Here is a 115,343-nt window from a genome sequence, read left to right as displayed (position 1 = left end):
TGCTATCAGTAACCGCGAAAAAAGCGATTCTCCACATGAGCTTCCAATTGACCATCGAGCCCCTCGGCCAGGCGATCGAAGTCGAGGACGGCCAGACCATCCTCGACGCGAGCCTGCGCGCCGGGATCTATCTGCCGCATGCCTGTTGTCACGGACTGTGTGCGACCTGCAAGGTCCAGGTCCTGGACGGCGAGGTCGATCACGGCGAGGCGTCGAATTTCGCCTTGATGGATCACGAGCGCGAGGAAGGGATGTGCCTCGCGTGCTGTGCCACCCTGGAGTCGGACGTGACGATCGAGGCCGATATCGACGTCGAGCCCGATGCCCTCAACCTGCCGGTGCGCGACTTCACCGGCACGGTCAGCCGCATCGAGAACCTGACCCCCACCATCAAGGGCGTCTGGATCCGGCTCGACGAGGGCCAGGCACTGCGCTTCCAAGCCGGGCAGTACATCAACCTGCGTATTCCCGGCGGACTCGGCAGCCGCGCCTTCTCGCTGGCGAGCAGCCCGGCCGATACCCGGGAGATCGAACTGAACATCCGTCTCGTGCCTGGTGGCGCCGCAACGACCTGGATTCACGACGCCCTGTCGGAGGGTGATCAAGTCCGCCTGACCGGCCCCTATGGCCGCTTCTTCGTGCGCAAATCATCGAATGTTCCGATGATCTTTCTCGCCGGTGGTTCGGGGCTCTCGAGTCCCCGTTCCATGATTCTCGATCTGCTGGAGCAGGGGTGCGATTTTCCGATCACGCTGATATACGGCGCGAGAAACCGTGCGGAACTCTATTACCACGAGGCATTCGAGACGATGGCCCGCGAGCACGCGAACTTCACCTACGTGCCCGTGCTTTCCGACGAACCGGACGCCTCCGCCTGGACGGGGAGGCGAGGCTTCGTGCACGACGCGGCACGAGAACAGTTCGGCAACGACTTCCGCGGCCACAAGGCGTATCTCTGCGGGCCACCGGTGATGATCGACGCCTGCATCTCCACGCTGATGCAGGGGCGCCTGTTCGAGCGGGACATCTACACCGAAAAATTCCTGTCGGCAGCAGACGCGCAGCAAGTGCGCAGTCCGCTCTTCAGGAACATCTGATTCCTGGCTCAAGTCGGGCGGCGCACATTCCCGGCAAGGCGGCGCGCAAGGCGCTGCTCTCCCGGGCTTCGTTCTTTGCGCACGTGACCCCGTAAACGGATGTATGGACATGGTCCGCATGCGCTCTCCGGAACGCATGGCCTCGTCTTGTCCCGATGGCGCAGCCGGGTCCGGACGGAAGCAAGTCCGCCCCACGGGAAAATCATCCGAACGGATGACGGCATGACGTTCCGCGGCAGAAAGAATGGCAATAGACAAATTCACGGAGGCCGGGCGGGTGCGCATCGGCCCACTGAGAAGAATGGTTCCCCCGCCGAGAGTGACCGATCACTGCAGGGATCAAAAGGAGGATGAGATGGTTGAAGTTTCGACGCTGGGTTACGTGGTCATCAATGCCAGCAATCTCGATGACTGGGAGAAATTCGCCGCCGGCATACTCGGGCTGCAGGTCGGCAGCCGGGGGGACGACGTCCTGCGCCTGCGCATGGACGAGCGCGAGTACCGCATGATCGTCGAGCGTGGCGAAGAGGACGACGTCACGGTCCTTGGCTGGGAACTCGAGACGGAGGCCGATCTTTCGGCATACGTCGATCTGCTGAGGCGGCGCGGCGTGGACGTGGTCGAGGGCGATGCCGCGCTTCGCCAGTCGCGCCTGGTGGAGAAGCTCTTCTACTGCGTCGACCCGAGCGGCTTCAGGCATGAGTTCAGCTACGGGCCGACCCATGCGCCCATTTCCCGGCCGTTCAACTCGCCGGTGCTGCTCGGCGGCTTCGTCACCGGCGAACTGGGGGTCGGCCACATTCTCGCGGTGGCGCGCAACGCGGCCGAATCGGTGCGGTTCTATGCGGAAAAACTCGGCTTGCGGATCTCCGACTACATCCGCGACACCGAGAAGTTCCCCGGCGTCGCCGTGGATGCCACCTTCTTCCACACCGTGACCGGTCGCCACCATTCGCTGGCGACTGGCGAAATCCCCATCCAGAAGCGTACCCACCACCTCATGGTCCAGGCCAGTGCGATCGACGACGTCGGACTGGCGCTCGATCGGGTGCGCAAGGCGGGAATCCCTCTGGCCTTCGATCTCGGCCACCACCCGAACGACCGGATGACCTCGTTCTACGTGATGACGCCGTCCGGTTTCTCCATGGAGTACGGGTGGGGCGGCATCGTCATCGACAGGGATAGCTGGACCGTGCGCAATTACTCGCAACTGAGCGATTGGGGTCACCACTACGCCTTGCCCGGATAGCAGCAGGCACCCGCAATGCGGGTGCGGATGACAATTAAATCAAATAAAGGAGGTGGAGATGAAACATAAGAGAAGCAAGGGAAGTCCTGCGGGGCAGGCGCTTTCGTCCGGCAGGTTCCTGACCCGTGTGGCTGGCGGCATCGCCCTGATTTCGCTTTGTGCATCCGCACAGGCGATGGAGTTCGATACCGGGAATCCGGACCTGAAAATCCGCTGGGACAACAACCTCAAGTACAGCGCGATGTGGCGAGTGAAGGACGCATCGAGCGAACTGGTCGCCGAGGTCAACCAGGACGATGGCGACCGCAATTTCTCCCGCGGCCTGGTCTCGAACCGCGTCGACCTGTTGTCCGAACTGGACGTCGTCTATAAGAATTTTGGCTTCCGTCTCAGCGGTGCCGCCTGGTACGACGACATCTACAACCGCCGCAACGACAACGACAGCCCGCTGACCAACAATTCGGTCAGCGTGGACCATCGCCATTTCACCGATGCGACGGAAAAGCTGCACGGCCGCAAGGCTGAACTGCTCGACGCCTTCGTGTTCGGCCGCTTCGACGCCGCCGGCATGCCGCTCACGCTGCGCGCGGGCAAGCACACCCTGGTGTATGGCGAGACGCTGTTCTTCGGCGCCAATGGCATCGCCGCGGCGCAGGGGCCGGTGGATGCCGTCAAGCTGCTGTCGGTGCCCAACACCCAGTTCAAGGAACTGCTGATGCCGGTGCAGCAGATCTCCGGCCAGTTGCAGATCAATGCCGAGTTCAGCCTCGGTGCCTACTACCAGTTCGATTGGAAGAAGACCCGCCTGCCGGCTGCCGGTAGCTACTTCAGCACCATCGACTTCCTTGGCGACGGAGCTGAACGCTTGTTCGTCGGCCCCGGCATTGCCCTCGCACGGGCGAAGGACATGGACGCGCGCGACCAGGGGCAGGGGGGCATCGAGTTGCGTTGGCGGCCGCAGAGCAGCGACACCGAGTACGGTTTCTACGCGGTGCGCTACCACGACAAGACGCCGCAGGCCTACGTTCTGCCGGCGATCGGTGGTTACCGCTGGGTGTATCCGGAGAACATCAAGGCCTACGGCGCGAGCTTCAGCACGGTGCTGGGTGGCGCGAACGTGGCCGGCGAACTGTCCTACCGCACCGACATGCCACTGGTGTCGACCGGCCAGCTCGACCTCGCCGGTACTGCCGACAACGACGGCAACGCGCTCTACGCCATCGGCCGCACCGCGCATGCCAATTTCTCCGCGATCTACGTCTGGGGCAGCAGCGCGTTGTTCGACAACGCCACCCTTACCGCCGAACTCGGCTGGAACCGCCTGCTGAAAGTGACCAAGAACCGGCCCGCGCTCGACCCGAACGCGACGCGTGATGCCTGGGGCGTGCGTTTCATCTTCGAACCGAACTACTACCAGGTGCTGCCCGGTCTGGACGTCTCGGTGCCCATCGGCCTGGGTTACAACCCGCAAGGGCGTTCCTCGGTGGTCGGCGGGTTCAACGGCGGTGCGCACGAAGGTGGCGACCTCAGCATCGGGGTCAAGGGCGAATACCTGAAGAACCTGCGGCTGTCGCTCGGCTACACGCATTTCTTCGGCGCCACCAAGACTACGCTGCTGCCTGAAGGCGGCGGCTACGTCCAGAACTTCGGCCAGGCCCTGAAGGACCGCGACTACGTGTCCTTCTCGGCGCAGTACAGCTTCTGAGTTCCAGGACCCCGACGATCAGTTGAAGGCGGTGCCGATGACGCCGAAGTCGGTTTCTACGCCGGATGTGTTGTCGGGGCGTGTGCGCTGAGAGCCGGAGGGCTCCCCCTTCAAGGGGAGGTTGGAAGGGGGATACCCCATTCCCAAACGAACCCTCCCCGTGAAGGGGAGGGAGCCTGCATCCCTTTTTCCAGATCGCAGAGATTTTCCGGAATACCCCCAACGATCATGAGAATCCAGTCTTGCTTTCGTGCGGCGCTTGCAGCCTCGCTGCTGACCCTGCACCCATACACGGTGGCGCTCGCCGCGGCGCAGGCGACGCCGCTCGACCGTCCCGCGCAGATTTCCAGACTGGCCGTGCACGGCGCACTGCTCGACGTCGCCGAAGTCGGGGGCCGGCTGGTCGCCGTCGGTGAGCGCGGCCACGTGTTGCTCTCCGACGACGACGGGCGCAATTGGACGCAGGCCGAGGTGCCGGTCTCGGTCACGCTGACCGCGGTCCATTTCGCCGACCGCCAGACCGGCTGGTCGGTCGGCCATGGCGGTGTCGTGCTGCAGACGGTGGACGGCGGCGACCGATGGGCCCGGCAGACCGACGGCCGCGCGCTCGGCGGTGCCCTGCTGGAGGCGCTGCGGGCCGCCCGGGCGGCGGGCGACACAGCGCTCGCCGACAAGCTGCAGCGCTTCATCGACGAGGGCCCGGACAAGCCGCTGCTCGACGTGCTGTTCCTCGACGGCAAGCGCGGCTTCGCCGTCGGCGCCTACGGCCTGGTGCTCGCCACCGACGATGGCGGCAAACGCTGGCGTGTGGCCTGCGAACTGCTCGACAGCGACGAGGATCGCCACATCTATGCGATCCGCAAGCTGGGCAATGCGCTCTACCTGGCGGGCGAGCAGGGGCTGCTCTACCGCTCGACCGACGGCGGCAACCGCTTCGCGCGGCTGGAAAGTCCGGTCGAGGGAAGCTGGTTCGGCCTGATCGGCGCGAGCGACGAACTGCTGCTGTTCGGCCTGCGCGGCGCGCTGTGGCATTCGGACGATGGTGGCGGGCATTGGCAGCGCCTGCCGGTCGACACCAAGTACTCCTTCGCCGCCGGGCTGGTGCTCGCCGGGCAGGGCTTTCTGCTGGCCGATGACGGCGGCGGCCTCTGGCAGTTCGCTGGCGGCGGCACGCCACACCGGCTCGAGAACGGCGCCCGCTTTCCGCTGACCGGCCTCACGCTCGCGGCCGACGGTGGCGTGGTCGCCAGCGGTTTCGCCGGCACGCTGCGCTTCGCTACGTCCGGGCGTTGAGCCCACAACCACAAACGGACAGGAACATGGCCGTCTCCACACAGGAATTCGAATCGATCGCCCGCCTGGAGCAGTTCGACCACCGCTCCGGCAACGCGGTCGAGCGTCTGCTGTTCAACCATCGCGGGCTGATCGTGCTGCTGTGCGCGCTCGTCACCGCCGCGCTGGCCTTCTCGGCGCTGCGCGTGCAGCTCAACGCCAGCTTCCTCAAGACCATCCCCAACCAGCATCCCTACGTCCTCAACTTCCTCAAATACGAGAACGAGGTCAAGGGCCTGGGCAACGCGGTGCGCATCGTGGTCGAAGCCGCGCCCGATGGCGATATCTTCACGCCGGACTACGTCGGCATCCTCAAGGCGGTCAATGACGAGGTCTATCTGCTGCCCGGCGTCGACCGCGCCTTCATGAAGTCGCTGTGGATGCCGGCGGTGCGCTGGATCGGCGTCACCGACGAGGGCTACGAGGGCGGCCCGGTGATGCCGGAGGACTACGACGGCTCGGCCGCCAGCATTGCCGCCTTCCGCGACAACGTGCTGCGCTCGGGCGAGATCGGGCAACTGGTGGCGCCGGATTTCCGCTCGTCCATCATCTACGTGCCGCTGGTGGAACAGGCCGGCCAGCGGCTGGACTACGGCGCGCTGTCCGACCGCCTGGAGGACATCCGCACGCGTTACGAAGCACGCGGCGTCCATCTCCGCATCACCGGCTTCGCCAAGGTGATGGGCGACCTCATCGCCGGCCTCTACGCCATCCTCGCCTTCTTCGCCTTCGCACTGGTGGTGACCGCGCTGATCCTGTACGTGTTCACCCGCTGCCTGCGCAGCACGCTGCTGGTGATCGCGACCACGATGATCGGCATCGTCTGGCTGATCGGCTTCCTGCCGCTGCTGGGCTTCGAACTCAACCCGTATTCCATCCTCGTGCCCTTCCTCATCTTTGCCATCGGCGTCAGCCACGGCGCGCAGAAGATGAACGGCATCATGCAGGACATCGGCCGCGGCACGCACAAACTCATCGCCGCGCGCTACACCTTCCGCCGCCTGTTCGTGGCCGGCGCGACCGCGCTGCTGGCCGACGTCGTCGGCTTCGCCGTGCTGACGATCATCGACATTCCGGTGATCCGCGAGCTGGCGCTGATCGCCAGCCTGGGCGTCGGCATCCTGATCTTCACTAACCTCGCGCTGCTGCCCATCCTGCTGTCCTACACCGGGGTGTCGCCGCGGGCGGCCGAGCGCAGTTTGCGCGAAGAGAGAGCGACTGATACTGCGGCTGCCCGCAAGCATGGTCTGTGGCGCTTCCTCGATCTGTTCACCCGGCGCGGTCCGGCGGCGTGGGCGATCGGCGTGGCGCTGGTGCTGGGCGTCGGCGGCTTCCTGGTGAGCAAAGAGGTGAAGATCGGCGACCTCGACGCCGGCGCGCCGGAGCTGCGTGCGGACTCGCGCTACAACATCGACAACGACTTCCTGGTGCGCAACTACCAGGCCGGCAGCGACGTGTTCGTGGTGTTCGGCCGCACCGAGCAGGGCCACTGCGCCGACTACGACAAGCTGCTGCAGGTCGATGCGCTGGAATGGTCGCTGCGCCAGTCGAATGTGGTGGAGGGCACCAGTTCCTTCGCCGGGCTGGTGCGCCGCGCTTCGGCGGGCATGAACGAGGGCAGCCTGAAGTGGTACGACCTCGTCGCCAACCAGCACCTGATCAACGGCAGCGCGGCACGTGCCCCGCGCGAGCTGTTCAACGCCACCTGCGATCTGCTGTCGATCTATGCCTACCTGAAGGACCACAAGGCGGACTCGCTCGACGAGGTGGTGCGCGTGGTCGAGGATTTCGTTGCGGCCAATCCGTCGGCCGGCATCCGCTTCGAACTTGCCGCCGGCAACGCCGGTATCGAGGCGGCGACCAATCAGGTGGTGAAGTCGGCCAACGTCCGCATGCTGTTGGGCGTGTATGTGGCCGTCACGCTGCTGTGCGTGATCGCCTTCCGCTCGTGGCGGGCGGTGCTGTGCGCGGTGCTGCCGCTGGTGCTGACCTCCATCCTGGTGGAAGCGCTGATGGTGGGGCTGGGGATCGGCATCAAGGTGTCCACGCTGCCGGTGATCGCACTCGGCGTCGGCATCGGCGTGGACTACGCGCTCTACGTGCTCAGCGTCACCCAGGCCTGGCTGCGCAGCGGGGCAACGCTGTCGGAAGCCTACTACCGTTCGCTGGTGTTCACCGGGCGGGTAGTGATCTTCACCGGCTGCACGCTGGCGATCGGCGTCGGCGCCTGGGCCTTCTCGCCGATCAAGTTCCAGGCCGACATGGGCATTCTGCTGACCTTCATGTTCCTGTGGAACATGCTCGGCGCGCTGATCCTGATCCCCGCGCTGGCCACCTTCCTGCTGCCGGCGGCCCGCCGCGATGCGCCGTCCGGCCTGGCGGCGCGGAGCGAGGCCGAACCCGCGCCGGCGGAACAACCCGCGCGCCCGGCGCCCGTGCCGGCCACCGCCGTACGTATCTGAGGAGCGGCCACGATGTACAAGAACATCCTGATCCCGGTGGATGAAAGCAGCCTGTCGATGCTGGTGATCGAGCGCGGCGTGGAGCTGGCGCGCGTGTTCGGCGCGCGCGTGACCTTCCTGTATCTGCAGGCCGATGCGCAGAACATCGTCGATGGCGATGCCGGCCTGCTGCATGCCATGTCGCCGTTGCTGTTCGCGCGCAAGTATCTGTGGGCCGATGGCTATGTGGAGGCGAAGGCCCTGGCCTGGGCGCGCATGAGCGGCGTGGAGGCGGGCTTCGTCGGCGCGTTGAACAAGGGACGGGTACACGAGGAGATCGTCGAGGCGGCCCGGCGATGCGCGGCCGACCTGATCGTGATCGGCTCGCATGGCCGCCGGTCCGTGCTGCAGAAGATTCTCGACTCGGTCACGGTGAAGGTATTGCTGCATTCTCCGGTGCCCGTGTTCGTGGCGGAGACCGGCGTGATGCCGGAGCCGATGAAGAGCAGGGTGATTGCGCGTCTCCGTGACGAGCATGCCGACTGGATGGCATTGGCGGATCAACTGGTCGCGGCCCTGGATGCCGAGCGGGTCGATTCCGACTGGATCGAGGACGCGCTGGCCTGCCTGGCCCGTTTCAGTGCGGAGGTACACCAGCCGAAGGAAACCCGTCTGTTGGCGGCGTTGCGCGGTTCGAACGGAGAACAGTGCGAGGGGCTCGAGGAGATCGCCGCCGAGCACGAGGAGGAAGCCGGCCTCTTTGCGGACCTGTCCCATGCCTGGAATGCGCGGGCGTCGGGCGGCATGGGGCTGGTCCGCGATGCGGCCGAAAAATGGCGCGCCCTGGTGAGGCGGCATGTCAAGGCCGAGAACGGAGCCCTGTTGCTTCAGGCCGAGCGCGCCTTGTCGGATGCAGCGTGGCAGAAGGTCGGATACGAAGTCTTCGGCGACGACAGGCAGGCGGCGTCGATCGCGCACCAAGACGAATTCCGGCAATTGTTCGCGCGCTTCAAGGGGCATTGAGCCCGCCCGCATCATCGACATCGTAGGAAAACGACATGAATGAGAGTGAAATCGTTGAAGCCGCAGAGGCGCTATATCTGGCGTGGCAATCCGGTAACACCCGTTTGCCGCTGACCGAGCAGTATCCACACATCTCGATCAGTGATGCCTACCGCATCCAGCAGGCCTTCATCGGCCGCCGCACGGCCGGCGGGGAGCGGGTGATCGGCAAGAAGATCGGCGTGACCAGCCGGGCGGTGATGGACCTGCTCGGCGTCGATCAGCCGGACTTCGGCCAGCTCACCGATGCGATGGTCTTCAACTCGGGCGATCCGATCCCGGTGTCCAGCCTGATCCAGCCCAAGGCCGAGGGCGAGATCGCCTTCGTGCTCAAGCGCGACCTGATCGGCCCCGGCGTCACCGTTGCCGAGGTGCTGGCCGCAACCGAGGGCGTGATGGCGTGCTTCGAGATCGTCGACTCGCGCGTCCGCGACTGGAAGATACGCATCCAGGACACGGTTGCCGACAACGCCTCGTGCGGCCTTTTCGTGCTGGGCGACCGGCTCGTGCCGGTGAGCGAGGTGGATCTGGGCCTGTGCGGCATGGTGCTGGAAAAGAACGGCGAGATCGTCGCCACCGGCGCCGGCGCGGCCACCATGGGTTCGCCCGCGGTCGCGGTGGCGTGGCTGGCCAATACGCTCGGCCGGCTGGGCATTCCGCTCAAGGCGGGCGAGGTGATCCTGTCCGGCTCGCTCGCGACGATGGTGCCGGTCAAGGCCGGCGACAACCTGCGCGTGGCCATCGGCGGCATCGGCGGCTGCTCGGTGCGCTTCGTCTGATTTTTCGATTGCAGCCGCGCGGTGGGTTCTCTGCTCTCCTCTCCCGGCCTGTCGCGCGGCCTGCATCCTTCACGGAACCGCGTTACGGGAAGAAACCATGACCAAGATTAAATGTGCCCTGATCGGCCCGGGCAACATCGGTACCGATCTGCTCTACAAGCTCAAGCGCAGTCCGGTGCTCGAACCGGTGTGGATGGTGGGCATCGACCCCACTTCCGAGGGACTGGCGCGCGCCCGCGAACTGGGCCTCAAGACCACCGCCGAGGGCGTCGATGGCCTGCTGCCGCAGGTCGCGGCCGACGGCATCCAGATCGCTTTCGACGCGACCAGCGCCTACGTGCATGCCGAGAACAGCCGCAAGCTCAATGAACTCGGCGTGCTGATGATCGACCTCACGCCGGCCGCCATCGGGCCGTATTGCGTGCCGCCGGTGAACCTCGTCCAGCACGTGGGCAAGGGCGAGATGAACGTCAACATGGTCACCTGCGGCGGCCAGGCCACCATCCCGATGGTGGCGGCGGTCTCGCGCGTGCAGCCGGTGGCCTACGGCGAGATCGTCGCCACCGTGTCGTCGAAGTCGGCCGGCCCCGGCACACGGAAAAACATCGACGAATTCACCCGCACCACCGCCGGTGCGGTCGAGAAGGTGGGTGGTGCCAAGGTGGGCAAGGCCATCATCATTCTGAACCCGGCCGAGCCGCCCTTGATCATGCGCGACACCGTGCATTGCCTGACCGAGACCGAGCCGGACCAGGCCGCGATCACCGAATCCATCCACGCGATGATCCGCGAGGTCCAGAAGTACGTGCCCGGCTACAAGCTGGTCAATGGCCCGGTGTTCGACGGCAAGCGGGTGTCGATCTACCTCGAAGTCGAAGGCCTGGGCGACTACCTGCCCAAGTACGCCGGCAACCTCGACATCATGACCGCGGCCGCCGCGCGTACCGCCGAGATGTTCGCCGAGGAGATCCTCGCCGGCCGGCTCAAACTCGAATCCAACCGCGCCGTGCTGGCTTGAATCAGGAGAAAACCATGGACCTTCGCGGCAAGAAAATCACCGTCCACGACATGACCCTGCGCGATGGCATGCATCCCAAGCGCCACCTGATGACGCTCGACCAGATGAAGACCATCGCCCAGGGGCTCGACGACGCGGGCGTGCCGCTGATCGAAGTCACCCATGGCGACGGCCTGGGCGGCAGTTCGGTGAATTACGGCTTCCCGGCCCACACCGATGCCGAATACCTCGGTGCGGTGATCCCGCTGATGAAGAAGGCCAAGGTCTCGGCGCTGCTGCTGCCGGGCATCGGCACCGTGGATCACCTGAAGATGGCACACGAACTGGGCGTCAATACGATCCGGGTGGCGACCCACTGCACGGAAGCGGACGTCTCCGAGCAGCACATCGGCCTGGCGAGAAAGCTCGGCATGGATACCGTCGGCTTTCTGATGATGGCGCACATGAACAGCCCGGAAGGGCTGGTGAAGCAGGCGAAGCTGATGGAAGGCTACGGCGCGAACTGCATCTACGTCACCGACTCGGCCGGGCATTTGCTGCCGGACACGGTGAAGGCACGGCTTGCGGCGGTGCGCGAGGCACTGAAGCCCGAAACCGAACTCGGCTTCCACGGCCACCACAACCTGGCGATGGGCGTGGCCAACAGCATCGCCGCGGTCGAGGCCGGCGCCACCCGCATCGACGCGGCTGCGGCCGGGCTGGGAGCGGGTGCCGGCAACACGCCGATGGAAGTGCTGGTGGCGGTGTGCGACCTCATGGGGATCGAGACCGGCGTGGACGTGTTCAAGATCCAGGACGTGGCCGAGGACCTGGTGGTGCCGATCATGGACTTCCCGATCCGCATCGACCGGGATGCGCTGACGCTGGGCTACGCTGGGGTCTATGGCTCCTTCCTGCTCTTCGCCAAGCGGGCGGAGAAGAAGTACGGCGTGTCGGCGCGGGATATCCTCGTGGAGATGGGCCGCCGCGGCATGGTCGGCGGGCAGGAAGACATGATCGAGGATACGGCGCTCAGCCTGCGAGCTCGGGGTTGAGATGTTTGCGTCGTTGTCCGTTGCCGCTCGTCTGGCCGTGTCCTTTGGGGGCGTAGCGACACTGTTCATGCTCGTGGCGGGGGTGACCGTCTACACGAGCGTCGTGGTCGTCGAACGCTCCGTGGCGTCCCGTGACATCGGCATTCCGCGGCGGGATGCGGTGGCCGACCTGATGGATGCGGCGATCCGCGCCCAGTTGGCGAGTCAGAACGTGCTGTTGTTCGATGATGCGGACGATATTTCTGCCGAACAAGAGAGCTTCATCCAGGCGGAGAAGGGGTTTCAGGAAGCCTTGGCGCGGCTGGGCGAGAGCATTGCCCGTCACGGTGCAGACGTGCGCACCGCGACGCTGCTCGAGCAGATCAATGGTGGGGCCGGCAACACCTTCATCGTGCTGGACAAGCTTGTGCGAGATGGCAAGCAAGACGACAGGGAGCAGATAGCCGGGCTCGCCCTGACCTCGAACTCGATGATGACCCAACTGCGGGCGGCATTGAGCGACTACGACCGCGCGCTGCGTACGCAGAATCTCGACGACGCGGCCTCGATCGTCGGCCTCGCGAGCCGGGTCGGATGGGTAAGCGCCAGCCTGGCCCTGCTTGCCGGTGGGATGGCGGCCTTTGCGGGATGGTGGGTGACCCGAGGCATACGGCGTCCGCTGGAAGTCACGATCGGGAGCCTGGAGCGTATCGCCGGGGGTGATCTCACCCATGTGCTCGAGACGACCGAAACCCACGAAATAGGCCGTCTGCAAGCCGCGGTCGAGACCATGCGCGCGAGCCTTGCCAGAGTGATCGCAGAACTGGGTACGGGCGCGGCCGCGCTCAACGAAGAGGCGACGGGACTCAACCTCACGGCACAGATGCTGAGCAGGGGGGCCGCGGCGCAATCGGAAGCAGTGACTTCCATGGCCGATGCCATCGGTGTGATGGCCGGACAGGTGGAAGAGGTACGCGACCACGCCGTTGCTGCCCAGCAGCACGCGCGTGATGCCGGCAGGCAGGCGGAGCTGGGTGGGAGCGACATCGATGCAATGTCGTCGGAAATCGACCGGATTGCCACGACCGTCAAGCAGACCGCCACGACGGCGGGGGAACTCGGGGACACCTCGCGCACGATATCGACGATCACCGAAGCCATCCGGCAGCTTGCGGATCAGACCAACCTGCTCGCGCTGAATGCGGCGATCGAGGCCGCCCGGGCCGGCGAGCAGGGAAGAGGGTTCGCCGTGGTGGCCGGCGAAGTGAGGGCGCTGGCGGAGAAGACGAACGGAGCGGCAGCCGAGATTGCCGGAATGATCGAAGCGATTCAGCTCGGCATCGAGGATGTCGGCCGGCAGGCCGGCGAGGCCGTCGGGCGGGTCGATGAAGGTCTCCGGCATGCGGAACGCGCCGCCCGGACGATGGGCGAGATCAGGGAAGGGGCTGCGAACGTCGTGGCGGTGATCGACCACGTCTCCGATCGCATCGGGGAGTACGTGATCGCAAGCGACGGGAGCGCGAACAGGGTGCAGCAGATACGTGCCTCCGCTGCCGAGAGCGCGAAGAGCGCCAACGAGGTGGCCGTCGCCGTGGAGAAGCTGAACGCGCTCGCCGCACGCCTGGGCTGCAGCGTCGCAACCTTTCGGGTGACCTGAGCCGGCGTCCTGGAGGATGGCGATGAGTACGAAACCTCGCGAACACAGTGCGCGCCCAACGCCGACCATCGTGGGCGATGTTCCGTTGCCCCTTACGCCCGAGATCCTCAAGCGCCTCCATTTCAATCCCGCGGAAGGATTGATCTGGCTGGAGGACCGCCGCATGGTGCTGATGCATGCCGAGGCAATGGGGGCGTTGCGCCAGGAACTGATCGAGAGCCTGGGAAGCGAGGCTGCCCGCGGCCTGCTCACGCGGTTCGGCTACGCGGCCGGCTGCCGCGACGGGCAGCTTGCGTTGAAGATCCATACCGGCTACGAGGCGATCCAGAACCTGCTGGTCAGCGGAGCCCAGTTCCATGCCTTGCAGGGAATCGTCACGGTCGAACAGGTCCATGCCGACATCGACGTCGAGCGCGGTACCTGTGAAGTCGAGTTTCTGTGGAGAAACTGTTTCGAAGACCAGATCCATATCGCGGCCTATGGCATTGGCAGCGAACCCGTGTGCTGGATGGAGGTGGGCTACGCATCGGGTTTTCTGACCACCTGCATGGGCAAGCGCATCCTGGTGCGCGAGGTTGCGTGCAGGGCAATGGGGGACGACACCTGCCGATGCGTTGCCAAACCGGTTGAAGACTGGGAAAACGTCGAAAACGACCTCAAGTACTTCGAACCCGGCCCGGTACTACTGAGACCACATCGAGTGGAATCCCCCGTTTCTGCCGCCGTTGGTGCGGCGGCTCCCATGGGCACGGCAATGTCGGGGCCAGGAAGGGGGCCGCCTTGCCAGGAAGTGATCGGCGCCTCGGTGCCCTTCAACGTCATCCTGCACAAGATCCGGCGTGTGGCGCCCACGAATGCCACGGTCCTGCTGCTGGGGGAAAGCGGCGTCGGGAAGAGTGCGTTTGCCCGGGAGGTCCAGCGCCAGAGCCGGCGCGCAGGCGCGCCGTTTCTCGAAGTGAACTGCGCAGCCATCCCCGAGCAGTTGATGGAGGCGGAACTCTTCGGTGTGGAGCGAGGCGCCTATACCGGCGCCGGCGAGGCGCGGCCGGGGCGCTTCCAGGTGGCCGACGGCGGCACGCTCTTCCTGGACGAGATCGGCACGCTGTCGATGACGGCGCAGGGCAAGCTGCTGCGCGTCATCCAGACCGGCGAGTTCGAGCCGCTCGGCGGCGCGGCGACGCGCAAGGTGGACGTGCGCATCGTCGCTGCCACCAACGAGGAACTGCGCGATGCGGTACGGGAGGGGCGGTTTCGCGAAGACCTCTTCTACCGGCTCAACGTTTTCCCGATTCTGATCCCACCTCTGCGCGAGCGTCGTGAAGACATCCCCCTGCTGCTCGAACGCCTGATCCGCCGCTATGGCGCCTTGCACGGGCGCCGGGTGACGGGCGTGACGGCACAGGCGCTGCAGCTCATTCTGAACTATCGCTGGCCGGGCAACATCCGGGAGCTCGAGAACGTCATCGAGCGTGGCGTGATCCTCGGGGAAGACGATCAACCCCTCGGCTACAGCCACCTGTTCACCATTGACAGCGAAGCCCGCGGGCGCGGCGTGATCGGATTGAACGAGCTTGGCCTGCTCGCGGAACAGACGATCCCGACCGGCGCACTGGCGGGGTCGGAGGCGCACGCGGGCATCGAGGCCGATGTCCTGAACGCCTGGGCCGACGGGGTCGTGAAGCGTGCCGCCGTGACGCTCGACGATGTCGAGAACTCCCTGGTTCGGGCTGCTTTCGGCGCTGCGGGCGGCAACATGTCGAAGGCCGCCACCTTGCTGGGCATCACCCGCGCGCAATTGGTCTACCGCGTAAGGAAAATCATCCGAACGGATGACGCAAGCCCCCACGCTGAATTGGAAACTGAAACCTGATCGCCAGTCGGTTTCCGCTTTGGCCTGTTGCGGGCTGAGGCGGTCCCCGGGGATACATCAAGACATTCAAACAAGATCCGCAGGATGGGGATTGGGTGTCTTTGTATGCTTCCACGGCCTTCTAATCAACCAATAATTGGAGACAACGGTGAAAACCCATATCAAGCTTCTGTCCGCGACCATTGTCGCGCTGCTTATCGGCTCTGCTCATGCCGCAGTCACTCAGGAAGAAGCCGACCAGTTGAAAACGACCTTGACTCCGCTGGGGGCGGAACGTGCGGGTAACAAGGACGGAAGTATTCCGGAATGGAAGGGTTGCCCCGATCTGAAGGCTCCGCTGGACAAGCTGAAAGCAGGCGATCGACGCTGGGATCCCTATGCCAACGAGAAACCGCTGTACTCCGTTACTGCCGCAAACATGGCGCAATACGAGGACAAGCTTTCCGAAGGCGTCAAAGCGCTTCTCGCCAAATACCCGCAGACCATGCGGTTGGATGTCTATCCGACGCATCGAAATCATTGTGCGCCGGATTATGTGTACGAAAACACATACAAGAACGCCACCAGGGCAAAGTACGTAACCAATGGAAAGGAGGATGGAGTCGAGGGGGCTGTGGCTGGCATCCCGTTTCCAATCCCGAAGAATGGCATCGAGGTTCGCTGGAACCTCAACATGCGGTGGCGCGGCGTGGCGTTCGAGTCAAAGGACCGGCACTACTCGTTTACTTCAAGCGGGCAGCCTGTACTGGGTAGTCAAGCTCATCAGTTCGAGCAGTACGATGCTTACCAGGAAGGCTTGACGCCGGAGGAGCACGCCAAACAAGGGTATCCAAACTTCAAGTTCATGCAGTTTGTGGATCAGCCCACGTTCCGTGCCGGTGAAGGTCTGATGGTTCTGGATTCCACCAATTGCACGGTGCAGGACCGTCAGGCGTGGCAGTACCTCGTCGGGCAGCGGCGCGTTCGCCGTGCCCCCACCGTTGGGTGGGATACGCCTGATTTCGTAGTCTCTGGTTCGAACTTCTTCGACGAAGTATTTGGAAGCGTCCTGTCCTGCAACGAGCGCTACGAATACAAATTGCTCGGCAAGAAGGAGATGTTGATTCCCTATAACAACAACAAACTCTTCTCGCTGACCGAGAAAGAGATGTTTGGCCAGAATCACCATAATCCGGACGTACTGCGCTGGGAACTGCACCGAGTATGGGTTGTCGAGGCCACGCTCAAAGACGGCAAGCGCCACGCCGTGCAGAAGCGGAAGTTCTACGTGGATGAAGATACCTGGAGTACGGCCATGTTCGATGGCTGGGACCATAGTGGAAAGATCTGGCGGGTCAGCATTTCTCCTGCGTATTACTTCCCCGATGTGCCGGGCATGTTGATTCACAACGACTTCCTCTACGTCCTGGATGGTGCCTGGTCTACCCGCGGTGTCATGTACGAGCCCGGATTCCAGATGCGGCAGATTCCGATGAAGTCGAAAACCGAGTTTGGGCCGGATACGCTTTCTGCCCGGAACATCCGGTAGTTTGTAATCACGCTTGTTTCAGAAGGTGCGCCTTTGCGGAGCAATCCGCTTGGCTGATAGAAAACTGGAGGTAGAGATGCAGTATCGCGGAGAAAACTACGAGAAGAAAACCGGAAACAAGCTGAACGAAGACGTCCGTGCTTGTTTTGCCGCCCAGGCCGAGAAAGCCGGGACGAAAGCCAGTCGTCCGGAGGATGCCGAATCCGGCTATAACGAGATCTTCGTCAAGACGGTGGATTTCGGTCATCAGCAGATGATCATGGAGAAAGATGTTCCCGTGAAAATGCGTGACGGTGTCACGCTTTACGTGAATGTCTTCCGCCCCCTGAAGCCGGGAAAGTTCCCGGTCGTCCTGTCTGCCTGCGTATACGGCAAGGACTCGAGGAATGACGTCTTCCTCGACATGATCATGAATCATGCGGGGGTGATCAAGCATTCCGACTTTACAGCCTTCGAATCGCCGGACCCGGGCTTCTGGGTTCCCAACGACTACATCGTCGTCAAGGCGGCCGTACGGGGGACGTCCAATTCCGAGGGCGCCCTGCATCCGTTTTCTCAGATGGAGGCCCAGGACTATTACGAACTCGTCGAGTGGTGCGGTAGGCAGGAATGGAGCAACGGGAATGTCGGCCTGAACGGCGTCTCCTATCTGGCGATGTTGCAGTGGTACGTCGCGCCGCTGAGCCCACCCCATCTCAAGGCCATCATTCCCTGGGAGGGTGGCTACGACGTTTACCGCGAGTGGGCATTCCACGGGGGCATGCCGGACACCTTCTTCGTGGATTTGTGGGATGCAAGCATCAGCGCCCTCAATGGGAAAGAGATGGAGTTCATCAGTATGAAGATGAAGGAACATCCTTTCGACGACGAGTACTGGCGGGAAAAGCGGGCGAACATCGACCAGATTACGGTCCCGATGTATGTGGGCGCGAGCTGGTCGACGCAAGGGCTCCATACACGCGGCAGCCTCGAGGGGTTCAAGCAGAGCCGCTCGGAATACAAATGGGTGGAAATCCACGGCCGCAAAGAATGGGAGTACTACTACGCTCGCGAGACCCTCGAGCGTCAGAAGGCGTTCTTCGACTACTTCCTGAAAGGCATCGACAACGACTGGATGGACACGCCCAGGGTGCGCCTGGAGGTCAGGAACAAGTTCTTCGACGGCGAGTTTCGTTACGAGAACGAATGGCCCATCGCGAGAACGCAGGCCACGCCGCTGTATCTGGACGGCAAGAACCTGTCACTGTCCTTTTCCCCACTGCAACACGAGGCCAAGGTCGTCTACGAAGCCGATCCGGCCAGTGCGAACAATGCGACGTTCAAGATCGTCTTCGACAAGGATACCGAACTGACGGGATCGATGAAGCTGAAGCTCTGGGTGTCTGCGGACGGCTCGGACGACATGGACCTGTTCATCGGGATCAAGAAGTACGACCGGCGCGGGAACGAGGTCCTGTTCCCGGACTGGGACGCCATCGAGCACGGTCAGGTGGCCACCGGATGGCTGCGCGTCTCGCACCGCGAGTTGGATGAAGAGATGTCTACCCCGCTGCAGCCGTGGCACAAGCATCAACGAGCCCTGAAGCTGAAAGAAGGTGAGATCGTCCCCGTGGAGATCGAGATTCAACCTTCGGGCACCGTGTTCAAGGCGGGTGAAAGTCTGGGGGTGGTTGTCCAGAACACGGACATCATCCAGTACACCCCGCCCGAATACGGTTGCCGGCACAAGGATACGGTGAATCGCGGCAAGCACATCATCCATACGGGTGGCAAGTACGACTCGCACTTGTTGGCGCCGGTCATTCCTCCGAAGGGGTAAGCGGTTTCCGACTCAGGAGGGGGCGTCACGCAAAGCTCCCTCCTGTCCCCGACTGCGGGATGTTGAGCGCAACCGGGTGGGCTGAATTGACGGGCCGGAATTGTTGTTGGTTGGAGGCACCGAAATGAGAAGAAAGAGGGACCGCAATGACGGATATTGATCGTCGTAACGTTTTGAAAGCCATGGCTGCCACCGCTGCTGCAGTGGGCGTGCCTGGCATTGCCGGCGCTGCGATGTCCTCGCAAAACGCCACCGCGCTGCCGAAAGGAATGAGCAGGGCGAACTTCACGCGCGCGGTTGCGGAGTTGCGTGCGATCGTCGGTGACGAATGGGTTTTTGCGGACCCGGAATCCGTTCTGCCCTACAAGAAAATCATGGTTCCCGACACGGCGCATGTGCATGTGCCTTCGGGCGCGGTGGCACCCGCTTCGACCGAAGAAGTGCAGCGCATCGTGCAGGTGGCCAATCGTTACAAGTTGCCGTTGTGGGTCGTGTCGACGGGCAAGAACCTGGGCTACGGCGCGGCGACGCCAGCGACGACTGGACAGATGGTGCTCGATCTGAAGCGGATGAATCGCATCCTCGAGGTCGACACCGAAATGTGCACGGCCTTGGTCGAGCCCGGCGTCACCTATCAGCAGCTTGCCGACTACATCGCCGAGCATAAATTGCCGCTCTGGCTTGATGTACCGGCGCCCGGTCCCATCTGCGGCCCGGTCGGCAATGCCCTCGATCGAGGAGGCGGCTATACCCCCTACGGTGACCATTTCATGACGCAGTGCGGAATGGAGGTGGTCTTGCCGGATGGTCAGGTGCTTCGTACCGGCCAGGGTTCGGTAAAGAACACGGATGCATGGCAGTCCTACAAGTGGGGCTACGGCCCCTACGTCGACGGCCTGTTCTCGCAATCCAACCTGGGGATCGTGACCAAGATGGGGCTTTGGCTGATGCCTGCACCGCCGGTCTACAAGCCCTTCGTCGCCTGCTATGACAAGCTGGAAGATATCGAACATGCGGTGAACGTGACGCGTGATCTACAACTCCACGGGGTTGTGGTGAATGGCGTCCTCTGCCTCTCCGGTGCATACCAGCTTGCGTTCTTCAACCGCCGTAACCAGTACTGGGACAAGCCGGAGCAAATTCCGGACGAGGTGTTTCTCAAGGCCGCAAACGACGTCGGCATCGGAATGTGGAATACCTATTTCGCACTGTACGGCACCGAAGAGAGCATTGCACTCGCCGAGCCGATGATTCGAAAGGCCTATGAAGCGACAGGGGCGAGGGTATTTGCCGGAAAGGAAATGGATGAGAATCCATACTTCCACCACAATGCCACGCTGATGCGCGGCGGCTTGAATCTCGACGAATTCGGAATCATACGCTGGCGGGGCAATGGAGGTGGTTTGGCCTGGTTCATTCCCGTTGGCGCTGCACGAGGCTCACGCGCGGTTGAACAAACCCGGCTGGCCAAGAAGATTCTGGCGAAATATAGCTTCGACTACACCTCGGGCTGGGGCGTTGGCGGGCGATCACTGCACCACGTCATCGCACTTCTGTACGACAAGAGCAATCCCGAGGAGGAACTGCGAGCCGAGGCGTGTTTCCGGGAGCTTGTCGAGGAGTTCGGCAAGCGAGGTTTGGCGCCCTATCGCGTTGGTTCTCACGCGATGGACCTTGTTGCAGAGCAGTATGGCAAGGTTAACCTTGAACTCAACAGGCGGATCAAGCGCGCAATTGATCCTAACGGGATTATTGCGCCGGGGAAGTCCGGGATTATCTAGGGGCAACCCGTGGAGAGTGAAAGGCGGTGAGTCTGCACCAATCGCTGGGTGAGGTATTGGTCTGCTTGTTCCGAGGGGGCGAAGGACGCTTCCCCGGAACAAGGGGCCCCTGGGGGATATCATGAAGACAAAGAAACAATCGATTGCGCTGGTCGGAATTCTTGCGCTTTGCACAAAATTTGGAAGCTTCGCTGCTGGTGCGAATGCGGTTTCGCCGTATCCGGATGCCAAGGTTGGTGCTGGTGCCGAAGGAATCTACGCACGTGTTTGTGGCTATTGCCATGGTGCGAATGTTGGGCCGTTGATTCTTGGCCGAGAACTGCATGTGGATTTCATCAGAACCATGGTGAGGTTGGGTATCGGGTCCATGCCGGCATTTCGTCAGTCCGAAATCAGCGACGCCGAACTCGGCGAGCTTGCTCAATGGATTTCGAAAAGCGCTCCGAGGGCGGGCGAAACCGGTCGGTGACGGCTATCCGACCGTGTCGTCCCGTGTAGATGGGGCCGTCAATTTTCTGAGCAAGGTTTTTTCGGGCGCTTACTCAGGCTTTCCGTGTTGTCGAGCAGATCGCAGTGACTTGTTCCCGACGCCAGAAAATTGTCTTGCATGACTGCAGATCAACCGGAGACAGAGATTATGGGATTGTTGAACGGTAAGGCGGGCCTGGTGACCGGCGGGGCGACCGGAATCGGACGTGCAACGGCGGTTGCGTATGCGAGGGAAGGGGCCAAGGTCGTGATCGGTGACCTCGAAGGCATGCGCCCTTCGGTCGAGGAAACGCTGGCCTTGGTCAAGCAGGCCGGTGGCGAGGGCATCTTCGTTCCGACCGATGTGACCAATGCGGCCGAGGTCAAGCGCCTGGTCGATACCACGGTGGAAACCTATGGCCGTCTGGATTTCGCATTCAATAATGCGGGTGTCTTTGCTGCGGGTTTCGTCGATGAGGTCGATGAGGCCGACTTTGATCGCATCATCGCGGTGGACCTCAAAGGTGTCTGGTTGTGCATGAAGTATGAGATCCAGTACATGAAGGCCCATGGCGGAGGCGCCATCATCAACACCACCTCCATCGCGGGTCTGGTGGGAGGGCCGATGGGGAGTCCTTACGTCGCGGCCAAGCACGGCGTTGTCGGCTTGACCAAGTCCGCGGCGGGGGAATACGCCAATATGAACATTCGCATCAACGGGATCGCTCCGGCAACGATCGCCACGCCCCTGGTACTGCAGGCGCCTGCAGAGATGCAGGAGGCACTGTTGTCGCCGCAGCCTTTGCGGCGCATGGGGACGCCTGAAGAAGTAGCCGAACTGGTGGTTTTCCTGAGTTCGGACAAGGTGCCTTTCATGGTCGGGTCAATCGTGACCATTGACGGAGGGGCAACTTCCAACGCCGTATCGTATAGCCCGGCGTTGAGCCCGTCGGCGGCGGCTTGATTCCATTATTTGTGCGCAGCATGGGGATGCTTCTACATGGGCGCACGAATCGAGGGTGTGCGCACCTGCGCTCGGGCAGCGCCCGGCGTCGCCGGCAGAGTCCTCAAAGCGAGCTTGAGCGGCGCCGGGGAAACTGCGTCTGATCCTTGCTGATCTGCAGCTTTATTGCGTATCAAGGGCACCCGTTCCGGGCTGGCCATGTCCGTGACGGCTGGTCTTTTGACCCTGCAACTGCGCTCCCGACAGCCGTTCTTCGCCTGAGACTGAAATTGCTCTGGGCAGACCATCTACAAACGGCACGCGCGACCGTTCTCGCGCCTGAACTGCTGGGGATGAGGGCCAGTGCGTCCGCCATTCCTGGAGCCTGAGCTTGAGCGAAAGCAGGCGGAGATTCGTCAATTGAACGGGCCATAACAGCACGAACAATTGAGAATTCATATTTCGCCCGGCGAAGCGGCACCAAGCCCGTTCGCGCGTTCACCGAATTGAGCGAACGAAAGACCCACCGACGCTGAATGCACGCACAATTCATCGGCGGGTTGCAGTATTCCCCCCTGAATCGGTGACGCACCCGAAATTGGTCAATAGTCATTCATCGGGCAGACAGCCGCTAATTTTCTCGGACGACAGCAGGCAATTTGCTCGGTTTTAGAGAATTTTATGCGGTTTGGCCGCTGAGGCCACTCTGTGCGCTCGCAGTACCGTCAGTAACTTTCCTGTCAGAAAGGTACTGCCTGTACCGTCTTTGCTGATGATGCGCCGCAATAAATTCGGTGGACAAAACAATCTGGCACGCCCGTTGCAATTATTTCCTCACCGACGCTGCCGGTGTCGGATTTTATCAATCACATGATTCGCTGCCGTGACGATCCCCGTGTCGTCGCGTTGCGGATGGGAGGAGATGAATGGACGGAGTATCGAGGCTGGTCCATGTGGTGATCGACGCCAATGTCCCCAATGAAAGGGCAGCATTGGCACTGGCCGTGCACCCGCAGGCGGGTGAGATCTGAAATGGAGGACGTGTCCGTAAGCGCAGCCGATTTCCGGAGCAGCATGCGCAGACTTGCCGGTGCGGTTTCCATACTCACCGTGCAGCACGACGGCACGCGGGCCGGCCTTACCGCAACCGCCGTGATGTCGGTATCGGCCGAGCCGCCACGGTTGGTGGTTTGCGTGAATCGTGACGTATTTGCGCACGATCTGGTCCGGATCGGCGGCCCGCTGTGTGTAAACGTCCTCGATGTCGAGTCGCTGGAAGACGCCCGGCGCTTTGCGGGCATGGTCGATGGCGTTGCGGGGGATGCGAGATTCCGCGACGGCGCCTGGCGAGAGGGGTGCGCCGGTGCGCCGGTACTGGAGGCGGCGCTGGCCGCATTCGAATGTCGCGTCGTCGAGCTGATTGCCGCCGTATCGCACACGCTGGTGCTGTGCGAAGTGGTGGCGGTGCATGCCGCCCGGAGCGGGCAGGTGACCGGCGCGCCGGCGATGCCCCTGGTGTATTTCGACGGACGCTTTGCATCCGTCGGTGAACTTTGAAGCATGAACAAGGAGACGAAGATGGGTGTGGTGGCGGAAAACGTGTCGGCCCGGCCGACGATGGAAACTCTGGTGCAGCGTGCCGCGTCGATGGTGCCGGGGTTGCGCGAACAGGCGGATGCGGTGGAGCAGGCGCGCAGCGTGCCGGCCGCGACCATCCGGGCGTTCAAGGACGCGGGCTTCTTCAAGATCCTGCAGCCGGCGGCCTGGGGTGGCTACGAGATGAACCCGGAGGTGTTCTACCGGGTGCTGATGGAACTGGGCCGCGGCTGCCCGTCGAGCGCCTGGAACCTGATGATCCTGGGTATTCACCAGTGGGAGTTCGGCAAGCTCGATCCGCGTGTCGGCGACGAACTGTGGGGCGAGGATCAGGAAATCCTGGTGGCCTCGTCCTATGCGCCTTGCGGCAAGGCGCGCAAGGTCGAGGGCGGCTGGATGCTGTCCGGCACCTGGCCGACGTCCAGCGGGTCCGACCACTGCGAGGGCGGCGCCTTCCTCGGCGCGCGGGTGTTCGACGACGACGGCAACCTGCTTGACCATCGTTCCTTCCTGGTGCGCCGTGAAGACTACGAACTGATCGACGACTGGTACGTGGTCGGCCTGGCCGGCACCGGCAGCAAGTCGCTGAAGGTCAAGGGCGAGGCCTTCGTGCCCGACCATCGTTCGCACAGCATCGTCGAGTACACCTTGAGCGACGGGGCGATGACCTACCGCCTGCCGTTCACCCAGGTGTTCTTCGGCGCGGTGTCCTCGGTCACCATCGGCTTTGCCAACGGCATGGTCGAGCTGTTCGTCGAGCACATGAAGCCGCGCCAGAACGTGTTCGTGGGCGGTCCGGTGGCAGCGCAGAACCCCTTCGTGCAGGAGAAGCTCGGCAACGCGGTACTGCTGATCCGTTCGGCGCGTGCCCGCATCCTGCAGTGCATCCAGGAATCCACCGGCTATGTGGAACGTGGCGAGCCGGTGCCGCTCGACCAGCGGGTGCATTACTTCCTCGACATCCAGGGCGTGGCGAAGGACTGCTTTGCCGCCGGCCACATGCTGTTCAAGAAGAGTAGCGCGCGCGGCATCTTCGACAGCAGCCCGCTGCAGCGGCAGTTGCGGGCGCTGCTGGTGGCGGCCAACCACGTCACCCAGAACGAGGACGACACTTCCGCGCTGCTGGGGGCCTATCTCCTCGGGCAGGGTGTTCCGCCTTGCGTGTTCGAACTGCCTGGGCAGGGGTAACGGCGCCGGTTGGCCGGCAGGGCGCTTTCCCGTGGGAGGGCGCCCTGTTTCCTCAAAATCGTCCATACGGATGACGGAAAATGCCCTGGCCATGGCTACTGTGCAGCCGTATATAAACAGCTGGAGACGCATGGTCATGCCTCGCGATGTCCTCGAACACTCGCCGCTCAGCGGCATGGACGAATATCCCATCCATCAAACCACGGACCCGATCCGCTTTCTGAACACCACCGATCCGAGGGCGTTCGAACGGTACTGGTTCAGCGCCCAGTCCGATGACGGCGAGCTGTTCTTCGTCTGCGGCATCGGCCTGTATCCCAACCTGAACCGTTGCGACGGCTACGCCATCGTCGTGCAGGACAACCGGCATACCGCCATACGGGCCGCCCGCACCCTGGGCGTGGATCGTTCGGAATTGACCGTGGGGCCGATGACGGCCCGGATGATCGAGCCGTTCACAGAATGGCGGCTGAACTGCGCCCCCAACGATTTCGGCCTTGAATACGATCTGGCGTGGCGGGATACGAAGCGGGCGGTGTTCGGCAGGCAGGGCCCCACGGAAATCCCGGGTCAGATGAATGCACGCCTGATTCACGATTGGTGCGGCTACGAGACCTTTGGAACCATCGAGGGAGCGATCTCGGTTCACGGCAAGAAGTTCACGCTGACGCCGTCCCGCTTCCGTGGCAGCCGGGATCACCATTGGGGCGTGCGGGATGGCGTGGGTGGCGCCGGCCACATGCTGCAGACGAGCAGTTCCTCCCACCTTGGCCAGTGGGTCGAGTTCGGTGACTGGTCGATATGGTGGCACAGGGTGCTGTACAACCTGGGGGATGCCCGCCAAGGCGCCGGGAAGATCACGCCCATCGACCACAAGGTCCGTTTCGACCCGGTCACCAGGCATCTCGTGGAGGCCGTGATCACCAATCGCCTGGACAACGGCGAGATCCGCGAAGTCCACTACGAGCAGATCGGCAACCAGATCGCCTATCTCCGCTGTGGGATGTACACCGGCCCGGACGGAAAAGGCACGCCTGCGGAGAATTATCACCATGGGTCGATCGCGGGCGATTTCATCGGCGGCGAGACCTTCGATCTTTCGGACCCCGCGGTGAGAACCGAGATCGCCGGCTTCGAGGATCACCTGGTGCGTGCCACCTGCAACGGTGAATCGGCGATTGGCATTCTGGAATGCCGCAATCCGGTCATCTACGAGATGTGTGAGAAGGGACTGCCCGGATTCTCGTTTCTGTAATCCCTGAACGGGCAGTCGAGTCATACGCCCGGCGTGGCGTGCAGTACCGAGAGGGGCGCCGAAAGCCCCCCGAAAAAAATGATAAGGAGGAGAAGGTCTTGAGTGATCTGGCAGTGGAGCGCGTTCAGACATATCTTTCGAAAGCGCTGGCTGCAGCCGACTTGCGCGTGCTGTCGGCCAGTCAATTCGCGGGTGGAATCTCGCGTGATACGTGGGGCGTCGATGTGGCATGGACCGGCGAGGATGGCCTGCCGGTCGAGCGTGGTCTGGTGCTGCGCCTCGATCCGCCGATATCGCTGATCAAGAGCAGGCGCAACGTCGAGTACGCCATGTACCAGGTATGCCGTGACGTACCTGGTGTTCCCGTACCGCTGATGATCTGCAATGAGGATGATCCGGAGCAGATCGGGGCGCCGTTCTTCGCCATGGAGAAACTGAAGGGTGTCACCTCTCCTCCGGCCATCCTCGGGCCCGAGTTCGAAGCGTCCCGGCAGGCGATCATGAAACAGATGTTCGAGATTCTCGGCGCCATCGCTGCCGCCAGGCATGAGGGCAAGGGTCTTGCAGACGTGGTGTCGACGCCCGCCCCCGGCGACATCTGGGATACGGAATTGAGCCACTGGGAAAGGATCATCGCCGACAATCACATCGGCCACCAGCCGATCACCCGTGCCGCGATCCGGTATCTGCGCCGTTCCCCGCCGCCGCCGCCGCCGCGCGTCACGATCGTTCATGGCGACTACCGGATCGGGAATTTCCTGTTCACTCCGGAGGGGATCAACGGGATTCTCGATTGGGAGCTTGCCCACCTGGGGGACCCGCTCGAAGACCTCGCGTGGGCTTTGGCCAAGAACTGGCGCTATGGCCATGATCGATCCAGGGTCGCCTCGCTGATCACCCCTGAACAGGCTATCGAATACTGGGAGTCGACCAGCGGATACAAGGCGGACAGGGCGGCCCTGCACTGGTGGACCGTTTTCACCCACGTCAAATGCGTCGCGCTGTGGACCACGGGAGCGCATGAGTTCATGGCCGGAACGCCGCGCGGAGCCATGCACGCCTTTCCGTCCTGGCTTTTCATGAATGCCCAGGAATTGTGGATGATCGAAGAGATCGGAGCCATCGAACAATGAAACCGTCCGTACCCAGCGTACTTGCCGCCGTGCTGCGCGGCATCGAGGACTCCTCCCGTGCTGAACAGAATCCGGTCAAGCTCTTTGAACTGCGTATTCTGCGGACCGTCATCGAGGTCATCAATCGGGACTGGGATGGTGCCGTTCCCGCGAGGATTGCGGAGATCGATTCGGCCATGTCGCTTCTTCGGCGCGGCTTGCCGCTCGTTTCCGACTCCTTGCGCGACGAACTGCAGGCCACGCTTGCGAGAAATGAAGCGACCCGCAGCGATCTGCACCTGTCCGCCCTCGACAAGACGATAGACAGCCTCAACGCCGGTCTCATCGACCTGCATGAATACCTTGAAGTTGAAATGCACTGCACGTACCAGGGGCGCCGTGAGCTCATCCGCGACATATGGACGCACCTGGAGGCATGCGCGCGGCGCCGTGCGGTGATTGAACCGCTCTGGGATGTCGCATAGGTTCCAGCATCCTGAGTCTCCCCGGTTCGCTTCCCTTTCCTCTCGGTCCCTGGCTCTCCTCCGCTTGCGTAGCCAGGATGGCGAACCGGAATTCGGCCCGCGCAAGCGGGCCTTTTTTTATTTCATCCGCATGCCGCCCGTGTGTTTTCGCAGGGCGTGACTACGCCTGCGAAAACACTGGATCAATCAGCGATACTGCACTTTCCGGATTCAGCGTCCGGAGGGTACGCGACGTTTCCCGAGGAAGGCTGCAACGGCGGCGCTGAACTCCGGTGTCGCGGCGCAGGCCGCGAAGCCTTCCTGCTCGGCGGCCAGTTGCGATGCGAAGTCGCGGGAGCCGGACGTTCTGAACAGGCGCTTGAGCGTGCCCACGGCGGTGGGGGCGGCGCCGGCCAGGCGTGCGGCGATGGCCTGGGTCTCCTGCTGCAGCGAGGACTCGGGCACGACCCGGTTGACCAGGCCCAGCCGCAGTGCTTCAGTTGCATCGATCGGATCGGAGAGCAGGGCGATCTCGAGCGCGCGCCGCAAGCCGACAATGCGCGGCAGATGCCATGAAGCGCCGAGATCGCAACTCGTGCCCAGATTCACGTAGGCGAAGTTGAAGCGAGTGTTGTCGGCGGCAATCGCGAGATCGCAGGCCAGGGCCAGGCTCATGCCGGCGCCGGCCACGGCGCCCTGCAGGCTGGCGACGACCGGAGCCTGCAGGGTGGTGAGGATCTGCAGGGCTTCATGCATCGGGCCGATGAGCGTGTCGGGGATGGAGGCGGGGTCGTCGCGGAACTGGGCGATGTCACCGCCCGCCATGAAAGCACGCCCTTCACCGCTGATCGTGACGACGCGGATGTCGGGGGCGGCGGCAAGGCGCTGGCAGGTGTCGAGGAAGACCGCAGCCATTGCGCTGTCGATGGCGTTGAGCGAGTTCGGGCGGTTGAAGCGGATATGGGCGATGTCGCCCTCGCGTCGGAAGATCAGTGGGGCGTTGTTCATGTGCGTATCGGGCATGACGGCTCCGGCATGGAAGGCGATTGACGGCTCATTGGATGACGCCGAGCTTGCGGGCGACGGCGATGGCCTGCGTTCGATTGTGCACGCCAAGTTTCGTGTTGATTCTTGCAAGGTGCGTCTTGACGGTGCTCTCCGACACGAAGAGCTTTCCCGCCAGTTCCTGGTTGGACAGGCCCGATGCAAGTATCGTCAAGACCTGATGCTCCCGGTCGGTGAGGCCTTCGAACGATTCGGCGTGTGCCTGGGCAGAGGGGAGCGGCTGGTGCGGAGCCTGCGTCGGCGAGGACGTTTCCCAGGGGGCGAGCAATCGGTGCATGAACCCGGACAGCTCTGTTTCCTGGTCGGCTGCAGTCTCCCGCAGCGTGGCGAGCATGGACAGGACTTGCGGCCCTTCGTCGCGGAAGATGCTGATGAAGCCTTCCCGGGCGCCGAACTGGAGGGCCTCGGTCAGCGTTCGCATGCTGCCCCTGAAGTCGCCGCATACCTGCAGGGCGCTGGCAAGCAGGATTCTGAGCTTCAAGGCGCGGTGGTGCCTGTTGGCCTGCAGAGCCTGTTTTAGATGGTCTTTCAGCGCGACCACAGCCGTGTCGGCCTTTCCGGCATGTATCCGCCACCGCAGCCTGCCTGTCAGGAGCGAATCGACGTCATTGGCGTCGGGGGTGAAACCGTCCATCGATCCCCACAGCTGCTTGTCGTCGGCATTCTCCAGGTATGTGGCGGCCAGCGACAGTTCTCCATCGATCGTCGCCAGCCTCGCCCGTTCGAGCCAGGCCGACGCCACCAGGCGCGGGAGGTTGGCGTGGTGCCCCAGGTTCTCGAGGTCGGAGATCAGCTCGAGGGCCTGTTCGCGGTCGCCCCGTGCCTCGGCGATGCGAGCCGAGGTGATCGAGCCATTGATGAGGATGTCCGGAATACCCGACTCCTTGGCCAGGGCGAGACATTCGTTCAGCAGGCGTTCGGCGCCCGAGAGTTCGCCGCGTTCGTAGAGGACCCGCGCCAGGATGACGCCGACCGTGGCGCTGAGACTGACTTCACGGGACTGGGCACTGTTTTCGTAGGCGCGCCGCAGCCGCATGGTGGCATCCCGCAGATGGCCCTGCACAAGCTCCATCGTTCCGTGGACCCGCTCGGCGATGGCGACCCCCACCGCGCTCTCGACGCATGCGTAGGCTCTCTTGGATTCGTCGAGACACCGCAGTGCGTCGGTGAAATCGTCCGCCGCTACCAGCCAGTAAGCGAAGAAATAGTTCAGGGAGGCGTACTGCGTGGTCAGCCCGGCGTTACTCGGACCCAGTTCCCGGCGACACAACGCGAAGCATTCGGAGGGCCGGTCTTCCATGGTGAGCAGATAGGCGCGCAGCGCCACGACCCAGGTGCGGATGGCATCGGACGGGTCGACAAAGCCGTCGAGAATCTCCTTTGCCAGTGCCAGGTTGCGCGTTGCGGTCAGCGCCCAGGCGAAAGCGATGCGCAGGTCCGGGTACGGCGCGAGTTCTTCGAGGGGAATCTGTTTCAGCCAGCGGGCGAGGAGGCTGAACCGCCCCTCCCGCAACATCCAGTCCGCGTGAGTGGCGAGCAGTTCCAGGGATCGGGGCAGGTCACCGGACAGCAGTGCATGCTCTATGGCAGGAATCGGCCGTCCCGCTTCCGAGAACCATCTTGATGCCGCGCCATGCAGAGAGGGAGTCACCCATGGGTACAGAGCAGCGAGTTGCTGCTGGAGAAATCCGGAGAACAGGGCGTGATAGCGGTATTCACGTGTCCGCTTGTCCGTCTGGGTGACGAAGAGGTTGGCGCGTTCGATGCGCTCCAGCATGGTTGCACTGTCCTTTCGCCCCGTGACCGCGTCGCACAGCGGCGGGGAAAGTTCGCGCAGGATGCAGGTGCGCAGCAGGAAGTCCCGGATGTCGTGGGGCAGGTGACGGAAGACGTCTTCGGCCAGGTAGTCGGTGACATCCGAGTTGCTGCTCGAGAACGCCGCGATGAAGCGTTCCGGATTGTGGTGAGAGGCGAGCGAGAGCGAGGCCAACTGGATCGCGGCAGGCCAGCCTTCCGTTCGCTGCAGCAGGGTTTCGACCTCCTCGTCGCTCAGCGTCAATTGACGGTTTCTGCGCAGCAGGGCGGCGGTCTCTGCGAAGGAGAGCTTGAGGTCCGCGGCGGTGATTTCGACCAGTTGGCCGCGGGCACGCAGGCGGCCGAGTCCGAGGCTGGGAATCGTCCTCGACCCGATGACGAATCGTCCGTGGGGCGGGAGATGGGTGGTCAACAGGCGGATGAAGTCCAGTCCGGCCGGATTCAGCAAGACTTCCAGTTCGTCGATGAAGAAGGCGAAAGCCTGCCGGGTGGTGGCGATTCTGTAGGGGAGATCGCTGCTCGGAACCGTTGCCGGGTCGGAAATGCCGCTCTGCGCTTCTCTGCCGTCCAGGTCGTCCAGGCTGCCGAGGGCGGCACCCAGGTGGAGCATCAGCCGCTCCATGTCGTTGTCCGCCTGGTCGAGCGTCAGCCAGCAAGCTCTTACGCCCCTGGCCTGGAGCAAGGCGTGATGCTGGGCCATCAGCGAAGTCTTTCCGAACCCTGCCGGTGCGCTGATGAGGATGAGTTTCGGGCTTGTCTCGGCATTCAGCAGGCGTTCGTGGATCTGAGGGCGGGGAACGAGCGAGCGCGCAACCGGGGGCGCCAGTTTGGATGCGATCACCCGGCTCCCGCCCTGGCCTGGAACGGCCCTGGCGCTGTTGGTGTGTCGGTCGGTTCTCATGTCGCGTGCGCTGTCGATCACTGGAATTCCGGGGGGCGGGGCAGGCCCATGGTCGAAGCAAGGGTCCCGCGCTGGACAGGGGCAACTGCCGTCCGTTCGGAGCGGCTTGCCTGTCGATCTTATCTCCTTTCCCTCGCCGAAAAATCAATCGAACGGATGACGCGGGGGCCGGGATGCGGGTCGGATACTCGGCACGGCAGGACTGAGATTGCGCGATTGGTCACCGGCTCGTCGAGTCGGACTCTTGGAGGTTGGATTCATGGCAGAAATTACAGAGGCCGCGACGAGCAGGTATGTGGTCGCCGACGGCATGAAGCTGCATTACAACGACGCCGGCGAGGGTGAGGCGGTCATCATGCTGCACGGGGCAGGCCCGGGTGCGAGCAGTTGGTCGAATTTCAGCCGCAACGTCGATGCCTTCGTGGACGCTGGTTACCGGGTGTTGCTGCTGGATTGCCCGGGGTTCAACAAGTCGGACCCGGTCGACAAGGTTGCCAACCGCTTCCTGCTCAATGCGCGGGCGGTGAAGGGGCTGATGGATGCGCTCGACATCGGGCGTGCCCACTTGGTGGGCAACTCGATGGGGGGCGCTTCGTCGCTCGCGTTCGCAACCGAGTACCCCGAACGTCTCGGCAAGATGATTCTCATGGGGCCGGCCGGCCTCGGGGCGAGCCATTTCCATGCTCTGCCGATGGAGGGGATCAAGCTGCTGTTCCAGCTCTATCGCGAGCCGACCCTGGAGAATCTGAAACGAATGATCCAGGTCTTCGTGTTCGACCCCGGCCGCATCAGTGACGATCTGCTGCGCGAACGCTACGACAACATGATGAGAAGCCCGGAGCATCTGTCGAACTGGGTCAAGGTATTCCAGGACAACCCGCGCTCGATCGCTGCCGACTATTCCTCGCGCCTGCCGGAAATCAAGGCCGAAACGCTGGTGACCTGGGGGCGCGACGACCGCTTTGTGCCTCTGGACTGGGGGCTGAAGCTGATCTGGGGGCTGCCCAATGCCCGCCTGCATGTCTTCAGCCAGTGCGGGCATTGGGCGCAATGGGAGCATGCGGACGAATTCAATCGTCTGTCGCTGGATTTTCTCAAGAACTGACAGAACGCGGGCGCGGGAAGACGCTACCGGGCGCAGCGATGGCGCGTCGAAAGAATGAAGGAGTGAGGCAAATGGAGCAATCGAACGTGTCGATGGCAGGGGCGAGGCAGCATTGCATCGGCGACATCCTGCGGCGAACCGCGCGGCGGGTGCCCGACAAGACCGCGATCCTATGCGGTGAGGTGAGTTGGACCTACAGGCAGTTCGACCGGGTGTGCGATCGCATCGCCAATGCGCTGATCGATCGGGGTGTCAGGCAGGGCGACCGTGTCGCGATCCTGTCGCGCAATTCGCATGCGTTTGCGGCCATGCGTTTTGCGATCGCGCGCATGGGTGCGATTCTGGTGCCGGTCAACTTCATGCTGAATGCGGACGAGATCGCCTTCATTCTGCGTAGCTCCGGTGCCGAAACCCTGCTGGTCGGCCCCGGTCTGGAGAGCGTCGGACGAGAAGCCGCCGCGAAGGATACCCGCGTCGAGCGCACGTTCTGGTTGCCGGGCGAGGAGCCGGCCGAACCGCCCCCCTGGCTGCTCAATTTCGACGACCTGACCGCGGAGAAGGACACGCCCCTCGACGTCACGGTCGATTCGCGGGCGCCGGCACAGATCATCTATACGAGTGGAACCGAGTCCTTGCCGAAAGGCGCAGTGCTGAGCCACGAGGCTGTTCTCTGGGAGTACGTCAGCAGCATCGTCGAGGGCGAGATCTCCGGCGACGACGTCCTGCTGCATTCCCTGCCGTTGTTCCACTGCGCTCAACTGGACTGCTTCCTCGGCCCCGCGGTCTACCTCGGCTGCACCAACGTGATCACCGGCATGCCGCGGCCGGACGTGATTCTTCCCCTGATCGCCAGGCACGGCGCCACTTCTTTCTTCGCGCCGCCGTCGGTGTGGATCTCGCTCCTGCGCTCTCCCCTGTTCGATACGACCGACCTTTCGTCGCTGCAGAAGGGCTATTACGGCGCCTCGATCATGCCGGTCGAGGTATTGCTGGAAATGCAGCGCAGGCTGCCCAAGGTGCGCTTGTGGAACTACTACGGCCAGACCGAGATCGCGCCGCTGGCGACGGTGCTGAAGCCCGGCGACCAGTTGCGCAAGGCCGGATCGGCCGGCAAGCCGGTACTGAACGTGGAAACCCGCGTCGTCACCGACGACATGCGCGACGTGCTGCCCGGCGAGGTTGGGGAGATCGTGCATCGCGCGCCGCAACTCCTCACCAGCTACTTCAACGCACCGGAGAAAACCGAAGAGGCTTTCGCTGGCGGCTGGTTCCATAGTGGCGACCTCGCCACGATGGACGAGGAGGGCTACATCACCATCGTCGACCGCAAGAAGGACATGATCAAGACCGGCGGAGAGAACGTCGCCAGCCGTGAAGTGGAAGAAACGATCTTCAAGCTGCCGCAGGTTTCCGAAGTCGCCGTCGTCGGCCTGCCCGACCCCCAATGGATCGAGGCGGTGACCGCGGTGGTCGTGCTCAAGGAAGGCACGGCGCTGACCGAAGCCGAACTGATTGCGCACTGCAGGCAGCACATGGCGCATTTCAAGGTGCCGAAGCATGTGTTCTTCACCGAGGCGCTGCCCAAGAATCCGAGCGGCAAGCTGCTCAAGCGCAATCTGCGCCAGCAGTTCTCGCCTGCCGAGGCGAAGTAAGTAGTGTCCGAGGCGGGTGTCGCGTCCTGTCTGCGGACGCGACACCCGCCCGTCAATGCGAGCAAGTACTGGAGTTCAAATGAAAGAACGTGAAGTCGTCGTCGTGGGAACTGCCCGGACGGCAATCGGCACCTATGGCGGGTCGCTGAAGGATGTGCCGCTCACCAGACTGGCGAGCGTGGCAGTGGGTGCAGCCTTGCGGCGCTCGGCCGTCGAGCCGTCCCGGGTGGGGCACGTGGTGATGGGGAACGTGGTCCCCACCGATCCGAACGATGCCTACCTGAGCCGGGTGGCCGCGATCGATTCCGGCCTTTCCGAGGAGACGCCGGCCTTCAACGTCAATCGCCTGTGCGGTTCGGGTCTGCAGGCGATCATTTCCGCTGCCCAGTCCATCCGCCTCGGCGACACGGACGTCGCCATCGGCGGCGGTGCCGAGTCCATGAGCCGCGGGCCGTACATCGTGCCCGCGCTGCGCTGGGGCGCCCGCATGGGCGACAGTCAACTCGTCGACTACATGAATGGCATCCTGCACGATCCCTGGCGCAAGATCCATATGGGCGTCACCGCCGAGAACGTCGCCAAACGATACGGCATCAGCCGCAGGGATCAGGATGAGCTTGCCTTCGAAAGCCAGCGCCGGGCTGCCCGTGCGATCGAAGCCGGCTACTTCGAGGCGCAGATCACCCCGGTGGAGGTGCCCACGCGCAAAGGCGTGGTGAACTTCGACAAGGACGAGCACGTCCGCAGCGTCACGCTCGAAGGGCTGGCCCAGATGAAGCCGGTGTTCCAGAAAGAGGACGGAACCGTCACGGCCGGGAACGCCTCCGGGCTGAACGATGGCGCCGGGGCGGTGGTGCTGGCCGAGGCGGGACGCGCGGCGGCCCTGGGCCTGACGCCGATGGCGCGGCTGGTGAGCTACGCGCACGCCGGCGTCGATCCAGCCTACATGGGAATCGGGCCGGTGCCGGCGACGCGTCTTGCGCTCGAACGCGCCGGGCTGAGGGTCGGCGATCTCGATGTCATCGAGTCGAACGAGGCGTTCGCGGCCCAGGCGTGCGCCGTGACCCGCGAGCTGGGCCTCGATCCGGCAAAGGTCAATCCGAACGGCTCGGGCATCTCTCTGGGGCATCCGGTCGGCGCGACCGGAGCGATCATCACCGTCAAGGCCATACACGAACTGCATCGCCGCGGCGGGCGGTTTGCCCTGGTCACGATGTGCATCGGTGGCGGCCAGGGGATCGCGGCCATTTTCGAACGCGTCTGAGGTTGCGACCATGATTCTGACCAAAGTGGGTGTCGTCGGTGCGGGCACCATGGGCAACGGCATCGCGCAGGTGTGTGCCGCCGCCGGTTTCAAGGTGGTCATGGTGGATGTCGCCGAGGAGGCGGTCGCGCGGGGGCTCGCAGCAGTGCAGAGCAGCCTGGCTCGCCTCGTCACGAAAGGGAAACTGCGCGAGGTCGAGAAAGAGGCGATTCTGACTCGAATCGAGGGCACGACGCGCTACGACCAACTGGCCAGCGTCGATCTCGTCATCGAGGCGGCAACCGAGAACGAGGCGCTCAAGCTGCGCATCCTGAAGGACGTGGACGCCATCGTTTCCCCCGAGGCGATCATTGCCACCAACACCTCTTCCATCTCCATCACGAAGCTGGCCGGGGCGACGGGGCGGCCTGATCGTTTCATCGGTACCCATTTCTTCAATCCGGTGCCGCTGATGGCGCTGGTGGAACTCATCAGGGGCCTGCAGACGAGCGATGAGACCGTGTCCTGCGTCCAGCGCTTCGTCGAGCAGATCGGGAAGGTCTCGATCGTGGCGAAGAACAGGCCCGGGTTCGCGGTGAACCGGATTCTTTGCCCGATGATCAACGAAGCCATCTTCGCCTTGCAGGAAGGGCTTGCCACTGCGGAGGACATCGACTCGGGGATGAAGCTCGGTGCCAACCATCCGATCGGCCCGCTCGCGCTCGCCGACCTTATCGGGCTGGACACCATGCTGTTCGTGATGGAGGTGTTCTACCAGGGCTTCAACGACCCGAAGTATCGTCCGGCACCGTTGTTGCGCGAGATGGTCGATGCCGGTTTCCTGGGGCGGAAGAGCGGGCGAGGCTTCTATCAGTATGAATAGTAGAGCGCGCGCATTGTTCTGCACGGACAACTGCCGTAAGTCTTGCGGTGGTGCCCGGCAGACGTCGGTGAAGTGATCCGGCATGTCAAGACGCTGGAGGCATGAGATTCATGGAGAGCAGAACGGTTGTCCGAGAGGAAGGCAAGAGAAGTAGTTTCGAGCTACGGAGAGACCAGATTCTGTGCGCAGCGAGGGCATGCTTCAGCGAGAACGGTTTTCATGGTACGAGCATTGCCGATCTGTCCCAGTTGTCGGGGATGAGCAGTGGTCACATTTATCATTACTTCCAGAGCAAGGAGGCCATTGTCGAAGCCATTGCAGAATCGACATTGATGGAGATATTGGAAGTACATGGTGAAATCATCAATCGTCCAGACGTGCTTGATGGGCTGATTTCGCATGCTGTGGAAACTTCCATCCAGTTTTCCCGCCTCGAAAATTCGAGGCTCAGGCTGGAGATTCTGTCTGAGGCTCCACGCAATGTTCGGTTGGCTCGTATTGTTCAGGATTTCGATCGACGAGCAAGGGAGAGTACGTTCAGTATATTGAAATCCATCAACAGGTCGACAGGTACGTGCGCAAGTGACGCGGAGCTTGAAGCTAGGTTCGAGATTCTTGGTGCTCTTGTTTCCGGCTTTCTGGTGCGCTCGGTGAAAGGGGGGCGAATTGAAGAAGATGTCCTCCGGCAATCTCTTCGCCGCGTGTTCTTCCTGATCTTGATGCCTGATTTCAAAGCGCATATTGATTGTTGGACAGACAATCAATAGCCCATGGACAGTGTCTGGATCGACGCGCATATCGGGAGCGGGCTGATGTCCATGCGGTGAACCGAAGATGCATAGCGACTCGACCCGGTTGTCCATTGTCATCTTGCGGGCAGTGCTCGCCGGCATGACGTACGATGCCGTCGCAACGACCCATGGCCGGACCCGCACGGAGATTGAGCGCCGGGTCAAGTACCTGGCAAAGATGCTGCAGCGGCAAATCGGCATCGAAGGACTCAACCCTGAAGCCGCCGGCTATGTACGCACGCTACGTACCCACAGACGTGCGGTCGAGACGGCACTCGGCTGTTTCGAAATGGGCGATACGCGGCTGACCCGGGCGCCCCCGCGGAATCTCACCGACCAGGACGTCCATACGGTGATCCACCGCGCCGGCCTGCACAGCCCAGCGCCATTGCGGGATATGGCACTTATCCACATCGTGCTGGCAACGGGCGCACGGCCGCTCGAAGTCGCACGCTTCGAAATCTCCGACTACTTGAACCCTGACGGAACGGTTCGCGCAAACTCCGAAATACGCGCCAGCGTGTCCGTCAACCGCAAGGCCCGGCCGTTGTTCTTCCGAAGTTCCGCGGCTGTCAGGGCGATTGACGCCTACCTTGCACAGCGGATGAAACGGTGCGGTCGACATCCGGGCGCGGATGCACCGTACCGGGGATTCGAGCCCTCGGAGCGCCTCTTCCTTAATGACGCCAGCGAACCCTACACAGTGCACTGCCTTGATGTGGACGGCAGACCCCGCTTCCTGTGTCGGCAGATGCTCGATACCTACCGCAAGATATTCAAGCGCATCAACCTACGCGGCCTGTCGGCCCTGATTCTGCGCCGTACGGTCGCAGTTCGGTTGGACGCGCGTGGCGCCGACGTAGGACAGATCGGCCTCATCCTCGGCATCGCTGAAAAACAGGCAGTGCGGCAACTGCTGCCCCGCCGCCCCGACATAGCCGAATTGATGACCGACCTTTATTCGGATTTCGATTCCCCTGCAGCCGCACTGCCAGGACCGGACTCCCGTGGCCGAACAAGCGGGAATTCATAATATTGAGCTTTCAACTCTGCGTTACTGCTTGGGGAGCGTCAGGTGTTCGGCGGATCTGTCGTTCGACGCTTGGCTCCCGAATTATCGATACCGACCCAAAGTAGCCATCCAGCGAACCTTCAACGATAACCATTTTTGTAGCGGTTTGTGATAACTGCACGAACCGCTAGAACAAAAGCTCACTTTCGACCTTGGCGCGCCACGCTGGGAAGCTGTTTGGCACATCGGACTGCAACTCCTGCGCTATCCGCAACACCAGCACATTCAGCTCTTCCGACATTTGCGAAACCGCTGCGACATCAGCTGCTGACTGCATGATCTTCCGGCTTCCATCTACGGTATCGAGCCTCCTCAAATATGTTTCATCATGCGCAAGAGTAAAAAACCAGCTCTGCAGCGAGGTGACGATTTTCCCTTCGTAATAGGACGAGTGCACTAGGTCTGAATCTTGCATTGCATAGACGAGCGACATGATGTTAAAGCTGGACAGCGCGATCAAAGTATCGGAGTCCTCCTTCATGTTTTTGAGAAGGCGAATGGCCTTCTTGCACCCGCCACCAGTCCGGTCTTCCTTTGCATTGATCAAGGCTCGAACTTTGAAGGGGTAGTTCGTGATCAGCTCATAGAGTTTATTGTCATATATTTGAACTCCCCTGTCCTCGTCATTGTTCGATTTTTGATAGGTCGCAGTTTTATACAAAACTGATGGAACAACATCGATCTCACGTAGAAGAGACCCCTCTGAAACCGTGATGCACTTTGCTCCAGAGTCGTTGATCTTCGCCGCAGGAAATGCAGAACTGATCACAGAACAACACTCGGAACGCAAGGAGGTTATTTCGGAAACAGTGTTCTTTGTACTGACTGAATAGCTGGAGGCGGCAATCCCGTAGCCGTCAAAGACGAAGAAGCTCCACGGCCATACGAGCATATCCACGTCGCTCACGCGCCTCAAATGCACGTTCAGTGGCAGCGAACCTTGGAGTTCGATGCTCACGGTCCTTCCGCGTCTCGAAAGCCCTAAATCAATTTGCTTCGCGACCCTGTCGGCCTCGCGATAGCTAATGGCTGTGTATTGAGGATCGACCTCTTGCATGGACACCAGTGCGTACTGAAAACTCTTGGATTTCGTCTTGCTTTGGTAGCCCTTGGTCACCGAATCACCGAAAGCACTGGCCGCAGCAAACGACACACTTTCGGTAAAGCGCTCAACTGCGGTATTGTTGCGTCGTGCATTAACTCTGCCGATGCGGTTTGCGTAGTCAGTTGCCACGGGTCTTTCTCGTAAGTTTCATGCGGCCGCCTGTGTAGCGGCCTCCACCATTGAAATAAGTGGCCTCAGCGGAGGCGCCATCGGCAGCGATGTGCCACTCAGCATAGCCGTGGTGCGCCTTCAGTTCAGGCTCCCCGGGGCGTGGCTCGTTGCGGTAGCTGTACATCAGGATATAGCCGACGTTTTCTTCCATCACGATGGAAGCGGCAACACTACGCGAACGCGAGTGCTTCGTTTGGGAGTAAATCCTGATCTTTTCCCAACCCTGCGAAATCGTGACTTCCGCAGTCCAGTTGTACGTAACCGCGCCAGTAGTGGGGTCTATGGTCTCACCAACGCAGTCCCACTTGCCACGCAAGTCAGGAATGTCTAGAACGAAATGGATCAACCACGTTCGCCAAGCCCACTTATCAAAAGCAAGGTGACCCAAAGTGTAGAAAATGGCCGCTGTCATCGGTAACGTCCAAAACGCTTGGGCGTGAAAGAAACCCCAGCGTTCGGCATAAGTTATTGCAGTGGCGAGTAGAACTGCCACGCCTGAACTAGCCAATCCCGCTCCGATTCCAAGAAATCGACCAACCGTCGCGCGACTGTGTCCGATTACCGCATATTCATGATTTGAGGCCAAAATTTTTCCTGCTAGCTTGCTCTAATCAAGACCGTGGCCTGAGCACTTCCACCCCGAAAAACATCGCACGTATTCATAGTGGTTAAGTCAACCAGTCTTTCTGGTTAGCTGGTATGGCAAGGACGGCAACAATAGAAGCAGCCATTGATTCTGTTCGTAGGCCAGCGACGCTTCGCCTCGGCAACCGCAGGTGCGCAGGAATAATAGTTGCCGAGATAGATCCTGTTGGGCTCAGACGGCAGGTAGGAACAGGTGTCAATGTGAACTTCATGGTCACCGTTGGCCTGTTGATTTTTGTTGATGTAGTAGTGAGACATTGCTGACTCCAATTTCCGTGTAAGTGTGGGTGGGCTCGTTGGCTAATTACGCTTTTCCTTGCGAACGCCCTTAAACGGGTCGCCGCCCTTCTTCTGCTCCATGAATCGACCGTTGCCAATATCACGTTTAGCCGCCCACCGTTCGTGAAAGCTAGGGCAGCTTGGCCTACCCCCGGAGGAACGCTGCTCGGGCTCGAGAGTCAGTTGCGCGATTAACTGAGAGTTGTCTGCGCTAGTTCCGGAGCTGGAGCGCACATCGAAGACGGCGAAATTGATCCAGCCACCGCTCCGAGCGCGTTCACGAGGGTGTGCAAATTTGATCTTCATCCTGGCTCCAATTCGGGACTAATCTCGAGCTTGGGCACATTCTGAAGGAGGCACTAGGACAAAGAATGTCCTACTGAGCCGGATTTGGGCAATATTTTTTTGCGGCGGCGCACAATGTTTCGTAGACCTTTTGCCGCAACTCCGGCGGGGCAAGTACCTCGACTTCGGGCCCATGCCTCAGTACATCCATGACAAGTTCCCGGTCATCGGAGTAAGGCACATCGAGGACATAGCTGCCGTCGTTAAGGGTTTGGCTGGTTTGATCGGGGTGCCACGTCTCCATGGCGACCATCTCGGCACGCCTTGGACTGAACTTTAGGGAGGCGCGGTTCTTGGCAACACCCGCAAAAATTCCATATCCGCTCTGGAAGTGGTCCCGCATTTCCTCTTGAGAGACTTCGAGAGCGACCTCGTCCAAGACCTGAACGTGCTGAATGGCTTCCAAAGAGAAGGAGCGAAGTGCCTTACGTTCATGGCACCAAGCGTCGAGAATCCAATTTTCTCTATAGTGAACCAATTGCTGTGGAGAAATGGTCCGTTCGGTGACTTCTTGTCGATCACGCACCCTATACTGGATGCGAAGCTTCTTGCCATCAAGGAGGGCGCTCGCCAACACTTGGAAGTGCTTGGGATCGACAATGCGCGGAGCGAAATGAATGAGCTTGACCTTGTGCTCAATATTCGCTCTTGGAGCACCTACAGCAAGCATGCGCCTCAGCCTGTTTTTCAGCGGGCCGAGGTGCTCCTCAAGCAACCCTGGCTGAACCCCTTCTACCAAGTGTAACATCATAAGGAGGGCAAATACCTCGGAGGCTTCAAACCAAACCCCAGGAAGCTCGAAACGACCTTCATCTTCAATGACCCATCCACCTTTGCTACGACTCCATTCAATCGGGCACTCGAATCGGTCTCGAAGAAAGTCGATGTCTCTGGTAATTGTCTTTCGCGAAACGCCTTCGAATTCCTCTAGGAAGTTCCGCATTGGAACGACACGCTTCTTGCGAATCATTCGGACAATCTTGGCGATTCGTTGGAGACTGATCTTGGTGACGCGTTGCCGCTTCGCCCCGCCTATATCTGCGCGTTTTCGGACCATGCTTGGGTTGTCTGTACACCGTACTGCAGGATGTCTCTGAGGCATATCCAGCATCCTCCCCTCTTTTTGGATATTTGATTCACGCAGACTCTCTCTAGTAACAAGTGCGGCATATCGATATGCTTGCAGTAGCTGAGCGAATCGTGCGTACCAGAATCGACTTTCTGCTTGCGCAACTTCGAACGGATCAACCCGCGGTCTGCTTCGGGCGGGGCTTTGCCGCTCGGTCGCGGGAAAAGCGGCCATTCAGATCTGAAGCCCAATGAACAGCAGCAATAAAGCAAACTGCAGCTGTTCGGCCCGCAGAGGCTACACGGCAGCTCCGGCCGAGTATCTGCCACCCGCCCGACTAACAGGGCGTTGGCTACGGCAGGTAAGGGCGCCCCGTTCCCTGTATCGCACGCGTGATGCTCCGGCGACGCGGATCTCGTAGGCATCTGGGTGCTGACTTTCCATTGGTCAATTCGGGGCGAATGGTTGCACGCCCGCGGCCCGCGCTGCCTTCTTGAGGTCTGCGTCCAGTGTCGCAAGCGGTGAGCCGGTTCGCAGGGCCAATTCCAGGTACGCCGCGTCGTAGGCCGACAGCTTGTAGCGCCGGGCCAGGTGCAGGGTGTCGCCCAGGGCGTGCGCCGCCGTGGCCGTATCCGTCGCGATGTTCAGCCTCCCCAGGAGGATGACGAACGCTTGGGAACGGGCCTCGGTGAGCAGCCCTTTGGCCTCGCCCCTGGCGATGACATTGCCAGCCTCCAACGCCCACAGCGATGGGACTAGCGCCTGCCGTTCCTGCAGTGCATCCAGCACGGTCTCGGCGTAAGCCACATCGGCAGGCTTGCCATCGGCCAGCAGCCAGCACATCGCCACCGAGTTGTCGAGCACGAAACTCATGCCCGGCCTTCGTTGATCAGCGCCTTGAGATCGAGCCCCTTGACGGGCGGCGCTGCGCGCATGAACTGGCGCATTGCCTCGACGGCCGCCGCGGCATCTGCTTGCCTGATGCCTTCGGCTGGCACCAGGTCAGCAACCGGTTCACCACGCAGGGTGATCGTGTAGCGTTGGCCCGCCTGTACGCCGCGGAGCAACTCCGGCAGCTTGGTCTTGGCTTCATACGAGCCGATTTCAAGGTTCATGGTATTCTCCAATTGATATAGACCAGTTTATAGACTAGTCCGAGAGGGATCAAGGACGACGTTTTGCCCGCATGGCACCGGCCTTCGCCTGCTTACAGGTCGCCAGGGAGCCTCAACGCCGTCCGGCGGGATAACGAGGCGTTGTTCAAATGGATGGTGTTCAACATCATTGTCAGCAGCAACGACGACCACTTGTGTAACCGCTGCTTCGTCCGGGATCCGCGCTTGCCCGGCTGGCGGCTGAGTCCTTTGTACGACGTATTGCCACGGCCCGGTGTTTTTTCGGAGCGCTGACTGCATCTGGGAATGGGGCCGCAGGGTAGGCTGGCCATGCTGGACAACGGGCTGGCATCATACGAACGGTTCATGCTGTCGAGGGCGATGGCGTGCCAACTGGTGGCCGATGTGTGGCTAGGTTCGCCAACTGTGTGTCTGTTTCGACGAATTCGGCAAGTCTGCGGCGGAACAGGGCAAGATTGCTCCGGCATTCTGGCATCTCGACGGCATTTCGACGCCGGCACTGCACAGGCTCTGCCCTGACTGTCATTTGAGGAGTCGGTATGTCCGCGAACCTCTTTACCGGCACCTGGCGCATCGTTTGGATGAGTGCCTGGGATCAGGACTATGTGGATATGGAGGTGCCGGGCCACGTCACCTTCGAAACCGCCCGATCGGGGCGCTTCCAGTTCGGTTTGGTACAGGGGCAGATGGATTGTCGGCGACAGGGGCGGCGCGTCGACTTCACCTGGGAGGGGGCCGATGAAGGCGATGAAATGTCCGGCCGTGGAATCGCCGAAATCGTTGACGGCGAATTGCATGGCCATTTGTACATTCACTTGGGCGATTATTCTGCCTTTCGGGCCGTCCGGCGGTCCGTAGCGACGGATAAAGACGGGACGGGCCTGTAGCCCTCGAGAGTTCATGAGCGAATACCAATACTACGAATTCGCCGCCATCGATCGACCGCTCAGCCACGCCGAAATGACGGAACTGCGCGCCGTGTCCAGCCGGGCGCAGATCTCTCCATCAGGCTTCGTCAACCACTACGAGTGGGGCGACCTGAAGGCCGATCCGGCCGACTGGATGCGGCGCCATTTCGATACCCTCGTCTACACTTCCTGCTGGTGCAGTTGCCGCCTGGCCCTGCGGGTGCCGCGGGACGCGTTCTGTCGGGTAGAGCTGGAGGCGTTCGCCGTTCGGCACGTACTTGATTTCGACAAGACCAGCGCGCACTGGATCGTCCATTGGTCGCTGTACGAGAGCGAGAACTACGACCGCTTCGGCATGGACAACGGCAGCGGCTGGATGCAGCGCCTGCTGCCGCTGCGCGACGAGTTGCTGCGCGGCGATCTGAGGCCGCTCTACTTGGGCTGGCTGGCCGGCGCCGGGGAGTTGTCCGGCGATGAAGCGGAACCCGAGGTGCCGGCGGGCTTGTCGGCCTTGTCCCCGGCGCAGCAGGCGCTGGCCGAATTCCTGGAGATCGACTCGGACATGCTGGCCGCGGCGGCGGCCGGCAGCGCGCCGATGCCGCAGACAACCGAGGGGGACGACGGGTGTCTCGACGTCTGGTTGGAAACATGGCCCCGCGAGGCGATGCTGGACGTGTTGAAGCTGCTCGCTCAGGGTCGGGGACAGGAAGCGGAACGACACGTCAGGGGCCGCCACGCTGCCTGGCTGAAAGCGCTGCGACTGCCCGCTGAACCCGGCGCGCGCAGGCGCAGCGTGGCCGAGTTGAGCGAACTGGCTGAATCGCTTGCTCTCGTAAGGCAGGAGCATGAGGCGCAAGAAAGTGCGAAGGAGGAGGCTAAACGTCGTCGCGAGCGTGAAGAGGAATTGCAGCGCCTGATGGCCGAAGTGGATCAACGCTGGGAGGCCATCGATGCCCAGGCCAGGCGCGGCACGGCCTTGGGCTACGAGTATGCGGTGCGAGCGCTCACCGATCTGGCGGAAGCCTACGTGCTGACGTCCACCCCGAAGGAATTCGAGTGCGCCTTGCGCCGCTTCCTGGTGCCCCATGCGAAGCGGGGCGCCCTGTTGCGCCGCTTGACAGCAGCGGGTTTGTGGTCGGGATGACGGCTGGCGAGGACGATGAGCTTGCCCGCCTGCGCGCCGAAAACACGCGGCTGGTCGAACTGCTCGAAACCCATGGCATCGCCTGGCGCCTGCCCGAATCCGGGCCGCTTACCGACACCCCGTTGTCCACGGATGAAAAAGTAGCGCTGTTTCGCCGCTTGTTCCGGGGCCGCGGCGACGTCTACGCCGTGCGCTGGGAGAGCAAGGCGGGCAAGAGCGGCTACACGCCGGCCTGCACCAATGAATGGCGCGCGGGTATTTGCGGAAAGCCCCATGTCAAATGCTCGGATTGCGGTCAGCGCCTGTTCGTACCGCTGACGGATCGGACGGTCTACGACCACCTCGCCGGCCGCCACGTCATCGGCGTGTATCCACTGCTGGCCGACGATAGCTGCCACTTTCTCGCGGTGGATTTCGACGCGGCCGCGTGGCGCAACGACGCGCAGGCCTTCGTCCATACCTGCCGGGATCTGGACGTGCCCGTTGCACTGGAAATTTCGCGCTCGGGCAATGGTGCCCATGCGTGGATATTCTTCTCGTCGAACGTCCCCGCAAGGGATGCGCGGCGGCTCGGTACCGCCCTCATCAGCCACACCTGCGCGCGTACTCGGCAGTTGCAGCTCACGTCCTACGACCGGCTGTTCCCGAATCAGGACAGCCTGCCCAAAGGCGGCTTTGGCAACCTGATCGCCTTGCCGCTGCAAAAGGCGTCGCGCGAACACGGCGGCAGTCTGTTCGTCGATGACACGCTGCGGCTATATGCCGACCAGTGGGCCTTTCTGGCGTCGATGGTGCCCATGGTGCCGCATGACATCGAGCCGGTGATCCTGCGGGCGACCGGCGGCTCTCACCCGTTGGATGTGACCTTCATTACCGAGGACGATCTGCTGGAGCCATGGAAACGTCCGGCACCGGCCAGTCAGTGCTTGCCGGGTCCAATGCCGGCCGCGCTGATGTTGACCCTGGCCAATCTGCTCTACTTCGACAAGGCTGAGCTTCCCCAGGCGCTCGCCAACCGTCTGATCCGGCTGGCGGCCTTCCAGAATCCCGAGTTCTACAGGGCGCAGGCGATGCGCCTGCCGGTCTGGGACAAGCCCCGGGTGATCGGCTGCGCCGAGAATTTCCCCCGGCACATCGCCCTGCCGCGCGGCTGCCTCGATGCCGCCAGGGCGCTGCTGCGCGAGAACGGCATTCGCTGTGACGTGCGGGACGAGCGAAACGGCGGACAGGCGCTGGATGTCGGCTTTGCCGGCACGCTGCGATCTGATCAGGAGGACGCGGTTGCCGCGATGCTGCGCCACGATACCGGCATCCTCTGTGCGCCGACCGCCTTCGGCAAGACCGTCACGGCTGCGGCACTGATCGCCCGGCGGGGCGTCAATGCGCTGGTGCTGGTGCATCGCACCGAACTGCTCAGGCAGTGGCAGGCGCGGCTGCAGGTCTTTCTGGCAGACGGGTGTGACATGGTCGGCACCATTGGCGGCGGCAAGAGCCGGCCCACCGGCAGGATCGACATCGCGGTCATGCAGTCCTTGTCCAGGCAGGAAGGCGTGGCGGTGGAGGACTACGGGCACGTCATCGTCGACGAATGCCATCACCTGTCGGCATTTTCCTTCGAGACCATCCTCAAGCGCGTCCGCGCCAGGTACGTGCTGGGCCTGACCGCCACCCCGATCCGGCGTGACGGACGGCAGCCGATCATCTTCATGCAGTGCGGCCCGATCCGACACACGGCGTCAAGGCCTGCAGGCGCTCCACAGATCCTGGAGGTGGCGCCCCGCTACTTGTCGGCCCCAATCAGCCTGGCCGCCGATACCGGCATCCAGGACGTCTTCAAGGAAATCGCCAATGATGGCGATCGCACGAAAGCCATCGCGGATGCGATCGCCGAGGTTTTTGCCCAGGGGCGCAAGGTACTAGTGCTGACCGAGCGCACCGAACACTTGAATGCCCTCCATGCCGCCCTGGCGGGACGCATCCAGACGCTGTATGCGCTGCATGGCCGCATGTCGAAGAAGCAACGTGCCGCGCTGACCGCGGAACTGGACGCCATGGGCGCCGACGTGCCCCGCGTGCTGCTGGCCACCGGCAGACTGGTCGGGGAAGGATTCGACCACCCGCCACTCGACACCCTGGTGCTGGCCATGCCGATCTCGTGGAAGGGCACGCTGCAGCAGTATGCCGGCCGCCTGCACCGCGCACAGGCCGGCAAGCACCATGTGCGCATCATCGACTTCATCGATACCGGCCACCCTGCGCTATTGCGCATGTGGGAACGTCGCAGACGTGGCTATCAGGCCATGGGCTACCAGATTTCGGTGGATGCCGTAAGCGATGCGTTGGCCTTTGATATGGCCGCGCGTCAAGAAGGGGAGGCGCCACCTTATCTTTCCGCACGCTGATTTCGTGTGGATCTGCGGCAAGGGGGCTGTCGCATGAGTGCTTGGCCCCTCGCACCCCACCAACCGGCTGATAGAATCCAAAGCATGTGCCTACGCCGGCCCGCCCGTCTCGTCAGCGTGCATCCCGTCCCACAACAGCCCAAGCACCCTGTGGGGTAAATCGTGGGGGAAACGGTGGCTGCTCGGCAGGATTGACCATAAAAATCAACCCATTGCAGCGCATCTCGCATTTCAGGTGCAGCACCTGGAGTAACGCATCGGCACGCACCGGGCGGCACGTCCAGCGACCCGGTGTGCCTTTGACACAATGAAACGCCCGCGGGGGCACCGGAGACGATTTCCGGTGCCCCCGCGGGCGTTCAGGCTGGTGATGCTTTCAGTGGGTGAAGAAGCCTATCCCCACCAGCACCAGCAATACCAGACCGACCGTGATCAGCGTCAGGCCCAGAATCACCGAGCCCACATGCATCGGCTTCGAGGGCTCGTCCACCAAGTACTTCTCCAGTTCGCCGCTGGCGACCAGGCGCTGGTAGTGGGCCGGATGCTCGCGGCGGAATTCTTCCAGCGACTGGGTGCCGGTGAACATCACCACGTCGGGGGGCGGCAGCTTGTCGGGCCGGAAGTGGTTGTTGAAGAAATGCACGGTGAAGAGGAACACCGCCGCGAGGAAGGCTTCCTCGCCGTGCACCAGCGTCGCCACGTTGAACACCCAGCCGGGGAAGAAGCTCGCCGTGACGTGCGGGAAGGCCAGCATCAGGCCGCTCCAGCCGATCACGTTTACACCCCAGAACACCGCCCAGTAGTCGAACTTCTCGAAATAGGTCCAGCGGTCGAACTGGGGCTTCGGCCCCTTGCCCAGGAACCACTTGAACATGCCCCAGCAGTCGGCGAGATCCTTCCAGTTGGGAAGAAGCGAGTCCGGCCCGAACCAGCGGAAGTTCCGGTCGCGCAGCAGCCTCTGCATCACATACACGAAGTGGATCAGGAAGATGCCGACGAAGAGCGCCGCGGCGACGCGGTGGATCAGCCCCATGTTCTTCGGCCCGCCCACGGCGGCGGCGACCTTGGGCGCCCAGTCGGTATGGGAGAACAGGGCCGCAGTCCCGGTGATGATGAGCGTCATCGTCACCAGCGCGAACACCAGGTGGGCGATGCGCCAGCCCCACGGGAAGCGGCGGAAGTGCTTCTGCGGCAGGTCGAGCCCGCTGGTATCGACGCGGGTCTCGCTCTTCCTTTCCTTGCGTTCCTGCCATTCGCGGTAGTACCACAGGCCGCAATGCGCCCAGAAGAAGGCGAACACGCCGATCAGCAGCGCCACCATGAACCGGGTGGCGATCCACATCTGCGGATACTTGTCGAAGTCGTGGCTGTTGGCGTGGGGGCCGAAGGTGATGAAGCCTTCGGTGGCCGTGACCATGCCTTCCTTCTTGTCGCTGTGGCACTGCTGGCAGGTCTTCAGCCGGTTGTCCATGTGCACCGCGGATTCCGGATCGTCCGCCCCCAGGATGCCGTGGCTGCCGTGGCAGTCGGAGCATTTGGCCGTGTAGGTGTAGCCCAGCTTGTTGACCTGGCCGTGGTAGGTGTCGCGGTAGCTGTGGAGTTCCGCCTCATGGCAACCGCCGCAGGCTTCCACGTTTTCGAGCTTGAAGGGGTGGGACGACGCGCCGCGGATTTCGTGGCTGGTGTGGCAATCGGTACACACCGCGCCCTTGGGGTCGCCTTCGCCCATCACCCGTTGGCCGTGTGCCGAGGTCTCGAAGTCCTCGAGCTGGTCTTCGTGGCAGGTCGCGCCGCAGGTCTTGGGGATGGTCAGCCGCCACTGCTCGCGCTCGGGCGTGCCTTCCTTGGGCACGGCGAAATCGTGGGTGGCGTGGCAGTCGCCGCAGGTGGCCTTGGGCCGGTCGGGGTAGTCGGCGTCCGGGCGGGCGTGGAAGGATTCCTTGTAGGCGGCGATGTTGGCGGCAACGGTGCCCAGGCGCTCCTTGGCCGTGGCCTCGCCGCGCTGCTGCGCCTCGTCCCATAGCCTCTGGTGGCAGCCGGCGCACTCGGGTGGGCTGACGCCTTCGGCCTTGGCGTGGTCTTCCTGGGCGTCCACGATGTCGGTGTGGCAGCCCACGCAGGTCATGCCGGCGTGTACGCCTTTGCCGAAACTGTGAGGATCCACCGCGGCCAGCGGACGGGGTTCGTCGTCCAGGCCGGGGACTTCGATCTCGTCCTGGCCGGCGCCGTGGCAACTGAGACAGGTGGCATCGTCGAGCCCGGCGGGCACGTCGGCCGGCGCGGCGTGGGCCGCCCCGAAAGCGAACACGCAGGCGCAGAGCGCGAGCAGGCGTGTCGCGAGATTCATGGTAGGCATGTTGCTGTTCCCCAAGATTGGCATGGTCCCGGACGCCCGGCCGTCTGCGACGGCGGCACGGGGGTCGAAAAAACTCCGCCGGTCATGGCCAGCCATGAACACGGCGGAGTCTCGTCGGGCCGGGCCCTTTGTTATCGGAAGCTGTAGATGTAACGCACGGCCACGAAGTTGGAGACCTGCTTGGGCTTCGTATAGACCGTGGTGCCGTCGGTATTCACGTTGGCGCCATAGACGAAGGGCGAGCCGTCGGCGAACTGCCAGGTCCAGTCGTCGGTCTTCCAGCGCTCATGGATGAAGTCGAAGCGCACCTTGGAGGATTTGTCGAGCGTGTACACCGAGAACAGGGAGAGGCGCAGGAGCTTGTTTTCGATGTCTGGTGCGCCCAGCGAGAGGTTGGCCGTCGTGGGGAATACGGGCACGCCGCCGGCGTCCAGGGGGACGACGTCCTGGTCGTACTGGCTGACGGAGCGGAAGAATTCCAGGTCGGCACCGATGTCCAGGCGGGAAGTGGCCTCCCAGCGCAGGCCCAGGCCCAGGGAGTTGCCCGTGTCCTGCAGGTCGCTGTACTTGAACGCCGGATCGCCGAAGCCGCCGCCGGCACCGCCCGTGGTATGGGTGCGGTAATGGGACTGCTCGGCCTTGTTCTGGTCGTAGCTGTACCAGGCGTTGAGCTTGAGCGCGTCGGTGGCCGTATAGACCGCGTCGATGGTGTACAGGCGGTTCGTGCCCTTGTCCAGGCCATTGACCATGGTGGAGTGGTCGTGGTACTTGTCCCGCCCTTCCTCGGCACTGAACTGGAGCGACAGGGCTTCCAGGGGCGACCAGTCCACGCTCACCCGCAGCCGGTCGCGGTCGCGCTTGGCCATGTGCAGGGGGTTGGTCAGGTTGCGCACGTCCTGCAGGCCGCCGAGGCCGATGTCGTCGGAGTGATCCCACAGCGCCCGCTTGTAGCGGTTGCCGCTACGCTTGCTGTGCAGCCAGGAGACGCTGCCGTTGGCGGTGTCGGAGAGGGAGCGGCGCAGTTCCAGCCTGCCCGTGAGTTCGTCCACCTCGCTGCGCAGGGGCACCACGATGTCCTTCTCGGCGCCGGTCACCCGCAGGGGGCGGTCGCGATCCTGGCGCTTGTCTTCCAGCCCGGCGGTGAAACTGTAGACCTCCGCGAAGCGGTACGTGCCTTCCAGCTTGCTGGTGATGGTCTTGTAGGAGTTGCGCACGTAGTCCGGCGCCGTGGCGTTGTAGGGCTGGCCCGCGGTGGAGAAGGTGCGGATCGGGGTCTTGTCCTTCGTCTCGTGGTAACGCAGGCTGGCGTTCAGGGAGAAGTTCTTGAACGGCCGGGAGGTCAGCCCGAACTGGGCCAGCCTGGTATCCACCTTGCCATCCAGCTTGTCCGGGCCGACGGCCGCCTGGACCGCGGCCGGCCAGTCGGTGACGCCGCTGGTGGGCAGGTAGTCGTCCTGGAGGGCGCGGGCGTACTCCAGCTTGAGGGTGGCACGCGTGGTCGGCGTGAAGTTGTAGCCACCGTTCAGGAAGAGCTGGTGCGCCTCGTTGTCACCGGGGAAGGAGAGATAGGTTGGATTGGTGTTCGACGCGGCGCCGGTGTAACCGACCCGCACCAGCGGATTGTTGTTCTTGTACCAACTGCCGTTGTAGCCGCCGCGCAACTGCCACTTCTTGGTGGTGTAGGAGAGGGCCGCCTCGAGTTGGCGCGTGGTGCTGTCGACGGGTTCGGTGACGAACTGCACGGCGTGGCCCGGACTCCAGGCACGCTCGCCGGTCTTTTCCTCGTGCTTGAAATTGACGTTGAACTCCAGCCCCGGCAGCAGGTTCTTGTAAAAACTCAGGCCGGTCTGCTCGCGCGTGGTGCCCAGGGTGAGGTCGCGCCGGGGGGCCGTGGCAAGCCCGCTATTGACCACGGTCTGGTTGGTCGTGCCCGCGCCTTGCAGCGGGGTGTTGAAGGTCTGGGGGCTTTCGCGGGTGATGCGGTTGTAATCCACCTTGATGCCGATGTTGCCCTGGCGCAGCCATTCGCCGCTGAATTCCCGATTGTCCAGTCCCAGGTTGCGGGTCTCGAACCTGAGCCAAGTGCCGGTGGCGTCGTCCCGCTTGACGATGTCGGCATCGATCAGCAGGTGCGGGGATTCGTTCTCCCGCATGCCGTCGTAGATGCCCTGCTGGGGACGATCGTTCGACCAGTGGCCGACGCCGATGGAAACCGTGCTTTCCGGCTTGATGAGTTCGTCGATTTCGTCGTCGGCCCAGGCCGGGCCGCCGAAGGCGGCGAGCAGAGCGAGTGTGATGACGCTAAGCCGCGGATTGAACGTGTTGTTGCTGTCCATGGTTTTTCTCCCTTTCGGTTAGCGGCGCAGGCTCTGCGACTGGTTGTAGCCGGTCGCGCTGCCGTCGGAGCTGTTCTGCGTGCTGTTGCTGCCGTGGATGTTGGTGTGGCAGTTGAGGCAGCCGCGCGCCACGGTCTGGAAGTTGCCGCTACCCGGACCTCGCGGCAGGGACGCAGCAGCACCGTGGTGGCTCAGGCCGTCGTGGCAGCTCTGGCACAGGAAGGGCGGACGGCTCTTGAGCAGGTTCGGGCTGGTCGTGCCGTGCGGGTTGTGGCAGATGCCGCAATCCTCGGTGACCGGCTGGTGGCTATGCACGAACGGCCCGCGCTTTTCCATGTGGCAGGTGTAGCAGGTGTCGTTGGTGCTGCTCTTGATGAGCGTCTTGGGGTTGTCGTTATGCACGTCGTGGCAGGAGGAGCAGGCCACCTTGCCTTCGAGTACCGGGTGGTGGGACGGCCGGTTCACCTGCACGCGCTGCTCCTTGTGGCAGGAGAAGCAGACTTCGGTCTGGTCGCGCTTGTCGCGTACCTTGTCGTGGTCGGTGTGCACCTTGTGGCAGGAGGTGCAGGCCACGTCGCGGTTGGCGTGGATGCTGGACTGCCAGTTCATGTGCTTGCCGCCCTGGTGGCAGGTGAGGCAGGTCTCGTTGCGCGCGTCGACCGGTGTGTCGGTGTTCTTGGCGAACCAGCGGTCCGGCTTGGGCGGGTTGCCGCTGCCCTTGTGATTCAGGTGCGATTCGCTCTCGCCGTGGCAGTCGGTACAGGAGGGCGTGCGGCCGTCGGCGATGACTCCGTGCTTGGTCTTGCCGATGGCGAGTATGGACGGCCTCAGGTCAAGCATGGTCGGCTTGGTATCGTCGGCCTCGTCGTGGCAGGAGGTGCACTTGGCGTCGCCCTTCAGAATGAGGTCGGGCGCATCCGGATCACTGGCTGCGAGCGCCGCGGCCGAAAAAAAAGCGCTGGCGCAGAACGCCAACGCAAGCATTTGTCTAGCGATATTCATTGTTTTCTCCTGGCTGAGTCAGGTGTACAGCGCAGTTCTCGGTGCAGGGCCGCGTCTGGAGCGCGGCTGTGTGTGCCGGTCCGGCGGGTTGCAGAAACCCTTGTCGCAGGGTGGTCTTGAAGATTCGTGCGGGCTGCGTCGGCACGGACGGCGTGCCCGGGGAGTGAGGGGCGGAGGCTTGCGGCCCGCCGCCCCGGGGGCTTCCGGCTTACTGGGCCAGCAGCCAGGCGACCAGGTTCTTGAGTTCGGCGTCGTCCTTGGTTTCGAGGATCTTGTGATCGTCCTCGGAACCGTCTTCAAGCTTGACCTTGGGACCGGTGGTCATGTGCTTGATGAGGATTGCCTCGGCATCGGGCTTGCCCCGGTTGTCCTCGGCGATCTTCTTCAGGGAGGGGCCCTTCTTGGTCTTGGCCGGGGCGTGGCACTTGGTACAGTCCTGCTTCTTGAAAAGCGCCTTTGCGGCGTCCGCATCGACGGCAGAGGCCGGACAGGAAATGGACAGCAGCGTGGCGGAAGAAATTGCCAGGACCAGGCGGGCAGGCGTGAGCTTCATGATGTTTCCCTCTTTGCAGACAATACCGGCGTTTTTCCCGGTAACCGGACCAAGGTTGAATTACCCTTGATCGCGTGAGGGACTTTATCGATGTGCCTGGAATCCCACCATCGGCAAAGGATTAAGCTGTTTATAGGAAGATTCCTATTACTGCTTTAATACTCTTCGGTCTTCGTGAGGTGATGGGCGATGGCGTAGTGGATCAGCGCGGCAGTATTGGAGACGTTCATCTTCTCGAAAATGTGCGTCTTGTGGGTGCTGATGGTCTTGACGCTCAGGGAAAGGCGCTCGCCGATTTCGGTCAGGCCCAGGCCGCTGACCAGCATGTCGAACACCTGGTATTCCCGGTCGGACAGGCGTGTGTGCGGCAGCGGCTCGGTGGCGGGCTGCCTGTCGCGCACCATCAGTTCGGCGACCTTGTCGCTCATGTACACGCCGCCTCCCGCGACGCGGCGCACGGCCCCGATCACGACCTCGCTGTCGCTTTCCTTGGTGAGATAGCCCGACGCGCCCGCGTGCAGCGCGCGCACGGCGTATTGTTCCTCGTGGTGCATGCTGAGGACGAGGATGCGCAGGTCCGGTCTTTCCTCCTTGAGCACCTTGATGAGATCGAGGCCGCTGCGCCCGGGCATGGAAATGTCGAGCAGGACCAGGTCCCAGTCGCACTCGCGCACCAGGGCCAGCACCTCGTTGCCGTTGGCGGCCTCGCCCTCGACGGAGATGTCGTCGGTGTCGGCCAGGAGCTGCTTGAGGCCGTCGCGGATGATGGCGTGGTCATCGGCCAGCAATACCGAGATTTTGTGCAAGGGGAGCCTCCATGTCGTTGTCGCCGTATTCGGGGATGATCGCCTCGACCAGGGTGCCGCCGCCCGGCGTGCTCGCGACGGACAGGCGGCCCCCAAGCATGGCGGCCCTTTCGCGCATGCCGACGAGGCCGATGCCGCCTTTGCGCGCGTGCGCCGGGTCGAAGCCGCAGCCGTCGTCCTGCACGGCAAGCCGCCACTTGCCCTCCGCGTGGGAGAGGCGCACGGACACCCGGCTGGCTCCGGCATGGCGGGCCGCGTTGGTCAGGGATTCCTGCAGGATGCGGAACAGGGCGCTGGCCACCGGGCTGCCCCGGGGCGCTTCGTGCGCGGGCAGGTCCAGCGTCGCGGCGAGGCCGGTGCGGCTGGAAAACTGGTCCACGTACCAGGAGGCCGCCGCCGCGAAGCCCAGGTCGTCCAGCACCAGGGGGCGCAGCTCGGCGGAAATGCGGCGCACGGTGGCGATGACCTGGTCGATCTGCATCTTGACCGCATCCGCCTTACAGGCCAGTTCGCCTTCGCGGCTGCTCAGGCGCTTGCCCAGCCAGGACACTTCCATGCGGATGCCGGTGAGGAGCTGGCCCAGTTCGTCGTGCATCTCGCGGGAGATGCGGGCACGCTCTTCCTCGCGGACGTTCTCCAGATCCACGGCGAGCTTGTAGCGGAGGCGCTCGTCGCTTTCCTTCAGCGCCCTCTCCAGGGCGTCCCGGCGCATGAGGGCGCGCACCATCAGCCATGTGCTCAGGACGATGAACAGCACGCCGAAGCCGACGCCGACGACCATGGGCTCGGCCAGCCCCCGCCAGGTGGACAGCGCCGCGTCCTCGTCGATGGCGACGGCCACGCTCAAGGGGAAGTCGGCCACGTTGCGATACGCGACGAAGCGCCGCCCGGTGGCGGTGTCTTCCTCCGCTTCCACCACCATGTCGGCCGGTGTGCCGTGCAGCCGGGCAAGCACCGGGACGGCCACGGCCTGTCTGCCGATGGCGTCTTCGGAACTGGGCTGCTCGGCGAGCAGATGGCCATCGTCCCTCAGCAACTGGATGTAGCCGGCGAATTCGACGGCGATGCGCTGGTAGAAGGATTCGAAGTGGTCGATGCTCATGGCCGTGGCGAGCACGCCGCGGAAATGGCCTTCCGTATCGGTCAGGCGCATGGCCGCGTAATACGTCCATTGCCCGTCCACCCGCGCCCGCTCGGGCGGGCCGATGAAGACGCCGTCGTCGCTGTGCTCGACGAAGTGGCGGAAAAAGCCGCGCTCGTTCACGTCCAGGTGCAGGGGGAAATCGGGCCTGGAAGAATTGAGCACCCTGCCGTCGTGGCTGACCACGAACATGGACTTGACCTGCGGCAGCCCCTGGGTGCGGGCCTGCAGGAGCAGTTGCACCCGGTAATCGTCCAGGCGCAGGTGCTGGCCGAAACTGTCGGAGAGCCGGTCGCGGGTGTTGCGCATGTTGAGAGCGACGACGCCGAAGGTACGCGTGGTCTGTTCGACCAGGATGCGGCTCAGGCTGGCGATGTGGTCCCTGGCGCGCTGCCGTTCCTGCTGGGCGAGGTCGGCCATCAGCGCCGCGGCGCCGGCTATCAGCGCAAGAACGAGCACCGCGGCCAGCATGATGACGGCGCCGGCGGTGCTCCTGCACGTGAAGCGGGGTTTCGCCCCTGTCGATTCGGTCATGGCGTGGATTATCGGGGAAGGTATTGCGTTCGGCCAGTCGGGCAAAGGCGGCGACGCCACAGACTGCCTGCGGCAGTGCAGCACGTATGGCGGTGGTCGTAGTAAGATGAATCCTCTCGCGTCGAAGGCCCTGATGCCCATGCCCGGAACCCTGTTCATCGTCACCGCGCCTTCGGGAGCCGGCAAGACCACGCTGGTGCGCGGCCTGCTGGAGCGCGATCCCAAGGTCCAGTTGTCGATCTCCTACACCACGCGCGATCCGCGTCCGGGCGAGCAGGACGGGTGCGAGTACCACTTCGTGGACGTGGACACCTTCCGCAACCTGCGCGATCGCGGCGAATTCCTCGAATGGGCCGAGGTGCACGGCAACTACTACGCCACTTCGCGGGTCTGGTTGAAGGAGCAGATCGCCGCCGGGCGCGACACCCTGCTGGAGATCGACTGGCAGGGCGCGCAGCAGGTGCGCAAGGCCTTTCCGCAGGCGGTCGGCGTGTTCATCCTGCCGCCTTCGCTGGACGAACTGGAAGCCCGCCTGCGCGGCCGCGGCACCGACAGCGACGCGGTGATCTCGCGCCGCCTGCTCGGCGCGCGCGGCGAGATGCGCCATGTGGGGGAGTTCGACTACGTTATAATTAACAACGAGTTGCAGGAGGCCGTAAACGACCTGGTGGCGGTCGTGCACGCTGCGCGGCTGCGCTATGCCAACCAGCATGCACGGTATCTGCAATATTTCGACTTTCTCGAACAGGACTGACCCATATGGCACGGATCACCGTTGAAGACTGCCTGAAAAGGATCCCCAACCGCTTCCAGCTCACCCTGGCGGCGACCTATCGCGCCCGCCAACTGACCGTCGGCGGCACCCCGCAGATCGAGATCGACAAGAACGACAGGGACAAGCCGACCGTGATCGCGCTGCGCGAGATCGCTGCGGGCAAGGTGGGCCTGGAAGTCCTCAACCGCGGACAGGCCTGACCCCCTGCGGGGGGAGGGAATTCCTGCCATGGAAGCCGCCGCCGCTCCTGCCCCGGAACCCCTCCGCCCGCCCGGCTCCAGTGTGCTGTCGCTCGATTTCGAGCGGCTCAAGGCCAAGCTGGCCACCTACCTCAAGTCCGAGGACCTGGGCCGCATCGAGGCGGCCTACCACTTCTCCGCCAACGCCCACGAGGGGCAGTTCCGCATCAGCGGCGACCCCTACATCTCGCACCCGGTGGCGGTGGCCTCCATCGTCGCGGACTGGAATCTCGACGCCCAGGCGCTGATGGCCGCGCTCCTCCACGACGTGATGGAGGACACCCACATCTCCAAGGCGGAGATCACCGAGCGCTTCGGCAAGACCACCGCGGAACTGGTAGACGGCCTGTCCAAGCTGGACAAGATCGAGTTCCGCTCCCACGAGGAAGCGCAGGCGGAGAACTTCCGCAAGATGCTGCTGGCCATGGCAAGCGACCTGCGGGTGATCCTGGTCAAGCTCGCCGACCGCCTGCACAACATGCGCACGCTCAGCTACGTGCGCCCGGCCAAGCGCCGCCGCATCGCCAACGAGACGCTGGAGATCTACGCCCCCATCGCCAACCGGCTGGGGCTCAACAACCTGTACCGCGAGCTGCAGGAACTCTCCTTCGAGCACAAGTTCCCGCTGCGCTACCGCGTGCTCGCGCGCGCCATCAAGGCCGCGCGCGGCAACCGCCGCGAGGTGGTGGGCAAGGTGCTGGCCGCCATCGAGGAGCGCCTGCCCCAGTGGGGCATCTCGGCCGACGTGCAGGGGCGCGAGAAGCACCTGTTCTCCATCTACCGCAAGATGGTCGAAAAGCACCTGTCCTTCTCGCAGGTGCTGGACATCTACGGCTTCCGCGTCATCGTGCGCGACGTGCCGGGCTGTTACCTGGCGCTGGGCGCGCTGCACGCCATGTACAAGCCGGTGCCGGGCAAGTTCAAGGACTACATCGCCATCCCCAAGGCCAACGGCTACCAGTCCCTGCACACCACGCTGATCGGCCCCTTCGGCACGCCGGTGGAAGTGCAGATCCGCACCCGAGAGATGCACCACATCGCCGAGGCCGGCGTGGCTTCCCACTGGCTGTACAAGGAAGACGAGAAGACCCTCACCGAACTGCAGCAGAAGACGCATTCCTGGCTGCAGTCCCTGCTCGAACTGCAATCCACCTCGGGCGAGGCCACCGAGTTCCTCGAACACGTCAAGATCGACCTCTTCCCCGGCGAGGTGTACGTGTTCTCGCCCAAGGGCACCATCTTCTCCCTGCCCAAGGGCTCCACGCCGGTGGATTTCGCCTACGCGGTGCATACGGACATCGGCAACCGCTGCGTGGCCTGCCGCATCAACGGCGACCTGATGCCGCTCCGCACCGAACTGCGCAACGGCGACCAGGTGGAGATCATCTCCGCCGCCCACGCCAGCCCCAATCCCGCCTGGCTGTCCTACGTGCGCACCGGCAAGGCGCGCGCGCAGATCCGCCACTTCATGAAGAACGCCCAGCAGGAGGAATCAGTGGCCCTGGGCGAACGCCTGCTCAACCAGGCCCTGCGCCCCCACGGCCTCACCCTGGGGCAGATTTCCACCTTCGCCTGGGACCGCTTCCTGCGCGACCGCGGCGTGCGCAGCAAGAAGGAAGTGTTCTCCGACATCGGCCTGGGCAAGCGCCTGCCGGTCATCGTCGCGCGCCGCCTGGCCCAGGCCCAGGACATGGAGTCCGGCCGCCCGGACGTGATCAAGCCCAAGCCCGCCGGCGCGATACTCATCCGCGGCAGCGAGGGCATCGCGGTGCAACTGGCGCGCTGTTGCCAGCCGATTCCGGGCGACCCCATCATCGGCACCATCCGCAAGGGCCAGGGACTGGAGGTGCATCTGCACGACTGCCCCACCGTGGCCAAGCTGCGCGGCGACCGCGGGCGCTGGGTGGACGTGGAGTGGGAGACCGGCGAGGAGGGGCGTTTGTTCGACGTCACCATCCGCGTGCTCACCAAGAACGCCCGCGGCGTGCTGGCGCGGGTAGCGGGCGCCATCGCCGAGGCCGACTGCAACATCCAGAACCTCACCATGGACAACGAGCAGGGCGCCTACACCGCGCTCAACCTGACCCTGCAGGTGCGCGACCGCATGCATCTGGCCCAGGTCATGCGGGCGGTGCGCCGCGTGCCGGAAGTGGTGCGCATCGGCCGGCTGCGCGGCGACGGACGGGCGAGCTGAGTTAGAATCCCGCCCGGACCGCAGGACACTCAGGGAGAAACCGCATGGCCATCTACGAATCCGAGCACACCAAGTTCATGCGCGAATGGCTCGCGCAGCATCCGCAGGAAGTCGAAGAGCAGAAGAAGGGCCGTGCCCTGTGGTGGGACAAACCGCAGGATCTGGACACCAGCACGCGCCGGGCGCAGGCCCAGGTGCCGGTGAAGTCCTATTACTACGACATCAATCACTGATACGCCGACGGTGCGCGTTTCGCGCACCGTCCGTTGCCTTCGCCCGCGCGCTCGCCCGTAAGTCCGCATGTCCCTGCCCGAGCGCCTCGCCATCGTCGACGTCGAGACCACCGGCGCCAACCCGGTGCATGACCGCGTCACCGAGATCGCCATCCTGCGCATCGAGCGCGGCGAGGTGGTGGCGCGCTGGGAGAGCCTGGTCAATCCGGGCAGGTCCATCCCGCGCATGATCCAGGACCTGATCGGCATCACCGACGAGATGGTGGCCGGCGCGCCCGCCTTCGGCGAACTGGCCGGCACCGTCCGCAGCCTGCTCGCCGGCTGCGTGTTCGTCGCCCACAACGCCCGCTTCGACTACGGCTTCATCCGCAACGAGTTCGCCCGCATCGAGCAGGACTTCGAGTCCTCGGTGCTATGCACGGTCAAGCTGTCCCGCGCGCTCTATCCCGAACACCACCGCCACGGCCTGGATGCGCTGATCGCACGCCACGGCCTGCAATGCGACGCCCGCCACCGTGCCATGGGCGACACCGAGGCCCTGTGGCAGTTCGCCCGCCTGGTGGGCGCGAGCTTCCCCGCCGACGCGCTGGCCGCCGCGGCCGCCAAGGCGATGAAGGCGCCCCCGCGTCCGCCCGGCCTGCCGGTGGGCGTGATCGAAGGACTGCCGGATACGCCCGGCGTCTACCTGTTCCACGGCGAGGGCGAGCGGCTGCTTTACGTGGGGCGTGGCGCCTCCCTGCGGGCGCGGGTCATGGATCATTTCGCCGCTGCCGGCAGCGGCAAGGGCGCCGCGCTGATGCGCGAGGTGCGCCGAGTGGAGTGGATCGAAACCGCCGGAGAACTGGGTGCGCAACTGCTGGAAACGCGTCTGGTGCGGGAACTGCGTCCGCTGCGCAACCGCCAGGGGCAGGACGGCGAGTCCTTCGCCCTGCGCCTGATCGCCGGCCGGCGCCGGCCGCCCATCCTGCAGCGCGTGGCGCTGGCCGGCACCGACCCGGCCGGCTGGGAAGACCTCTACGGCGTGTTCCACGACCGCAAGGAAGCCGACAGCCTGCTGCGCGAATTCGCCCCGCTGTATCGCCTGTGCCCGCGCCGCCTTGGGCTGGAATCCGGCAGCGGCGCCTGCCAGGCCTATCTGGCCAAGCGCTGCGCCGGCGTCTGCGCGGGGCGCGAGACGCCCACCGAACACGATGCCCGACTGGCCGGGGCGCTCGCCGCGGTGCGGATCAAGCCCTGGCCGTGGCGCGGCCCGGTGGTGGTGGCCGAGCACTGCGCCCATTCCGGGCGCAGCGCCTGCCATGTGCTGGATCGCTGGTGTTTGCTCGGCAGCGCGGAGACCCCGGCCGAACTCGACGAACTGATGGCGCAACGGCCGGCGCCGGCCTTCGATGCGGACATCTACCGCATCCTCGTGCGCTGGTTCGCCGATCCGACCCGCGCCGCGGCGGCACAGCCGGTGGGTTAGTCCGGAGAAGGTTGGGCCTCAGCCCGCCGCACAGGTGCGCAGCATGCCCACGTCGGTCAGTGTCAGGCCGCGCCGGCCGCGGGGGCGGATCATGCCGTCGCGGGTCAGGCGGTTGAGCGCGCGGGACAGGGTTTCCGGGGTCAGGTTGAGCTGGGCGGCGATGGTCTGCTTGTCGGTATCCAGGCGGATCTCGCAGTGGTCGGCCTCGCGCGGCGCGAGCTGCGCCAGGTAGTGCGCCACCCGTTGCGTGCTGTTGCGCTGCACGCACAACTGCAGGTTCTCGATCAGACCGTGCATGCGCTCGGCCAGCGCGCCGAGCAGGGCCGCGTCGAGCGCGGCACTGGCTTCCATGGCCCGGCGCAGTGCGGCCGTGCCGATCAGCAGCAGCACGCTGTCACGGGTGGCCTGACAGCCTACCAGTTGCGGATGGCCGGTCAGGGCGGATTCCTCGCCGAAGGTCTGGCCCGCACCGCACAGCTCGATGATCTTTTCCGCCCCGTTGGGGGAGAGCAGGAAACGCTTTACCTCGCCGGACAGCACGAGGTACAGCCCCTCGGCAGGGCGGCCGCCGTGGCTGATCATCTCGTGGCGCGCAAAGCGGCAGATGCGCGTGCCGGCCGCGAGGCGTTCGATCTCGTCGTGCGGCAGACAGTCGAACGGGGCGACCCCCGCAAGGGATTCGACGATGGGTACGATGTGTGCGCTCGCCATGACGTGTCTCCTTCCCCTTCTCATATCGGCTACAGTCGGAACGGAGTCTAGAGGGATTGCGATCCGGCCTGAATCGGCCGAATGTCCGAGCGTTTTTATCGGGATACCTCCATGGAGGTATCGAGAAATGTGGGTAACTCACTGATTATCATAGGTACGATTTTCAGCTCCGGCCATCGGACAAGGTGGGCGGAGCATGTGGGGATACCCCCAAATTCACCCGCTGCCGGCAGGGTCGTCGGCGGCATCACGTGTCCGCAGCCGTCCTGCGCCGGGGCCGCCGCGAACACCCGCCGGGGAGAACATCGATGAACCGGATCCGCGACGCCCTGGCCAAGCGCTCCATCCTGCTGCTGGTCGGCCTGGCCATGCTGGCGGTCACGCTGATCAGCGTGGCCGGCATGAGCGCCTCCGTGGTGGTGGCCGAGACGGTGCAGGGCAGCGGCAGCGCGATCAACGTGGCCGGCAGCCTGCGCCGCCTGACCCACCGCATCGCCAGCCTGGTGGTGGCCGATGCGCTGCAGGACCGCCGCGCCCAGCCGCGCGTGGCGGCGGCCATCGAACATTTCGAGGTCAACCTCGCCCATCCTGCGCTGATGCACGTGCTGGAGCGCGCGCCCAACGGCATGTTCGCCGCCACCTACCGCGGCGTGGATGCGGCCTGGCGGCTGCGCCTGAAGCCGCTCTTCGTGGAGGCCGACGGCGAGGGGCCGCCGCCGCGCACGGTGGAGTACTACGAACACCTGCTGGTGGAGGTGGACGCTTTCGTGGACCAGCTCAACACCCTGGTGGCGGTGCTGGAGCACGACACCGAGGCCAGCATCCGCCAGTTGCGCACCACGCTCGCGGCGGCCATCGCGCTCGCCGTGCTGGTGGTGGCCGCCGCGCTGTTCCTGGTCAATCGCGCCCTGCACCGTCCGCTGGCGGATCTGCTCGCCAGTTCGGCGCGCTTCGCCCACGGCGACTTCGGCGCGCGTGTGCGCCACACCGGGCGCAACGAACTGGGGCGCGTGGGGGCGGCGTTCAACCAGATGGCCGAGGAGCTCTCCAAGCTCTACCGCGACCTGGAACGCCGCGTGCAGGACAAGACCGCCGAACTGCAGCGCACCAACCGCTCGCTGGAGCTGCTCTACCACGCCATCGCGCGCCTCTATCACGCCCCGGACGCGCCGGAAACCTACGAGGCCACCCTGCGCGACATCGAGCAGATCCTCGAACTGGAAGGCAGCTTCGCCTGCCTGCAGCCCAAGCACGAAGGGCCCGCGGTGGTGTTGGCGAGTTCGCTGGGCCCCTGTCCGGAGCGCGAACGCGAGCCCGGCGGCTGCGCCCTGTGCCGCGGCGCGGTGGCGCCGTGGGCCTACCACAGCGAAGGGGGCTACGACCTGCTGATGGTGCCGCTGCGCGACGCCGAGCGCACCTACGGCATGCTGCGCCTGGCGCTGCCGACGGGCCGCCGCCTGCAGGACTGGCAGCGCCAGTTGCTGGAAGCCCTGTCACGCCACATCGGCATGGCCCTCGGCATGGCGCGGCGCACCGAGCAGGAACGCCTGCTCGCGCTGCAGGAGGAACGCTCCATCATCGCCCGCGAACTGCACGATTCCCTCGCCCAGTCCCTGTCCTACATGAAGATCCAGGTCAGCCTGCTGCAGCGGGCGCTGGCCGATCCGGCGCGTGCCGCCGAGGCCGAACCCATCCTGGCCGACCTGCGCGAGGGCATCAACTCGGCCTACCGGCAACTGCGCGAGCTGCTGGCTTCGTTCCGGCTCAAGATGGAAGGCGACTTCCGCACCCTGCTCGACCGCACCGTGGCCGAGTACGCCGCGCGCGGCGGCGTCCCCATCGGGTTCGAGGCCCGCCTGGCCGGCTGCCATCTGACGCCCAACCAGGAGATCCACGTGCTGCACATCATCCGCGAGGCGCTTTCCAACATGCTGCGCCATGCCCATGCGAACCACGCCTGGGTGCGCATCGCCTGCCCCGACGGGCGCGAGCTGCACGTCGCCGTGGAGGACGACGGCATCGGCCTGCAGCCGCCGACCGCCGACGGCCACCACCACTACGGCATGACCATCATGCGCGAACGCGCCCACGGCCTGCACGGCGACATCGCCATCGGCCCGCGCCCGGGCGGTGGCACGCGCGTCGCACTGCGTTTCCCCGCCGCTCCGCCGGAGCCCGCCATCCTCGCCGGCAGCACGTCCGGCCAATCTGCATGGCATTCCGCATGAACGATACCGTCCAGCGCGTCCTCATCGTCGACGACCACCCCCTGTTCCGCAAGGGCCTCGCCCAGTTGCTGCAGACCATTCCGGCCTTCCACCTGATCGGCGAGGCCGCCAGCGGCACGGAGGGGCTGCGGCTCGCCTGCGAACTGCAGCCCGACCTGCTGCTGCTCGATCTCAACATGAAGGACGTCTCCGGCCTGCAGGTGCTGCGCGGCGTGCGCGACGCCCAGCTCGACACCCGTGTGGTGATGATCACCGTCTCCGACCACGGCGACGACCTCGTCGCCGCCCTGCGCGGCGGTGCCGACGGCTACCTGCTGAAGGACATGGAGCCGGAGGAAATGCTCGAATGCGTGCAGAATGCGGCCGCCGGGCGGGTGGTGGTGACCGACAAACTCACCCACCTGCTCGCCGCCGCGCTGCGCACCGAGCGTCGCCCGGAGAGCGTGGGCGAGGCCGGCCTCACCGAGCAGGAGCAGCGCATCCTGGAGCTGATCGCCGGCGGCCTGTCCAACAAGCTGATCGGCCGCGAACTGGACATCGCCGAAGGCACGGTGAAGGTCCACGTGAAGCACATCCTGCGCAAGCTGGGCCTGCGCTCGCGGGTCGAGGCCGCCGTGTGGGCGGTGGAGCATCTGCGCGGCTGAGGGCCGGGCGCTTTCGTCAGGGCGTCTGGCCGTGCGCCCGCAGCTCGGCCCTGAAACCGATGTTGAAGGCAACCCGCAATTCCCGCATGGGCGGCGGGAACGGGGCCGCCTTGATGACCGCGTCGACGGCGCTCTGATCCAGCGCGGGATGGCCGCTGCTGCCCAGGACGTCCACCCGGTTCCCTACGATTTCTCCCTGAAGGCCGATCCGGAAACCGACCTTGGTGGCCCCCTTCTGCAGCGCCCGCCGTACTTCCGCGGGATAGGCGAGTTGCCCCTGAACCTTCCGGTGGACCCAGGTCAGATAGCGCCGCAGCGCTTCCTCCTCGGTTCTCGGCGCGTCGATGTGTTGCTGCTGGCGCTCCATGGCCAAGCCTTCCACCGAAGCATCCTGTGGCCTCGCACCGGCATCGCCGGCGGGGGGCGCTGGCGGCGGGGTCTGCTCCGCGGGGGGCTCCTCTATGGGCTTTTCCGCCACTACCAGCGGTTTGTCGCTTTCCACCCGCTTGGGCTGCTTCTTGCGCGCTTCCTGCTTCGGGCGTGGCTGCGGGGCGGGTTTGGGTTCGCCCGCTTCCTGCGGGGCCTGGGTTTCCTGCGCGCCCTGTTGCTGTGCCTGTGCCTGGCGCTCCGCCAGCACGCCGAGAAAGTCCAGATTGAGCGGCTGGCGCCGTTCCGGCGGCTTCTTTTCCTCCCAGCCGTGCATCCACGGCAGGGTCAGCGCCCCATGCACGCCCAGCGACACCAGCAGCCACGGCCACAGCCGGGGAGTAAACGTGTGCTTCACCACGTCCCCATCTATCCCGCCGCCACCGTCTCGACCGCGATACGGGCGAAGCCTTTCTGCTTGAGCAGATCCACCACGTCGATGAAGCGCTGCAAGGCCAGCGCCTTGTCCGCGCGCAGCAGGAAGGCGGTGTCCTTCTCCAGGCCCGCCACCCGGCCTTCCAGGCCCTCCAGGCTGAGCGCTTCGCCGTCGCGGAACAACTGGCCCTGCGCATCGATCTCGATGACCCAGGATTCCTGGAGCTCGGCCTGCTGCCGGCTCGCCTCGGGCAAATTGACGGCGATGCGGCCGGTGGCGATGAAACTCGACGTCGTCAACACGATGGTCAGCAGGACCAGCATGATGTCGATGAAGGGGATCATGTTCAGGCTTTCAAAGCCCTTGTCGTCCATGCCCGATCTCCCAGGTCAGCGTCAGCACCTTGGCCTTGCGCAGCAGGCTGTTGTAGAGGACCACCGCCACCAGCGCCACGCCCAGCCCGGCGGCCGTCGCCTTCAGCGCCAGCGCCAGGCCCATCATGATCTCGCCGGCGTCGATCGCCGCGTTCTGGCCCATCCGGTAGAAGGTCAGCATGATCCCGAACACCGTGCCGAGCAGGCCCAGGTAGGGCGCATTGCTGGCCACCGAGGCGATGACGAACAGGCGCCGGCTCAAGGCAAGTTCCAGTTCCGGCTTGCTGCCGATGGCGGCGAGATCGAGGCGCCGGTAGAAGAAAAAGCGCTCCAGCGCGATGGCCAGTGCCAGCACGTTCAACAGCGCCAGCAAACCGATGACGCCATAGTCGATCGCACCCGCCAGCCAATCCATGTTCCCCATGACGTTTACCCTTCTAGAAGCCGACGCCGGCCATCGCCAGGATGCGGGTGCGGCTTTGCCGGTCCACCCTGTTCAGCGCATGTGCCGCCTGCACGCGCATGAACACCGGCCCGTACAACAACTGGTAGCTCAGGCCGGCATCCGAACGGCGCACGCCATTGCCCGCCCCCGGGTTCCAGCCCGTGTCGCTGTCGAACACCCGCCCCGTGCCGGCGAACACGCCGGCCTGATGCTGCACCCCGAGCACGTCCGGCAAGCGGTAGCGCAGCGACAGGTCGGCCCGCCAGCCGTTGTCCGCCGAAATCCCCTCGCGATAGGCCCGCAAACCATTCGCCCCGGCCAGGTTCATCTTTTCGCTGCCGTCCAGGTTCTTGTCGTTCAGCGCATACTGCCCCTCGAACAGGCCGTCCAGGCTCCAGCGCTCGGCCAGCGCCAGGCTGCCGCCCAGGTTCAGATTGACTTTGCCATAGCTGCCCTGGGTATCCGCCCCGGCCCTGTCCAGCGCCTTTTCCTCCGCCTCGTCGAAGCGTATCCGGCCCTGGCTCAGGCCGACCCGCGCACTGCCGTAGGCCGCCTTGCCGAGCAGATTGCCCCAGTGCTGATAGCGCAGGTCCAGGGTCGCCACCCGGGCCCGCTTTTCGTTCAGCTTGATACCGGAGAAATCGTCGTGCATCCGCTTTTCGGTCCAGCCCAGTTCGACCCGCAGATCCTGCTGCCGGGTCCGCAGCACCGGATACGACAGCTTCGCCTCGACCTGCTCCGACACCCCGTTGTAATCGAGTATCTTGAACTGATCGCCCAGTTCGTAGGTCGTCCGCCCCACCGCCACCTCGCCACGCAGGCCGGAATGGCCGAGCGGCAGGCTGTACGCCGCCCGCCCGTACAGCAAACCCTCGCCGTCGCTGCGCATGCCATCCACGCTCAGCCGGTCGCCGATGCCCAGCGGTGAATTGACTCTGCCGCTCAGGCTCAGGCGCGTCTTGCCGGTATAGTGCGAGCCGTAGTTGTCGAGCAACGCATAAGCGTTCCATCTCGGCCCGGTCCCGACCTGGATGTCCAGGTCGCTCTGCCCCTGCGCCTGCCCCGGCGACAGAGAAATCTGCGGCATCTGCGCTCCGGGCAGGTCATACACCAGCAGCATCGCCCGTTCCAGGCCGTCCTGTTCGATCGGCGCCCCGCCCTGCAAGGCCCCGAACAGGCCACGAATCATTCCGTCGCCGACCAGGCTGCCGTTCTGCAAACGGATCTCGCCATACTGTCCGAGCAGCACCCGGATGCGCAGCCGTCCGTCGCGCGCATCCTGGCGCGGCACGTAAGCCCTGGCCACCAGGTAACCGCGCGCGCGGTACAGCGCCGTCAGCTTCGCGGCCGCCTCTTCGATCCGCGCCATGCTCAACGCCTTGCCCTTGTATGGTTCAAGCACCGCCTGCAGTTCCGCTTCGGCCAGCGGCGCGATCTCTTCGAGCACGAATTCGTTCACCTGCAGCGTTTCGCCCTCCGGCAGCGACAACGGCACCTCCTCCTGCTGGTGGAGGCGCGGCAGCGGTGCCTGTTCGGGCGGCGACATCGGCCGCGGCCGCTCCGTTTCGCGCTGCGCGTCGCCGATGCCGAACGGCACCGCCGGCGCCTGCGCCCAGGCACTGGCCGACAGACCGCCGGCGCAGGCCAGCAGCAGGGCACGGTTAAAGCTCTTCCGGGAAAAAGCCGGACATTTACCTGTCTTCATCTTGATTGCTCTCTGGAAATACGAAAAAGGGAGGCGAGGCGCCGCCACGGCGGACGGCGCGAGGTGCCCGTATGGATGGTCGTCAACCGTCAGCGGGCACGCCGTCGGCGCTCTTCCCCTTCCTCTTCCTCGTTCCGATCGCTCGTTTCGCCACCCTTCAGATCGAAAGCCCTTCCATCGACTTCGATGCTCTCGATATCCGCACTGAAGTGGCGGTCCAGAACCGTGATGCTGGCTCCGACCGGCGGCGGGGCGGCATTGCCCCCGGCTGCCGTGAAAGGTCCGGGCTGTGGGATGATGCTTCTGGAACCAGCTTCCTGCTGGATGACTCCGCCAATGGATTGCGCCGCTTGATATTGCAGTTCCCGGACGGGATCGGGCGTTGAATCCGTTGGCGGAGCGGGCGATGTGTCGATGACGGTCCCCGAACCGGAGGAATTGACGATGGTTCCTCCGGAATTCGAGCCGACCAGATACTCATTGTTGGCGTAGCTGTAGTATCTGCTGACCGTGCCACTCGCCCAGGAGTCGCGGACTTCGCCGGAGTTGTCGCCGATCAAGGCCGCAACATCTCCTTGAATGCCTTCGACATTCCCGGTAGCAGACGAACTCGTCACGACACCTCCGTCGTTCTCCCCGATCAAGCCTCCGACCTGGGTACCGCCGAACATGCCGCCATATTTATCGGTGCCGTTGGTTATCACGTCACCCGACGCCGACGAGTTGGACACGCTTCCATCGACGTTGTAACCGATCAGGCCGCCGACCCGGCAGTTCGTGAAGTAGCCCGTGTCGACCCAGTATGCATACACATTGCCGCTGGCAACGGCATGATCGATCGAGGAGCTGAAGCTGCTCCCGATGAGGCCGCCGGCCCACTGGCCGGCGGTGACATCGCCAAAGGCTTTCACGTAGTCCAGCACGGAACCGCTCACGTCACCGACCAGACCACCGACACTGCGGGCGATGGTGCCGTAATTCCCTTCCAGGTCTGGAGATGTCAGCGGGCCGCCGGATACGTTGCCGCTTGCCCAGGAATAGGTAAGCGTGGAATCGGACTGCATGCGACCGATCAGGCCGCCGGTCTGATTCTGGCCAGTCACATCGCCGGTGGCATACGAATGGCTGATGTCCGAAACGGAAACCCAGCCGAACAAACCGCCAATGTTGTTTGACGGCTGGGTTCCCCGGATATCGTAATCGGGCGGATTCAGCACGACGACATCCACATCCGCCCTGGCTCTGCTGACCTGCGCGTGAAGCAGGGAACCCGCCATGCCGCCGACCATCTCGTGGCCGACGGTGGTCTGCGGCCCGGTCACAGTACCGCTGACCCATACGTTATCCAGAACGATCTCGTTGACGTCGACAACCACATTATTTTCGTTGAGCGTCGCCCCCAAGCCCGCACCAAGCAGCACCCCCATGTAGCTGCCGCCGCGGATATCGGCTTCTTCCACCCCGAGGTCGCGGATGACGGTCCCTGGTCCGGCCTGCCCGATCAAGCCGACATGATCATCGTTGCCCGCATCGATGGTCAGCCCCCTGATGACGTTGCCGAGGCCGGCCAGTGTGCCCGAGAAAGTGGTGATGGGCGCGGCAGCGTAGATCGTGCCGGCAGCATCGATTTCCTGCGCCAGCGCATAGTGGCCCGCGCTGTTGTCCTGGATGGCCAGAACGTCGGCCATATCCTGCAACAGGACATAATCGTCGCCATTGATGTTCAAGGTGGCGTTCCCGCCACTCAGGGTGATCCCGGCATTTTCATGCCCCGTGGGATTCTGGTCGTAATCCAGCCGGGCCGAATCGATGTAGTAGTCGGTGCTGTTCAGCGCCACTCCGGCATTGGCGCCGTGGGCGGCAATGCGCCCCTCGATGGTGATGGTGTCCCGCGCGGACAACGCCAGTTTGCTGTCGCTGTCCCAGGCAATGTCATCGGCAACGATCAGATCGCCTTCCAGCGAATTCAGGGTCAGGTTGCGGCTGGCAAGCTGATTCTCCACATAGTCGGCGCCGTAGGTGCCCCCGTTCCCCACCGTGATGCCGGGCAGGGTGATAGAGCGGGTGCCCGCCGTGATCGTGGCGGTATCGTTGATCCCGCCCCCCGCGGTCTCCAGCAGCCCGTCGCCCAGGTTTACCGTGCCGGAAAGCCTCGTGATACCGGCAAGACCGGAAAAGGAATGACCGGATTGCCCGTTGGACGACTCGTCCAGGACAAGCGTCATGCCGTTGGCGGATGCCAGCAGCGCATCGATGTCGCCGCCGTTCCTGGCCGTCAGCGTGCCGCCGCTTTCCACTCCGTTGCCGCTGGCCAGCGCCAGGAAACCACCATCCATGATGATGATGTCTCCTTCATTGATGACCGAGCCACTGCCACCGGAGGCGGAAAAGACGTAGTTCCCGTTCTGGAAATCGTCGTCACTGATCGTGTGCGTACTGGCGAGCAGGGCGGCCACATCCACCGAGGCGCCGGCGGAGAACAAGACGCCATTCGGGTTGATGATGAATACTCGCCCATTCGATGCCAGAGCGCCGGCAATGATGGTTTCGGTATTCCCCAGCACCCGGTTCAGGACGATGGAGTAGGTATTCGGCTGGTCGAACCTGACCGTCTCCCCCTCATTGATGGCGAAGTTCTGCCAGTTGATGATGGACTTGTCCTGGGTGGTGGTAATCACCGTCGGCGTATCGTCATCGTCGAAGCTCACGCCGCGGCTGGCGGAACTGACGGTTCGGGAGAAATCGCCAATGGTGAAACTGGCGACACCGCCGACCAGGGTGTAGTTGGAATTGTCGAGGGACAGGCCGCCGGTATCCAGCCCATTGCTGCCTGGATTGCTGGAGAGGAGGAGCGCGGTGCCGAGCAGGTTGACCGTGTCGCCGTGGACCGTATTGCCCAGGGAGAGCGTACTGGCATCGACCGTCGTGAGGCTTGCGTCCGTGCTGCTGCCGAACACGTTGACCGGGCGCTGCGCAATGTCGGCGCTGCCGGTCAGCGTGGTCGTCCCCAGCGTGTAGTTGGCCGCGTCGCTTCCCGTCAGGCTCAAACCGTAGATCGTCACCGCCTTGCCCGATCCGGCATTGGCATCGGCAAAGGCGGCGGAAGTGTAGCTGAACCCCAGCGTGCCATTGGCAATGTCCTGCAATGCCGCCGTGTCGCTGGAGCCGAGATTGACGGTGGCGGTGGCGTCGCCGTCATAGACCTTGCCTCCGATACTGGCGATCAGATCCGCCTCCGTCAGTGCCCTGGTGGCGATCGCCGCGGTGGCGGTCAGGGCGGACGTGTCGGCGAGGACATAATTGCTGGCCTTGCCGCCATTTTCGCCGTCGGTGATCGAGATGTCGGCAATGGTGACGCTTCGGCTCGCACCGGCATCCTTGCTGTCGAAACTTGCCGTGTAGCTGACGGTCAATGTCTGGTCGCCGATGAGCGTGAATGCCCCCGTCCTGTCGGTCGTGAATCCACCGAACGGCACTCCATCCTTGAGCGTCGCCGCCGTCGTTCCGTCATACGTCTTGTCGGCGATGACCCCCATGCCCATGCCGAACTGCCCGAAATAAAGCAGTGCCGGACTGACGACGAAGGCCCCGTAGAGGCCGTAAATACCGGCTCCGGACGCAACCACGTCGGCAGCGGCATAGGTTCCTGCGTCCAGATAGCCGAAAGAAAGAAATTCGGGGCGGATGCTCAAGACACTGGCCGCGGTGTCGCCGGCCTGCAGCCCCACGGCGCGCAGCGGGCTGGTCGTGTTGTAGAGATCACCAGTGGAGGTGAAAGGATCGTTGCCGTACCTGAGCGTGACCACGTCGTTGCCGACGAAGACCGAGGCAAGATTCGACAGCATCGGGAAGCCGCTTTGGGCGCTGTTCCAGATGCCCGGGTCGAAACCGCCGTAACTGGCCAGAGTATCGGGGCTGGTCAGGGCGCTGGCGGACGTCGTGCCCGCCGTGCCCGTGATGGTACCCGTGTTGCTCTCGACGCTCCAATATGCGTTGTTCAATTCACCGCCGGTATTGTCACAGACGAATCCGCACCGGTCCGCGCTTTGCGTCATGGCCCCCCATCGGACATAGGCATTGCTGATGGTGCCCGAATTGATGTATGCGAAACCCGCGCTGTTTCCCCGGTTCCCGTTCAAGGTGTTGTAGGAATAAGCATTGGTAATGGCGCCGGTGTTCTCATATACGAAACCGGCCACGGTCAGATAGCGCGCGGTATCCGGGCTCGTGGCCGTCTTGTAGGCGTAGGCTTCGGAAATCTCCCCGGCATTCCGCCCGACAAAGCCCCCCCATTTCAGACCGCTGGTATACCAGGAGTCCTTGTATGTGCTCGCAGTACCGGAATAAAGAAAGCTGTTGGTATACGAGCGCGCGATCGTGCCCTTGTTGACCCCGGCAAATCCTCCCAGCCAGGTGGCGTTCTTGCTGTTGGCGTTGCCGACATTTCCGACGTAGCCGCCACGCACGGAACTATCCACGATGCGTCCGGTTGTTTCGTTGGTGCCGACGAGACCGCCGGCAATGACGACCGCCCCGACGTTGCCGCCCAGGTGATAGCTCCGGGCGATCAGGCCGTGGTTGATGCCGACCATGCCGCCGATGCTGCTGGCGCCATCCACGGCTGCCACGGTATTGCTGATGTCGCCTTCGGAGATGACGTTTACGATGCTGCCGTGGTTGATGTTGGCCACACGCCCGACAGCCGCGGAACTGCCGTTCGAGATCGAGGAGCCGTTGAGCACGCCGAGGTTGGTCAGGACGGCTTCACTGCCCAGGACGCCGAACAACCCGCCTGCCTGGCCGCTGGTGCTGGCGTTGTTCGCGTACAGCAGCGTATGGCCGAAACCATTCAGATTTCCATTGAAGGCCGCGATGCGCTGATGAGTGTAGGTGTCGCCGAGATCCGCACCGAGCACGTAATTGCCGCCTTCCGTCACGGCGGCCATGTCACCCGCGTCGCCAATCACCGTATGGATGACGCCATTGAGCGTCACCGTGCCGCTGCCGGAAAAGTCCACCCTGCCGGCGAAGGAGGCAAAACCGCTTTGGGCCATGTAAAGCCCATACGGAACCTCATCGGCATCCTTGCCGGTGCCGTTTGTCAGGGCGGAGGTGGGATCGCCGGAGGCATCGACGACGCGGCCGTAGTTGGCGGAGAAGCTGGCTGTTCCCGTCGCGCTGAGCACGTTATTGATCAGGACGTTCTCGCTGGCGGTCAGCGTCAGCGTGCCGGACGACCAACTGATCGCATCGTTGACGTTCACATCCCCGTTCGAGGCCGTGGCGATGAACTCGCCATTGTTGGCCAGCGCGGCCTCGACGGTCGCGCCGCTGGCATTGCCGCCCTCGCCGATGGTGAATGTCTCCGGATCGATCAGCCAGGTGCCGCTTTTCCCATCCGCAGCCCTGGTCGTCACCACGCTGCCGTCGGCGATGTTGACCTCCTTGCCCGAGGTCTCGATGAAGCCGCCGTCGCCGCCGTCCGGTGCGCTGGCGTCGAGCGTGCCGTCGATGTTGGCCACGCCCCCATGGGCATAGGCGACGATCTCGCCCTTCAGCTCGCCCAGCGTGCGCGCCTGCACGACACCCGTGTTGTTCACCTGCGCGCTGAGCAGCTCGTCCGCCGCCCTGGCGGTGAGGAACACCCGCCCGCCATCGGCCAGGATCGCCTGCCGGTTCGCCACCAGCGCATCCAGCGCCCCCTGCTCCAGCGTCACGCCCACCAGTGAATTGCCGGCGAAATTCAGCGTCACCTTCTCGGCGCCGTTCAGGCTCACCGTCCCCAGCGTTGCCGTGATCACCCCCTCGTTGATCGCCTCCTTGCCCAGCAGCGCGATGTAGCCGCCCTGCGCCGCCGTCAGCACCCCCTGGTTGAGGACCGTGCCGCCGCTGCCCGAGAAGGTGTAGCGCCCGGCCATGAAATCCTCGTCGCCGATGTCCAGCGTCCCCGCCACCAGCCCACCGACATCGACCTGCGCACCCTGGCCGAACAGCACCCCGTTGGCGTTGATCAGGAAGACCTGGCCGTTGGCATTCACCGTCCCGTCGATCACGCTGCGCTCGTTGCCGACCACGCGGTTGAGCGTCACCGCCGAGACATCGGGCTGGCGGAAATTGACCGTCTCGTCCTGGCCGACCGAGAAGCCCTGCCAGTTGATCACCGCCTTCTGGCTGCTCTGGATGATCTCGGTGAGCTTGCCGGCCTGGGAGATCGAAGCCGAACCATGGGTGAGCACCCCGCCGGAAGGGCCGGCCAGCGCCAGCGCCGGAGCCAGCAGCGCGGGGGCGAGCAGCGCCCGCCCGCTGCGGGACTTGCCGCGGGCGCGGGCGAATTCGGCCACCGCCACGAAGGCACCGAGCACATCGCTCCAGACGAGGCGGTAGGCATGGTTCAAGGAAGCAGGTTTCATCGCGTTGTTCCTCATGATAAATAGCGGTGCCGATGCCCGATGGCGTTCAGGGAACGACGTGTGGACTGGCGGCGGCGTTGCGGAATGAGGCTTGTTCAGTGCGCCAATGGGCGCGCATGGGCCGAATTTAGGGAGCATGGCAAGCGCGTGCCATGATTGCGATCATGTGTCGCTATATTTATTTGGATATAGCGATGCGGGAGCCCGCCCGCGCAGGCCCCGCGCCGGGTTCAGCGGCCGATGAGGTGCAGGGCGGAGGTGGTCCGTTCGATCTCGCCCGCTTTCGTCATCTGGGTGAGTGTCCGGTAGAGCGCCTCGGGGGTGAGGCTCAGTTCCGCAGCCAGTTCCTTGAGCGCGCCCGGGCGTTCGAGGCTGTAGCCGTCCGGGCCGGTTTCCAGCATCAGGAAGTGGCGTATGCGCTCGCCAGCGTTGTTCATGTTGGCGCGCTCCAGCCGGGTGCGCGCGAGCATGAGCTGGTGCCCGAGCATCCTGGCGTACGCCAGGGTGAACACGGGGTTGTCCCGGAACTCGGCCAGGAGTTTCTGCTTGGGATAGAAATTGACCGAAACATTGGTCACAGCCACGGCCGAGCAATGGTAAACGTCCGAGAAGATCGACGCTTCCGCGAAGGGGGCGCCGGGCTGGGCGACGAAAAGCACCGCTTCCTTGCCGCGTTCGGTGATGCGTTCCAGGCGAACCCGCCCCTTCACTACGGTGTAGACGCCGGCGGACGGCGTGTCGGCGGAGAAGAGCGTGGCGCCCGCCGCAAGCTTGCGCACGCTGGCGCTTGCGCCGCAAACGGATGCTAGGAGTCGGTCGGCGTTCATCGTGGCTCCATTCCTTGGCACTGCACCCGCCGCAGAAGCGTTTTCGTACGGGAGAGCCCAGGGAGCGCGCGTTCAATCGGGCAGGTTCTTATCTATATATTTCAATATACAAATACAGCAGATTCCGTGCCATCGCCAAAAAGTCAGTCCGTCTGCGTTCTTATTCAACTTGTTGATGAGTAACGTAATGATTCAGGATTGAATCGCTGCCGGACGGGTTGTGCTGCACCGGTGCCGTCGCTTGTTTATAAGTCGACATATATATAACGATGTCGGTAATGCGACGACGTCCGGTCCGTTCCGGCTTGCCGGCCGGGATGAGAGCGATTCTCAGCTTGACGGCTGTCAATGACCTTGCTGCCAGCGGGGTCTGAAATGGCCTCCGTGAGCAAGACGGAGAGCCCATCTTGGACGCCGTATCCCTGACCCGCCGAGGTTTCCTGCGCGGCCGCCCGAGCCGGGTGGAGCCCGCCCAGCGCCCGCCCTGGGCGCTGGGTGAGGCGGCGTTCCTGGAGCGCTGCACGCGTTGCGACGCCTGTCTGGACGCTTGTCCGGGTTCGATCCTGACGCGCGGCGACGGTGGTTTTCCGAAAGTGGATTTCGAGCGCGGCGAGTGCGTGTTCTGCGGCGACTGCGTCACGCAGTGCAAGAGCGGCGCGCTGTTTCGCCAGGAAGCGGCGGCGCCGTGGGCGCTGCGCGCTGCCGTGGGTAGCGCCTGCCTCGCCTTGCATGGGGTGGAGTGCCGGGTGTGCGGAGAGATCTGCGAGCTTTCGGCGATCCGTTTCCGCCCGCGCATCGGCGGGGTGGCCCTGCCCGAACTGGATGCCGTGTCGTGTACCGGTTGCGGCGCCTGTGTGGCGCCCTGTCCGGCGCACGCCCTGACCATGGAGAAGATGGAATGAACATCGCAAGTCTGGTGGTCCGCGCCAAGCCCGAGCACTTCACGCAGTTGGAAGCGCTGTACCGCGGCATTCCCGGCGTGGAGGTGCACGGCCGCTGCGAAGAGAGCGGCCACCTGATCGTCACCGTGGAAGACGGCGAGGGCTACGCAACGACGGATTCGATTCTGGCGGTGAGTACGGCCGGGCACGCGCTCAGCGTGAGCCTCGCCTACGAATACACCGACGAAGGTCTTGGATTACAGGAGGCATGACGAACATGGATCGACGCTCATTCATCAAGTCCAACGCGGTCGCGGCCGCGGCGGCATCCACGGGCATCGCCGGCATCCCGGTGGTGGCCCAGGCGCAGACCAACGCGGCAGCGACCAAGGTGCGCTGGGACAAGGGCGTATGCCGCTTCTGCGGCGTAGGCTGTGCGGTGCTGGTCGGTGTGCAGAACGGCCGCGTGGTGGCCACCCAGGGCGACCCGGATTCCCCGGTCAACCGCGGCCTTAACTGCATCAAGGGCTACTTCCTGTCCAAGATCATGTACGGCAACGACCGGCTCACCAAGCCCCTGCTGCGCATGAAGAACGGCAAGTACGACAAGAACGGCGAGTTCACGCCGATCTCCTGGAAGCAGGCCTTCGACATCATGGCGGAGAAGTGGAAGGCCGCCCTCAAGGAGCACGGGCCGCGGTCGGTCGGCATGTTCGGCTCCGGGCAGTGGACCATCTGGGAAGGCTATGCCGCGGCCAAGCTGTACAAGGCGGGCTTTCTCAGCAACAACATCGACCCCAACGCGCGCCACTGCATGGCCAGCGCGGTGGTCGGCTTCATGCGCAGCTTCGGCATCGACGAGCCTATGGGCTGTTACGACGACATCGAGAACGCCGACGCCTTCGTGCTGTGGGGCAGCAACATGGCGGAGATGCACCCCATCCTGTGGAGCCGCATCACCGACCGCCGCCTGACCCACGAAAGCTGCGAAGTACACGTGCTGTCGACCTTCGAGCACCGTTCCTACGAGCTGGCCGACAACCCGATGATCTTCGTGCCGCAGACCGACCTGGCGATCCTCAACTACATCTGCCACCACATCATCAGCACGGGCAAGGTGCACAAGGACTTCGTCGCCAGGAACGTCAAGTTCAAGCTGGGCGAGGCCGACATCGGCTACGGCCTGCGCCCCAACCATCCGCTGGAGGCCAAGGCCGCCAGCAACGGCTATCCGGGCGCGGACGGCAAGCCCAAGGGCGACACGGGCGCGGCCAAGGACATCGGCTTCGAGGAGTTCGCCAAGTTCGTCTCCGACTACACGCTGGAAAAGGTCGCCAAGCTCTCCGGCGTGCCGGCCGACCGCCTGCAGCGCATGGCCGAGCTGTACGCCGACCCGAAGCGCAAGGTCACCTCCTTCTGGACCATGGGCTTCAACCAGCACACCCGCGGCACCTGGGTGAACAACATGATCTACAACGTCCACCTGCTGGTGGGCAAGATCAGCGAGCCGGGCAACAGCCCCTTCTCCCTCACCGGCCAGCCCTCGGCCTGCGGCACCGCGCGCGAGGTGGGCACCTTCGCCCACCGCCTGCCGGCGGACATGGTGGTCATGAACCCCATGCACCGCGCCATCGCCGAGAAGAACTGGAAGCTGCCGGAAGGCACGATTCCCGGCTGGGTGGGCCTGCACGCCGTGGCCCAGAGCCGCGCGCTCAAGGACGGCAAGCTCAAGTGCTACTGGACCAGCACCACCAACAACATGCAGGCCGGGCCCAACGTCAATGACGAGATCTACCCGGGCTGGCGCAATCCGGAAGCCTTCGTGGTGGTCTCCGACGTCTATCCCACCGTGTCCGCCCTGTCGGCCGACCTGATCCTGCCCTCGGCCATGTGGATGGAGAAGGAAGGCGCCTTCGGCAACGCCGAGCGCCGCACCCAGTTCTGGCGCCAGCAGGTGTCCGCCCCCGGCGAGTCGAAATCCGACCTGTGGCAGTACGTGGAATTCTCCAAGCGCTTCAAGGTGGAGGACGTGTGGCCGGCCGAACTGCTCGCCAAGAATCCGGCCTACAAGGGCAAGACGCTGTTCGACGTGCTCTACAAGAACGGCCAGGTGGACAAGTTCCCCCTCACCGAACTGGAAAAGGCCAACGGCCACGCCATTCCCGGCTACACGAACGACGAGTCCAAGGATTTCGGCTTCTACCTGCAGAAGGGCCTGTTCGAGGAATACGCGGCGTTCGGCCGCGGCCACGCCCACGACCTGGCGGACTTCGACGTCTATCACAAGGCGCGCGGCCTGCGCTGGCCGGTGGTGGAGGGCAAGGAAACCCTGTGGCGCTTCCGCGAAGGCTACGACCCCTACGTCAAGGCCGGCGAGGACGTGAAGTTCTACGGCCACAAGGACGGCAAGGCGGTGATCTTCGCGCTGCCCTACCAGGACCCGCCCGAGATGCCGGACAAGGAATACGACCTGTGGCTGTGCACCGGCCGCGTGCTGGAGCACTGGCACACGGGCTCCATGACCCGCCGTGTGCCGGAACTGCACCGCTCGGTGCCCGAGGCTCAGATCTTCATGCACCCGGACGACGCCACCCAGCGCGGGCTGCAGCGCGGCATGGCGGTCAAGGTCGCCTCCCGGCGCGGCGAGATCGTGGCCCGCCTGGAAACCCGCGGGCGCAACAAGCCGCCGCGCGGATTGATCTTCGTGCCCTTCTTCGACGAAGGCCGGCTGATCAACAAGCTCACGCTGGACGCCACCTGCCCGCTCTCGAAGGAAACCGACTTCAAGAAGTGCGCGGTGAAGGTGCTGAAGGCCTGACTTGAGTGCGGTGGTCTGCTCCTCCCCCTTCAAGGGGGAGGTTAGGAGGGGGATGGGTTTCCATCGGGATTGGCAGGCGTCTGTGAGAGCCTCGCCCGAAACCCATCCCCACCCCGGCCCTCCCCTTGAAGGGGAGGGAGAAGGCAGCGCCTGCGGCGCGAACACGAGTTCCTGTCCTCCCTCTTGAAGGGGGAGGCACTTGCTAACCAACGCTATTGCGGACATGAGCGACAAACAGACCCAGCATGCCGAGGAGCCGAGAACCCCGCCCCGCCGCCGCTTCCTGCGTGAAGCGGCCGGGGTGGCCGGCGGCGCTGGATTGCTCGCCCTCGGCGTCGGCCTCTACGCCCGCCAGGCGTCCGCGCTGCCGGCGTCCGCGCTGCGCCCGCCGGGCGCGCTGGCGGAGGAGGATTTCCTCGCCGCCTGCGTGCGCTGCGGGCTGTGCGTGCGCGACTGTCCCTACGACACGCTCGAGCTTGCCGAACTGGGCGATGGCATCGCCACCGGCACGCCGTATTTCAACGCCCGCCGCATCCCCTGCGAGATGTGCGAGGACATCCCCTGCGTGGTCGCCTGTCCCACCGGCGCGCTGGACCGCGGGCTCACCGACATCGGGAACGCGCGCATGGGCCTGGCGGTGCTCATCGACCAGGAAACCTGCCTCAACTACCTGGGCCTGCGCTGCGACGTGTGCTACCGGGTGTGCCCGGTGATCGACAAGGCCATCACCCTGGAGCTGTTCCACAATCCGCGCTCCGACCGTCACGCCATGTTCCTGCCCACGGTGCATTCGGACCACTGCACCGGCTGCGGCAAGTGCGAGCAGGCCTGTGTGCTGCCGGGCGAGGCGGCGATCAAGGTGCTGCCGATCGCGCTCGCCAAGGGTTCGACCGCCGAGCACTACCGCAAGGGCTGGGAAGAGCGCGCCGCCCACGGCCGTTCGCTGATCGGCGACCAGGTGGAACTGCCGGTGCGCGGCATGGAAGGCCAGGCCTACGGCGACACCCGCTTGCGCCAGGGCAGCGCGCCGCAGCCCGGTGCCGACGAGCCGGCACCCTATGCGCCGGGCGGGCTCGATTCGGGGTGGAAGCCATGAGCGAGACCTGCGATCCGGTCCTCCATGCCGACCCGGCCGCGCGCGGACGGGCGCTGCGGACCGTGGTCTCCCGCCCCGGCGCCGATGCGGTCAAGGAAAAGGGCTGGCTGCGCGCCCACAAGTGGCTGCTGGCGCGGCGCCTGTCGCAGCTCGGCATCCTGGCCCTGTTCCTCGCCGGGCCGTGGTTCGGCCTGTGGATCGTCAAGGGCAATCTCTCGTCCAGCCTCACCCTGGGCGTGCTGCCGCTCACCGACGTGTTCCTGATCGCCCAATCCTTCGCCGCCGGCCACCTGCCGTACAAGGAAGCGCTGATCGGCGGCGGCATCGTACTGGCCTTCTATCTGCTGGTGGGCGGGCGGGTGTTCTGCTCCTGGGTATGCCCGGTCAACATGGTCACCGACGCCGCGGCCTGGCTGCGCCGCCGCCTGGGGCTGAAGGGCGGCAAGGTGCCCCACGCCCACACGCGCTACTGGCTGCTCGGCTTCGTGCTCGCCGCCGCGGCCATCAGCGGTACGCTGGCCTGGGAGTGGGTGAATCCGGTGTCCATGTTCCACCGCGGGCTGATCTTCGGCTTCGGCCTGGCCTGGGGCATCGTGCTCGGCATCTTCCTGTACGACCTCTTCATCGCCGGACGCGGCTGGTGCGGCCACGTGTGCCCCATGGGCGCGGCCTACGGCCTGCTCGGCTACGGTGCGCTGCCGCGCGTGTCCGCCCGCGGGCGCAGCCGCTGCGACGACTGCATGGACTGCTTCGCGGTGTGTCCCGAACCCCAGGTCATCCGCCCGGCGCTCAAGGCCGTCGGGCAGGACCATCCCCTCATCCTCGACCGCAACTGCACCACCTGCGGCCGCTGCATCGACGTGTGCAGCAAGGACGTGTTTCGCATTACGACCCGATTTGACAGGAGCGAGTCATGAACCCCAAGACCCGTAATTTCGTGTTGTCCCTGGTGGCCGCACTCGGCCTCGGTGCCGCCACCGCCCCCTTGGCCCAGAGCGTGTCCAGCGTGCGCGGGGCGGATGTCGCCGCGCCCGAACCGTCGCCGGGCAACTTCCGCCAGTTGCCGGACAGCCCGCCGATCCCGCGCGACTACGTGCAGCAGCCGCCGCTGATCCCGCACCGGGTGGAGGGCTACGAGGTGTCGCTGAACTTCAACAAGTGCATGGACTGCCACGCCTGGTCGCGCTACCAGGAAGCCGGCGCCACCAAGGTGAGCCTCACTCACTTCAAGGACCGGGACGGCGGCGAGCTGTCGAACGTCTCGCCGCGGCGCTACTTCTGCCTGCAGTGCCACATACCACAGACCGATGCCAGGCCGCTGGTGGAGAACACCTTCCGTCCCGCCACGGGACTGCGCTAAGACGATACGGGGAACGTCATGACTGACGAGAAGAAGAACAGCCTGTGGCAGAAGCTGCGGGCGCTCGGGCTCGGCACCATCGCGGTCGCCTTCGCAGGGGGCATCGTCTTCTGGGGCGGCTTCAACACGGTGATGGAATGGACCAACACCGAGAAGTTCTGCATCTCGTGCCACGAGATGCAGGAGAACGTCTACAAGGAGTACCGCAACACCATCCACTACCAGAACCGTACCGGCGTGCGCGCGATCTGCTCCGACTGCCACGTGCCCAAGGAGTGGATACCCAAGATGATTCGCAAGATCCAGGCCAGCAAGGAGGTCTACGGCAAGGTCATGGGCACCATCGACACGCCGGAGAAGTTCCGCGAACACCGCCTGCGCCTGGCGCAGAACGAGTGGCGGCGGATGAAGGCCAACGACTCGCGCGAGTGCCGCAACTGCCACAGCTACGAGTACTTCGACTACTCGGTGCAGGGCCGCCGCTCCAACCAGTCCCACCAGGCCGGGCTCGCCGAAGGCAAGACCTGCATCGACTGCCACAAGGGCATCGCCCACTCGCTGCCGCCCATCGAGCAGGACATCGGCCTGGAACGCCCGTCCGTCGCCCCCGACGTGTTCCACCCGCCCTCCACGCAGCAGCGCTGAGCAGGCTGCGCCGCGCTTCCCGGGCGGCGCACCGTGCCGCACGTCATTGCACCGGCGGCGCGGCTCATGGTAGAACGGCTCCGGCAGGCCACCTCGATGTGGCCTGCCGGAGCCTTTGCGTCGACGGGCTCCCCATAAAGGAAAACAGAAACGGCCGCTGCGCGGGAAGTGCCGCGAGCCGTTCGCCGGAGACAAAATGCATGTTGTCGGCCTCGCCCGCGCCGGGCGGGGCCATGCCGGACGTCTCCCCAACACCGGGCGGCGCATGGCAGTTGCGCCGCGTTACCGATGGGCCATCGTAACGGGGAGACGCCATGCCTATCGTTCTGTCCACCGACGACATTCCGCCGTCCGAGCGCCTTGCCTACTGGTCCGCCGCGCTCGGCGAACGCCTGGGCTGCACGCACCGGATAGCGTCGCCCGCGGCGCTGTTTTCCGCGCGCATGACGCTGTTGCCGCTCGGTACCCTGAGCGTCGTCGACACGGCCGGCTGTCCCATGTCCTGTACGTGCGCGCCCGAACGGGGCGCGGTGTCGATACTGCTCGACGGCAGCCTGAGTGTCGTCCAGGGCGAGACGCGCTTCGACGTCGGGCCGGGCGGCCTGTTCCTGCTCGATACCGGCATGGAGGCCGAGCTGCGCTTCGGCGCCGATTTCCGCCTGCTCTCGGTGTGGATGTCCGCCGAGCGCATGGCCGAATCCTTCCCCCGGTGGAGGCGGCTGCTTGGCATCACGCTGCCCACCGCCTGCGGGCCGGCGGCGGTGCTGGTCGAACTGCTGGAGAGCATGCTGCGGATGGGACGCACGCTGGCGCCGGTGGAGCGGGCCGGACTCGCCAACGCGCTGGTCGGCATCCTCGGCACCGTGCTCACCACCTTCCACGACGCCGCCGCGCAGTACAAGGCCGGCGCCTCGCGCCTGGAAAGCTATCACGTGCAGCGCGTCAAGGCCTTCGTGCGCGCCCACCTGCACGATGCCGGGCTCAGCATCGGCAGCATCGCCCAGGGGGTCGGCCTGTCGGTCAGCTACATCCACAAGCTGTTCGCGCGCGAGCCGATGCGGCTGATGCAATGGGTCACCGCGGCGCGGCTGGAAGCGTGCCGGCGCGAACTGGCCTGTCATGCGGAAACCCGCCGGCCCATCTACCAGATCGCCGAGGCGTGGGGCTTCGAAGACCAGGCATCCTTCAGCCGCGCCTTCCGCGCGCGCTTCGGCATCACGCCGAAACAGGCGCGCGACGGCCATCCGCCCTGTCTCGACGGGGCGACCGGCAAGGCCCCCGACTGCACCTGCCTAGAAGACTCCAGTGCAAAAAACGGTGAATTTTCTGCAAAAACTTGTTTCCGGTCCGGGTGCTAGACTGAGTCCAGGTTTTTAAGGAAGGATGGCGGCAAGCGCGATCCCCCTGCGGATAGTCAGGCAGAGGCGACGTAGCTGGCCGGCATAGGAGGAGGGGCGCCCGACCCGGATGATCGCGGTGCGCGTGTTTTCTGCAGGCACGCCGCGCGATCGCAAAGTCCGTTTCGGTGCGTTTCCAGGGTGTTACCCCAGGTGGTCTTGCACACGGCTTCTTGCCGTGCGGACGGTGCTGTTCGCGTCTGCGCAGACCGCCTCCCGATGCGGGACAGGAGACCCATGAACCGTTCACGTCACATTCCAGCGACGCGTGCCCTCGCGCACGCCCTCGTCCTGTTCGCCGCGGCCATGCTGCTGTACGGGCCCGCGATGGCGCAAGGCACGTCCGACCCCATTCCCGGGGCCACCTACGTGGGCGAACAGGCCTGCGTCTCCTGTCACCAGGTGGAGGAGCAGCACTTCGGCCATACCACCCATGCGCGGATATTCCGCCAGAATCCGCGCAACGAGAAGGAACGCCAGGTGTGCGAGGCCTGTCATGGCCCCGGTTCGCTGCACGTCGCCGAAGAGGAGCGCGAGCAGCACGCCGACCCGCGCGAACGGCGCGAAGGCGACCGTCCGCCCGGGGACAAGCTGATCATCGGCTTCACCAAGCAGTGGGGCACGCCGATCGACAAGCAGAACGGCCAGTGCCTCTCCTGCCACCAGGGCGGCCAGCGCCTACACTGGCCCGGCTCCATGCACGACCTCAACAAGCTCGCCTGCAGCGACTGCCACAACCCCATGGCGCGTTTCGCCGGCACTGGTCTGCTGAAGAAGCCCAGCATTACCGAAACCTGCCAGAGCTGCCACCAGCAGCAGCGCGCCGAGTTCCGCAAGCGCTCCCACATGCCGGTGCCGGAAGGCAAGATGACCTGCACCGACTGCCACAACCCCCACGGTTCTCCCACCCAGCCGCTGCTGAAGGCCGACACGGTCAACGACGTCTGCTATAGCTGCCACGCCGAGAAGCGCGGTCCGCTGGTCTGGGAGCACGCCCCGGTGCGCGAGAACTGCGCCAACTGCCACAGCCCCCACGGCAGCAACCACGACAAGCTGCTCCTCGTGGCGCGTCCGCACCTGTGCCAGCAGTGCCACGCCAACCCGAACCACCCCGCGGCCTTCTACAACTCCACGCAATTGGCCGGCAACGAAACCGGTCTCAACAGCCGCGTCATGGGGCGCTCCTGCCAGAACTGCCACTCGCAGATCCACGGCAGCAACCACCCCGCTGGCGCCCGCTTCCAGCGTTGAACGGAGGGTAAGGTCATGAAGAAGATCGTTCGTCCGGCCCGCCCCCAAGTGGATCGCGGCCCCCGCGTCAAGACCGTCGCCGTGCTGATCGGCATGGCGCTGGCGCAGTTCCAGTTGTCCGCCCAGGCTGATTCCGGCATCGGCGTCGATGCGATCCTGGGCAACGCCCTCAATGCGGCGCCCATCAACCCCTCCACTCACATGGGCGGACAGGATCCGGACGGCCTCGGCACCTACGTGCCCGCCGCGCGCACGCCGACCGGGCAGATGTATTCCACGCCCAGGCTGCCGGTGTCCGATCCGCGCACCACGGAAGGCGGCTGGCAGTACTTCGGCTTCGTCGAAGCCGGCCTGATCGGCGTCACCGGCGACCGCAAGGCGCACGGCTTCCGGCGCTACAAGGATGTGGACGACGGCCTTTACCTCTCCAGTTTCGGCCTCGACCTGAACAAGCCCACCACGGCCCACTTCTTCGAGGTGGTCGGCGGCGGCGCCTTCCAGGACGACCAGTTCTACGGCGTGCAGTTCGGCCGCTACAACGACTGGCGGGTGCGTGCCTTCTACAACGAGACGCCGCACGTGTTCACCAGCACTTTCCGGCCGCTGTGGAACGGCGTCAATTCCGGCAACCTGACGCTCAAGCCAGGCCTGACGCCGGGCGGCAGCGGCAACACGGCCGACGACAACGCCGCCGTGGCCGCGGTCGCCGCCGCCAACGCCGAAACCGAGATCGGCCTGACGCGCGAGAAGAGCGGCCTGCGCTTCGACATGTATCTCACCGATACGTGGAAGTTCTACGCCAGCTATACGCACGAGAAGCGCGAGGGCGGGCGGCCGTTCGCCGCGGTGTGGGGCACCGGCGGCGGCACCGCGCCGATGGAACTGGTGGAGGGCATCGACTACACCACCCACGACATGACGGCCGGCGTGCATTTCGCCGACGCGCTGACCAACTTCAACTTCTCCGCCTCGGCCTCGCTGTTCCGCAACAACATCGACACGCTGACCTTCGAGACGCCGTACCGGATCGCCGCCGGCACGGTCAACGGCGTGGCCGCGGGCGGCTTCACCCAGGGGCAGTTCGACCTCTACCCGGACAACGACGCCTACAACATCAAGGGCGAGTACGCCCGCCGTTTCCCGGACTTCATGAACAGCCGCTTCACCGCGGTGCTGTCCCTGGGCACGTCGCGCCAGGACGACGACCTGATCCCCTACACGCTGCAGCCGGTGACCATCGCCGGCGTGGCCAACAACAACTGGAATACCACCGACTCCCTGAGCCGCACGTCGGCCGATGCACGCATCGATACCCGGCTGCTCGACCTGGGCTTCGCGCTGAATCCGACCAACGCGCTGAACGTCAAGGCCAAGGCGCGCTACTACGAGACCAGGAACCACACCGACTTCCTGCTCTGCAATCCCAACGCGACCTACGATGGCGGCGACGTCTATACGGCCTATGGCTGCAGCGGTGTGTGGGGGCCGGTGATCAACAACGGCAGCGGTGCCGCTGCCAAGGTGCTGTCCTATACCGCGCCGAACGGCAACACCATCATCCGCAACATCCCGTTCGACCATCGCCGCATCAATCTGGGCCTGTCCGCCGACTGGCGCATCGACCCGGCCCACAGCGTGAATGGCGCCTACGAGCGGGAAATCTACCTGCGCGACCACCGGGAACGCAGCAAGACCTGGGAGGACAAGCTCAAGGTCGGCTACGTCAACCGCGGGCTGGAGAACGCCACGCTGCGCCTGTCCGCCGAGCACGGCAACCGGCGCGGCAGCACCTACCACACCCATCATCCCTACGCCGACTTCTACAGCGGTTACCTGGCGGACATGCCCGATTCCGGCAACGTGCAGAGCTGGGCGGTGCACATGAACTCCGGCCTGCGCAAGTACGACCTCTCGGACCGCCGCCAGACCACCCTCAACGCACGCCTCAACTACCTGGCCCGCGAGGACCTGGACCTGGGCGTGTCGGCGCAGTTCAAGCAAATCCGCTATCCGGATGCGGACTACGGCCGGCGTGACCGCCAGAGCCAGCATGCGCTGAACTTCGACATCGATTGGCAGCCCACGGCCGAGCGCAGCCTGTACGCCTTCTACTCGTGGTCCGGCGGGCGCATGAAGCAGCGTTCGGTGCCCAGCGGCGGCGGCCTCGGCTGCACCATCGGCACGGTGACGCCGATCGGCACCATCACGCCCGAGAATGCCGACGCCATCTGCCAGGACCCCGCCTCCAACGCGCTCTACGTGGCGGAGAACGTGTGGAATGTGGAGCACAAGGACCGCGGCCACACCATCGGCTTCGGCGTGCGGCAGGACTTCGGGGTGCTGCGGCTGGACGTGAATTTCACCCATTCCTATCACGTCACCGAGATCGGCTACACGCTGCCGGCCAACGCCAATGCGGTCACGGTGGAAGGCGCGGGTTCCGGCTTCCCGGACCTCTCCTCGCGCCTGAGTACGCTGGAAGCCAACCTGCTGTTCCCGCTCAACAAGACCACCACGCTGCGGGCGCTGTACCGCCACGAGCGCGGTAATTTCCGCGACTGGCACTACCAGGGCTTCGACACCAGCCCGGTGGCCGTCAATGCACCGGGCACCGCGCTGCCCACGGCGGTCATCCTCGACGCCGGGCCGCAGAAATACCGTACCAACCTGTTCGGCCTGCTGCTGCAGGTCCGGCTGTAGGCCCAACGCCGGTCGGCGCAAACCTACTGGATCATCACCCAACGGCTGTCGGGGAGGCATAGTGAACGGAGACAAATTCAGAAAGATTGCCGCGCTCGCGCTGCTCGGCGCGCTGCCGGCGGCAAGTGCGCTGGCCCAGCCGGTCGGCGACGCGGCGCGGGGCCGGGAACTGGTGGAACAGAACTGCATCGCCTGTCACGGCGTGGACGGCAACGGGCCGGTGCCGAGCTTTCCCAAGGTGGCCGGGCTGCACTACGAGTACACCATCAAGCAACTGCATGAATTCCAGGGCAAGCGGCGCCCCAGCGAGATCATGCAGCCCATTGCGGCGGTCCTGACCGAGCAGCAGGTCCAGGACGTGGCCCTGTACTTCGCCAGCCAGCGGGCGGTCCCGGTGGATACCGTCGATGCCAGTCTGCTGCCCCTGGGGCGCAAGCTGTACGAGGACGGCAATTCGGACAGCGGCGTACCGGCGTGCGCGGGCTGCCATGGCACGGAAGGGCGCGGCAACGCCCGCTTCCCGCGCTTGGCCGGGCAGTTCCAGGAGTACGTGGTCGCGCAGATACAGCAGTTCGCGGAGGGAAAGCGCACCAACGACAAACGCATGATGCAGGTGATCGCCAACCGGCTCACCGCCGAGGAAGTCCAGGCGGTCGCCCACTACATCGCCAGCATGCCCTGAGGACGTATAAGGAAAGAACGACATGAAACGCTTTCTGATCGTTGCACTGACCGGCGCCGTCCTGAGTGGGGCGGCCCTTGCCCAGCAGGGCAAGGCCGGCGATTACGTGTGGAACGCCCCCGACCCGGAGAAAGATCGCGCCCTGGCGCACAAGGCCGATCCGGTCGCCGGCAAGGTGGCCTACGAGGTCTGTCGCGGTTGCCACCGCGCAGACGCCTCCGGGCGCGCCGACGCCATCTATCCCCAACTCGCCGGCCAGCACACCACCGTGCTGATCAAGCAACTGGTGGATGTGCGTGCCGGGCGCCGCCACAACCCGAAAATGGAACCCTTCGTCAGCGCGGAGGTGCTGTCGGCCGAGGACATCGGCAACATCGCCTCCTATCTCGCGCTGCTGCCCACGCCGACCAACAACGGCAAGGGCGACGGCAGCAAGCTCGCCCTCGGCGAGCGCCTGTACCGGGAAAACTGCGTGCGCTGCCACGGCAACTACGGCGAAGGCAGCGCCCAGGCCTTCTACCCGGTGGTCGCCAGTCAGCACTACGAGTACCTGTTCAAGGAACTGCAGATGATCCGCGACGGCGAGCGCCGCAATTCCTACCCCGAGATGGTCCAGGTCATCAAGGGCTATGGCGACGACGAGCTGCGCGCCCTGAGCGACTACATGTCCCGCCTGGTGCTGCCAGCCAATCGCTGACGGGACAGGCGCACAAGGCAATCGCACGAAGGGGCCGGGAGGATTCCCGGCGGTTGCGCCCCCTCTCCCCCAGCCCCTCTCCCGCGAGGGGAGAGGGGAGTCTCGTCCCCGGAACGTCCGTCCGGCCACGGGTTTCCTCCCTCTCCCCTCGCGGGAGAGGGCCGGGGAGAGGGGGCTGCCCCGCAGGAGCGAAGGAAAGCGCGGCGGCGTGCGACTACCCCGGGATGGCGCAGCGCGCCGTGCAAAGCGCGCCCGGTTGTGGTTGAATCCTCCCCCATGCTTCAAGCCACCGATCTCGCCTGTCTGAAGGGCGACCGCCTGCTGTTCCGCGGCCTCGCCCTGACCCTCGGGCCGGGCGAGATGCTGCGCGTGGCCGGACCCAACGGCGTGGGCAAGACCAGCCTGCTGCGCCTGCTCACCGGGCTCACCCAGCCCGAGGCCGGCGAGGTGAGCTGGCACGGCACGGCCCTGCGCCGCAGTCGCGAGGACTTCCACCGCGCGCTGCTCTACCTGGGCCACTCGGCCGCCCTCAACGACCTGCTGACCCCGCTGGAGAACCTGCACTTCGCCTGCGCGGCGGCCGGCGACGCCGATGTGGACGAGGAGGCCTGCATGCAGGCGCTGGTGCGCATCGGACTGGCGCGCCAGCTCGACCTGCCCGCGCGGGTGCTGTCCCAGGGCCAGCGCCGCCGCGTCGGCCTGGCGCGGCTGTTCCTGTCCTTCCACCGTCCGCTGTGGATACTCGACGAACCCTTCACCGCGCTGGACGTGGATGCCGTGGCCGATCTGGCCGCCACCCTCTCCGACCACTGCGCCGCAGGTGGCACCGTGGTGCTCACCACCCACCAGGAGGCGCCCTTCGCGCGCGCGCCGCAGGTGCTGAATCTGGGAGCCTACGCGTGCTGAGCACCTTCCTCGCCATCCTGCGCCGCGACCTGCTGCTGTCCTGGCGCGGCCGCGCCGACCTGCTGGTGACGCTGGCCTTCTTCGTCGTCGTGGTGTGCCTTTTCCCTTTCGGAGTAGGTGCCGAACCCAACCAGTTGCGCGCCATCGCGCCCGGCGTGCTGTGGGTGGCAGCACTGCTCGCCAGCCTGCTCGCGCTGCACCGCCTGTTCGCCCAGGACCACGCCGACGGAACCCTGGAGCAGCTTCTCCTGTCTAGTGAGCCGGCAGTGCTGTGGGTGCTGGCCAAGATCGCCGCGTTCTGGCTCACCACGGGGCTGCCTTTGGTAATAGCCGCCCCAGCGCTGGCACTGCTGTTTGACCTGGAACAAAGCGCCCTCCCGGTGCTCACCCTTAGTCTTGCGCTCGGCACGCCCATCCTCGCCCTGCTCGGGGCGGTGGGCGCGGCGCTGACTCTGGGCGTGCGCGGCGGCGGCATGCTGCTGGCGCTGCTGGTGCTGCCGCTTTACGTGCCGGTGCTGATCTTCGGTGCCGGTGCGGTGGACGCCCACCTGGGCGGAACGGGTGCCAAGGCCCAGTTGCTGCTGCTCGGCGGCGGGCTGGCCGGCGCGCTGGCGCTGGCCCCGTGGGCCTGCGCCAGCGCACTCAGGATAGCGATGGAATGACCAACGAACGATACGCCGGCCCGCCGGCACCCTCCGCATGACGATCTCCACGACGACCCCGGGCCGCGCCGCAGTGCGTCCGCCGCAAGGCTGGCTGCGCTTCGCCGCCCCGCAGCAGTTCTACCCCCTTGCCGGGCAGCTCGCGCCCTGGTTCGCCGCGCTGGCCGCGCTGCTCGCCGCGGCGGGGCTGTACATCGGTTTCTTCGTCGCCCCCACCGATTTCCAGCAGGGCGAGGTGTACCGGGTCATCTTCATCCACGTGCCGGCGGCCTGGATGTCCATGTTCATCTATCTCATCATGGCCTTCTGGTCCGCCGTGGGCCTGGTCATGAACACGCGCCTGTCCTTCATCGTGAGCCAGGCGCTGGCGCCCACCGGGGCCATGTTCTGCTTCGTCGCGTTGTGGACCGGCGCCCTGTGGGGCAAGCCCACCTGGGGTGCCTACTGGGTGTGGGATGCGCGGCTGACCTCGCAACTGCTGCTGCTCTTCCTCTACTTCGGCTTCATTGCGCTCACCCGCGCCATCGAGGACCCGCGCCGGGCCGACCGCGCCGGCGCCGTGCTGGCCCTGGTCGGCGCGGTCAACGTGCCCATCATCTATTTCTCCGTGCAATGGTGGAACACCCTGCACCAGGGCGCTTCGGTCAGCATCGCCAAGGCGCCGTCCATGGCCACCATCATGCTCGTGGGCATGCTGCTGATGGCGCTGGCGGCGTGGATGTATTCCATCGCCGTGGCCCTGTGGCGGGTGCGTGCGCTGATCCTGGAGCGGGAACGCCACACCGAGTGGGTGGGGGCGGTGCTGGAAGCCGAAGCGAAGGCCGCGGGAGGGGTGCGCTGATGGAATGGGAATCCTGGTCCGCGTTCTGGCAGATGGGCGGCGCGGCGCCCTACGTGTGGGGCAGCTATGGCGTCACCCTGGTGCTGGTGGCGCTGGAACTCGTGCTGGTGCTGCGGCGTCGGAAGGACACGGCCGCGCGCCTGCTGCGCTGGCGGCGTGCCGTCGGCAAGGACGTTGGCGGGCCGCAGGCCCGTATGGAGTCGATTGAATGAAAGCCCGTAACAAGCGCCTGCTCCTGGTGGGCGGCGGCGTCGCCCTGCTGGTGGCCGCGGTGGCCCTGGTGCTGTCCGCCTTCCAGCAGAACCTGGTGTTCTTCCATACCCCCAGCGAGGTGGTGGCCGGCAAGGCCCCGGTGGGGCGCACCTTCCGCATCGGCGGCATGGTGGAAGCCGGCTCCATCAAGCGCGAGGCCGACGGCCTCACGGTGAACTTCGCCATCACCGACACCGCCAAGGTCATCCCGGTGAGCTACCGCGGCACGCTGCCCGACCTGTTCCAGGAAGGCAAGGGCGCCGTGGTGCAGGGCACGCTGGGGCCGGACGGGCGCTTCGTCGCCTCCGAGGTGCTCGCCAAGCACGACGAGAACTACATGCCGGTCGAGGCCCAGTACGCCCTCGACCAGGCCCACGAAGCCGCGCGCACGGTGCAGCAATGATCGCCGAACTGGGTCACTTCGCCCTCGTATTGGCGCTGGTGCTGGCCGCCGTGCAGGCGGTGGTGCCGCTCGTCGGCGCGGCGCGCAACCGCTACGCGCTGATGGCCGTCGGCCGCCCGGCGGCGCAGGCGCAACTGGTGTTCCTGCTGGTTGCCTACGCCTGTCTGACCTGGGCCTTCGTCACCAGCGACTTCTCGGTGCGCCTGGCGGCGGCCAACTCCCATACCGACACCCCGCTGATGTACAAGATCACCGGCGTGTGGGGCAACCACGAAGGTTCGATGCTGCTGTGGGCCACTTCCCTGTCCCTGTGGACCGTGGCGGTCACCATCTTCAGCCGCAACCTGCCGGAAGCCTTCATGGCCCGCGTGCTGGGCGTCATGGGCGCGATCAGCACCGGCTTCGTCGCCTTCACGCTGTTCACCTCCAACCCCTTCACCCGCCTGCTGCCCGCGGCCGAGCAGGGCCGCGACCTGAACCCGCTGCTGCAGGACCCGGGCATGATCATCCACCCGCCGCTGCTCTACATGGGCTACGTGGGTTTCTCGGTGGCCTTCGCCTTCGCCATCGCCGCGCTGCTCACCGGCCGGCTGGACGCGGCCTGGGCGCGCTGGTCGCGGCCGTGGACCACGGTGGCCTGGGTCTTCCTCACCGCCGGCATCGCCGTCGGCTCGGGCTGGGCCTACTACGAACTGGGCTGGGGCGGCTGGTGGTTCTGGGACCCGGTGGAAAACGCCTCCTTCATGCCCTGGCTGGTGGGCACGGCGCTGATCCATTCGCTGGCGGTCACCGAAAAGCGCGGCGCCTTCCGCAACTGGACCGTGCTGCTGGCCATCGGCGCGTTTTCGCTGTCGCTGCTCGGTACCTTCCTCGTGCGTTCCGGGGTCATCACCTCGGTACATGCCTTCGCCACCGATCCGGCGCGGGGCCTCTTCATCCTTGCGCTGCTGGTGCTGGTGATCGGCGTCTCGCTGACGCTGTTCGCCTGGCGCGCGCCCAGGCTCACCGGCGGCGGCAGCTTCGCGCTGGTGTCGCGGGAATCCTCGCTGCTGGCCAACAACGTGCTGCTGCCCGTCGTGACCGGCGCGGTGCTGCTCGGCACCATGTACCCCCTGTTCATGGACGCGCTGGACCTGGGCAAGATCTCCGTCGGACCGCCGTACTTCGAGGCGGTGTTCGTGCCGCTGATGGTGCCGGTGGTGGTGCTGATGATGATCGGCCCCTTCGTGCGCTGGAAGGGCGACGACGGCGCGCGCCTCGTGCGCCGGCTGGCCCCGGCCGCGGTGGCCAGCGTGCTGCTCGCCGTGGCCGTGGCGGCGGCGGTCGGCCACTTCACCTGGCGCACCGTGCTGGGCCTGGTGCTGGCCGCCTGGGTGCTGATCGCCAGTGCGAAACTGCTGTGGGCGCGGCTGGCGGAACGTCCCGGCGCGGCCGCCGCCGCCCGCCTGCGCGGCATTCCGTCGGCCTGGTGGGGGATGTGGCTGGCGCACCTGGGCGTGGGCGTGTTCATCATCGGCGTGACCATGGTCGGCAGCCTGGATTCTTCCCTGGACGTGAAGATGCGCGAAGGCCAGGTCGCCCGCCTGGCCGGCTACACCTTCACCTTCCGCGGCGTGCAGACCCAGCCGCGCGCCAACTACATGGCCGCGCGCGCCACCATCGAGCTGGCGCGCGGCGAGCGGACCATCGCCACGCTGAATCCGGAAAAGCGCCTCTACACCGCCCAGGGCATGCCCATGACCGAGGCCGCCCTCGACATCGGCCCCTTCCGCGACGTGTACGTGGCCCTCGGCGAGCAGGTGGACGACGGCAGTTGGATCGTCAGCCTGCACCACAAACCCTTCATAAGCTGGATCTGGCTGGGCTGCACGCTGATGGGCCTGGGCGGCATCCTCGCCGCCGCCGACCGGCGCTACCGCCGCCTGGCCGAACGCAGCGCGCCGGCCGGCGCGCGCCAGACTGCCTGAGCACGAAACCATGAAAGCGAAATTCCTCGTTCCCCTCGCCCTCTTCCTGCTGCTGGCCGGCTTTCTGGCCTACGGCCTCAAGCTCAATCCGCGCGAAGTGCCCTCGCCGCTGGTGGACAAGCCCGCGCCGGCCTTCCGCGTGGCGCAACTGCAAAGCCCCGAGGCCAGCTTCGCCCTGGAGGACATGCGTGGCAAGGTGTGGCTGCTCAACGTGTGGGCCTCCTGGTGCGTGTCCTGCCGCGCCGAACACCCGGTGCTGCTGGAACTCAAGCAGCGTGGCGTGGTGCCCGTGGTCGGCCTCAACTACAAGGACACGGTGCCCGACGCCCTCGGCTACCTGGCCCAGCACGGCAACCCCTTCGCCACCATAGGCGTGGACCCGCAGGGCGCGGTCGGCTTCGAGTACGGCGTCTATGGCACGCCGGAAACCTTCCTGATCGACGCCAACGGCGTGATCCGCTACAAACACATCGGCCCGCTCACCCGCGACACGCTGGACAAGGTGCTGCTGCCGAAGATCGCGGAGCTGTCCCGTGCCGGCTGATCCCGCCCTGCGTATGCTGCGCGCCGGCGTGCTGGCGCTGACCTGCCTGGCCGGCGCGGCGCTTGCCGCCGACGAAGCCGTTCCCATCGGCGAAGACCCGGCTCTCGAAGCGCGTGTCCTGGATCTGTCCCACAAGCTGCGCTGCCTGGTGTGCCAGAACCAGTCCGTGGCCGAATCCAACGCGCCGCTCGCCCTGGACATGCGCAGCCAGGTGCGCGAGCAACTGGCCGCCGGCAAGAGCGAGCAGGAGGTGGTGGACTTCCTGGTCGCCCGCTTCGGTGACTTCGTCGTCTTCAAGCCGCCGTTCAGGGCCAGCACCTTGCTGCTGTGGCTGGGGCCGGGCGTACTGCTGGTCGTCGGCCTCGGCGGGCTGGCCTGGCGCCTGCGCCGCCGCATGGCCGAAGCGCCGCCGGCACCGCTGGACGAGGCCGAGCGCGCCCGTGCCCGCGCCCTGCTCGCCGAACCGCCCGCCACCCACTCCCCCGAGGAGCCCCGCTCGTGATCGTCTTCGCCCTTCTCGCCGGCCTGATGCTGGCCGGCGCCTTGCTGTGGGTGCTGTTTCCGCTGTTCAGCACCCGCGCCCAGACCACTGCCGGACGCGAGCGCCAGCGCCAGGCCGAGACCGCCCTCACGGTGCTGCGCGAACAGCTCGCCGAACTGGACGCCGAACGGGCCGCCGGGCGCGTGGACGATGCGGCCTACGCCCGCAACCGGGAAGAACTGGAACGCCGCGCCCTGGAGGAAGGGCAGGGCGGCGACCATGCCGCCGCCACCGGGCCGTCTCCCGCCTGGGGCGTGGCCCTGCTGCTGCTCGTGCCGGTGCTGGCCGCGGTGGTGTACCTGGCGGTGGGCGAGCCGGACGGACTGGACCCGGAGAAGATCGCGGGAGGGCAGGAAATCACCCCGGAACAGATCCAGGAGATGGTGGGCGGACTGGCCGCGCGCCTGGAGCAGGAGCCGGACAACGCGGACGGCTGGTTCATGCTGGCGCGTTCCTACCTGGTGCTGCAGGACTTCCCCAAGGCGCTCGCTGCCTATGAGCGCCTGGGCGCGTTGCGCCCGGACGATCCGGACGTGCTCGCCACCTGGGCCGACGTGATGGCGGCCGCGCGGGGCGGCGACGTGGCCGGGGAGCCGGAGAAGCTGCTGGAAAGGGCGCTGGCCATCGACCCCAACCACTTCAAGGCCCTCGCCCTGGCCGGCACCGCCGCCTTCCAGCGCGGCGACCACGCCGCCGCGGCCGGGCTGTGGGAGCGCATCCTGGCCGGGCTGCCGCCGGGGGACGAAAGCGCCGCGACGATACGGGGCAGCATCAACGAGGCCCGCGCCCGCGCCGGCCTGCCGCCCCTGGCCGCAGCCGACACCCCCGCACCGGCACCCGCATCCGCGCCGGCCACTGGTCCCGCGCTCACGGTGCAGGGCCGCCTGGCCATCGCCGAGACGCTGCGCGCCCAGGCCGCACCCGAAGACACCGTGTTCGTCTTCGTCCGCCCTGCCGAGGGCGGCATGCCGGTGGCCGCGCTGCGCTACAAGGTGGCGGACCTGCCGCTGGCCTTCAACTTCGAGGGCGTGCCGTTGATGAGCGGTGAGGCGCCGGTGCCGGGGCGGCTGGCGGTGGTGGCGCGGGTGTCGAAATCCGGCGACGCGACCCCCCGCGCGGGCGACCTGGAAGGCGCGGTCAGCGGCGTGGGGCCGGATGCGCGCGGCGTGGAACTGCTGATCGACGCGGTGCGGCCCTGATCCTCAGGCACTCAGGCTGTCGCGGTACTCGAAGCGTACCCGCTTGACGTTGCACAGCAGCTCGTAGGCGATGGTGCCGGCGCCCTGCGCCACGGCATTGACCGGCACCTCGTTGCCCCACAGCTCCACACGGCTGCCGGGGCCGGCCGCCGGCAGGTCGGTCAGGTCCACGCTCAGCATGTCCATGGACACGCGGCCGATCAGCCCCGTCGGCTGGCCGTCCACGCTCACCGGCGTGCCGTCCGGCGCGCTGCGCGGATAGCCATCGGCATAGCCCATCGCCACCAGCCCGACGCGGGTCGGGCGCTCGGCGTGGAAGCGCGCGCCGTAGCCCAGCGGTTCGCCCGCGGCCAGCTCCCGCACCGCCATCACCCGGCTTTCCAGCGTCATCACCGGCAGCAGGCCGTTGCCTGCGTCCGGCATGGGGTCGGCGCCGTAGAGCAGGATGCCGGGGCGCGCCCAGTCCCGGTGGGCCGCGGGCCAGCCCAGCACGCCGGCCGAGTTGGCCAGGCTGCGCGCACCGGGCAGGTCTGCGGTGGCGGCGTCGAAGCGGGAGATCTGCGCCTCGGTGCCGATCACGTGGGGTTCGTCGGCGCGGGCGAAATGGGTCATCAGCGTGATCTCGCCCACCTTGCCGCTGGCGTTGAGGCGCTGCCAGGCGTCCGCGGCGGCCTCCGGCATGAAGCCCACGCGGTTCATGCCGCTGTTGATCTTCAGCCACACGGCGTAGGGGGTGGCGGGCCGCGCCGCCTCGATTATGCGCAACTGCTCGGCGTGGTGCACCACCATCCACAGATCGTCGCGCTCGACCGCGTCGAGTTCGGCGGGCTCGAACACGCCTTCCAGCAGCAGGATGGGGCGGGTGATGCCGGCCGCGCGCAACTCCTGCGCCTCTTCCAGGCAGGCCACGGCGAAGCCGTCGGCGTCCGCCTCCAGTGCCCGCGCGCAGCGCACCGCGCCGTGTCCGTAGGCGTTGGCCTTGACCACGGCGAGGGCGCGGCTGCCGTGGCGCAGGCGGGCGAGGCGGTAGTTGTGGCGCAGGGCGTCGAGGTCGATCAGGGCGCGGGCGGGTCTCATTGCGGGGGTAGGGGTGGCGACGGCGGGGCCTTACTGTGCCACAAGCGCAGGGTCCGCGCGCCCACGCTCAGTTGAAGCCCGCCGAAAAAGTGTGAGGGTTGATGTCGCCGGACTCGGGGCGGCTCTTAACCGCCGCCAGCAAGCCGCGCAGGATGTCGATGGGCGGCGGCGGGCAGCCGGGCACGGTCACGTCCACCGGGATCACGTTGGCGACCCGTCCGCAGCTCGCATAGCTCTCGCCGAAGAGGCCGCCGGTGCAGGCGCATTCGCCCACCGCCACCACCAGCTTGGGCGCCGGCGTGGCGTCATAAGTGCGGCGCAGGGCTTCCTCCATGTGGCGCGACACCGGCCCGGTGACCAGCAGCAGGTCGGCGTGGCGGGGGCTGGCGACGAACTTGATGCCCAGTCCTTCGATGTTGTAGAGGGGGTTGTTGAGGGCGTGGATTTCCAGCTCGCAGCCGTTGCAGGAGCCGGTGTCCACCTCGCGGATGGCCAGCGCGCGGCCCAGGATGGCCAGCATCTCGCCGCGGATCGACTGCTCCTCCGCGTACCAGTCGGTGGCGGGTTCGGGGATCGGCTCGCTGACGATGCCGTCGCCCAGGATGCGTTTCAGTACGTGCCACATCACAGATCCTGCCCGGAGTAACTGAGGTTGAAGGATTTGTTGATCAGCGGGAAGTCCGCGACGATGTTGCCGATCACCGCGTGTTCCAGCACCGGCCAGTTCTGCCACGAGGGGTCGTGGCAGTGGCAGCGGGCGATGCGCCCGGCGGCGTCGGTTTCCAGCGCCGCGAACACCTGGCCGCGCCAGCCTTCCACCCAGCCGGCGCCGACGGCGTCGGGGCGGGCGAGGACGGGTGTGTGGATTTCGCCCGCGGGCAGTTGCGCGAGGATGTCCTCGATGAGGCGCAGGGATTCGAAGACTTCGGCGAAGCGCGTCGCCACCCGCGCCGCCACGTCGCCGTTGAGATGGGTGCAGGCCTGCACCGCGAGCCTGTCGTAGGGCGCCCAGGGGAAGTCGGCGCGCAGGTCCACACCCTGGCCGCTGGCGCGCCCCGCCAGCCCGGCCAGGCCCAGCCGGGCGGCCAGCGCGGGCGTCACGCGGCCGGTGGTCACCAGGCGGTCCTGCAGGCCGGCATGCTCGTCGAAGATGCGCTTCAGTTCCTCGACCGCGCGCCGGGTGTCCGCGGCCTGCCCGAGCAACCGGGCGGCGGCGTCCCCATCCAGGTCGGCAGCGATGCCGCCGGGAACGACGCAGTCCATCAGCAGGCGGTGGCCGAAGCAGTCGCGGCTCAGGCGTTGCCAGTTCTCCCGCAGGCGCGAGAACTGGGCCAGGGCGAAGCCGAAGGCGGCGTCGTTGCCCAGCGCGCCCAGGTCGCCCAGGTGGTTGGCCACGCGTTCGCGCTCCAGCAGCAGCGCCCGCAGCCAGGCGGCGCGCGGGGGGATGGACGTGCCGGCGAGCGCCTCGGCGGCCATGGCGTAGGCCCAGGCGTGGGCCACAGTGCTGTCGCCGGACACGCGTCCCGCCAGCCGCGCGCCACTGTCCAGGTCCATGCCGACGAAGCGCTTTTCGATGCCCTTGTGCTTGTAGCCGAGGCGTTCCTCCAGGCGCAGCACCTTCTCGCCCACCACGGAGAAGCGGAAGTGGCCCGGCTCGATGATGCCGGCGTGCACCGGGCCGACCGGAATCTCGTGCACGCCGTCGCCTTCCACCGGGACGAAGGGGTAGTCGTCAGGCTGCGGGTCGAAGCGCGCCTGGGGGTCCGCATCGTGGCGCAGGGGGAAGAAATCCGCCGGCCAGGCGCCGTGGCGCAGCCAGGGGCGGCGGTCGGCGGCGCCCGCGGCGGCCACGCCCACCAGGTCGAAGGCGGCCCGCTGCAACCGGTTGGCGGCGGGGAAGAAGGAGGCCAGGTCGGGATAGGCGGGTGCCTCGGCGTCCAGGGTCAGTTCCGCGATGAGCAGGCCGTCGAGGCCGGCGTAGGCGGCGGAGACGACGAAGCCGCCGCCGGTGGCGCGTCGGTCGCCGGCCCACAGGCTCACCAGCCGGCCGCGGGCCTCGGCGACCGCGCGGGCGAGGGCTTCCCAGCGGTCGGCGTCCACGGCGCCGTGCCAGATCGGCAGCGGCGTTGCCAGGCGTTCGAAGTCGATGCCGAGTCCATGGAAATCCATCTCAGCCTCCTGCAATCATGCGCGCCGCCTGTTCGTACCAGGTGTTGAGCCAGGGCGGGATGTAGAGGCCGAGCATGAGCGCCAGCCCCAGGTGCACGAACACCGGCACCAGGGCCGGCGGATGGGCCAGCGGGCGCAGCGCGGTCTCGCCGAACACCATGGGCTGCACCCGGCCGAAGATGGAGGCGAAGGCCACGCCCAGGGCGACCAGCAGGAAGGGCGTGGCCCACGGCAGTTCGCGCATCGCCGTGGTGAGGATGAGGAACTCGCTGGCGAACACGCCGAAGGGCGGCATGCCGAGGATGGCCAGCGTGCCCAGCATCAGCCCCCAGCCCACGGTGGGGCTGACCTTGAGCAGTCCGCGGATGTCCTCCATGACCTGGGTGCCGGCCTTCTGCGCGGCGTGGCCGACGGCGAAGAAGATGGCCGACTTGACCAGCGCATGCACCGTCATGTGCAGCAGGCCGGCGAAGTTGGCGATGGGGCCGCCCAGGCCGAAGGCGAAGGTCATCAGCCCCATGTGTTCGATGGACGAGTACGCGAACATGCGCTTCACGTCCCGCTGGCGGGACAGGAAGAAGGCCGCGGTAACCACGGTGATTAGGCCGAAGCCCACCATCATGCGTCCCGGCAGGCCGTCGCCCATGGCCCCGTCGGCCAGCACCTTGCAACGCAGAACCGCATACAGGGCCACGTTGAGCAGCAGCCCGGAGAGCACCGCGGAGATGGGCGTGGGGCCTTCGGCGTGGGCGTCCGGCAGCCAGTTGTGCACCGGCACCAGGCCCACCTTGGTGCCGTAGCCCAGCAGCAGGAAGGCGAAGGCCAGGGACAGGATGCCCGGGTCGAGCAGATGGGCGATCTCCGCCAGCCGCGTCCATAGCAGCGCGCCCTCACCGCCGCCGCCGGCGCGCTCGGCCGCCAGGTACACCAGGATGGTGCCGAACAGGGCCTGGGCGATGCCCACGCCGCACAGGATGAAGTACTTCCACGCCGCTTCCAGGCTGGCCGCGGTGCGATAGACCGAGACCAGCAGCACCGTGGCCAGCGTGGCGGCCTCCATCGCCACCCACAGGATGCCCAGGTTGTTGGTGGTGAGCGCCACCAGCATCATGGCGATGAAAAGCTGGTACATGCTGTGGAAGAGGCGCATGCGCGGCCCGGTCATCTTGCCGTGGTCGAGCTCGATGCGCATGTAGGGGCGCGCGAACAGCGCGGTGGTGAAGCCGACGAAGGTGGTCAGCGTGACCAGGAAGACGTTGAGGGGGTCGACGAAGAACCACTCGCCCCACACCGTGAACGGCCCCTCCCGGACCACGATCAGCGTCAGCCACACCGAGGCCAGGAAGGCCGCCAGGCTCACCGCCGCGTTCAGGTCGCCCGCCCGCTCGCGCGCACCCCACAGCGCCAGCGCGAGGCCGCCGAGGAGCGGAAGGGCGAGGACCAGGGCGAGGGCTTCCATCAGTCTTCCTTGAGCCTTTCCAGGTGGCGGATGTCCAGGCTGTCGAACTGCTCGCGGATCTGGAACATGAACACGCCGAGGATCAGGATGCCCACCAGCACGTCGAAGGCGATGCCCAGCTCGACGATCATCGGCATGCCGGCGGTGGCCGCTGTGGCGGCGAAGAACAGGCCGTTTTCCATGGACAGGAAGCCGATCACCTGCGGCACCGCCTTGGCGCGCACGATCATCATCAGGAAGGAGAGCAGCATGCAGGCCAGCGCGATGCCCAGCGTGCCGCGGGCGATGGAGGCCGACAGGCTGGCGATGGGCGCGGCCAGGTTGAAGGCGACGATGACCAGCACGATGCCGATGAGCATGGTGGTGGGGATGTTGAACAGGGTCTCCACGTCCCAGCGCACGTTGAGGCGGTCGATGACCCGGTGCAGCATCACGGGGATCAGTACCACCTTGAGCACGAAGGTGAGGATCGCCGAGCCGTACAGGTGGTGCTGGCCGGTAAGGTGAGCGACCACCAGCGTGGCCGCCACCAGCGCCGCCCCCTGCAGCGTGTACAGGTGGATCAGCGTGAGGATGCGGCGCTGGGCGATCATGGCGAAGGCCAGCACCAGCAGCGCCACGGCGAAGAGGTTGATGGTCTGGGCAAGCAGGCTTTCCATGTCAGGCTCCCAGCAGCACGTGGACGAGCAGCGCGATCACCGCCAGCAGGAAGGCGGTGGCGAGGAATTCCGGCACGCGGAACAGGCGCATCTTGGCGTTGATGGTCTCGATGACCGCCAGCAGCACCCCGCCCACCGCCAGCTTCAGCACCAGCGCCGGAATCGCGAACAGGATCGCCAGCGGCGTGCCGGCCTCGGCCACGCCCCAGGGGAAGAACAGGGCCAGGCCGATGCAGGAGTAGGCGAAAAGCTTCAGCGCCGCGGCCCACTCGATCAGCGCCAGGTGGCGGCCGGAGTATTCGAGGATCAGCGCCTCGTGGATCATCGTCAGTTCCAGGTGGGTGGCGGGGTTGTCCACCGGCACGCGGGCGTTCTCCGCCAGCGACACGAAGGTGAAGGCCACGCCCGCCACGGCGAGGCTGGGGTAGATGGCGAAGGACTGGTGGGCCAGCGTCTCCACGATGCGGGCCAGCGAGGTGGACTGGGTGATCAGGGAGGCGGAGAACAGCACCATCAGCAGCGCCGGCTCGGCGAGGAAGCCGATCAGCATCTCCCGCCGCGCGCCCAGGGAGCCGAAGGCCGTACCCACGTCCATGGCGGCGAGCGAAATGAACACCCGCGCCAGGGCGAACAGGCCCACCAGCGCGATGGCGTCGGCGGCCGGCGCGAGCGGCAGGTCGGTGGACAGGGTGGGGGCGATGCCGCAGGCGAGCGCCATGCAGCCGAACACGATGTAGGGCGCGATGCGGAACAGCGGCGAGGCGTTTTCCGCCAGCACCGATTCCTTGTGGAACAGCTTGTGCAGAGTGCGGTAGGGCTGCAGCAGGCTGGGCGCGCGGCGGTTCTGCAGCCAGGCGCGCCACTGGTTCACCCAGCCCATGAGCAGCGGGGCGAGCGCCAGCGCCAGCGCGATGGCGAGGATCTGGGCGAGGAGGCCGGTCCAGCTCACCATCGCACCACCCCCAGCAGCACGATCAGGGTCAGGAAGCTGTACAGCAGGTAGATGGCGATGCGACCCTGCTGCAGCCGTCCGACCAGGCGGGCGAGACGCTCCGTGAGCCGGGCCACGGGCAGGTAGAGCCCGTGCCAGAAGGGGTCCTCGATGGTGACGCGGTACTTGGGCGCCGCATCGAAGGGGGTGGGCAGTTCCCGCGTCATGCGGAACACGGGGTTGAAGATCTCCCGGATGGGCTGGCCGAAGCCCTCGGCGCTGTCCTGCATGCGCGCGGTCTGCGCCGGGAAACCGCAATCCCAGGGCGCGCTGCGCCGCAAACGGCCGTGGTAGAGGCGGTGCACCAGCCAGGCGGTGAGCGCCACCGCGAACGCCACCACCAGCAGGAACACCAGCGGCCCGTAGCTAGCCCGGCCGAGGGAGGTGGGCGACAGGAACAGCCAGCCGTTGGCGCGCACGGTCTCGCCCACTCCCGCGCCCAGCAGAACCTGGGTGACCGGGTCGATGACGCCGATGACCTGCACCGGAAACAGCCCCAGCAGCACGCAGCCCGCGCCCAGCCACACCAGCCCGGCGCGCTCCAGGGGCGAGGCCGGGTGGGCGTGGGCGAGGTGGGGTTCGCGCGGCTGGCCGAGGAAGATCACGCCGTAGAACTTCACCATCACGTAGCCGGCCAGCGCCGCCACCAGCGCGATGGCCGCCGCCACCACCGGCACCAGCATGTTGAGGAAGGAGTTGGGCAGCCCGGTGGTGAACAGGAAGCTCTGCAGCAGCAGCCATTCCGCGACGAAACCGGAAAACGGCGGCAGGCCGGAACTCGCCAGCACGCCCACCAGGGACAGGGCCGCCACCCAGGGCATGCGCCGGATCAGCCCGCCAAGCTTGCCCAGGCTGCGCTCGCCGGTGGCGTGCAGCACCGAGCCGGTGGCGAGGAAGAGCAGGCTCTTGAAACAGGCGTGGCTCGCCACGTGGAAGAGGGTGGCGGTCAGCGCCAGGGCGGCCAGCGCGCTCATGGCGTAGGCGTGGAACAGCACGGCCAGGCCCATGCCGACGAAGAGCAGGCCGATGTTCTCGATGGAGGAATAGGCCAGCAGGCGCTTCATGTCGCTCTGCACCGCGCTGTAGATCACCCCGAAGAGCGCCGTGGCCAGCCCCAGCCCCAGCAGCACCACGCCCCACCACCAGAGCTGCGTGCCGGCCAGGTCGAAGACCACGCGCAGCAGCCCGTAGATGGCGGTCTTGAGCATCACCGCGCTCATCAGCGCCGACACCGGCGAGGGCGCGGCGGGGTGGGCCTCCGGCAGCCACACGTGCAGCGGCAGCACGCCGGCCTTGGCGCCGAAGCCCACCGTGGCGAGCAGGAAGGCGACCGAGGCCCACAGCGGCGACAGGGACTGGGCGCGCATGTTGGCGAAGGTGTAGTCGCCCGTGCCCGCCTGCAGCACGCCGAAGGTGAGCAGGATGGCCAGTGCCCCCACGTGGGCCACCAGCAGGTAGAGGAAGCCGGCGCTGCGGATGGCCGGCACGCGGTGGTTGGCGGTGACCAGGAAGAAGGAGGACAGCGCCATGGTCTCCCATGCCACCATGAAGGCGTAGGCGTCGTCGGCGAGCACCACCAGCGCCATGCTGGCGAGGAAGAGGTGGTACTCCAGGCACATCAGTCCGGGCGGGGTGCCCTCGCCCTGGCGGAAGTAGCCTGCCGCGAACAGCGAGATGCCGGCGCCGGCCGCGCCGATCACGAGCAGGAAGAAGGCGGAAAGGCCGTCCAGGCGCAGGTGGAAGGGCAGGGTGGGCAGGCCCAGCGCGAGCACCGCCGTCTGCGGTTCGGTGAACAGGGCGGCCAGCGCGAGGCCGGCGAGCACAAGGGCGAGAAAGGCCCCCGCGGGGAACAGCAGGCGGGCGACGACGCCCGTGTTGCGCAGGGCCGGAATCCCCGCGACCCCGAGGGCGAGCCAGCCGGCGATGACGACGAGGAGCCAGTCCAGGAGCATCATCGCCGCCGCCTTGCCTCAGGACCGGCGCCGGGCGGCGCGGATCGACGCCGGCGCCGAGTCGTCGGGATGGGTGCCGCGCTGCTCCAGGCGGCCCTGCATGCGCTGAGCCAGCGCCGGCAGGCCGACGGGGTGTGCATCGGCCAGTGCCCGGGAGCGGGCGAGCAGCTGTGCCCGCCCGGGCGGAAATCGTCCGCCCTTGAAAGCGAAGGCGACCCGGTTGCCGTCGTCCTCGGCGCGTACCACCACCATGCGGTGCTCGAAGCAGTCCCGCAGGCGCGCGGCGTAAAGACCGTAGCGGGAATCGCCGGACCACAGGTTGGCCACCAGCAGGCCACCGTCGGCGAGCAGGGTGTGGCAGTCGTCGTAGAAGCCCGCCGAGCACAGTTCGCGCGCCTGGCCGCCGGGGCCGAAGCCGTCCACCAGCAGCACGTCGGGGGTGTCGGCGCTCTCGCGCACGTAGGCCGCGCCGTCCGCACACACCACCGAGAAGCGTTCGTCATCGGGCGGAATGCCGAAGGTGTCGCGCAGGGCGATCACCGCGGGGTCGATCTCCACCGCCGTGAAGCGCGTATCGGGGAGTCGGCGCAGGCAGTATTTGGCCAGCGATCCGCCCCCCAGGCCGATCATCAGGATGTGGCGCGGTGCCGGCTGGAAGAGCAGGAAGCCCATCATCGTGCGCGTATAGGCGAGTTCGAGGGCATCCGGCGCGGCCAGGTCCATCTCGCTCTGGATGATGGTGCCGTCGAACTGCAGGGTGCGCCGTCCGTGGGTGTCTACCACGAACGGAGCCCCGTCGCCGCGTCTCGCCAGGGATGCCGACACGTCCAGTGCAAGTTCCTCCGGAAGGCACGGGAAAAGGGTGGGCCGGCCCGTGCGTGGCGTACACCTTACATGGGTCGCGGCGACTGTTTCAATGATGGTTTGATGCAAATTCACTGCGGATGCCGCCCGCGGGGACGCACTCCGGTGGTGCGGAAACCGGTCGCGCGCACTACATCGGGTCGCCCGTCGGGCGGAGAAAGACACTGTTCGAACAATGGTTGTCGTTTGAAAAGTCCTTGATAAACATTGCGTTGGGAATCTTTGCGGGTGTGCCGCAAATCTGGCACGGCTGACGCTTGTCGACCCCCATCCCCGCAGCGCCAGCGGCCGTGGGGCAACACGATAACCAGGAGACAAATCATGCCCAGCCGAGCGATTTATCAGGTCATCGAAGAGCGCCCCTTCGTCTGCGTGCCGTCCCACATGACGGTGCAGGAAGTCACCCGCCGCATGGCGGCGCTGCACGAAAGCGCCGCACTGATCAGCGAGCATGGCGTGCTCGTCGGCATCTTCACCGAACGGGACGCCACCTTCCGCGTGCTGGCCGCCGGCCTCGACCCGGCGCGCACCACCGTCGGCGAAGTGCTCACCCACCATCCCCAGTCGATCCGAGACGACAAACCCTTCGGCCACGCGCTGCACATGATGTACGAGGGCGGCTTCCGCCACGTGCCGGTGGTCACCCGCGACAACCGCCCCCTCGGCGTGGTCACCGCACGCGATGCGCTGGGGATCGACGCCATCTCCCTGGGCGAGGAACTCGTGCGCCGCGAGGAAATCACCGTCATTCTCTAGGCTGCTGCCGCGCCGCCGCACGCCGCCGGTATCCCCTTCCCGGCGGCGTGTTCCTGTGCGCCTGCCGCCTCCGCTGAGCGGGGTGGGGCGCCGGTGGATGCGCCATCCTTTATACTGCGCGGTCATCGACCCGCGGCATGCCCGCGGAGGACGGTGTGCCGCGCCTTGGCGCGTCTGCACGGAACAGTGGGATAATGGCGCCATGAATGCACCGAAACCTGTTTCCCCGCGCGCTCGTCTGCAGGAACTGCTGGCCATTCCGGACGGCCAGCGCAGCGACGCCGAATGGGATGAACTGAACGAACTCGAGATCATGTTCGCGCCGGGCAACCGCATCGGCACGCCCGACCGCAGCGGCGTGGGCGCCGTCGAACGCGGTGGCGGCCAGCAACAGCGCCGCAAGGGCGGGGGCCCGCGGCCGCAACCGCAGGTTGCCGGCAACGGCAACGCCCCGCCGGCCGGTGAGGCGGGCGCGGGGGTCAAGAAGCCGGGGGGACGCAAGTTCCGCAAGAAGCCGCGCAGCAAGGACAAGGCGCCCGCCGCCTCCTGATGTCCGGGACGGGCCGTTCCCGTCTGCTGCCGGCCGGTGTAGGCTAGCGCCATGGCTCCCCCGGATTCCGCAACCCCACCCGCCGACGCAGGCACCGGTTCGCGCCTGGCCCTGCGCCGCGTGGCCATCGACACCTACCGCGAGAACGTTGCCTACCTGCACCGGGAATGCGCGGTGTATCGCGCCGAGGGTTTCCAGGCCCTGTCCAAGGTGGAGGTGCGCGCCAACGGCCGGCGCATCCTGGCCACGCTCAACGTGGTGGATGACGAAGCCATCGTCGGCAACCGCGAGCTGGGCCTGTCGGAAGACGCCTTCGCCCAGCTCGGCGTGGCCGACGGCCATCTCGCCAGCGTCTCCCAGGCCGAACCGGCCGCCTCCATTCCGGCGCTGCACCGCAAGATCGCCGGCGAGCGCCTGGGGCGCGAGGATTTCCGCGCCATCGTGCGCGACATCGCCGAGCACCGCTATTCCAAGATCGAGCTGACGGCCTTCGTCGTCGCCACCAACCAGGGCGAGCTGGACCGGGAGGAAGTCCATTTCCTCACCGAGGCCATGGCCGAATCCGGCCGCCGGCTCGACTGGCGTGAACGGCCGGTGGTGGACAAGCACTGCATCGGCGGCATCCCCGGCAACCGCACCTCCATGCTGGTGGTGCCCATCGTCGCCGCCCACGGCATGCTGTGCCCCAAGACCTCGTCGCGGGCGATCACCTCGCCGTCCGGCACCGCCGACACCATGGAAGTGCTGGCCCAGGTGGAACTGCCCGAGGCGGCGCTGGCCGACATCGTGCGCGAGCATCGGGGCTGCCTGGCCTGGGGCGGCACCGCCGGGCTGTCCCCGGCCGACGACGTGTTGATCTCGGTGGAGCGCCCCCTGTCCATCGATTCGCCCGGGCAGATGGTGGCCTCCATCCTGTCCAAGAAGATCGCCGCCGGTTCCACCCACCTGGTGCTGGACATTCCGGTGGGGCCCACCGCCAAGGTGCGCTCCATGACCGAGGCGCTGCGTCTGCGCAAGCTGTTCGAGTTCGTCGCCGCACGCATCCATCTGACGCTGGACGTGGTGATCACCGACGGCCGCCAGCCGGTGGGCAACGGCATCGGCCCCGTGCTGGAGGCACGTGACGTCATGCGGGTGCTGGAAAACCACCCGCTGGCGCCCATCGACCTGCGCCAGAAGGCGCTGCGTCTCGCGGGCAGGGTGCTGGAGTTCGACCCGGACGTGCGCGGCGGCGACGGTTTTTCCATTGCCCGCGACATTCTCGATTCGGAACGCGCGCTGGCCAAGATGAACGCGCTGATCCAGGCCCAGGGCGCGCGTGCCTTCGACCCCGATCACCTCAATCTGGGGCGGCTGAGCTTCGAGGTGGAAGCCGCCGCCGACGGCGTGGTCACCGGCATCGACAATCTGCAGATCGCCCGCATCGCGCGCCTGGCCGGCGCACCCAAGGTGGCGGGTGCCGGCGTGGACCTGTTCCGCAAGCTGGGGGACGCGGTGCTGCGCGGCGAGCCGCTGTACCGCGTGTATGCGGACTACCCGGCCGACCTGGAATTCGCCCGCCAGGCCTGCGGCCAGTCCAGCGGCTACGCGGTGGGCGGCGAGGACGAGGTGCCGCACGTGTTCGTCGAGTTCTGAGGACGCCGCGCCATGGGGTTGCTGCTGCATTTCGACGACGAGGCGGAACTCGCCCGGCGCATCGCGGCGGCGGCGGGCATGGCCTGTGCCCCGATCGAGCGCCACCGCTTCCCCGACGGGGAACTGAGGCTTCGCCTGCCGCCCGGACTGCCGGCGGCCGCGGTGCTGCTGCGCGGCCTGCAGCAGCCCAACGAGAAGCTCGTGGAACTGCTGCTCGCCGCCCGTGCCGCGCGCGCCCAGGGCGTGCGGCGCCTCGCGCTGGTGGCGCCCTACCTGGCCTACATGCGCCAGGACACGGCCTTCGCGCCCGGCGAGGCGGTCAGCCAGCGTATCGTGGGCGACTTCCTCGCCGGGCTGTGCGATGCGCTGCTCACCGTAGACCCGCATCTGCATCGCGTGGCGAACCTGGCCGAGGCCGTGCCGGTGGCGCAGGCCCACGCGCTGTCGGGGGCGCCGCTGCTCGGCGCGCTGATCGCCGAACGCCGCCCCGGCGCGCTGCTGCTCGGCCCGGACGCCGAGGCCGCCCAGTGGGTGGCGGCCGCCGCGGCGGCGCACGGGCTGGCGCACGCGGTATGCGCCAAGACGCGCCATGGCGACCGCGCGGTGGAGATCGAACTGCCGGATGTCCCGCTCGCCGGCCGCGCCGTGGTGCTGCTCGACGACGTGGCCAGTTCCGGCCATACGCTGGCGCGCGCCGCCGAGGCACTGCACGCGGCCGGCGCGGCCTCGGTGGACGTGGCGGTCACGCACGCGCTGTTCGCCGGCGATGCGCTGGCGGTGATCCGCGCGGCGGGCGTGGGCGAGGTGTGGAGCACCGACTGCATCGCCCATCCGAGCAACGCCGTGGGCATCGCGCCGGCCGTCGCCGCCGCGCTGCGCATGCTGGAGGGGGGCTACGCATGAGTACGGAACAGGGGCAAGGCCGGTTCGTGCGCTGCGGCTGGGTGGGCGACGATCCGCTCTACGTCGCCTATCACGACGACGAATGGGGCGTACCGGTGCGGGACGAGCGCCTGCTGTTCGAGTTCCTGCTGCTGGAAGGCGCGCAGGCGGGCCTGTCGTGGTTCACCGTGCTGAAGAAGCGGGCACGCTACCGGGAGGTGTTCGAGGGCTTCGACCCGGAGCGCATCGCGCGTTTCGACGAGGCGCGCAAGGCCGCCCTGCTGGCGGACCCGGGCATCATCCGCAACCGCGCCAAGGTGGAAGCGGCGGTGATCAACGCGCGCGCGTGGCTGGCGCTGCGGGAGGCGGGCGTCGATCCGGTCGCCTGGCTGTGGGGCTTCGTCGGCGGCAGCCCGGTGGTCAACAATTTCCGTTCGCTCGCCGAGGTGCCGGCCAGCACGCCGGTATCCGAGGCCATGAGCAAGGCCCTGCGCCAGCGCGGCTTCAAGTTCGTCGGTTCCACCATCTGCTATGCCTTCATGCAGGCGGTCGGCATGGTGAATGACCATACTGTGGATTGTTTCCGCCATCCTGCCGCAACGGCGGGCGATGACGCGCTTATCCACAGATGTTAGGATTGCCGCCCGAGGAGTCGCCCAAGGCGGACAAGCATCCAAACCGCCAGGGGCGTCGGAGAGAATCAATGAATTGCCACATCGATGACGCCATGCCCGGCCAGCGGGCGGGGCCGGTTGCGCGTGCCGGTCGGGCGGCTGCAAGCCGCGCGGCGGACGGTGGCGCGGGAGGCGGGCCATGCGCCAGGCGCTGAGGACGGTCGTCTTCGCCGACCTCACCGGCAGCACCGGCCTGTTCGAGTCGGTGGGCAACGTCGTGGCCACCCAACTCGTCACCCAGGCCATCCAGCGCGTGGGCGGGCAACTCGCCGCGGCCGGCGGGCGCATCGTCAAATACCTGGGCGACGGCGCGATGGTGCTCTTCGACAACGTCGAAGCCGCGGTGGATGCCTGCATCGTCCTGCCTGCGGCACTGAGCGACCTGGCCGGCACCGGACCCCAACCGGCGCGGCTGACGATCAAGGTAGGCATCGATTTCGGCCCGGTGGTCGACCTGGACGGCGACTGCTACGGCGACGCGGTCAACGTGGCCTCGCGGCTGTCCGACCTGGCCCAGTCCAACGAGATCCTGCTGTCCGAATCGGTCTTCCTGCATCTGCGCGACGAGCAGCGCGCCGGCTGCCACAGCCTGGACCGCATCGCCATCAAGGGCAAGACCGAGCCGGTGCGGGTATGGCGCGTCGATTGGGGACGGACCGCGGAGAGCACGCTGATCTTCCCGATCGGCGTCTACGATGGCCGCGACGAGGCGCAGCGCGAACAGCGCCTGGAACTCGACTGGCTCGACCGGCACCGCGTGCTGGCGGCTTCCCACGACCCGCTGGTGATCGGCCGCGGCGAAGAGGCCGGCTTCATCGTCAACGATCCGCGCGTGTCGCGCCGCCATGCGCGCCTCGAATGGTCCGGCGGCCAGTGCGTGCTCACCGATTTCAGCAGCAACGGCACCTGGGTGCGCCTGGCGGGCGCTGCGCAGGCGCTGATGCTGCGCCGCGACGGCATCATGCTGCACGGTGAGGGCGAAATCGTGCTGGGCGCGCCGCCCGACGATTTCACGGTCCCCGCCATCGCCTTCCGCGTCTTCGACTGAAACGCCCGCGCGGGGGGCCGCATGGACGCACGCCTGGCCGCCGACCTGCTGCTGGCGCTGCATCTGGCCTACATCGTGTTCGTCGTCGCCGGCGGCCTGCTCGCCCTGCGCTGGCCGCGCGCAGCCTGGCTGCACCTGCCGGCCGCGGCCTGGGGCGCGGCGGTGGAACTGGGAGGCTTCGTGTGTCCGCTCACCCCCTTCGAAGACCACTACCGCCGGCTGGCGGGACAGGCCGGCATCGACGGCGGTTTCATCGAGCACTACCTGCTGCCGTTGATCTACCCGGCCGGCCTGACCCGTGAAATCCAGATCGGTCTGGGGCTGTTCGTGGTGGCACTGAACCTCGCGATCTACCTGTGGGCCCGGCGCCGGTATCGCAAGCGGGCAGCCCGCATGCGGTGAAGCGGCGTCCGGGCCCCCGGCCGCGGGCAGCCTGTCGTCGCGAGCGCAGCGTGGTGATCTTCGGTAGTAGAGCCGGGCCCGGCATCGGCGGAAATTCATCGTCATCGCATCCAAACCGGACGGCGTAATGCATAATCAGGGCGCCGGCACGCACCGTCCAGGTGCGCGCCGGCAGACTGCGCCGGTGCCCCGCAAGGGGCTTAAAAGGGAACGCGGTGCGGGTGCGATCTTCCGGAAAGCGCCCAAAACCGGGGCTGTCCCTGCAACTGTAAGCGGCGAGCGCCCTGCACCCGCGGCCGGAATCCTCCGGGCCGCCAGCCACTGGAAAGACCTTTCCGGGAAGGCCGTGCAAGGGCGCCACGACCCGCGAGCCAGGAGACCTGCCGGCGTCTGTCGCTCTTGCCCGGGCCCAGGGATTGGCCGGGGCGCGGACCTGGTCCGTCTGGGCGACGAACGAAGCGGCTGGGGCCGCATCGGTTCGTGTGACAGGCGCCGGCGTCCGCTTTTCATCCGCTCCGACCGTTCGTGACGGCACGCCCCGGCCTCGCCATCTGGCGCCGGCTTGGGGTCATGCATGAAGAGGAAAACACTGCCCGTCGCCATTGCGCTGCTGTGGGTGAGCGCGTCCGCACTGGCACAGAACGCGCGGGGAGAGGAACAGGAAGACATCCTGCGGGAAATCGCCGTCACCGGCAGCGGTGAGGAAGGCCGCATCGCGTTGCGCGAGGTGCTCTCGCCCGGCGTCGTCTCCGTCGCCTATCCGGACGACGTCAAGGGCGAGCACAAGAGCATTCCCGACCTGCTCGACCAGATTCCCGGCGTCTACGTGCGCCGCCTGGGCGGCAGCGCCCACTACACCACCGCCAGCATCCGCGGCGCGGCACCCAGCCAGGTCAACATCTACATCGACGGCGTGCCGCTCAATACCGCCAGCGAAACCGCCGCCGACCTGTCCACGCTGCCCATCGCCAACGTCGAGCGCGTCGAGGTCTACCGCGGCACCACGCCGGCGCGCTTCTCCGGCGCGCCGATCGGCGGGGCGATCAACATCGTCACCAAGAAGCCCACCACTTTCAGCGGCAGCGTCTCCGGCGGGCGGCGTTCCTTCGGCGGCGAGCAGTACGGCGCCAGCCTGAACGTGCCGCTGCTCGGCGGCCACCTGCTGGTGGGGCTGGACAAGGACCGCAGCACCGGGGATTTCAAGTACACCGACTACAGTGTCGCAGGCAAGCGCAATCTGGTCTGGAAGGACGGCACGCACTACTACGACGCGAGCGGGGACCATAACGTCTATCCCATCCCCGATGGCCGGGATATCCCCGACCGGCGCAAGCGCATGAACGACGGTTCGGACAAGGAAAACGTGCTGCTCAAATGGGAGAACCGGAACTTTCTGCTCAAGTACGCCCGCACTGAGATGGAGCGCTATCTGCCTACGGGCATCTCTGGTCCGTTGAGCGGTAGTCTCGCGCACTTGCAGGATCTGCCCTGGGTGCCTGCCGTATACAACCCCCGGAACCGTCAGCAAATCGAGCAGCAGGAAATCCTGGCCGGCTGGCGCGGCAGCCTGGGCAGACTGGACCTGGGCTTCAACCTGTCGTGGCTGGACAGGGACCAGCAGTACCGCAACCTGGACATCGAGCCGCCCGCCAGCGGCTGGATGGGCCGCGACTGGACCGAGTACCGGACCACGCGCAAGGGCATCGCCGGCGATGCGGCCTGGAGCTTCGGCAGCGGGCCGCTGGCCCACCGTTTCGAGGTATATGCCGAGCGCTACTGGGAAGTGCTCGATTCCGACATGAGCGGAAACAACGGCAAATCGGACTTCATCGAGGAGTTCAAGCGCATCAGGACCAGCCTGCAAATTCAGGACACCCTGACCATCGCCGCCCTCGGCGACCTGCAGATCACGCCGATCTTCCGCGTCGAAAAGCTGGATGGCCCGGTCATCGGCAGCCGCTGGTCGCCGCTCGCCGGCCCCACCGGCAAATACAACTGGCACCGCACCGGCAGCCTCAGCGTCAAGAAGGATTTTGCTTCCGGCTGGCAGGCTTTCGGCAACTACGGCAGCTACATCCGCTATCCCAATTTCTATGAAATCTACGGCAACGGCCTGGGCACGGTGCCCAACGTCGATTCGACCGGCCGCGCCATCCAGCTCGTGCCGGAAACCGGGCGCAACGGCGACCTCGGCTTCGGCTGGAACGGTCGGTTCGGTGAAGACTGGCGCGGCGGCTTCCGGCTGACCTGGTTCCAGCGTGATGCCAAGGATGCGATCACGCTGTACAGCGCGCCGATCGCCGCCAAGTACATCAACTCCGGCAATACCCGCACCAGGGGGCTGGAACTGGAAGGCAAGCTGGCCTGGGGCCGGCGCGCCGACCTGCAACTGGCCGTCACCCGCCAGGAGGGCAAATACGTCGGCAAGGACGGTTATTACTACTTCGGCGGCAATACGCCGGAAAGGCGCTGGCCGGGCCAGAAGGTGCGCACGAAGAACACGCCCCTGCTGGTCGCCAATGTGCGGCTGAACCTGCATTTCCTCGGCGGCGACCTGACCACCTTCATCGAAGGCACCCGCATCGGGCGCAACTACCTGGATGTCAATACCTGGGAAAACCCGCTGACCACCGTCAACCTGGGCGCGCATTACCGCATCGCCAAGGGCTGGAAGCTCTCGCTGGGCGTCAATGACGTGTTCGACAAGGGGCCGGAGCAGACCGTCGAAAGCCCGGAGAACATCCTGCGTTACCACAAGCGGACATGTCCCGGCGGCGGTCCCTTCAATAACGAACTGGATTGCTCATTCGGCTTCGTCCCTTGGACTGAAGTCAGCGACGAGGCTCGTCTGAAGCGCAACGTGGCGTGGCCGCTGCAAGGGCGCACGCTCTGGGCGACGCTCAATTACAGCTTCTGACCGCATTCAACCCGAATACCGGACTGGCCTCTTCCGGGCCGGGCGCGAGCCGGGCGAAAAGGTGCCGAACCCATTCAATCAAGGAGAAGGAAATGGCTACATCCTATGCTGCCTACAGCGTTTATTATTATGAGGACACGCCGCCGTATGACGGACACGGCATGGCGGGGCGGATTCTCGATGCCGGTGCAAGTTTTGTCGTCGCCTATCCCAACTTGCGGTCCACCAACCTGAACGGCGACCCCAAGGTGGAAGGCTTCACCGACACCGGCAACGCCCTGCGCCTGGCCGTGACCGATTACGTGACCGGCAGCGCGCGGCCCGTGTATATCTACGATCCGGTCGCGGCGGCCAATCTGGCGACGCCCACCTGGACCAATGTCCAGAACCTGTACACGCTGACCCGGCTCGGCAGCTACCTGTATGCCCTCGACTACGACAACGCCCGCGTCGTGCAGATCGACCCCTCGAACTACTCCGAAACCGGCAAGACCTTCTCGTTGGCCGGCAGCGGGCTGCCGCTGCCTTCCGGCTACACGCCCTACGGCCAGGCGCTGATCGTCGCCGGCAGCGATCTGTACGGCCTGTTCGCGTTTGCCGACAGCACTTGGTCGAACTACGCCAGCAGCATGCTGGTCCGCTTCACGATCAGCGGCACCGGAATCACGGTCGGCCCGACCGATTACAACAATACCCTGGAAAAGAACGCCTTCTCGCTGGCTGCCTATGGCAGCGATCTCTACATCGCGGCGATTGGCGGCGCCCAGGGTTCGTCGGGCGTATCCAATCCGGATTCCCGCGTGCAGAAGATCAGCATTGCCGGCGCCCTGAACGGCGCCACGGTGACGCCCGTGCTGACGCAAAGCGATTTCGCCTACGAATACCGCGACATCAGCTTCGATGCCGGCGGCAACGCCTACGTGCTGATGGGCACCTACGACAGCAGTTGGAATCTGGTCGGCAAACTGGTCAAGGTGACGGCTTTTTCCCCGCTGGCCAGCACGGACATCGACACCTTCTCGACCACGCCGGGCTATTTCTGGTCGGCGCAATACACCGCCGACAACAACCGCATCTGGTTCGCCCGCGGCAACGCCATCCGGGTCTATGACGCCAGCTCGTTCACCACGCCGGCCGCCACGCTGACCCTGTCCGTCAACGGCCCGGGCAACCTGGGCGGGCTGCTCGGCTCGGGCGATCTCTACGACAACATCAACGACCTGACCTACATCGGCGCCACCGGCACCCGCGCTTCCCTGCGCGGCTACCGCTCGCCGCTGCAGGTCTCCAACACGCCGCGCGCCCGCGCCGCCCGCGGCCTGACCCGCGGCCGCCCGGAACTCACCGAGGACGAACTGGAGCAACTGGACGATTGAGGGGCAGGCTGTAAATTGGACGGAACCGAACGGGAGCGGCCTTGGCCGCGATGCGTCCTGCGAGGTAACCACTGCCGCATCGCGGCCAAGGCCGCTTGTGTCTGCGATACCCCGTAGGATCGTGGGTGAGAGCGGCGGGTGGCAAGCTGCCAGGCCGGGGTGCGCAAAGCACGTGTGGGAGCCCAAGCTGCCACCCGCCTGC

General features: G+C 65.5%; 96 protein-coding genes and 1 riboswitch. Of the genes, 68 read left to right on the top strand and 28 right to left on the bottom strand.

The window, feature by feature from the left end:
• Nucleotides 1-35 precede the first annotated feature (35 nt).
• The 21 genes from E6O51_RS14305 (at nt 36) to E6O51_RS14200 (ending at nt 27,398) form a co-directional block, all read left to right on the top strand.
• Nucleotides 36-1,097 carry an NADH:ubiquinone reductase (Na(+)-transporting) subunit F gene (locus E6O51_RS14305; RefSeq protein WP_136385672.1) on the top strand — a complete coding sequence of 354 codons (1,062 nt, stop codon included), beginning with the start codon at nt 36-38 and terminating at the stop codon, nt 1,095-1,097.
• 355 nt (nt 1,098-1,452) lie between these two features.
• Nucleotides 1,453-2,346 (top strand): VOC family protein, encoded by an 894-nt coding sequence (locus tag E6O51_RS14300; RefSeq protein ID WP_136385671.1) that lies wholly within the window; start codon nt 1,453-1,455, stop codon nt 2,344-2,346.
• 58 nt (nt 2,347-2,404) lie between these two features.
• Nucleotides 2,405-4,051, top strand: a complete 1,647-nt coding sequence (locus E6O51_RS14295; RefSeq protein WP_136385670.1) for a DUF1302 domain-containing protein — start codon at nt 2,405-2,407, stop codon at nt 4,049-4,051.
• A 228-nt stretch (nt 4,052-4,279) separates the two neighbouring features.
• Nucleotides 4,280-5,344 (top strand): WD40/YVTN/BNR-like repeat-containing protein, encoded by a 1,065-nt coding sequence (locus E6O51_RS14290; protein WP_136385669.1) that lies wholly within the window; start codon nt 4,280-4,282, stop codon nt 5,342-5,344.
• Between the two features lie 26 nt (nt 5,345-5,370).
• Complete coding sequence (locus E6O51_RS14285) at nt 5,371-7,845, top strand: efflux RND transporter permease subunit (RefSeq protein WP_136385668.1); 2,475 nt, start codon at nt 5,371-5,373, stop codon at nt 7,843-7,845.
• A gap of 12 nt (nt 7,846-7,857) precedes the next feature.
• Nucleotides 7,858-8,847 (top strand): universal stress protein, encoded by a 990-nt coding sequence (locus E6O51_RS14280; protein ID WP_136385667.1) that lies wholly within the window; start codon nt 7,858-7,860, stop codon nt 8,845-8,847.
• Nucleotides 8,848-8,882: 35 nt separating this feature from the next.
• Nucleotides 8,883-9,665 carry a 2-oxopent-4-enoate hydratase gene (gene dmpE / locus E6O51_RS14275; RefSeq protein ID WP_136385666.1) on the top strand — a complete coding sequence of 261 codons (783 nt, stop codon included), beginning with the start codon at nt 8,883-8,885 and terminating at the stop codon, nt 9,663-9,665.
• Nucleotides 9,666-9,762: 97 nt separating this feature from the next.
• The gene (locus E6O51_RS14270; RefSeq protein ID WP_136385665.1) at nt 9,763-10,683 is read left to right on the top strand and encodes an acetaldehyde dehydrogenase (acetylating); all 921 of its coding nucleotides are present in this window, start codon (nt 9,763-9,765) and stop codon (nt 10,681-10,683) included.
• A 14-nt stretch (nt 10,684-10,697) separates the two neighbouring features.
• Nucleotides 10,698-11,717, top strand: coding sequence for a 4-hydroxy-2-oxovalerate aldolase (dmpG, locus tag E6O51_RS14265; RefSeq protein ID WP_136385664.1), 1,020 nt, complete (start codon nt 10,698-10,700; stop codon nt 11,715-11,717).
• A gap of 1 nt (nt 11,718) precedes the next feature.
• Complete coding sequence (locus E6O51_RS14260) at nt 11,719-13,353, top strand: methyl-accepting chemotaxis protein (RefSeq protein ID WP_136385663.1); 1,635 nt, start codon at nt 11,719-11,721, stop codon at nt 13,351-13,353.
• 22 nt (nt 13,354-13,375) lie between these two features.
• Complete coding sequence (locus tag E6O51_RS14255; RefSeq protein ID WP_136385662.1) at nt 13,376-15,223, top strand: sigma-54-dependent Fis family transcriptional regulator; 1,848 nt, start codon at nt 13,376-13,378, stop codon at nt 15,221-15,223.
• Between the two features lie 148 nt (nt 15,224-15,371).
• Nucleotides 15,372-16,751, top strand: a complete 1,380-nt coding sequence (locus E6O51_RS14245; RefSeq protein ID WP_136385660.1) for a DUF1329 domain-containing protein — start codon at nt 15,372-15,374, stop codon at nt 16,749-16,751.
• Nucleotides 16,752-16,800: 49 nt separating this feature from the next.
• A complete protein-coding gene (locus tag E6O51_RS14240) occupies nt 16,801-18,570 on the top strand; it encodes a CocE/NonD family hydrolase (RefSeq protein ID WP_211091414.1) in 1,770 nt (589 codons plus the stop codon).
• Nucleotides 18,571-18,716: 146 nt separating this feature from the next.
• A complete protein-coding gene (locus E6O51_RS14235; RefSeq protein ID WP_136385659.1) occupies nt 18,717-20,351 on the top strand; it encodes an FAD-binding oxidoreductase in 1,635 nt (544 codons plus the stop codon).
• Nucleotides 20,352-20,472: 121 nt separating this feature from the next.
• Complete coding sequence (locus tag E6O51_RS14230; protein ID WP_136385658.1) at nt 20,473-20,820, top strand: c-type cytochrome; 348 nt, start codon at nt 20,473-20,475, stop codon at nt 20,818-20,820.
• A gap of 138 nt (nt 20,821-20,958) precedes the next feature.
• Nucleotides 20,959-21,783 carry an SDR family oxidoreductase gene (locus E6O51_RS14225; protein WP_211091413.1) on the top strand — a complete coding sequence of 275 codons (825 nt, stop codon included), beginning with the start codon at nt 20,959-20,961 and terminating at the stop codon, nt 21,781-21,783.
• Nucleotides 21,784-22,836: 1,053 nt separating this feature from the next.
• Nucleotides 22,837-23,319 carry a flavin reductase family protein gene (locus E6O51_RS14220; RefSeq protein ID WP_168735284.1) on the top strand — a complete coding sequence of 161 codons (483 nt, stop codon included), beginning with the start codon at nt 22,837-22,839 and terminating at the stop codon, nt 23,317-23,319.
• A 3-nt stretch (nt 23,320-23,322) separates the two neighbouring features.
• Nucleotides 23,323-24,546 (top strand): acyl-CoA dehydrogenase family protein, encoded by a 1,224-nt coding sequence (locus E6O51_RS14215; RefSeq protein ID WP_230976800.1) that lies wholly within the window; start codon nt 23,323-23,325, stop codon nt 24,544-24,546.
• A gap of 136 nt (nt 24,547-24,682) precedes the next feature.
• Nucleotides 24,683-25,801 carry a hypothetical protein gene (locus E6O51_RS14210; protein WP_136385656.1) on the top strand — a complete coding sequence of 373 codons (1,119 nt, stop codon included), beginning with the start codon at nt 24,683-24,685 and terminating at the stop codon, nt 25,799-25,801.
• A gap of 98 nt (nt 25,802-25,899) precedes the next feature.
• Nucleotides 25,900-26,934: a phosphotransferase family protein gene (locus E6O51_RS14205; RefSeq protein ID WP_168735283.1), complete on the top strand. Its 1,035-nt coding sequence runs from the start codon at nt 25,900-25,902 to the stop codon at nt 26,932-26,934.
• Nucleotides 26,931-27,398 carry a hypothetical protein gene (locus E6O51_RS14200; RefSeq protein ID WP_136385654.1) on the top strand — a complete coding sequence of 156 codons (468 nt, stop codon included), beginning with the start codon at nt 26,931-26,933 and terminating at the stop codon, nt 27,396-27,398. Before E6O51_RS14205 ends, E6O51_RS14200 begins: the two co-directional genes overlap by 4 nt.
• A 210-nt stretch (nt 27,399-27,608) precedes the next feature.
• Here E6O51_RS14200 and E6O51_RS14195 read toward each other — a convergent pair whose 3' ends face one another.
• Both E6O51_RS14195 and E6O51_RS14190 read right to left on the bottom strand, forming a co-directional pair.
• A complete protein-coding gene (locus E6O51_RS14195) occupies nt 27,609-28,400 on the bottom strand; it encodes an enoyl-CoA hydratase/isomerase family protein (protein WP_230976799.1) in 792 nt (263 codons plus the stop codon).
• Between the two features lie 31 nt (nt 28,401-28,431).
• Nucleotides 28,432-31,179 (bottom strand): LuxR C-terminal-related transcriptional regulator, encoded by a 2,748-nt coding sequence (locus E6O51_RS14190; protein WP_136385653.1) that lies wholly within the window; start codon nt 31,177-31,179, stop codon nt 28,432-28,434.
• A 238-nt stretch (nt 31,180-31,417) separates the two neighbouring features.
• Between E6O51_RS14190 and E6O51_RS14185 the strand changes: the two genes are divergently transcribed.
• The 6 genes from E6O51_RS14185 (at nt 31,418) to E6O51_RS14160 (ending at nt 37,865) form a co-directional block, all read left to right on the top strand.
• Nucleotides 31,418-32,263: an alpha/beta fold hydrolase gene (locus tag E6O51_RS14185; RefSeq protein WP_136385652.1), complete on the top strand. Its 846-nt coding sequence runs from the start codon at nt 31,418-31,420 to the stop codon at nt 32,261-32,263.
• A 71-nt stretch (nt 32,264-32,334) separates the two neighbouring features.
• Nucleotides 32,335-33,915, top strand: coding sequence for an acyl-CoA synthetase (locus E6O51_RS14180; RefSeq protein WP_136385651.1), 1,581 nt, complete (start codon nt 32,335-32,337; stop codon nt 33,913-33,915).
• A gap of 79 nt (nt 33,916-33,994) precedes the next feature.
• Nucleotides 33,995-35,179, top strand: coding sequence for an acetyl-CoA C-acyltransferase family protein (locus E6O51_RS14175; protein ID WP_136385650.1), 1,185 nt, complete (start codon nt 33,995-33,997; stop codon nt 35,177-35,179).
• Between the two features lie 10 nt (nt 35,180-35,189).
• Nucleotides 35,190-36,041 carry a 3-hydroxybutyryl-CoA dehydrogenase gene (locus tag E6O51_RS14170; RefSeq protein ID WP_211091412.1) on the top strand — a complete coding sequence of 284 codons (852 nt, stop codon included), beginning with the start codon at nt 35,190-35,192 and terminating at the stop codon, nt 36,039-36,041.
• Nucleotides 36,042-36,151: 110 nt separating this feature from the next.
• Nucleotides 36,152-36,808 (top strand): TetR/AcrR family transcriptional regulator, encoded by a 657-nt coding sequence (locus tag E6O51_RS14165; RefSeq protein WP_168735282.1) that lies wholly within the window; start codon nt 36,152-36,154, stop codon nt 36,806-36,808.
• A 67-nt stretch (nt 36,809-36,875) separates the two neighbouring features.
• Complete coding sequence (locus E6O51_RS14160; protein WP_136385648.1) at nt 36,876-37,865, top strand: site-specific integrase; 990 nt, start codon at nt 36,876-36,878, stop codon at nt 37,863-37,865.
• A gap of 166 nt (nt 37,866-38,031) precedes the next feature.
• Here E6O51_RS14160 and E6O51_RS14155 read toward each other — a convergent pair whose 3' ends face one another.
• The 5 genes from E6O51_RS14155 to E6O51_RS14125 all read right to left on the bottom strand — a co-directional run bounded on the left by E6O51_RS14155 (nt 38,032) and on the right by E6O51_RS14125 (nt 42,633).
• Complete coding sequence (locus E6O51_RS14155; RefSeq protein ID WP_136385647.1) at nt 38,032-39,138, bottom strand: nucleotidyltransferase family protein; 1,107 nt, start codon at nt 39,136-39,138, stop codon at nt 38,032-38,034.
• Nucleotides 39,128-39,673: a Cap15 family cyclic dinucleotide receptor domain-containing protein gene (locus E6O51_RS14150; protein WP_136385646.1), complete on the bottom strand. Its 546-nt coding sequence runs from the start codon at nt 39,671-39,673 to the stop codon at nt 39,128-39,130. Before E6O51_RS14150 ends, E6O51_RS14155 begins: the two co-directional genes overlap by 11 nt.
• Nucleotides 39,674-40,480: 807 nt before the next feature.
• Complete coding sequence (locus E6O51_RS14135) at nt 40,481-41,419, bottom strand: helix-turn-helix transcriptional regulator (RefSeq protein ID WP_211091411.1); 939 nt, start codon at nt 41,417-41,419, stop codon at nt 40,481-40,483.
• A 546-nt stretch (nt 41,420-41,965) separates the two neighbouring features.
• Entirely contained in the window at nt 41,966-42,391 is a 426-nt protein-coding gene (locus E6O51_RS14130) for a type II toxin-antitoxin system VapC family toxin (protein WP_136385643.1), read from the bottom strand.
• Nucleotides 42,388-42,633 (bottom strand): type II toxin-antitoxin system Phd/YefM family antitoxin, encoded by a 246-nt coding sequence (locus tag E6O51_RS14125; RefSeq protein ID WP_136385642.1) that lies wholly within the window; start codon nt 42,631-42,633, stop codon nt 42,388-42,390. The genes E6O51_RS14130 and E6O51_RS14125 overlap by 4 nt, the downstream gene beginning before the upstream one ends.
• A 63-nt stretch (nt 42,634-42,696) precedes the next feature.
• On the opposite strand from E6O51_RS14125, the gene E6O51_RS22505 reads away from it, so the two are divergent.
• The 4 genes from E6O51_RS22505 to E6O51_RS14105 all read left to right on the top strand — a co-directional run bounded on the left by E6O51_RS22505 (nt 42,697) and on the right by E6O51_RS14105 (nt 47,108).
• Nucleotides 42,697-42,927, top strand: a complete 231-nt coding sequence (locus E6O51_RS22505) for a HipA domain-containing protein (protein ID WP_408003415.1) — start codon at nt 42,697-42,699, stop codon at nt 42,925-42,927.
• 266 nt (nt 42,928-43,193) lie between these two features.
• Nucleotides 43,194-43,541: a hypothetical protein gene (locus tag E6O51_RS14115; RefSeq protein WP_136385640.1), complete on the top strand. Its 348-nt coding sequence runs from the start codon at nt 43,194-43,196 to the stop codon at nt 43,539-43,541.
• Nucleotides 43,542-43,554: 13 nt separating this feature from the next.
• Nucleotides 43,555-44,706: a hypothetical protein gene (locus E6O51_RS14110; RefSeq protein WP_136385639.1), complete on the top strand. Its 1,152-nt coding sequence runs from the start codon at nt 43,555-43,557 to the stop codon at nt 44,704-44,706.
• Entirely contained in the window at nt 44,703-47,108 is a 2,406-nt protein-coding gene (locus E6O51_RS14105; RefSeq protein ID WP_136385708.1) for a TOTE conflict system archaeo-eukaryotic primase domain-containing protein, read from the top strand. The genes E6O51_RS14110 and E6O51_RS14105 overlap by 4 nt, the downstream gene beginning before the upstream one ends.
• A gap of 376 nt (nt 47,109-47,484) precedes the next feature.
• Here E6O51_RS14105 and E6O51_RS14100 read toward each other — a convergent pair whose 3' ends face one another.
• The 6 genes from E6O51_RS14100 to E6O51_RS14075 all read right to left on the bottom strand — a co-directional run bounded on the left by E6O51_RS14100 (nt 47,485) and on the right by E6O51_RS14075 (nt 55,836).
• Nucleotides 47,485-49,455, bottom strand: a complete 1,971-nt coding sequence (locus E6O51_RS14100) for a cytochrome b/b6 domain-containing protein (protein ID WP_136385638.1) — start codon at nt 49,453-49,455, stop codon at nt 47,485-47,487.
• A gap of 140 nt (nt 49,456-49,595) precedes the next feature.
• Entirely contained in the window at nt 49,596-51,800 is a 2,205-nt protein-coding gene (locus E6O51_RS14095) for an MtrB/PioB family decaheme-associated outer membrane protein (protein ID WP_136385637.1), read from the bottom strand.
• Between the two features lie 18 nt (nt 51,801-51,818).
• Nucleotides 51,819-52,802 carry a DmsE family decaheme c-type cytochrome gene (locus E6O51_RS14090; RefSeq protein ID WP_136385636.1) on the bottom strand — a complete coding sequence of 328 codons (984 nt, stop codon included), beginning with the start codon at nt 52,800-52,802 and terminating at the stop codon, nt 51,819-51,821.
• A 208-nt stretch (nt 52,803-53,010) separates the two neighbouring features.
• Nucleotides 53,011-53,355, bottom strand: coding sequence for a c-type cytochrome (locus E6O51_RS14085; RefSeq protein WP_136385635.1), 345 nt, complete (start codon nt 53,353-53,355; stop codon nt 53,011-53,013).
• Between the two features lie 155 nt (nt 53,356-53,510).
• A complete protein-coding gene (locus E6O51_RS14080; RefSeq protein WP_136385634.1) occupies nt 53,511-54,161 on the bottom strand; it encodes a response regulator in 651 nt (216 codons plus the stop codon).
• Nucleotides 54,130-55,836 (bottom strand): cache domain-containing sensor histidine kinase, encoded by a 1,707-nt coding sequence (locus E6O51_RS14075; RefSeq protein WP_168735281.1) that lies wholly within the window; start codon nt 55,834-55,836, stop codon nt 54,130-54,132. The genes E6O51_RS14080 and E6O51_RS14075 overlap by 32 nt, the downstream gene beginning before the upstream one ends.
• Nucleotides 55,837-55,975: 139 nt before the next feature.
• On the opposite strand from E6O51_RS14075, the gene gmk reads away from it, so the two are divergent.
• The 5 genes from gmk (at nt 55,976) to E6O51_RS14050 (ending at nt 60,742) form a co-directional block, all read left to right on the top strand.
• A complete protein-coding gene (gene gmk / locus E6O51_RS14070) occupies nt 55,976-56,590 on the top strand; it encodes a guanylate kinase (RefSeq protein ID WP_136385707.1) in 615 nt (204 codons plus the stop codon).
• 5 nt (nt 56,591-56,595) lie between these two features.
• A complete protein-coding gene (gene rpoZ / locus E6O51_RS14065; protein WP_136385632.1) occupies nt 56,596-56,811 on the top strand; it encodes a DNA-directed RNA polymerase subunit omega in 216 nt (71 codons plus the stop codon).
• Nucleotides 56,812-56,839: 28 nt separating this feature from the next.
• The gene (locus E6O51_RS14060) at nt 56,840-59,044 is read left to right on the top strand and encodes a RelA/SpoT family protein (RefSeq protein WP_136385631.1); all 2,205 of its coding nucleotides are present in this window, start codon (nt 56,840-56,842) and stop codon (nt 59,042-59,044) included.
• 44 nt (nt 59,045-59,088) lie between these two features.
• The gene (locus tag E6O51_RS14055; RefSeq protein ID WP_136385630.1) at nt 59,089-59,277 is read left to right on the top strand and encodes a DUF3460 family protein; all 189 of its coding nucleotides are present in this window, start codon (nt 59,089-59,091) and stop codon (nt 59,275-59,277) included.
• 67 nt (nt 59,278-59,344) lie between these two features.
• Entirely contained in the window at nt 59,345-60,742 is a 1,398-nt protein-coding gene (locus tag E6O51_RS14050) for a 3'-5' exonuclease family protein (protein ID WP_136385629.1), read from the top strand.
• Nucleotides 60,743-60,760: 18 nt separating this feature from the next.
• On the opposite strand, the gene E6O51_RS14045 is transcribed toward E6O51_RS14050, so the two are convergent.
• Entirely contained in the window at nt 60,761-61,453 is a 693-nt protein-coding gene (locus tag E6O51_RS14045; RefSeq protein ID WP_136385628.1) for a Crp/Fnr family transcriptional regulator, read from the bottom strand.
• A gap of 308 nt (nt 61,454-61,761) precedes the next feature.
• Here E6O51_RS14045 and E6O51_RS14040 point away from each other — a divergent pair, with 308 nt between their 5' ends.
• On the top strand, nt 61,762-63,681 hold the full coding sequence (locus tag E6O51_RS14040) for an ATP-binding protein (RefSeq protein WP_136385627.1): 1,920 nt from the start codon (nt 61,762-61,764) through the stop codon (nt 63,679-63,681).
• Nucleotides 63,678-64,325 carry a two-component system response regulator NarL gene (gene narL, locus E6O51_RS14035; protein WP_136385626.1) on the top strand — a complete coding sequence of 216 codons (648 nt, stop codon included), beginning with the start codon at nt 63,678-63,680 and terminating at the stop codon, nt 64,323-64,325. Before E6O51_RS14040 ends, narL begins: the two co-directional genes overlap by 4 nt.
• Nucleotides 64,326-64,341: 16 nt before the next feature.
• Here the strand turns inward: narL and E6O51_RS14030 are convergent, their stop codons facing one another.
• The 6 genes from E6O51_RS14030 to E6O51_RS14005 all read right to left on the bottom strand — a co-directional run bounded on the left by E6O51_RS14030 (nt 64,342) and on the right by E6O51_RS14005 (nt 74,840).
• Entirely contained in the window at nt 64,342-65,112 is a 771-nt protein-coding gene (locus tag E6O51_RS14030; protein WP_136385625.1) for a cell envelope integrity protein TolA, read from the bottom strand.
• Between the two features lie 8 nt (nt 65,113-65,120).
• Nucleotides 65,121-65,501, bottom strand: a complete 381-nt coding sequence (locus tag E6O51_RS14025) for a biopolymer transporter ExbD (RefSeq protein WP_136385624.1) — start codon at nt 65,499-65,501, stop codon at nt 65,121-65,123.
• Complete coding sequence (gene exbB / locus E6O51_RS14020; RefSeq protein ID WP_230976798.1) at nt 65,482-65,925, bottom strand: TonB-system energizer ExbB; 444 nt, start codon at nt 65,923-65,925, stop codon at nt 65,482-65,484. Before exbB ends, E6O51_RS14025 begins: the two co-directional genes overlap by 20 nt.
• A 13-nt stretch (nt 65,926-65,938) precedes the next feature.
• Nucleotides 65,939-67,651 carry a ShlB/FhaC/HecB family hemolysin secretion/activation protein gene (locus E6O51_RS14015; RefSeq protein WP_136385623.1) on the bottom strand — a complete coding sequence of 571 codons (1,713 nt, stop codon included), beginning with the start codon at nt 67,649-67,651 and terminating at the stop codon, nt 65,939-65,941.
• Between the two features lie 89 nt (nt 67,652-67,740).
• Nucleotides 67,741-74,061, bottom strand: a complete 6,321-nt coding sequence (locus E6O51_RS14010) for a two-partner secretion domain-containing protein (protein WP_168735280.1) — start codon at nt 74,059-74,061, stop codon at nt 67,741-67,743.
• Between the two features lie 230 nt (nt 74,062-74,291).
• Nucleotides 74,292-74,840, bottom strand: a complete 549-nt coding sequence (locus E6O51_RS14005; protein WP_168735279.1) for a Crp/Fnr family transcriptional regulator — start codon at nt 74,838-74,840, stop codon at nt 74,292-74,294.
• Between the two features lie 455 nt (nt 74,841-75,295).
• Here E6O51_RS14005 and napF point away from each other — a divergent pair, with 455 nt between their 5' ends.
• The 21 genes from napF to ccmI all read left to right on the top strand — a co-directional run bounded on the left by napF (nt 75,296) and on the right by ccmI (nt 95,730).
• Nucleotides 75,296-75,790 (top strand): ferredoxin-type protein NapF, encoded by a 495-nt coding sequence (gene napF / locus E6O51_RS14000; RefSeq protein WP_136385620.1) that lies wholly within the window; start codon nt 75,296-75,298, stop codon nt 75,788-75,790.
• Nucleotides 75,787-76,041, top strand: coding sequence for a chaperone NapD (locus E6O51_RS13995; protein ID WP_136385619.1), 255 nt, complete (start codon nt 75,787-75,789; stop codon nt 76,039-76,041). The genes napF and E6O51_RS13995 overlap by 4 nt, the downstream gene beginning before the upstream one ends.
• 5 nt (nt 76,042-76,046) lie before the next feature.
• Entirely contained in the window at nt 76,047-78,587 is a 2,541-nt protein-coding gene (napA, locus tag E6O51_RS13990) for a nitrate reductase catalytic subunit NapA (RefSeq protein ID WP_211091410.1), read from the top strand.
• 223 nt (nt 78,588-78,810) lie between these two features.
• The gene (gene napG / locus E6O51_RS13985) at nt 78,811-79,683 is read left to right on the top strand and encodes a ferredoxin-type protein NapG (RefSeq protein WP_136385617.1); all 873 of its coding nucleotides are present in this window, start codon (nt 78,811-78,813) and stop codon (nt 79,681-79,683) included.
• Nucleotides 79,680-80,600, top strand: a complete 921-nt coding sequence (napH, locus tag E6O51_RS13980) for a quinol dehydrogenase ferredoxin subunit NapH (protein WP_136385616.1) — start codon at nt 79,680-79,682, stop codon at nt 80,598-80,600. The genes napG and napH overlap by 4 nt, the downstream gene beginning before the upstream one ends.
• Complete coding sequence (locus E6O51_RS13975; protein WP_136385615.1) at nt 80,597-81,043, top strand: nitrate reductase cytochrome c-type subunit; 447 nt, start codon at nt 80,597-80,599, stop codon at nt 81,041-81,043. Before napH ends, E6O51_RS13975 begins: the two co-directional genes overlap by 4 nt.
• 18 nt (nt 81,044-81,061) lie before the next feature.
• Nucleotides 81,062-81,688 carry a NapC/NirT family cytochrome c gene (locus tag E6O51_RS13970; RefSeq protein WP_136385614.1) on the top strand — a complete coding sequence of 209 codons (627 nt, stop codon included), beginning with the start codon at nt 81,062-81,064 and terminating at the stop codon, nt 81,686-81,688.
• 314 nt (nt 81,689-82,002) lie between these two features.
• Entirely contained in the window at nt 82,003-83,046 is a 1,044-nt protein-coding gene (locus E6O51_RS13965; RefSeq protein ID WP_136385613.1) for a helix-turn-helix domain-containing protein, read from the top strand.
• A gap of 276 nt (nt 83,047-83,322) precedes the next feature.
• Nucleotides 83,323-84,336 carry a DmsE family decaheme c-type cytochrome gene (locus E6O51_RS13960; protein WP_136385612.1) on the top strand — a complete coding sequence of 338 codons (1,014 nt, stop codon included), beginning with the start codon at nt 83,323-83,325 and terminating at the stop codon, nt 84,334-84,336.
• 15 nt (nt 84,337-84,351) lie between these two features.
• Entirely contained in the window at nt 84,352-87,036 is a 2,685-nt protein-coding gene (locus E6O51_RS13955) for an MtrB/PioB family decaheme-associated outer membrane protein (protein WP_136385611.1), read from the top strand.
• A gap of 61 nt (nt 87,037-87,097) precedes the next feature.
• Nucleotides 87,098-87,718: a c-type cytochrome gene (locus tag E6O51_RS13950; RefSeq protein ID WP_230976797.1), complete on the top strand. Its 621-nt coding sequence runs from the start codon at nt 87,098-87,100 to the stop codon at nt 87,716-87,718.
• 22 nt (nt 87,719-87,740) lie between these two features.
• Nucleotides 87,741-88,415: a c-type cytochrome gene (locus tag E6O51_RS13945; RefSeq protein ID WP_136385609.1), complete on the top strand. Its 675-nt coding sequence runs from the start codon at nt 87,741-87,743 to the stop codon at nt 88,413-88,415.
• A 276-nt stretch (nt 88,416-88,691) separates the two neighbouring features.
• On the top strand, nt 88,692-89,321 hold the full coding sequence (gene ccmA / locus E6O51_RS13940) for a cytochrome c biogenesis heme-transporting ATPase CcmA (protein ID WP_136385608.1): 630 nt from the start codon (nt 88,692-88,694) through the stop codon (nt 89,319-89,321).
• Nucleotides 89,315-89,983, top strand: a complete 669-nt coding sequence (gene ccmB, locus E6O51_RS13935) for a heme exporter protein CcmB (RefSeq protein WP_136385607.1) — start codon at nt 89,315-89,317, stop codon at nt 89,981-89,983. The genes ccmA and ccmB overlap by 7 nt, the downstream gene beginning before the upstream one ends.
• 37 nt (nt 89,984-90,020) lie before the next feature.
• Complete coding sequence (ccmC, locus tag E6O51_RS13930) at nt 90,021-90,824, top strand: heme ABC transporter permease CcmC (RefSeq protein WP_136385606.1); 804 nt, start codon at nt 90,021-90,023, stop codon at nt 90,822-90,824.
• A complete protein-coding gene (gene ccmD, locus E6O51_RS13925) occupies nt 90,824-91,036 on the top strand; it encodes a heme exporter protein CcmD (RefSeq protein WP_136385605.1) in 213 nt (70 codons plus the stop codon). The genes ccmC and ccmD overlap by 1 nt, the downstream gene beginning before the upstream one ends.
• On the top strand, nt 91,033-91,479 hold the full coding sequence (ccmE, locus tag E6O51_RS13920) for a cytochrome c maturation protein CcmE (RefSeq protein WP_136385604.1): 447 nt from the start codon (nt 91,033-91,035) through the stop codon (nt 91,477-91,479). Before ccmD ends, ccmE begins: the two co-directional genes overlap by 4 nt.
• The gene (locus E6O51_RS13915) at nt 91,476-93,446 is read left to right on the top strand and encodes a heme lyase CcmF/NrfE family subunit (protein WP_136385603.1); all 1,971 of its coding nucleotides are present in this window, start codon (nt 91,476-91,478) and stop codon (nt 93,444-93,446) included. Before ccmE ends, E6O51_RS13915 begins: the two co-directional genes overlap by 4 nt.
• 10 nt (nt 93,447-93,456) lie before the next feature.
• Nucleotides 93,457-93,990 (top strand): DsbE family thiol:disulfide interchange protein, encoded by a 534-nt coding sequence (locus tag E6O51_RS13910; RefSeq protein ID WP_136385602.1) that lies wholly within the window; start codon nt 93,457-93,459, stop codon nt 93,988-93,990.
• Nucleotides 93,980-94,492, top strand: coding sequence for a cytochrome c-type biogenesis protein (locus E6O51_RS13905; protein WP_408003414.1), 513 nt, complete (start codon nt 93,980-93,982; stop codon nt 94,490-94,492). Before E6O51_RS13910 ends, E6O51_RS13905 begins: the two co-directional genes overlap by 11 nt.
• A complete protein-coding gene (gene ccmI / locus E6O51_RS13900; RefSeq protein WP_136385601.1) occupies nt 94,489-95,730 on the top strand; it encodes a c-type cytochrome biogenesis protein CcmI in 1,242 nt (413 codons plus the stop codon). Before E6O51_RS13905 ends, ccmI begins: the two co-directional genes overlap by 4 nt.
• A gap of 3 nt (nt 95,731-95,733) precedes the next feature.
• Here ccmI and alr read toward each other — a convergent pair whose 3' ends face one another.
• The 8 genes from alr to E6O51_RS13860 form a co-directional block, all read right to left on the bottom strand.
• Complete coding sequence (gene alr, locus E6O51_RS13895; protein WP_136385600.1) at nt 95,734-96,807, bottom strand: alanine racemase; 1,074 nt, start codon at nt 96,805-96,807, stop codon at nt 95,734-95,736.
• A 67-nt stretch (nt 96,808-96,874) separates the two neighbouring features.
• Nucleotides 96,875-97,432, bottom strand: a complete 558-nt coding sequence (locus E6O51_RS13890) for an NADH-quinone oxidoreductase subunit B family protein (protein WP_136385599.1) — start codon at nt 97,430-97,432, stop codon at nt 96,875-96,877.
• Nucleotides 97,432-98,976, bottom strand: coding sequence for a hydrogenase large subunit (locus tag E6O51_RS13885; RefSeq protein ID WP_136385598.1), 1,545 nt, complete (start codon nt 98,974-98,976; stop codon nt 97,432-97,434). Before E6O51_RS13885 ends, E6O51_RS13890 begins: the two co-directional genes overlap by 1 nt.
• A 1-nt stretch (nt 98,977) precedes the next feature.
• Nucleotides 98,978-100,435 (bottom strand): hydrogenase 4 subunit F, encoded by a 1,458-nt coding sequence (locus tag E6O51_RS13880; RefSeq protein ID WP_136385597.1) that lies wholly within the window; start codon nt 100,433-100,435, stop codon nt 98,978-98,980.
• A complete protein-coding gene (locus E6O51_RS13875; RefSeq protein WP_136385596.1) occupies nt 100,435-101,094 on the bottom strand; it encodes a formate hydrogenlyase in 660 nt (219 codons plus the stop codon). The genes E6O51_RS13880 and E6O51_RS13875 overlap by 1 nt, the downstream gene beginning before the upstream one ends.
• Before the next feature lies 1 nt (nt 101,095).
• Complete coding sequence (locus tag E6O51_RS13870; RefSeq protein WP_136385595.1) at nt 101,096-102,046, bottom strand: respiratory chain complex I subunit 1 family protein; 951 nt, start codon at nt 102,044-102,046, stop codon at nt 101,096-101,098.
• Entirely contained in the window at nt 102,040-104,040 is a 2,001-nt protein-coding gene (gene hyfB / locus E6O51_RS13865) for a hydrogenase 4 subunit B (RefSeq protein WP_136385594.1), read from the bottom strand. Before hyfB ends, E6O51_RS13870 begins: the two co-directional genes overlap by 7 nt.
• Nucleotides 104,041-104,055: 15 nt before the next feature.
• A complete protein-coding gene (locus E6O51_RS13860; protein WP_230976796.1) occupies nt 104,056-104,820 on the bottom strand; it encodes a spermine/spermidine synthase domain-containing protein in 765 nt (254 codons plus the stop codon).
• A 402-nt stretch (nt 104,821-105,222) separates the two neighbouring features.
• On the opposite strand from E6O51_RS13860, the gene E6O51_RS13855 reads away from it, so the two are divergent.
• The 9 genes from E6O51_RS13855 (at nt 105,223) to E6O51_RS13815 (ending at nt 115,141) form a co-directional block, all read left to right on the top strand.
• Nucleotides 105,223-105,657, top strand: a complete 435-nt coding sequence (locus E6O51_RS13855; protein ID WP_136385593.1) for a CBS domain-containing protein — start codon at nt 105,223-105,225, stop codon at nt 105,655-105,657.
• A gap of 202 nt (nt 105,658-105,859) precedes the next feature.
• A complete protein-coding gene (locus E6O51_RS13850; RefSeq protein ID WP_136385592.1) occupies nt 105,860-106,207 on the top strand; it encodes a hypothetical protein in 348 nt (115 codons plus the stop codon).
• A 51-nt stretch (nt 106,208-106,258) separates the two neighbouring features.
• The gene (locus tag E6O51_RS13845; protein WP_136385591.1) at nt 106,259-107,842 is read left to right on the top strand and encodes a thymidine phosphorylase family protein; all 1,584 of its coding nucleotides are present in this window, start codon (nt 106,259-106,261) and stop codon (nt 107,840-107,842) included.
• Between the two features lie 12 nt (nt 107,843-107,854).
• Nucleotides 107,855-108,745, top strand: coding sequence for a ribose-phosphate diphosphokinase (locus E6O51_RS13840; RefSeq protein ID WP_136385590.1), 891 nt, complete (start codon nt 107,855-107,857; stop codon nt 108,743-108,745).
• On the top strand, nt 108,742-109,359 hold the full coding sequence (locus tag E6O51_RS13835; protein ID WP_136385589.1) for a DNA-3-methyladenine glycosylase I: 618 nt from the start codon (nt 108,742-108,744) through the stop codon (nt 109,357-109,359). Before E6O51_RS13840 ends, E6O51_RS13835 begins: the two co-directional genes overlap by 4 nt.
• Nucleotides 109,360-109,537: 178 nt before the next feature.
• Entirely contained in the window at nt 109,538-110,446 is a 909-nt protein-coding gene (locus E6O51_RS13830) for an adenylate/guanylate cyclase domain-containing protein (protein WP_136385588.1), read from the top strand.
• Nucleotides 110,447-110,467: 21 nt separating this feature from the next.
• The gene (locus E6O51_RS13825) at nt 110,468-110,848 is read left to right on the top strand and encodes a DUF2784 domain-containing protein (protein ID WP_136385587.1); all 381 of its coding nucleotides are present in this window, start codon (nt 110,468-110,470) and stop codon (nt 110,846-110,848) included.
• Nucleotides 110,849-111,014: 166 nt separating this feature from the next.
• A riboswitch (cobalamin riboswitch) is annotated at nt 111,015-111,250 on the top strand.
• A 172-nt stretch (nt 111,251-111,422) separates the two neighbouring features.
• The gene (locus E6O51_RS13820; RefSeq protein ID WP_136385586.1) at nt 111,423-113,765 is read left to right on the top strand and encodes a TonB-dependent receptor; all 2,343 of its coding nucleotides are present in this window, start codon (nt 111,423-111,425) and stop codon (nt 113,763-113,765) included.
• Nucleotides 113,766-113,857: 92 nt separating this feature from the next.
• The gene (locus tag E6O51_RS13815) at nt 113,858-115,141 is read left to right on the top strand and encodes a hypothetical protein (protein WP_136385585.1); all 1,284 of its coding nucleotides are present in this window, start codon (nt 113,858-113,860) and stop codon (nt 115,139-115,141) included.
• The last annotated feature ends 202 nt before the right edge of the window (nt 115,142-115,343 follow it).

Origin of the sequence: Pseudothauera rhizosphaerae (assembly GCF_004801305.1) — a bacterium.
GTDB classification, from domain to species: domain Bacteria; phylum Pseudomonadota; class Gammaproteobacteria; order Burkholderiales; family Rhodocyclaceae; genus Pseudothauera; species Pseudothauera rhizosphaerae.
Note: the sequence above shows the minus strand (reverse complement) of the source record. Positions and strands in the feature narration are given on the sequence as shown.

Excerpts from the sequence above, each read along its gene's own strand:
- E6O51_RS14135 (WP_211091411.1), bottom strand. The coding sequence starts at position 41,419 with ATGATTCGCAAGAAGCGTGTCGTTCCAATGCGGAACTTCCTAGAGGAA.
- E6O51_RS13885 (WP_136385598.1), bottom strand. The coding sequence starts at position 98,976 with ATGGATTTCCATGGACTCGGCATCGACTTCGAACGCCTGGCAACGCCG.
- E6O51_RS13975 (WP_136385615.1), top strand. The coding sequence starts at position 80,597 with ATGAACCCCAAGACCCGTAATTTCGTGTTGTCCCTGGTGGCCGCACTC.
- dmpG (WP_136385664.1), top strand. The coding sequence starts at position 10,698 with ATGGACCTTCGCGGCAAGAAAATCACCGTCCACGACATGACCCTGCGC.
- E6O51_RS14170 (WP_211091412.1), top strand. The coding sequence starts at position 35,190 with ATGATTCTGACCAAAGTGGGTGTCGTCGGTGCGGGCACCATGGGCAAC.
- E6O51_RS14180 (WP_136385651.1), top strand. The coding sequence starts at position 32,335 with ATGGAGCAATCGAACGTGTCGATGGCAGGGGCGAGGCAGCATTGCATC.
- E6O51_RS13850 (WP_136385592.1), top strand. The coding sequence starts at position 105,860 with ATGAATGCACCGAAACCTGTTTCCCCGCGCGCTCGTCTGCAGGAACTG.
- E6O51_RS13815 (WP_136385585.1), top strand. The coding sequence starts at position 113,858 with ATGGCTACATCCTATGCTGCCTACAGCGTTTATTATTATGAGGACACG.
- E6O51_RS14295 (WP_136385670.1), top strand. The coding sequence starts at position 2,405 with ATGAAACATAAGAGAAGCAAGGGAAGTCCTGCGGGGCAGGCGCTTTCG.
- E6O51_RS13820 (WP_136385586.1), top strand. The coding sequence starts at position 111,423 with ATGAAGAGGAAAACACTGCCCGTCGCCATTGCGCTGCTGTGGGTGAGC.
- napH (WP_136385616.1), top strand. The coding sequence starts at position 79,680 with ATGAGCGAGACCTGCGATCCGGTCCTCCATGCCGACCCGGCCGCGCGC.
- E6O51_RS13855 (WP_136385593.1), top strand. The coding sequence starts at position 105,223 with ATGCCCAGCCGAGCGATTTATCAGGTCATCGAAGAGCGCCCCTTCGTC.
- E6O51_RS14060 (WP_136385631.1), top strand. The coding sequence starts at position 56,840 with ATGGAAGCCGCCGCCGCTCCTGCCCCGGAACCCCTCCGCCCGCCCGGC.
- napG (WP_136385617.1), top strand. The coding sequence starts at position 78,811 with ATGAGCGACAAACAGACCCAGCATGCCGAGGAGCCGAGAACCCCGCCC.
- E6O51_RS14255 (WP_136385662.1), top strand. The coding sequence starts at position 13,376 with ATGAGTACGAAACCTCGCGAACACAGTGCGCGCCCAACGCCGACCATC.
- E6O51_RS14215 (WP_230976800.1), top strand. The coding sequence starts at position 23,323 with ATGAACAAGGAGACGAAGATGGGTGTGGTGGCGGAAAACGTGTCGGCC.
- E6O51_RS13880 (WP_136385597.1), bottom strand. The coding sequence starts at position 100,435 with ATGGAAGCCCTCGCCCTGGTCCTCGCCCTTCCGCTCCTCGGCGGCCTC.
- E6O51_RS13890 (WP_136385599.1), bottom strand. The coding sequence starts at position 97,432 with ATGTGGCACGTACTGAAACGCATCCTGGGCGACGGCATCGTCAGCGAG.
- E6O51_RS13910 (WP_136385602.1), top strand. The coding sequence starts at position 93,457 with ATGAAAGCGAAATTCCTCGTTCCCCTCGCCCTCTTCCTGCTGCTGGCC.
- exbB (WP_230976798.1), bottom strand. The coding sequence starts at position 65,925 with ATGGGGAACATGGATTGGCTGGCGGGTGCGATCGACTATGGCGTCATC.
- E6O51_RS14285 (WP_136385668.1), top strand. The coding sequence starts at position 5,371 with ATGGCCGTCTCCACACAGGAATTCGAATCGATCGCCCGCCTGGAGCAG.
- E6O51_RS14300 (WP_136385671.1), top strand. The coding sequence starts at position 1,453 with ATGGTTGAAGTTTCGACGCTGGGTTACGTGGTCATCAATGCCAGCAAT.
- E6O51_RS14160 (WP_136385648.1), top strand. The coding sequence starts at position 36,876 with ATGCATAGCGACTCGACCCGGTTGTCCATTGTCATCTTGCGGGCAGTG.
- E6O51_RS13875 (WP_136385596.1), bottom strand. The coding sequence starts at position 101,094 with ATGGAAAGCCTGCTTGCCCAGACCATCAACCTCTTCGCCGTGGCGCTG.
- E6O51_RS14050 (WP_136385629.1), top strand. The coding sequence starts at position 59,345 with ATGTCCCTGCCCGAGCGCCTCGCCATCGTCGACGTCGAGACCACCGGC.
- E6O51_RS14090 (WP_136385636.1), bottom strand. The coding sequence starts at position 52,802 with ATGAATATCGCTAGACAAATGCTTGCGTTGGCGTTCTGCGCCAGCGCT.
- E6O51_RS13840 (WP_136385590.1), top strand. The coding sequence starts at position 107,855 with ATGGGGTTGCTGCTGCATTTCGACGACGAGGCGGAACTCGCCCGGCGC.
- E6O51_RS14260 (WP_136385663.1), top strand. The coding sequence starts at position 11,719 with ATGTTTGCGTCGTTGTCCGTTGCCGCTCGTCTGGCCGTGTCCTTTGGG.
- E6O51_RS14175 (WP_136385650.1), top strand. The coding sequence starts at position 33,995 with ATGAAAGAACGTGAAGTCGTCGTCGTGGGAACTGCCCGGACGGCAATC.
- E6O51_RS13825 (WP_136385587.1), top strand. The coding sequence starts at position 110,468 with ATGGACGCACGCCTGGCCGCCGACCTGCTGCTGGCGCTGCATCTGGCC.
- E6O51_RS13945 (WP_136385609.1), top strand. The coding sequence starts at position 87,741 with ATGAAACGCTTTCTGATCGTTGCACTGACCGGCGCCGTCCTGAGTGGG.
- E6O51_RS13835 (WP_136385589.1), top strand. The coding sequence starts at position 108,742 with ATGAGTACGGAACAGGGGCAAGGCCGGTTCGTGCGCTGCGGCTGGGTG.
- E6O51_RS13915 (WP_136385603.1), top strand. The coding sequence starts at position 91,476 with ATGATCGCCGAACTGGGTCACTTCGCCCTCGTATTGGCGCTGGTGCTG.
- E6O51_RS14130 (WP_136385643.1), bottom strand. The coding sequence starts at position 42,391 with ATGAGTTTCGTGCTCGACAACTCGGTGGCGATGTGCTGGCTGCTGGCC.
- E6O51_RS14025 (WP_136385624.1), bottom strand. The coding sequence starts at position 65,501 with ATGGACGACAAGGGCTTTGAAAGCCTGAACATGATCCCCTTCATCGAC.
- E6O51_RS14015 (WP_136385623.1), bottom strand. The coding sequence starts at position 67,651 with ATGAAGACAGGTAAATGTCCGGCTTTTTCCCGGAAGAGCTTTAACCGT.
- E6O51_RS14010 (WP_168735280.1), bottom strand. The coding sequence starts at position 74,061 with ATGAAACCTGCTTCCTTGAACCATGCCTACCGCCTCGTCTGGAGCGAT.
- E6O51_RS13970 (WP_136385614.1), top strand. The coding sequence starts at position 81,062 with ATGACTGACGAGAAGAAGAACAGCCTGTGGCAGAAGCTGCGGGCGCTC.
- E6O51_RS14195 (WP_230976799.1), bottom strand. The coding sequence starts at position 28,400 with ATGCCCGATACGCACATGAACAACGCCCCACTGATCTTCCGACGCGAG.
- ccmE (WP_136385604.1), top strand. The coding sequence starts at position 91,033 with ATGAAAGCCCGTAACAAGCGCCTGCTCCTGGTGGGCGGCGGCGTCGCC.
- dmpE (WP_136385666.1), top strand. The coding sequence starts at position 8,883 with ATGAATGAGAGTGAAATCGTTGAAGCCGCAGAGGCGCTATATCTGGCG.
- napA (WP_211091410.1), top strand. The coding sequence starts at position 76,047 with ATGGATCGACGCTCATTCATCAAGTCCAACGCGGTCGCGGCCGCGGCG.
- E6O51_RS13965 (WP_136385613.1), top strand. The coding sequence starts at position 82,003 with ATGCCTATCGTTCTGTCCACCGACGACATTCCGCCGTCCGAGCGCCTT.
- hyfB (WP_136385594.1), bottom strand. The coding sequence starts at position 104,040 with ATGATGCTCCTGGACTGGCTCCTCGTCGTCATCGCCGGCTGGCTCGCC.
- E6O51_RS14280 (WP_136385667.1), top strand. The coding sequence starts at position 7,858 with ATGTACAAGAACATCCTGATCCCGGTGGATGAAAGCAGCCTGTCGATG.
- E6O51_RS13830 (WP_136385588.1), top strand. The coding sequence starts at position 109,538 with ATGCGCCAGGCGCTGAGGACGGTCGTCTTCGCCGACCTCACCGGCAGC.
- E6O51_RS14055 (WP_136385630.1), top strand. The coding sequence starts at position 59,089 with ATGGCCATCTACGAATCCGAGCACACCAAGTTCATGCGCGAATGGCTC.
- ccmA (WP_136385608.1), top strand. The coding sequence starts at position 88,692 with ATGCTTCAAGCCACCGATCTCGCCTGTCTGAAGGGCGACCGCCTGCTG.
- E6O51_RS14165 (WP_168735282.1), top strand. The coding sequence starts at position 36,152 with ATGGAGAGCAGAACGGTTGTCCGAGAGGAAGGCAAGAGAAGTAGTTTC.
- E6O51_RS14185 (WP_136385652.1), top strand. The coding sequence starts at position 31,418 with ATGGCAGAAATTACAGAGGCCGCGACGAGCAGGTATGTGGTCGCCGAC.
- E6O51_RS14235 (WP_136385659.1), top strand. The coding sequence starts at position 18,717 with ATGACGGATATTGATCGTCGTAACGTTTTGAAAGCCATGGCTGCCACC.
- E6O51_RS13995 (WP_136385619.1), top strand. The coding sequence starts at position 75,787 with ATGAACATCGCAAGTCTGGTGGTCCGCGCCAAGCCCGAGCACTTCACG.
- gmk (WP_136385707.1), top strand. The coding sequence starts at position 55,976 with ATGCCCGGAACCCTGTTCATCGTCACCGCGCCTTCGGGAGCCGGCAAG.
- E6O51_RS14045 (WP_136385628.1), bottom strand. The coding sequence starts at position 61,453 with ATGGCGAGCGCACACATCGTACCCATCGTCGAATCCCTTGCGGGGGTC.
- E6O51_RS14085 (WP_136385635.1), bottom strand. The coding sequence starts at position 53,355 with ATGAAGCTCACGCCTGCCCGCCTGGTCCTGGCAATTTCTTCCGCCACG.
- E6O51_RS14100 (WP_136385638.1), bottom strand. The coding sequence starts at position 49,455 with ATGAATCTCGCGACACGCCTGCTCGCGCTCTGCGCCTGCGTGTTCGCT.
- E6O51_RS14220 (WP_168735284.1), top strand. The coding sequence starts at position 22,837 with ATGCGCAGACTTGCCGGTGCGGTTTCCATACTCACCGTGCAGCACGAC.
- E6O51_RS14040 (WP_136385627.1), top strand. The coding sequence starts at position 61,762 with ATGAACCGGATCCGCGACGCCCTGGCCAAGCGCTCCATCCTGCTGCTG.
- E6O51_RS14290 (WP_136385669.1), top strand. The coding sequence starts at position 4,280 with ATGAGAATCCAGTCTTGCTTTCGTGCGGCGCTTGCAGCCTCGCTGCTG.
- E6O51_RS14115 (WP_136385640.1), top strand. The coding sequence starts at position 43,194 with ATGTCCGCGAACCTCTTTACCGGCACCTGGCGCATCGTTTGGATGAGT.
- narL (WP_136385626.1), top strand. The coding sequence starts at position 63,678 with ATGAACGATACCGTCCAGCGCGTCCTCATCGTCGACGACCACCCCCTG.
- E6O51_RS14270 (WP_136385665.1), top strand. The coding sequence starts at position 9,763 with ATGACCAAGATTAAATGTGCCCTGATCGGCCCGGGCAACATCGGTACC.
- E6O51_RS14200 (WP_136385654.1), top strand. The coding sequence starts at position 26,931 with ATGAAACCGTCCGTACCCAGCGTACTTGCCGCCGTGCTGCGCGGCATC.
- E6O51_RS13960 (WP_136385612.1), top strand. The coding sequence starts at position 83,323 with ATGAACCGTTCACGTCACATTCCAGCGACGCGTGCCCTCGCGCACGCC.
- E6O51_RS14105 (WP_136385708.1), top strand. The coding sequence starts at position 44,703 with ATGACGGCTGGCGAGGACGATGAGCTTGCCCGCCTGCGCGCCGAAAAC.
- E6O51_RS14305 (WP_136385672.1), top strand. The coding sequence starts at position 36 with ATGAGCTTCCAATTGACCATCGAGCCCCTCGGCCAGGCGATCGAAGTC.
- E6O51_RS13845 (WP_136385591.1), top strand. The coding sequence starts at position 106,259 with ATGGCTCCCCCGGATTCCGCAACCCCACCCGCCGACGCAGGCACCGGT.
- E6O51_RS13870 (WP_136385595.1), bottom strand. The coding sequence starts at position 102,046 with ATGGTGAGCTGGACCGGCCTCCTCGCCCAGATCCTCGCCATCGCGCTG.
- ccmC (WP_136385606.1), top strand. The coding sequence starts at position 90,021 with ATGACGATCTCCACGACGACCCCGGGCCGCGCCGCAGTGCGTCCGCCG.
- alr (WP_136385600.1), bottom strand. The coding sequence starts at position 96,807 with ATGAGACCCGCCCGCGCCCTGATCGACCTCGACGCCCTGCGCCACAAC.
- rpoZ (WP_136385632.1), top strand. The coding sequence starts at position 56,596 with ATGGCACGGATCACCGTTGAAGACTGCCTGAAAAGGATCCCCAACCGC.
- E6O51_RS14210 (WP_136385656.1), top strand. The coding sequence starts at position 24,683 with ATGCCTCGCGATGTCCTCGAACACTCGCCGCTCAGCGGCATGGACGAA.
- E6O51_RS14125 (WP_136385642.1), bottom strand. The coding sequence starts at position 42,633 with ATGAACCTTGAAATCGGCTCGTATGAAGCCAAGACCAAGCTGCCGGAG.
- E6O51_RS14225 (WP_211091413.1), top strand. The coding sequence starts at position 20,959 with ATGACTGCAGATCAACCGGAGACAGAGATTATGGGATTGTTGAACGGT.
- E6O51_RS14075 (WP_168735281.1), bottom strand. The coding sequence starts at position 55,836 with ATGACCGAATCGACAGGGGCGAAACCCCGCTTCACGTGCAGGAGCACC.
- E6O51_RS14095 (WP_136385637.1), bottom strand. The coding sequence starts at position 51,800 with ATGGACAGCAACAACACGTTCAATCCGCGGCTTAGCGTCATCACACTC.
- E6O51_RS13955 (WP_136385611.1), top strand. The coding sequence starts at position 84,352 with ATGAAGAAGATCGTTCGTCCGGCCCGCCCCCAAGTGGATCGCGGCCCC.
- E6O51_RS14230 (WP_136385658.1), top strand. The coding sequence starts at position 20,473 with ATGAAGACAAAGAAACAATCGATTGCGCTGGTCGGAATTCTTGCGCTT.
- E6O51_RS14110 (WP_136385639.1), top strand. The coding sequence starts at position 43,555 with ATGAGCGAATACCAATACTACGAATTCGCCGCCATCGATCGACCGCTC.
- ccmD (WP_136385605.1), top strand. The coding sequence starts at position 90,824 with ATGGAATGGGAATCCTGGTCCGCGTTCTGGCAGATGGGCGGCGCGGCG.